Annotated in this window: 108 protein-coding genes, 1 riboswitch and 2 other annotated features (1 of these 111 running past the window's edge); of the genes, 70 read left to right on the top strand and 38 right to left on the bottom strand. The window is 38.3% G+C overall.

The genetic code is table 11. The annotated features are described in order from the left end of the window. Positions 1 to 2,168: the 5' portion of an efflux RND transporter permease subunit gene (locus AC25Y1_RS00540; protein WP_488145986.1), read on the bottom strand. It extends 985 nt beyond the left edge of the window; only the first 2,168 of its 3,153 coding nucleotides appear in the window; it begins with the start codon at positions 2,166 to 2,168; the stop codon falls past the left edge of the window. Positions 2,169 to 2,551: 383 nt separating this feature from the next. Here AC25Y1_RS00540 and AC25Y1_RS00535 point away from each other — a divergent pair, with 383 nt between their 5' ends. From AC25Y1_RS00535 to AC25Y1_RS00525, 3 genes are all read left to right on the top strand, one after another. Then, positions 2,552 to 3,400: a TetR/AcrR family transcriptional regulator gene (locus AC25Y1_RS00535; protein ID WP_488145985.1), complete on the top strand. Its 849-nt coding sequence runs from the start codon at positions 2,552 to 2,554 to the stop codon at positions 3,398 to 3,400. Between the two features lie 73 nt (positions 3,401 to 3,473). After that, on the top strand, positions 3,474 to 3,848 hold the full coding sequence (locus tag AC25Y1_RS00530; protein ID WP_488145984.1) for a nucleotide excision repair endonuclease: 375 nt from the start codon (positions 3,474 to 3,476) through the stop codon (positions 3,846 to 3,848). Positions 3,849 to 3,911: 63 nt separating this feature from the next. Further along, positions 3,912 to 5,174, top strand: a complete 1,263-nt coding sequence (locus tag AC25Y1_RS00525) for a hypothetical protein (protein WP_488145983.1) — start codon at positions 3,912 to 3,914, stop codon at positions 5,172 to 5,174. A gap of 210 nt (positions 5,175 to 5,384) precedes the next feature. Here the strand turns inward: AC25Y1_RS00525 and AC25Y1_RS00520 are convergent, their stop codons facing one another. The 4 genes from AC25Y1_RS00520 to tenA are packed head-to-tail and all read right to left on the bottom strand — an operon-like array spanning position 5,385 to position 8,530. After that, positions 5,385 to 6,362: an ABC transporter substrate-binding protein gene (locus tag AC25Y1_RS00520; RefSeq protein WP_488145982.1), complete on the bottom strand. Its 978-nt coding sequence runs from the start codon at positions 6,360 to 6,362 to the stop codon at positions 5,385 to 5,387. After that, complete coding sequence (locus AC25Y1_RS00515) at positions 6,359 to 7,099, bottom strand: ABC transporter permease (RefSeq protein WP_488145981.1); 741 nt, start codon at positions 7,097 to 7,099, stop codon at positions 6,359 to 6,361. Before AC25Y1_RS00515 ends, AC25Y1_RS00520 begins: the two co-directional genes overlap by 4 nt. Further along, positions 7,096 to 7,842 (bottom strand): ABC transporter ATP-binding protein, encoded by a 747-nt coding sequence (locus AC25Y1_RS00510; protein WP_488145980.1) that lies wholly within the window; start codon positions 7,840 to 7,842, stop codon positions 7,096 to 7,098. Before AC25Y1_RS00510 ends, AC25Y1_RS00515 begins: the two co-directional genes overlap by 4 nt. Next, on the bottom strand, positions 7,829 to 8,530 hold the full coding sequence (gene tenA / locus AC25Y1_RS00505; RefSeq protein ID WP_488146368.1) for a thiaminase II: 702 nt from the start codon (positions 8,528 to 8,530) through the stop codon (positions 7,829 to 7,831). The genes AC25Y1_RS00510 and tenA overlap by 14 nt, the downstream gene beginning before the upstream one ends. A 110-nt stretch (positions 8,531 to 8,640) precedes the next feature. Continuing rightward, positions 8,641 to 8,749: riboswitch (TPP riboswitch) on the bottom strand. A 151-nt stretch (positions 8,750 to 8,900) separates the two neighbouring features. On the opposite strand from tenA, the gene AC25Y1_RS00500 reads away from it, so the two are divergent. The 3 genes from AC25Y1_RS00500 to brnQ all read left to right on the top strand — a co-directional run bounded on the left by AC25Y1_RS00500 (position 8,901) and on the right by brnQ (position 14,693). Further along, positions 8,901 to 10,052 carry an exonuclease SbcCD subunit D gene (locus AC25Y1_RS00500; protein ID WP_488145979.1) on the top strand — a complete coding sequence of 384 codons (1,152 nt, stop codon included), beginning with the start codon at positions 8,901 to 8,903 and terminating at the stop codon, positions 10,050 to 10,052. Between the two features lie 2 nt (positions 10,053 to 10,054). Beyond that, entirely contained in the window at positions 10,055 to 13,144 is a 3,090-nt protein-coding gene (locus AC25Y1_RS00495) for an AAA family ATPase (RefSeq protein ID WP_488145978.1), read from the top strand. Between the two features lie 190 nt (positions 13,145 to 13,334). Further along, positions 13,335 to 14,693 (top strand): branched-chain amino acid transport system II carrier protein, encoded by a 1,359-nt coding sequence (brnQ, locus tag AC25Y1_RS00490; RefSeq protein ID WP_488145977.1) that lies wholly within the window; start codon positions 13,335 to 13,337, stop codon positions 14,691 to 14,693. A gap of 78 nt (positions 14,694 to 14,771) precedes the next feature. Here brnQ and AC25Y1_RS00485 read toward each other — a convergent pair whose 3' ends face one another. The 5 genes from AC25Y1_RS00485 to AC25Y1_RS00465 all read right to left on the bottom strand — a co-directional run bounded on the left by AC25Y1_RS00485 (position 14,772) and on the right by AC25Y1_RS00465 (position 18,373). Then, positions 14,772 to 15,434 (bottom strand): GntR family transcriptional regulator, encoded by a 663-nt coding sequence (locus AC25Y1_RS00485; RefSeq protein WP_488145976.1) that lies wholly within the window; start codon positions 15,432 to 15,434, stop codon positions 14,772 to 14,774. A 60-nt stretch (positions 15,435 to 15,494) separates the two neighbouring features. Then, positions 15,495 to 16,112, bottom strand: a complete 618-nt coding sequence (locus AC25Y1_RS00480) for a hypothetical protein (protein ID WP_488145975.1) — start codon at positions 16,110 to 16,112, stop codon at positions 15,495 to 15,497. Positions 16,113 to 16,150: 38 nt separating this feature from the next. Then, positions 16,151 to 16,567 carry a VanZ family protein gene (locus tag AC25Y1_RS00475; RefSeq protein ID WP_488145974.1) on the bottom strand — a complete coding sequence of 139 codons (417 nt, stop codon included), beginning with the start codon at positions 16,565 to 16,567 and terminating at the stop codon, positions 16,151 to 16,153. Positions 16,568 to 16,741: 174 nt separating this feature from the next. Then, positions 16,742 to 17,842 (bottom strand): RtcB family protein, encoded by a 1,101-nt coding sequence (locus AC25Y1_RS00470; RefSeq protein WP_488145973.1) that lies wholly within the window; start codon positions 17,840 to 17,842, stop codon positions 16,742 to 16,744. Positions 17,843 to 17,857: 15 nt separating this feature from the next. Next, on the bottom strand, positions 17,858 to 18,373 hold the full coding sequence (locus tag AC25Y1_RS00465) for a GNAT family N-acetyltransferase (protein ID WP_488145972.1): 516 nt from the start codon (positions 18,371 to 18,373) through the stop codon (positions 17,858 to 17,860). 129 nt (positions 18,374 to 18,502) lie between these two features. On the opposite strand from AC25Y1_RS00465, the gene AC25Y1_RS00460 reads away from it, so the two are divergent. The 3 genes from AC25Y1_RS00460 (at position 18,503) to AC25Y1_RS00450 (ending at position 20,731) form a co-directional block, all read left to right on the top strand. Next, entirely contained in the window at positions 18,503 to 19,288 is a 786-nt protein-coding gene (locus AC25Y1_RS00460; protein ID WP_488145971.1) for a 3D domain-containing protein, read from the top strand. A gap of 170 nt (positions 19,289 to 19,458) precedes the next feature. Further along, complete coding sequence (locus AC25Y1_RS00455) at positions 19,459 to 20,004, top strand: DUF4825 domain-containing protein (RefSeq protein WP_488145970.1); 546 nt, start codon at positions 19,459 to 19,461, stop codon at positions 20,002 to 20,004. A 4-nt stretch (positions 20,005 to 20,008) separates the two neighbouring features. Then, a complete protein-coding gene (locus AC25Y1_RS00450) occupies positions 20,009 to 20,731 on the top strand; it encodes an SDR family NAD(P)-dependent oxidoreductase (protein ID WP_488145969.1) in 723 nt (240 codons plus the stop codon). A gap of 42 nt (positions 20,732 to 20,773) precedes the next feature. Here the strand turns inward: AC25Y1_RS00450 and AC25Y1_RS00445 are convergent, their stop codons facing one another. The 8 genes from AC25Y1_RS00445 to mnmL form a co-directional block, all read right to left on the bottom strand. After that, on the bottom strand, positions 20,774 to 21,043 hold the full coding sequence (locus tag AC25Y1_RS00445) for a DUF2651 family protein (RefSeq protein WP_488145968.1): 270 nt from the start codon (positions 21,041 to 21,043) through the stop codon (positions 20,774 to 20,776). Positions 21,044 to 21,061: 18 nt separating this feature from the next. Further along, positions 21,062 to 21,787 (bottom strand): YfjL-like protein, encoded by a 726-nt coding sequence (locus AC25Y1_RS00440; protein ID WP_488145967.1) that lies wholly within the window; start codon positions 21,785 to 21,787, stop codon positions 21,062 to 21,064. Then, a complete protein-coding gene (locus tag AC25Y1_RS00435) occupies positions 21,784 to 22,320 on the bottom strand; it encodes a zf-HC2 domain-containing protein (RefSeq protein ID WP_488145966.1) in 537 nt (178 codons plus the stop codon). The genes AC25Y1_RS00440 and AC25Y1_RS00435 overlap by 4 nt, the downstream gene beginning before the upstream one ends. Beyond that, on the bottom strand, positions 22,320 to 22,811 hold the full coding sequence (locus AC25Y1_RS00430) for an RNA polymerase sigma factor (RefSeq protein WP_488145965.1): 492 nt from the start codon (positions 22,809 to 22,811) through the stop codon (positions 22,320 to 22,322). The genes AC25Y1_RS00435 and AC25Y1_RS00430 overlap by 1 nt, the downstream gene beginning before the upstream one ends. A gap of 392 nt (positions 22,812 to 23,203) precedes the next feature. After that, on the bottom strand, positions 23,204 to 24,097 hold the full coding sequence (locus AC25Y1_RS00425; RefSeq protein ID WP_488145964.1) for a manganese catalase family protein: 894 nt from the start codon (positions 24,095 to 24,097) through the stop codon (positions 23,204 to 23,206). Between the two features lie 30 nt (positions 24,098 to 24,127). Then, positions 24,128 to 24,355 carry a DUF2642 domain-containing protein gene (locus AC25Y1_RS00420; RefSeq protein ID WP_488145963.1) on the bottom strand — a complete coding sequence of 76 codons (228 nt, stop codon included), beginning with the start codon at positions 24,353 to 24,355 and terminating at the stop codon, positions 24,128 to 24,130. 225 nt (positions 24,356 to 24,580) lie between these two features. Further along, positions 24,581 to 25,159: a tRNA 5-(aminomethyl)-2-thiouridylate-methyltransferase MnmM gene (gene mnmM, locus AC25Y1_RS00415; RefSeq protein ID WP_488145962.1), complete on the bottom strand. Its 579-nt coding sequence runs from the start codon at positions 25,157 to 25,159 to the stop codon at positions 24,581 to 24,583. Beyond that, a complete protein-coding gene (gene mnmL / locus AC25Y1_RS00410) occupies positions 25,156 to 26,115 on the bottom strand; it encodes a tRNA modification radical SAM protein MnmL/YtqA (protein WP_488145961.1) in 960 nt (319 codons plus the stop codon). The genes mnmM and mnmL overlap by 4 nt, the downstream gene beginning before the upstream one ends. A 338-nt stretch (positions 26,116 to 26,453) precedes the next feature. Between mnmL and AC25Y1_RS00405 the strand changes: the two genes are divergently transcribed. The 3 genes from AC25Y1_RS00405 to leuS all read left to right on the top strand — a co-directional run bounded on the left by AC25Y1_RS00405 (position 26,454) and on the right by leuS (position 30,546). After that, positions 26,454 to 27,140, top strand: a complete 687-nt coding sequence (locus AC25Y1_RS00405; protein WP_488145960.1) for a CoA transferase subunit A — start codon at positions 26,454 to 26,456, stop codon at positions 27,138 to 27,140. Positions 27,141 to 27,164: 24 nt separating this feature from the next. After that, entirely contained in the window at positions 27,165 to 27,824 is a 660-nt protein-coding gene (locus tag AC25Y1_RS00400) for a 3-oxoacid CoA-transferase subunit B (RefSeq protein WP_488145959.1), read from the top strand. 41 nt (positions 27,825 to 27,865) lie between these two features. Next, positions 27,866 to 28,087 (top strand) — a binding site (T-box leader). Positions 28,088 to 28,131: 44 nt separating this feature from the next. Then, positions 28,132 to 30,546, top strand: coding sequence for a leucine--tRNA ligase (gene leuS, locus AC25Y1_RS00395; protein ID WP_488145958.1), 2,415 nt, complete (start codon positions 28,132 to 28,134; stop codon positions 30,544 to 30,546). Positions 30,547 to 30,758: 212 nt separating this feature from the next. Here leuS and AC25Y1_RS00390 read toward each other — a convergent pair whose 3' ends face one another. Further along, positions 30,759 to 32,027 carry a BaiN/RdsA family NAD(P)/FAD-dependent oxidoreductase gene (locus AC25Y1_RS00390; protein ID WP_488145957.1) on the bottom strand — a complete coding sequence of 423 codons (1,269 nt, stop codon included), beginning with the start codon at positions 32,025 to 32,027 and terminating at the stop codon, positions 30,759 to 30,761. A 132-nt stretch (positions 32,028 to 32,159) separates the two neighbouring features. Between AC25Y1_RS00390 and AC25Y1_RS00385 the strand changes: the two genes are divergently transcribed. Both AC25Y1_RS00385 and AC25Y1_RS00380 read left to right on the top strand, forming a co-directional pair. Further along, entirely contained in the window at positions 32,160 to 33,773 is a 1,614-nt protein-coding gene (locus AC25Y1_RS00385; protein ID WP_488145956.1) for a putative polysaccharide biosynthesis protein, read from the top strand. Between the two features lie 10 nt (positions 33,774 to 33,783). Next, a complete protein-coding gene (locus tag AC25Y1_RS00380; protein ID WP_488145955.1) occupies positions 33,784 to 34,500 on the top strand; it encodes a pseudouridine synthase in 717 nt (238 codons plus the stop codon). A 43-nt stretch (positions 34,501 to 34,543) separates the two neighbouring features. Here AC25Y1_RS00380 and AC25Y1_RS00375 read toward each other — a convergent pair whose 3' ends face one another. Beyond that, the gene (locus AC25Y1_RS00375; protein WP_488145954.1) at positions 34,544 to 34,759 is read right to left on the bottom strand and encodes a DeoR family transcriptional regulator; all 216 of its coding nucleotides are present in this window, start codon (positions 34,757 to 34,759) and stop codon (positions 34,544 to 34,546) included. A 306-nt stretch (positions 34,760 to 35,065) separates the two neighbouring features. On the opposite strand from AC25Y1_RS00375, the gene dat reads away from it, so the two are divergent. Together dat and AC25Y1_RS00365 are read left to right on the top strand one after the other, a co-directional pair. Then, entirely contained in the window at positions 35,066 to 35,920 is an 855-nt protein-coding gene (gene dat / locus AC25Y1_RS00370; RefSeq protein ID WP_488145953.1) for a D-amino-acid transaminase, read from the top strand. A gap of 30 nt (positions 35,921 to 35,950) precedes the next feature. Then, on the top strand, positions 35,951 to 36,805 hold the full coding sequence (locus AC25Y1_RS00365) for a YtnP family quorum-quenching lactonase (RefSeq protein WP_488145952.1): 855 nt from the start codon (positions 35,951 to 35,953) through the stop codon (positions 36,803 to 36,805). Between the two features lie 55 nt (positions 36,806 to 36,860). On the opposite strand, the gene AC25Y1_RS00360 is transcribed toward AC25Y1_RS00365, so the two are convergent. Then, the gene (locus tag AC25Y1_RS00360) at positions 36,861 to 37,175 is read right to left on the bottom strand and encodes a hypothetical protein (protein WP_488145951.1); all 315 of its coding nucleotides are present in this window, start codon (positions 37,173 to 37,175) and stop codon (positions 36,861 to 36,863) included. 190 nt (positions 37,176 to 37,365) lie between these two features. On the opposite strand from AC25Y1_RS00360, the gene AC25Y1_RS00355 reads away from it, so the two are divergent. The 11 genes from AC25Y1_RS00355 (at position 37,366) to ccpA (ending at position 49,070) form a co-directional block, all read left to right on the top strand. Then, the gene (locus tag AC25Y1_RS00355; protein WP_488145950.1) at positions 37,366 to 38,439 is read left to right on the top strand and encodes a M42 family metallopeptidase; all 1,074 of its coding nucleotides are present in this window, start codon (positions 37,366 to 37,368) and stop codon (positions 38,437 to 38,439) included. A gap of 231 nt (positions 38,440 to 38,670) precedes the next feature. Further along, positions 38,671 to 39,201, top strand: coding sequence for a DUF84 family protein (locus AC25Y1_RS00350; protein ID WP_488145949.1), 531 nt, complete (start codon positions 38,671 to 38,673; stop codon positions 39,199 to 39,201). Positions 39,202 to 39,286: 85 nt separating this feature from the next. Beyond that, on the top strand, positions 39,287 to 39,799 hold the full coding sequence (locus AC25Y1_RS00345) for a hypothetical protein (RefSeq protein WP_488145948.1): 513 nt from the start codon (positions 39,287 to 39,289) through the stop codon (positions 39,797 to 39,799). 70 nt (positions 39,800 to 39,869) lie between these two features. After that, a complete protein-coding gene (locus AC25Y1_RS00340) occupies positions 39,870 to 40,682 on the top strand; it encodes a DUF1444 domain-containing protein (RefSeq protein ID WP_488145947.1) in 813 nt (270 codons plus the stop codon). Positions 40,683 to 40,686: 4 nt separating this feature from the next. Continuing rightward, on the top strand, positions 40,687 to 41,289 hold the full coding sequence (ytpR, locus tag AC25Y1_RS00335; protein WP_488145946.1) for a YtpR family tRNA-binding protein: 603 nt from the start codon (positions 40,687 to 40,689) through the stop codon (positions 41,287 to 41,289). Between the two features lie 114 nt (positions 41,290 to 41,403). After that, positions 41,404 to 43,986: a DNA translocase FtsK gene (locus tag AC25Y1_RS00330; protein ID WP_488145945.1), complete on the top strand. Its 2,583-nt coding sequence runs from the start codon at positions 41,404 to 41,406 to the stop codon at positions 43,984 to 43,986. A 96-nt stretch (positions 43,987 to 44,082) separates the two neighbouring features. Beyond that, complete coding sequence (murC, locus tag AC25Y1_RS00325) at positions 44,083 to 45,396, top strand: UDP-N-acetylmuramate--L-alanine ligase (RefSeq protein WP_488145944.1); 1,314 nt, start codon at positions 44,083 to 44,085, stop codon at positions 45,394 to 45,396. Between the two features lie 166 nt (positions 45,397 to 45,562). Then, positions 45,563 to 46,006, top strand: coding sequence for a DUF948 domain-containing protein (locus tag AC25Y1_RS00320; RefSeq protein WP_488145943.1), 444 nt, complete (start codon positions 45,563 to 45,565; stop codon positions 46,004 to 46,006). A 45-nt stretch (positions 46,007 to 46,051) separates the two neighbouring features. Beyond that, positions 46,052 to 46,729: a YtxH domain-containing protein gene (locus AC25Y1_RS00315; protein WP_488145942.1), complete on the top strand. Its 678-nt coding sequence runs from the start codon at positions 46,052 to 46,054 to the stop codon at positions 46,727 to 46,729. A gap of 194 nt (positions 46,730 to 46,923) precedes the next feature. Continuing rightward, on the top strand, positions 46,924 to 48,000 hold the full coding sequence (locus tag AC25Y1_RS00310) for a bifunctional 3-deoxy-7-phosphoheptulonate synthase/chorismate mutase (RefSeq protein ID WP_488145941.1): 1,077 nt from the start codon (positions 46,924 to 46,926) through the stop codon (positions 47,998 to 48,000). 65 nt (positions 48,001 to 48,065) lie between these two features. After that, a complete protein-coding gene (gene ccpA / locus AC25Y1_RS00305) occupies positions 48,066 to 49,070 on the top strand; it encodes a catabolite control protein A (protein ID WP_488145940.1) in 1,005 nt (334 codons plus the stop codon). Between the two features lie 69 nt (positions 49,071 to 49,139). Here the strand turns inward: ccpA and AC25Y1_RS00300 are convergent, their stop codons facing one another. From AC25Y1_RS00300 to AC25Y1_RS00290, 3 genes are read right to left on the bottom strand one after another with little or no spacing between them, the layout of a single operon-like run. Continuing rightward, the gene (locus tag AC25Y1_RS00300) at positions 49,140 to 50,333 is read right to left on the bottom strand and encodes an acetoin utilization protein AcuC (RefSeq protein ID WP_488145939.1); all 1,194 of its coding nucleotides are present in this window, start codon (positions 50,331 to 50,333) and stop codon (positions 49,140 to 49,142) included. Next, the gene (locus tag AC25Y1_RS00295) at positions 50,303 to 50,950 is read right to left on the bottom strand and encodes an acetoin utilization AcuB family protein (protein WP_488145938.1); all 648 of its coding nucleotides are present in this window, start codon (positions 50,948 to 50,950) and stop codon (positions 50,303 to 50,305) included. Before AC25Y1_RS00295 ends, AC25Y1_RS00300 begins: the two co-directional genes overlap by 31 nt. Before the next feature lie 19 nt (positions 50,951 to 50,969). Next, entirely contained in the window at positions 50,970 to 51,602 is a 633-nt protein-coding gene (locus AC25Y1_RS00290) for a GNAT family N-acetyltransferase (protein ID WP_488145937.1), read from the bottom strand. A 179-nt stretch (positions 51,603 to 51,781) separates the two neighbouring features. Between AC25Y1_RS00290 and acsA the strand changes: the two genes are divergently transcribed. After that, complete coding sequence (gene acsA, locus AC25Y1_RS00285) at positions 51,782 to 53,464, top strand: acetate--CoA ligase (protein ID WP_488145936.1); 1,683 nt, start codon at positions 51,782 to 51,784, stop codon at positions 53,462 to 53,464. A gap of 63 nt (positions 53,465 to 53,527) precedes the next feature. Here the strand turns inward: acsA and AC25Y1_RS00280 are convergent, their stop codons facing one another. Next, on the bottom strand, positions 53,528 to 56,488 hold the full coding sequence (locus tag AC25Y1_RS00280) for a transglycosylase domain-containing protein (protein ID WP_488145935.1): 2,961 nt from the start codon (positions 56,486 to 56,488) through the stop codon (positions 53,528 to 53,530). A gap of 109 nt (positions 56,489 to 56,597) precedes the next feature. After that, positions 56,598 to 56,795, top strand: a binding site (T-box leader). Between the two features lie 51 nt (positions 56,796 to 56,846). Between AC25Y1_RS00280 and tyrS the strand changes: the two genes are divergently transcribed. Further along, a complete protein-coding gene (gene tyrS, locus AC25Y1_RS00275) occupies positions 56,847 to 58,112 on the top strand; it encodes a tyrosine--tRNA ligase (protein ID WP_488145934.1) in 1,266 nt (421 codons plus the stop codon). 50 nt (positions 58,113 to 58,162) lie between these two features. Here tyrS and AC25Y1_RS00270 read toward each other — a convergent pair whose 3' ends face one another. Beyond that, on the bottom strand, positions 58,163 to 58,975 hold the full coding sequence (locus AC25Y1_RS00270) for a cobalamin-binding protein (protein WP_488145933.1): 813 nt from the start codon (positions 58,973 to 58,975) through the stop codon (positions 58,163 to 58,165). 363 nt (positions 58,976 to 59,338) lie between these two features. Between AC25Y1_RS00270 and AC25Y1_RS00265 the strand changes: the two genes are divergently transcribed. After that, positions 59,339 to 59,587, top strand: a complete 249-nt coding sequence (locus AC25Y1_RS00265) for a hypothetical protein (protein ID WP_488145932.1) — start codon at positions 59,339 to 59,341, stop codon at positions 59,585 to 59,587. Positions 59,588 to 59,625: 38 nt separating this feature from the next. Here the strand turns inward: AC25Y1_RS00265 and AC25Y1_RS00260 are convergent, their stop codons facing one another. Together AC25Y1_RS00260 and AC25Y1_RS00255 are read right to left on the bottom strand one after the other, a co-directional pair. Further along, the gene (locus AC25Y1_RS00260; RefSeq protein ID WP_488145931.1) at positions 59,626 to 60,303 is read right to left on the bottom strand and encodes a cupin domain-containing protein; all 678 of its coding nucleotides are present in this window, start codon (positions 60,301 to 60,303) and stop codon (positions 59,626 to 59,628) included. A gap of 143 nt (positions 60,304 to 60,446) precedes the next feature. Then, positions 60,447 to 61,304, bottom strand: a complete 858-nt coding sequence (locus AC25Y1_RS00255; protein WP_488145930.1) for a manganese catalase family protein — start codon at positions 61,302 to 61,304, stop codon at positions 60,447 to 60,449. A gap of 554 nt (positions 61,305 to 61,858) precedes the next feature. Between AC25Y1_RS00255 and AC25Y1_RS00250 the strand changes: the two genes are divergently transcribed. Beyond that, a complete protein-coding gene (locus tag AC25Y1_RS00250; RefSeq protein ID WP_488145929.1) occupies positions 61,859 to 62,725 on the top strand; it encodes a M23 family metallopeptidase in 867 nt (288 codons plus the stop codon). 365 nt (positions 62,726 to 63,090) lie between these two features. Here AC25Y1_RS00250 and AC25Y1_RS00245 read toward each other — a convergent pair whose 3' ends face one another. Beyond that, the gene (locus AC25Y1_RS00245) at positions 63,091 to 63,759 is read right to left on the bottom strand and encodes a sunset domain-containing protein (RefSeq protein ID WP_488145928.1); all 669 of its coding nucleotides are present in this window, start codon (positions 63,757 to 63,759) and stop codon (positions 63,091 to 63,093) included. 976 nt (positions 63,760 to 64,735) lie between these two features. On the opposite strand from AC25Y1_RS00245, the gene AC25Y1_RS00240 reads away from it, so the two are divergent. From AC25Y1_RS00240 to AC25Y1_RS00225, 4 genes are all read left to right on the top strand, one after another. After that, a complete protein-coding gene (locus tag AC25Y1_RS00240; protein ID WP_488145927.1) occupies positions 64,736 to 65,437 on the top strand; it encodes a DUF421 domain-containing protein in 702 nt (233 codons plus the stop codon). 241 nt (positions 65,438 to 65,678) lie between these two features. After that, the gene (locus tag AC25Y1_RS00235) at positions 65,679 to 65,882 is read left to right on the top strand and encodes a hypothetical protein (protein ID WP_488145926.1); all 204 of its coding nucleotides are present in this window, start codon (positions 65,679 to 65,681) and stop codon (positions 65,880 to 65,882) included. A 456-nt stretch (positions 65,883 to 66,338) separates the two neighbouring features. Further along, positions 66,339 to 66,500 (top strand): hypothetical protein, encoded by a 162-nt coding sequence (locus AC25Y1_RS00230; RefSeq protein WP_488145925.1) that lies wholly within the window; start codon positions 66,339 to 66,341, stop codon positions 66,498 to 66,500. Positions 66,501 to 66,617: 117 nt separating this feature from the next. Further along, positions 66,618 to 66,839, top strand: a complete 222-nt coding sequence (locus tag AC25Y1_RS00225) for a transcriptional regulator (protein ID WP_488145924.1) — start codon at positions 66,618 to 66,620, stop codon at positions 66,837 to 66,839. A gap of 304 nt (positions 66,840 to 67,143) precedes the next feature. On the opposite strand, the gene rpsD is transcribed toward AC25Y1_RS00225, so the two are convergent. After that, positions 67,144 to 67,749: a 30S ribosomal protein S4 gene (rpsD, locus tag AC25Y1_RS00220; protein ID WP_488145923.1), complete on the bottom strand. Its 606-nt coding sequence runs from the start codon at positions 67,747 to 67,749 to the stop codon at positions 67,144 to 67,146. Between the two features lie 385 nt (positions 67,750 to 68,134). Here rpsD and megL point away from each other — a divergent pair, with 385 nt between their 5' ends. After that, the gene (gene megL, locus AC25Y1_RS00215; protein ID WP_488145922.1) at positions 68,135 to 69,346 is read left to right on the top strand and encodes a methionine gamma-lyase; all 1,212 of its coding nucleotides are present in this window, start codon (positions 68,135 to 68,137) and stop codon (positions 69,344 to 69,346) included. A 133-nt stretch (positions 69,347 to 69,479) separates the two neighbouring features. Here megL and AC25Y1_RS00210 read toward each other — a convergent pair whose 3' ends face one another. Next, positions 69,480 to 69,959 carry a GAF domain-containing protein gene (locus tag AC25Y1_RS00210; RefSeq protein WP_488145921.1) on the bottom strand — a complete coding sequence of 160 codons (480 nt, stop codon included), beginning with the start codon at positions 69,957 to 69,959 and terminating at the stop codon, positions 69,480 to 69,482. A gap of 198 nt (positions 69,960 to 70,157) precedes the next feature. Between AC25Y1_RS00210 and ezrA the strand changes: the two genes are divergently transcribed. The 6 genes from ezrA to rarD all read left to right on the top strand — a co-directional run bounded on the left by ezrA (position 70,158) and on the right by rarD (position 77,293). Beyond that, positions 70,158 to 71,867 (top strand): septation ring formation regulator EzrA, encoded by a 1,710-nt coding sequence (ezrA, locus tag AC25Y1_RS00205; RefSeq protein ID WP_488145920.1) that lies wholly within the window; start codon positions 70,158 to 70,160, stop codon positions 71,865 to 71,867. Positions 71,868 to 71,977: 110 nt separating this feature from the next. Continuing rightward, positions 71,978 to 73,114, top strand: a complete 1,137-nt coding sequence (locus AC25Y1_RS00200; protein ID WP_488145919.1) for a cysteine desulfurase family protein — start codon at positions 71,978 to 71,980, stop codon at positions 73,112 to 73,114. After that, positions 73,101 to 74,303, top strand: coding sequence for a tRNA uracil 4-sulfurtransferase ThiI (thiI, locus tag AC25Y1_RS00195; RefSeq protein WP_488145918.1), 1,203 nt, complete (start codon positions 73,101 to 73,103; stop codon positions 74,301 to 74,303). The genes AC25Y1_RS00200 and thiI overlap by 14 nt, the downstream gene beginning before the upstream one ends. A gap of 112 nt (positions 74,304 to 74,415) precedes the next feature. After that, positions 74,416 to 74,628 carry an alpha/beta-type small acid-soluble spore protein gene (locus tag AC25Y1_RS00190; RefSeq protein ID WP_488145917.1) on the top strand — a complete coding sequence of 71 codons (213 nt, stop codon included), beginning with the start codon at positions 74,416 to 74,418 and terminating at the stop codon, positions 74,626 to 74,628. Positions 74,629 to 74,740: 112 nt separating this feature from the next. Further along, complete coding sequence (gene mbcS, locus AC25Y1_RS00185) at positions 74,741 to 76,309, top strand: acyl-CoA synthetase MbcS (RefSeq protein ID WP_488145916.1); 1,569 nt, start codon at positions 74,741 to 74,743, stop codon at positions 76,307 to 76,309. 78 nt (positions 76,310 to 76,387) lie between these two features. Then, positions 76,388 to 77,293 carry an EamA family transporter RarD gene (gene rarD / locus AC25Y1_RS00180; protein ID WP_488145915.1) on the top strand — a complete coding sequence of 302 codons (906 nt, stop codon included), beginning with the start codon at positions 76,388 to 76,390 and terminating at the stop codon, positions 77,291 to 77,293. 25 nt (positions 77,294 to 77,318) lie between these two features. Here the strand turns inward: rarD and AC25Y1_RS00175 are convergent, their stop codons facing one another. Next, positions 77,319 to 78,119 (bottom strand): NAD kinase, encoded by an 801-nt coding sequence (locus AC25Y1_RS00175; RefSeq protein WP_488145914.1) that lies wholly within the window; start codon positions 78,117 to 78,119, stop codon positions 77,319 to 77,321. Positions 78,120 to 78,224: 105 nt separating this feature from the next. Between AC25Y1_RS00175 and sppA the strand changes: the two genes are divergently transcribed. From sppA to AC25Y1_RS00150, 5 genes are read left to right on the top strand one after another with little or no spacing between them, the layout of a single operon-like run. Beyond that, on the top strand, positions 78,225 to 79,232 hold the full coding sequence (gene sppA, locus AC25Y1_RS00170; RefSeq protein ID WP_488145913.1) for a signal peptide peptidase SppA: 1,008 nt from the start codon (positions 78,225 to 78,227) through the stop codon (positions 79,230 to 79,232). 12 nt (positions 79,233 to 79,244) lie between these two features. Next, the gene (locus AC25Y1_RS00165) at positions 79,245 to 79,856 is read left to right on the top strand and encodes an RDD family protein (RefSeq protein WP_488145912.1); all 612 of its coding nucleotides are present in this window, start codon (positions 79,245 to 79,247) and stop codon (positions 79,854 to 79,856) included. Positions 79,857 to 79,888: 32 nt separating this feature from the next. Continuing rightward, positions 79,889 to 80,389 carry a thiol peroxidase gene (gene tpx, locus AC25Y1_RS00160; protein ID WP_488145911.1) on the top strand — a complete coding sequence of 167 codons (501 nt, stop codon included), beginning with the start codon at positions 79,889 to 79,891 and terminating at the stop codon, positions 80,387 to 80,389. A gap of 51 nt (positions 80,390 to 80,440) precedes the next feature. Then, positions 80,441 to 81,352 carry a class I SAM-dependent methyltransferase gene (locus tag AC25Y1_RS00155; RefSeq protein WP_488145910.1) on the top strand — a complete coding sequence of 304 codons (912 nt, stop codon included), beginning with the start codon at positions 80,441 to 80,443 and terminating at the stop codon, positions 81,350 to 81,352. 35 nt (positions 81,353 to 81,387) lie between these two features. Further along, a complete protein-coding gene (locus AC25Y1_RS00150; protein WP_488145909.1) occupies positions 81,388 to 82,578 on the top strand; it encodes an acetate kinase in 1,191 nt (396 codons plus the stop codon). Between the two features lie 57 nt (positions 82,579 to 82,635). Here AC25Y1_RS00150 and AC25Y1_RS00145 read toward each other — a convergent pair whose 3' ends face one another. The 3 genes from AC25Y1_RS00145 to tnpA all read right to left on the bottom strand — a co-directional run bounded on the left by AC25Y1_RS00145 (position 82,636) and on the right by tnpA (position 84,857). Continuing rightward, on the bottom strand, positions 82,636 to 83,088 hold the full coding sequence (locus tag AC25Y1_RS00145) for a universal stress protein (RefSeq protein ID WP_488145908.1): 453 nt from the start codon (positions 83,086 to 83,088) through the stop codon (positions 82,636 to 82,638). Between the two features lie 182 nt (positions 83,089 to 83,270). Further along, complete coding sequence (gene tnpB / locus AC25Y1_RS00140; protein WP_488145907.1) at positions 83,271 to 84,434, bottom strand: IS200/IS605 family element RNA-guided endonuclease TnpB; 1,164 nt, start codon at positions 84,432 to 84,434, stop codon at positions 83,271 to 83,273. 18 nt (positions 84,435 to 84,452) lie between these two features. Further along, complete coding sequence (gene tnpA / locus AC25Y1_RS00135; RefSeq protein WP_488146367.1) at positions 84,453 to 84,857, bottom strand: IS200/IS605 family transposase; 405 nt, start codon at positions 84,855 to 84,857, stop codon at positions 84,453 to 84,455. A 278-nt stretch (positions 84,858 to 85,135) separates the two neighbouring features. On the opposite strand from tnpA, the gene ald reads away from it, so the two are divergent. Continuing rightward, entirely contained in the window at positions 85,136 to 86,254 is a 1,119-nt protein-coding gene (ald, locus tag AC25Y1_RS00130) for an alanine dehydrogenase (RefSeq protein WP_488145906.1), read from the top strand. Positions 86,255 to 86,359: 105 nt separating this feature from the next. Here ald and AC25Y1_RS00125 read toward each other — a convergent pair whose 3' ends face one another. Next, positions 86,360 to 87,457 carry a M24 family metallopeptidase gene (locus tag AC25Y1_RS00125; protein WP_488145905.1) on the bottom strand — a complete coding sequence of 366 codons (1,098 nt, stop codon included), beginning with the start codon at positions 87,455 to 87,457 and terminating at the stop codon, positions 86,360 to 86,362. A 104-nt stretch (positions 87,458 to 87,561) separates the two neighbouring features. Between AC25Y1_RS00125 and AC25Y1_RS00120 the strand changes: the two genes are divergently transcribed. Beyond that, positions 87,562 to 88,242, top strand: a complete 681-nt coding sequence (locus AC25Y1_RS00120) for a metal-dependent hydrolase (protein WP_488145904.1) — start codon at positions 87,562 to 87,564, stop codon at positions 88,240 to 88,242. Between the two features lie 96 nt (positions 88,243 to 88,338). Beyond that, positions 88,339 to 89,646, top strand: a complete 1,308-nt coding sequence (locus tag AC25Y1_RS00115; protein WP_488145903.1) for a DRTGG domain-containing protein — start codon at positions 88,339 to 88,341, stop codon at positions 89,644 to 89,646. Between the two features lie 49 nt (positions 89,647 to 89,695). Here AC25Y1_RS00115 and AC25Y1_RS00110 read toward each other — a convergent pair whose 3' ends face one another. Beyond that, the gene (locus tag AC25Y1_RS00110; RefSeq protein WP_488145902.1) at positions 89,696 to 90,010 is read right to left on the bottom strand and encodes a YtpI family protein; all 315 of its coding nucleotides are present in this window, start codon (positions 90,008 to 90,010) and stop codon (positions 89,696 to 89,698) included. Between the two features lie 102 nt (positions 90,011 to 90,112). Here AC25Y1_RS00110 and AC25Y1_RS00105 point away from each other — a divergent pair, with 102 nt between their 5' ends. From AC25Y1_RS00105 to AC25Y1_RS00070, 8 genes are all read left to right on the top strand, one after another. Continuing rightward, a complete protein-coding gene (locus AC25Y1_RS00105) occupies positions 90,113 to 91,048 on the top strand; it encodes a DHH family phosphoesterase (protein ID WP_488145901.1) in 936 nt (311 codons plus the stop codon). A gap of 22 nt (positions 91,049 to 91,070) precedes the next feature. Beyond that, positions 91,071 to 94,151 carry a DNA polymerase III subunit alpha gene (locus AC25Y1_RS00100; protein ID WP_488145900.1) on the top strand — a complete coding sequence of 1,027 codons (3,081 nt, stop codon included), beginning with the start codon at positions 91,071 to 91,073 and terminating at the stop codon, positions 94,149 to 94,151. A 155-nt stretch (positions 94,152 to 94,306) separates the two neighbouring features. Beyond that, positions 94,307 to 94,972, top strand: coding sequence for a FadR/GntR family transcriptional regulator (locus AC25Y1_RS00095; protein WP_488145899.1), 666 nt, complete (start codon positions 94,307 to 94,309; stop codon positions 94,970 to 94,972). After that, complete coding sequence (accD, locus tag AC25Y1_RS00090; protein WP_488146366.1) at positions 94,962 to 95,822, top strand: acetyl-CoA carboxylase, carboxyltransferase subunit beta; 861 nt, start codon at positions 94,962 to 94,964, stop codon at positions 95,820 to 95,822. Before AC25Y1_RS00095 ends, accD begins: the two co-directional genes overlap by 11 nt. Before the next feature lies 1 nt (position 95,823). Then, complete coding sequence (gene accA, locus AC25Y1_RS00085) at positions 95,824 to 96,777, top strand: acetyl-CoA carboxylase carboxyl transferase subunit alpha (protein ID WP_488145898.1); 954 nt, start codon at positions 95,824 to 95,826, stop codon at positions 96,775 to 96,777. Between the two features lie 70 nt (positions 96,778 to 96,847). Further along, positions 96,848 to 97,807, top strand: coding sequence for a 6-phosphofructokinase (pfkA, locus tag AC25Y1_RS00080; RefSeq protein ID WP_488145897.1), 960 nt, complete (start codon positions 96,848 to 96,850; stop codon positions 97,805 to 97,807). A 49-nt stretch (positions 97,808 to 97,856) separates the two neighbouring features. Then, positions 97,857 to 99,617: a pyruvate kinase gene (gene pyk / locus AC25Y1_RS00075; RefSeq protein ID WP_488145896.1), complete on the top strand. Its 1,761-nt coding sequence runs from the start codon at positions 97,857 to 97,859 to the stop codon at positions 99,615 to 99,617. Positions 99,618 to 99,677: 60 nt separating this feature from the next. Further along, positions 99,678 to 100,061: an FxsA family protein gene (locus AC25Y1_RS00070; protein WP_488145895.1), complete on the top strand. Its 384-nt coding sequence runs from the start codon at positions 99,678 to 99,680 to the stop codon at positions 100,059 to 100,061. Here AC25Y1_RS00070 and AC25Y1_RS00065 read toward each other — a convergent pair. After that, positions 100,051 to 101,025, bottom strand: a complete 975-nt coding sequence (locus AC25Y1_RS00065) for an AI-2E family transporter (RefSeq protein WP_488145894.1) — start codon at positions 101,023 to 101,025, stop codon at positions 100,051 to 100,053. The genes AC25Y1_RS00070 and AC25Y1_RS00065 overlap by 11 nt on opposite strands. A 175-nt stretch (positions 101,026 to 101,200) precedes the next feature. Here AC25Y1_RS00065 and citZ point away from each other — a divergent pair, with 175 nt between their 5' ends. The 12 genes from citZ (at position 101,201) to AC25Y1_RS00005 (ending at position 114,773) form a co-directional block, all read left to right on the top strand. Further along, positions 101,201 to 102,316 carry a citrate synthase gene (gene citZ, locus AC25Y1_RS00060; protein ID WP_488145893.1) on the top strand — a complete coding sequence of 372 codons (1,116 nt, stop codon included), beginning with the start codon at positions 101,201 to 101,203 and terminating at the stop codon, positions 102,314 to 102,316. A 71-nt stretch (positions 102,317 to 102,387) separates the two neighbouring features. Beyond that, positions 102,388 to 103,656, top strand: coding sequence for an NADP-dependent isocitrate dehydrogenase (gene icd / locus AC25Y1_RS00055; protein ID WP_488145892.1), 1,269 nt, complete (start codon positions 102,388 to 102,390; stop codon positions 103,654 to 103,656). A gap of 61 nt (positions 103,657 to 103,717) precedes the next feature. Next, a complete protein-coding gene (gene mdh / locus AC25Y1_RS00050) occupies positions 103,718 to 104,656 on the top strand; it encodes a malate dehydrogenase (RefSeq protein ID WP_488145891.1) in 939 nt (312 codons plus the stop codon). Positions 104,657 to 104,729: 73 nt separating this feature from the next. After that, positions 104,730 to 105,206, top strand: coding sequence for a MaoC/PaaZ C-terminal domain-containing protein (locus AC25Y1_RS00045; RefSeq protein ID WP_488145890.1), 477 nt, complete (start codon positions 104,730 to 104,732; stop codon positions 105,204 to 105,206). A 20-nt stretch (positions 105,207 to 105,226) separates the two neighbouring features. After that, a complete protein-coding gene (locus AC25Y1_RS00040; RefSeq protein WP_488145889.1) occupies positions 105,227 to 105,928 on the top strand; it encodes a response regulator transcription factor in 702 nt (233 codons plus the stop codon). Continuing rightward, the gene (pnpS, locus tag AC25Y1_RS00035) at positions 105,928 to 107,346 is read left to right on the top strand and encodes a two-component system histidine kinase PnpS (RefSeq protein ID WP_488145888.1); all 1,419 of its coding nucleotides are present in this window, start codon (positions 105,928 to 105,930) and stop codon (positions 107,344 to 107,346) included. Before AC25Y1_RS00040 ends, pnpS begins: the two co-directional genes overlap by 1 nt. Before the next feature lie 53 nt (positions 107,347 to 107,399). Beyond that, complete coding sequence (gene hflK, locus AC25Y1_RS00030) at positions 107,400 to 108,359, top strand: FtsH protease activity modulator HflK (RefSeq protein ID WP_488145887.1); 960 nt, start codon at positions 107,400 to 107,402, stop codon at positions 108,357 to 108,359. Beyond that, a complete protein-coding gene (gene hflC / locus AC25Y1_RS00025; RefSeq protein WP_488145886.1) occupies positions 108,359 to 109,357 on the top strand; it encodes a protease modulator HflC in 999 nt (332 codons plus the stop codon). Before hflK ends, hflC begins: the two co-directional genes overlap by 1 nt. A 130-nt stretch (positions 109,358 to 109,487) precedes the next feature. Next, positions 109,488 to 112,112 (top strand): DNA polymerase I, encoded by a 2,625-nt coding sequence (gene polA, locus AC25Y1_RS00020; protein WP_488145885.1) that lies wholly within the window; start codon positions 109,488 to 109,490, stop codon positions 112,110 to 112,112. Between the two features lie 9 nt (positions 112,113 to 112,121). Beyond that, positions 112,122 to 112,994: a bifunctional DNA-formamidopyrimidine glycosylase/DNA-(apurinic or apyrimidinic site) lyase gene (gene mutM / locus AC25Y1_RS00015; protein WP_488145884.1), complete on the top strand. Its 873-nt coding sequence runs from the start codon at positions 112,122 to 112,124 to the stop codon at positions 112,992 to 112,994. 36 nt (positions 112,995 to 113,030) lie between these two features. Beyond that, the gene (coaE, locus tag AC25Y1_RS00010) at positions 113,031 to 113,627 is read left to right on the top strand and encodes a dephospho-CoA kinase (RefSeq protein ID WP_488145883.1); all 597 of its coding nucleotides are present in this window, start codon (positions 113,031 to 113,033) and stop codon (positions 113,625 to 113,627) included. A gap of 123 nt (positions 113,628 to 113,750) precedes the next feature. After that, positions 113,751 to 114,773 (top strand): glyceraldehyde-3-phosphate dehydrogenase, encoded by a 1,023-nt coding sequence (locus tag AC25Y1_RS00005; protein ID WP_488145882.1) that lies wholly within the window; start codon positions 113,751 to 113,753, stop codon positions 114,771 to 114,773. Positions 114,774 to 115,343 lie beyond the last annotated feature (570 nt).

Genomic DNA, 115,343 nt, shown 5'->3' with positions numbered 1-115,343 from the left:
TTAACATCTCGCAATTCTGACTCATCATTCAAAACGTTTTCTATGTCATTGATAACAGGTTCAATATCTTCAATGTTATCTCCATAAACGTAATAGCTTATTTCATTACTCGCACCCATTCCAAAGTCTTGGGATTTAAATTCGCCAGTAGTTGCTAATTTTTCGAGTTCGAGAATCGTTTCTTCTGTTACTTTTGTAAACTCTTCAGTATCCGAATCGAATGTCACAAACATGAGCGCTCCATTAGAGGCGCCAGGTGCCATTGGATTTTCACCGCCGACAGATACTTGGATTGTTTCAACATCTTTTAAATCCATCAAATAATTTTCAGCTTTTTCAACATTTTCGTTGACAGTTTCTAGTGTTTCACCAGGTTCAGGCGTGTACGTAATGTACATCATCTTCTCTTCTTCTTCTGGTAAGAAACTCACACCGATCACTGGGACTAAAAATAGACTTCCGACCAGTAAGGCAATCGAAATTGCAGAGGTAACCAGTTTGTGATTTAATGTCCATTTTAATACTTTTTCATAAAAAGCAGACATTTTGCCTTTTCCTTTGTCTGCTTTTACACTTACTTCATTAGAATAGATTTGCTTTTTAAATAATGTATGAGCAAGCATTGGGACAATTGTAACGGCTACAAGCAATGAAGCCAATAGTGCGAAGACCATTGTCAATGCGAATGGCATAAACAATTCGCCGACCATTCCGCCAACTAAACCGATTGGGATAAATACAGCAACTGTAACGAGTGTGGACGACGTAATGGGTTTAAACATTTGAAGTGTTGCTTCTCGTACAAGTGCTCTTCCTTTCAGTTTTTCGGTTTTGAGGTTCATTCGCCTAAATATGTTTTCGACAACCACAATGGAATCATCGATAACACGACCGATTGCGACGGTCATTGCACCAAGCGTCATCATGTTTAACGTAATATCCATTAAATTCAAGAAAATAACCGCGATGAGTAGTGACATCGGGATGGATACAATTGCAATCACTGTCGACTTGAGATTTCGTAGGAACAACATGATGATCAATACAGCGAAAAGTGCTCCGAAGAGGGCTTTATTTAACATCGTATTTACAGAATCTTCGATAGGTTTACCTTGGTCAAGCGTAGTAGAAATGGTTACGCCGTCATTTTCTTTTTCGAACTGTTCAACATGCTCTTTCACGGCATTGACAACATCAACTGTATTCGCTTGTTGTGTTTTGACGATTTGAAGGGCAATCGCTTCTTCGCCATTTGTTCTTGAAATCGATTCGGCTTTTCCGATGAGCTCAATCGTTGCAATTTCTCCTAATGTAACTGTTGGAAGCTCGGCATTTTGCCCAGCTTCAGGAGTCTCACTGCCTATCTCATCTTGGCCAGGCATTTCTTCCGTTCCTGGAATTGCATCTTGCCCTGGTATTTCTGCAGGAATTACTGGGATTAAGATGTTTTTCAAATCTTCAACAGTTGTAATATTTCCATCAACAACAACTGATTGTTCTGAATCACCAAATTGGAAAAGTCCCAATGGCATTTTCACATCTGAACCTTTTACAATCATTTTTACTGTTTCTTCATCTAAATTCAGTGATGCCATCTTTTCGTGATCGAAAGTTAAGCTAACTTCTTCGATCTGTTGTCCGGACGCTGTTGCGCTCGAAACCCCGTCGATGGCTTCAATACCAGAAATAAGGTTTTCTTCAACTTTTATCGTTAACTCTTCAAGATTCGCATCTTTATCAGAAACACTCACTGCGAGAACTGGAAAAGCATTAATGCTTATTCTACCAACACTTGGCTCCATTGCATTAGTTGGTAAGGTTACATTCTTTAACGCATCTTCAACTTCGATTTCTGCTTTTTCCATGTCTGTTCCGTAGGAAAATTCAATTTGCAGTGATGATGCATTTTGATAAGACGTGGAGCTGACGGAAGTGAATCCGGTAATACCTGAAACTGCTTTTTCCAACGGCTCCGATAAATCCTCGGCCACTTGTTCAGGTGTCGCTCCCGGGTAAATTGTTGTGACACTTACGATTGGAATTGTTATATCCGGTATTGTCTCTAATTTCATCTGCGTCCCCGAATAAAGGCCAGCAGCTGTTATAATGAATGTAAGGAGCCAAATCGCTAACTTATTTTTCATTACGAAGTTTACAAGTGATTTCATAAGACCCTCCAAAAAATGTTTTTTGACTGATTGCTTCTATTGCGATATCATTATTACTAACCAGTCAGTCATCAGATACAACGTATAGAATAATCAATCTCCTATTTAATAATCTAGAAAACTAGGTCCGTTTCCAGATAGATAAATGATGCATTGCAGTGAACGATAATTAGATACCTCCAAACTTGCTTTTAGCTTTAATAAATGATGTACTCATTCATAGTAAATGACCGGTCAGTCATTTGTCAAAGATTACACTTCATTGATAAAGACTATTTTTTTGACGGGGAACTATGTATGCTTTACTATATAAATTGACCGGTCAGTCACGGGTCGAGTATAACGATATTTTAGATGATCAATGGGCTTAGGGGCTGTTAAATGTGACAAAAAGAAAAGTATTAATTATTGAAAAGGCGTCCGAACTATTCGCGGAAAATGGTTTTGCTGCGACTTCAGTTCAAGATATTACAGATGCTTGTGGTATTTCCAAAGGTGCTTTTTATCTTTCGTTTAAATCGAAAGAGAGTCTGTTGTTTTCGATTTTCGAATACTTTAGTGATAAATTAATTGAAAGAATGGGCAGCTTATTTGATCTAGATGTTGGTACTAGGGAAAGGTTCGAGTTATTTTTTAGTGTCCAATTTGAAGAAATTGCCCGTTACTCGGATTTTATTTTGATGCAAATGCGAGAACAGACAAGCCCGGGCAACGTGGAAATGCTTGGGTTAATAAATGAATTGCGACAACACACATATGAGATGCAGGAAAAACTTCTTCTAGATGTCTATGGAGACGATATTCAAAAACATATGCCTGATCTCCTCGTTTTATTGAGTGGGCTCATTAAAGGGTATATTGAAATTATCGTATTTAATAAAGATGAATTGAATTATGTCGAACTAGGGGCTTATATCGTAAATCGAACGGATTCAATTGTGGAAGGTTTATCGGAACCGTTCTTAAAGTCTGACCAGCTAATTGGCTATCGTGTTAATGGTAGTAACACGATGATAACTACTAAAGAGTTATTGAAAGACATTGATTTATTGAAACAAATCGTATCTGACGAAGATATATTGATTAGTTTAGAAGTGATTGAACAAGAACTTGTGGGAAAAGATTATCGCAAAGCAGTCATACAGGGAATGATGTCGAATTTGAAAAGTCATGAAGAAACCAAAGAACTCATAGAGAAATTGAACCAATTATTATCCAGTACAAGTTCTTGATTGCTGACCTTCGCTTTTCGCAGCGTTTTGTGGTAATATTTAGCTCTAGAATAGAAGAGGACGTGAAAGTGAATTGATTACAATCAATGTACCAAAACCAGACTTAACAATCATTCAACGAAAACAAGATGAGAACACCGATGCACCGAAAATAAAGCCTGTGTATGGTTTTATCGATCTTCATGAAATACCACGTGATAAAGGTGGACTTATTTTATTTTATAATCATAAAGATGAATTACTTTTCGTAGGTAAAGCGCGTAAACTTCGTCAACGTGTACGTAAGCATTTTGATGATAGTGTCTCACCGCTTAAAAACCACCGCGAAGAAGTAAATAAAATTGAGATTCTATTCGTTGAGGAACCAATGGAACGCGATATTTTAGAAACCTATATTATTAACACACAGTACGCGAAATACAATGTAGATAAAGTGTATTATAAATAATATAAAAAGCTGATTGCTATATGCATTCAGCTTTTTTCTACTACATATGAAAAAGGTGACGACATGGATAAGCGTTTACAAAAGATTGCCGATGAAGTGAAAGTGAAATTGGGTCTGGACAATTACGAATTAGAAACGTTCTCAATACATAAAGAAAGAAATGGTACAGGGGAAGCGTATTATAAATTCAATATGGAATTTTTCCCGAATGTGATTTCTGGGAAATATGAAGAAGATATAAATCCTGAAGGCACAGCGATTGTGGAATATAGTATTCAGAAAGAAATTATTGAAAGCGTTATTTTTGTAGATGGTAAATCATTTGCCACAAAAACTCATTTCCCGAATAAAACAGAACAAGAAGTCGGGAATTGGATTGAATCTGAAACCGGCTTAATATATAGCGAAAATTTTGTGAAGACAGACGTTCTCGAAAACGGTTTTCAATTCAGCCCGAATATCAGAGAAGTTGAAATTACACCAGCTGGAATGATTGAAGTTGAATTTGATAACGAAGGGAAACTAACGTCTTATCAATTATATGATCCAATTCCGTCTAATGAAGACCTTGTGGAAACAGAATTCACATTGACGCTTGAAGAAATTGAACCATTTGTAACTGGACAACTGCAATTAGTGAATTTCCCTTTTGAGGCTGAAAAAAGATTCGTACCGGTCTATGCAATGGAAGAAGTTTATGTAACTTTGGACGGGATGCGTAGCATTCCATTTTTAGAACACGAACGTTTGGAAGTTAAAGTAGACGAGGTCATTGAATGGACTGAACCGTTAACAGGAGAACTGGTGCGCAAGCAAATCGATTCACTTTCAGAAGCAACTGTTGAGGATGCTCTGGAAGGCAAAGATGTTGCAGAAAAACTAGTTGTGACAGCAGATCAAATCGAACAATCTAAAGCTATCGTCCGCGACGTGTTTCGCTCAGATTTTCCAGAAGAATCCGGTATATGGAAACTTGAAACACTCCAACGACTTGAACATTTTATCAAAGCAACTTGTATTATGGATGAAACAACATCGTCTGTCTTTAACCGTCAAGTCGTCGTTTTAATCGACCCAGAAACAATGACTTTAATAAATTACGTAGATAACGGGGAAGTGTTCGAGATTTTCGATACATTCGCACCTGCCGAAAAAGCAGTTGTCTCGCATGAAGATGCATTTGAAAAGTTAGTCTCCTACATTTCGCTCACACCGACGTATGTATATGATTCCGTTACGGAAAAGTATATTTTATGCGGATTACTTGATGCAGCGGAAGGCGTTAATGCGGTAACAGGGGAGATTGTTCCTTTATCTGATTTTTAACCATAAAACTGGCAACCACTTTTTTAAGGTGGTTGCCAGTTTTTTGATTTAAACATATAAGCTTGAGCCTTCAAGCCCGTTACGGAAATAAACCCGCGAGCAACGAGCACAACGAACCACGCAACGAGCAAAAACCGAAGCGCAACGAGCATAAACTCTAGGCTACACCTATACGACAATAACACCTTGAAAAACGGCCGCAAAATAGATTCAATCTCTCACATTAACAAAAATTCCATCCAAGTTAGGTTCTTTCGTGAGTAATCCTGCTTTTTCCATCCAATCCGCAGTGACTTCCCATACTTCTGCATCCTGATCGCCAAATTTACCATTAGATTTCATCTTCGGAAGCAGAATGGATAGCGATTCTTTTTCGACTTCTTCTATTAAAGGAAAGTTCGCCTTATCCTGATGTTTCAACAAAATCGTTAGTGCTTCATCTGGATTGTTTTCGATGTCCTCAAAGGCTTTTGTTGCTGCACGCCAAAAAGCTTTAATATTATCTTGTTCTTTAGCCCATGTATCATCACTCGTTACGACTACTAGTTCGTAAAATGAGGGGACCCCGTAATCTGTTGGATCTAGATGTCCAGGATTGTATCCTTCATACTTCAACATTGGAAATTCGTGATTGATGAACATGCCGATAGCTGCATCTGCTTTTTTAGAAACGATGGATGAACTTAATTCGAATCCGACATCGACCATTGTAACCGAGTTGAAATCAGCACCATCTGTTTCCATCATCGTTTCGATCATTGCTTCGTTAAGTGGAATTCCAGTGAAACCAATCGTTTTTCCCTCAAGATCTTTCGGAGATGTAATGCCACTCTCTTCTAAAAATCCTAAATGATTGAGTGGGGACTGAACAAGTACGCCTACCGATTTCACCGCAATATCTTGTTCTGTTTTCGCGATGATAACATCTGGTTGATATGTGATGCCCATCGTCACTTTCCCAGCGGCCGCTAAGTTAATCGGATCTGTAGGATTAGCCGGGAACTGAATATCCACTTCAATTCCTTCGTTTTCGAAATAGCCTTTTTCTTCAGCCACGTAAAGAAAACTATGTACAGCATTCGGATACCAGTCGAGCATAATACTCACTTTTTCTGTTTCATCATTATTACAAGCACTTAATACGAATAAAAGCAGGATGCTACCTAAAATCAGTTTAAGATTTTTCAACTTTTTGTCCTCCAATTTAACATGCGTTTTTCAATGTAAGTCACACAAACAAATAATAGAATTCCAACAAAGGTTAGAACGAAAATCGGTGCAAATACCGCCGCCCCGTCAAATTGTGTCATCATGCGACGACTGAAATACCCGAGTCCTGCTTGGGCGCCTAACCATTCTCCAATGGCTGCACCGATGACGCTTAGCGTGACAGCGACTTTTAATCCTGAAAAGAAGTGGGGAAGTGCAATGGGTATAGAATACTTCAAGAATATATCTTTTTTCGTAGCCCCCATTGTTAAAAATAATTCCTTAGTTTCCCTTTTTCCGGAAGACAACCCATCAAAGGTATTCACTGTAATGGGAAAAAAGGTGATTAATACAGCGACGGCGACTTTGCTCCAAATCGTGTAGCCGAACCAAAGTACGAAAATCGGTGCAAGCGCAATCACCGGCACCATTTGAGATGCGATTAAAATCGGATAGATTGCTTTTTGTACACTAGCATTTAAAGACATCCAAACTGCAATTGCAATACCCAAAATGATTGAAAGCATAAGTCCGATGACAATTGACAATAGAGTCACAGGCAAATGGACTAAAAATAGAACATCTTTTAATTCCCAAAGGCGAACTAAAATTTGAACAGGGGACGGAAGAATAAACGCTTTATCAATCGTCCGTGCGCAAATTTCCCAAAGGACAAAGAACAAGATTACGATCAATAAAGATGCTGTATTTCTCATAAAGAAACCTCACTCCGTAGCGTACTAAGCAACTGCTCTTTCAATTCCAACATGTCAGGTCGATGCAAATCGTTACGCGTTCGTTCTCGTGGTAGTGGAATTGAGATTTTTTCAATAGCAGTAACAGGTATATTTTTCAATAAAAAAATACGATCTGAGAGAAATAATGCTTCGTCTACATCATGTGTGATGAATAGAATTGTTGACTTTCTTTTTTCCCATTGCTCGAGTAACCATTCTTGCATCGATAATTTCGTAATCGCATCAAGTGCAGAAAAGGGTTCATCAAGGAGTAGCAAAGGATTTCCTGAAAGAACAGCGCGTAAAAAGGCAACGCGCTGTTTCATGCCACCTGATAACTCAGATGGATACTGATCTTCGGTCCCTTCTAACCCAAACTCTTGCAACAATGATTTTATTTCTTTATAGGCAGTTTGTTTATCAATTCCTTTAATTTCAAGGGGGAAAAAGGCATTTTCCAAAATGGTTCGCCACGGCAGAAGGAGGTCTTGTTGTGGCATATAGCCTACTTTTCCTAACCGATCCCCATTTTTATTACCCTCAAGAGTGATATCACCCGCTTGTGGCTTATCGAGGCCCGTGACGAGGCGGAAAATCGTGCTTTTACCAGAACCACTTACACCTAAGATTGAAATAAACTCACCTGGACGAACTGTAAATGAAAGTTCGTCCAGTACCATTTTTTCATCATAACCAAACGAGACATTATTAAATTCCAACATCAGCAGTTTCAACGCCTACAACTTCTGGCCACATTTGTTTGTTGTTCGCCATATCCCAGAACATATATTCAAAGCGAGTCGTATTTAAAAAGATTTCCTCAAGTTTTTGTAGCTCATGTTCAGGTTTTCCTTCTGCGACTTCATTCATTAAATCGATACACCAACCTGCTAGTTCACCGAATGCTTCAGAAGAATACATGCGAATCCAGTCGCCGTATAGCGGATGATCTGCCGCCCCTGGGATCGCATTTAGTTCTTTTCCGATTTCCCAATAACTCCAAGCACATGGGAGGACAGCTGCGACAACTTCCGCAAGCGTTCCTTTTTGACTGACATGCAGCATGTAATGGGTGTAGGCAAGGACAATAGGGGATGGCTTTGCATTCTCAAGTTCATCTTCTGAAATGCCAAATCTTGCTGCGTATTTTCGGTGAAGCGCCATCTCCGTATTCAATGTACCTTCCAGTAAACTAGCAAATTTCCCCATCGTTTCAACATCATCAGCTTTCACAGCGCCGATTGCGAAAACCTTTGAGTAATCGATTAAATATAAGTAATCCTGCACCATGTAGAATCGGAAGCTTTCTTGATCAACTGTCCCATCGCCAATTCCTTTTACAAATGGATGATTATGATTCTGTCTCCAAATCGGTAATGTCTTCTCATGCAAGCGGTCAGTGAACTTTATTTCTAACACTCTCCCTAAGAATTTTTCCCAATTAAAAAACCCACTCCTTGAAAAAGAAGTGGGTTGTAGACAGTCAAATTTTTATCCCCGATAATAGACGGGTAGAATTTTATACGTCGTCACCTCTTCCTTACGCCAGCATTATCTGGTTCAAGTTGAAAGGGTTTAGGCATTCATTCGCCAGTCTCAGCTCTTTATCGAGCACCCCTAGTGGTGGATCTTATGAAATTGGATTCTATTAAGTATAAGCATATAGGAATTAGAAGGTCAAATTATTGGTTGGAAATAGGAGGAAAGATAGAAGGAATTCATTTTTGGACGATTTTACTGTAAAGTAGTAAGAAAGAGTAACAAAAGGGGGAAGTAAGCTATGAAATTTTTCCATACGGCGGATTGGCATTTGGGCAAGCTTGTTCAAGGGGTTTATATGACGGACGAACAACGGTTTATATTAAACCAATTTATCGAAGCGATAGAAATAGAGAAGCCTGATGCGATTGTCATTGCGGGTGATTTGTATGACCGGGCGGTTCCGCCAACAGAAGCGGTGGCATTACTTGATGAAGTACTGGAGAAAATTGTGATAGACATGAAAATACCAGTCATTGCAATCGCAGGAAACCATGACAGCCCGGGACGCCTTCATTTTGGTAGTAGTCTTATGCAGAAGAACGGGTACTTTATTGCAGGTCAAGTGTCGAAAGTAATTGAACCAGTCGTTTTACAGGACGAATTCGGCGAAGTCCATTTTCACCTTGTGCCGTTTGCGGATCCATCTGTGATTAAACATCTCCACGCGGATGAAACAATTTCTAATCATCAAGATGCTATGAAGAAAATCACAGAGGGCATTTACGAAAAGATGGACGACAAAGCACGTCATGTTTTTGTTGGGCATGCCTTTGTCACGCCGCACGGGGAAAGTGAAGAGAATACGAGTGATTCAGAACGGCCAATTGCGATTGGAGGAGCGGAATACGTTTCGGCGCATTTGTTTGAGAAATTCCATTACACAGCGCTCGGTCATTTGCATCAAGCCCACTATGTGTTGGATAAAACCATTTATTATGCAGGATCGCCGCTTAAATATTCAATTTCTGAAGAGAATCATAAGAAAAGTTTTTTCATCGTGGAATTAGACCATGAAGGAAATGCTACTGTTGAAAAACGTGAATTGATCCCGAATCGAGATATGCGTACAGTTGAAGGCACCATTGAAGAAATACAGAAACATCCAATTAGCGAGGATTACGTATTTGTAAAACTTCTTGACGAGACACCGGTTTTATTTCCAATGGAAAAGATTCGGTCGGTCTATCCAAATGCGATGCATGTTGAACGGAAGATGTTAATGCCGACTAAGAGCATGGACACAGAAACAAAAACAGAACGTGGCAAAATGGACGATATCCAGCTATTTACTGGATTTTATAAAGAAATGATTGGCGAAACAGTTGATGAAGAAACGAAAAACTTATTTGAAGAAGTTCTATATGAAGTCATGAACCGGGAGGAGGGGTGACAGTGAAACCAGTTAAACTGACCATGACAGCGTTTGGGCCTTATAAAGGAACCGAAACAGTCGATTTCAGAGAGCTTAAGGATAACCGATTATTTGTTATATCTGGTGCAACAGGTTCGGGAAAAACAACAATATTTGATGGTATCTGCTTTGCGTTATACGGTCAAGCAAGCGGAGAAGACCGGACGGATATTCGTGCGATGCGAAGTGACTTTGCCGATAATGATACACAAACCACAGTCGAGCTAACCTTTCAAATTCACAGCCGTACGTATCGAATTATGAGGCAAATTCCGTATGTAAAAGAAGGAAACAAAACAGAAACTTCGGCCAGCTGCGAGTTTTATGAACAAACCTCGAACGGAGAAATTCCGATTGTCGATCGACAAATCGTTTCGGAAATCAATAAAAAGGCTGAAGAATTAATTGGATTTACACAAGCGCAGTTTAGTCAAATTGTCATGTTGCCCCAAGGCGAATTTAGAAAATTCCTCACCTCTGACACGGAAAACAAAGAAACCATTATGCGTAAAATATTCAGAACTGAGCCTTACCGAGAAATTGTTGTACGCTTAAAAGGTAAACAAGATGAAGCGAAGGCGATGTTGCAAGCTGAAGAGCAAAAAAGAACAAGTTTAATAGAACAAATCCCGTCACTATTACCAAAAAGAGATTCCGCGATTTTTGAAGTGTTAAGAACGGACTACTACAATGCAAATCAAATCGTAGACGGACTTGAAGATGAATTACAGTACTATAAAGAAAAAACGATTCACGATCAAAACTTATATGTAACTGCTAATAAAAGCCATGCGAAAATGTTGGAACAATACCATATCGCGAAGAATATGAATGACCAATTGATTGAGTTGGAGAAAAGAAAGCAACGTTATGCAGCGCTTAAACAGCAAATTCCAATTTTGGAAAAGAAGTCAAAACAACTTGGGAATGCAGAGCGTGCGACGGCTATTGAACAAATCGAAATCCAGTATGCGGAATTGAAAAAAGAACTAGAAGAAAAGACTGTTCATCTTAAAAAAGCATCTGAGCGAGTTCAGATGTTATCAGAAGAACTAGTGAAAATTGAAACGCAGTTTCATGAAGAGGAAGCGAAAAAACCTGAGCGAGAAAAAATAACAGAAAGTCTAATTCGTTTAAATGATACGCTTCCTAAGGTGAAGGAATTAGCTTCAAAAAAAGAAGCACTTTCAATTAGTAAGAATGAACAACATAAAATTCAACATACATTAACCGAAACGACTGAGAATTCTACGAGTGAAACTAAAATTGTAACTGCCCTTAAAACTACTATTGAAGAATTAGAGAAACGACTCATTCCCTATGATGACAAAGTAGATTTGTTAACGAATACAACTGGAAAATGTCGTGTTGTGAATGAATTCATCTCGATGAGAGAGCGCGTTTCAAAGCTAGAAAAAGAAAAAAGTCATCATGAAATTGCCTATAAATCTTATCAGAAAAAATATGGAGAAATGGCACAGGACTGGTTGAATCATGAAGCGGCAACATTGGCAGAAATGCTTCACGACGGCGAGAATTGTCCCGTTTGTGGAAGTAAGGATCATCCTAATAAAGCACATCGTGGTGAAGTATCAGTCACCAAAGAAGAGTTGGAGGTTGCAAGTAAGCAACTGGCGAAGATTGAAAGCGACTACCGAACTGCCGATGCAAACTACCAGAGTTTTCTTAACCAGTTAACTGCCATGAACGAAAACCTTGTGCGCCTCGAACTGGAAATTGACTCCATTGACGAAGCAAGCAACAAGCTGCATGAATTGAAAAATAGTTTGGAAGATGAAGTAAAAGAACTACGTGAAACTAGAATTCAACTCTCGAAATTAAAAGAAAACTTAGCCGTTCAAAGTAAAATAGCAGATGAATTGGCTACAGCTAAACATGAACTGGAAAGAGCATTTCTTGAAAGTAGTGCTTCGCTTGAAACCAAACAAGCGATTTTCAATCACACGTTAAATTCAATTCCTGAAGATGTTCGAGAACTAGGTGTATTAGAACAAAGAATTCATGCACTTAATACCAAAAAAAGTGAAATAGATCGCGCTTGGGAATCCATTCAAAAATTGCGAGAAGAAAGCAGAAATCAACTCTCTGCTAGCAAATCAGCAGAAACTCATGCCAAAACAGCACTTGTGGAAGTAGAGATGAAAAAAGGTAACGCCAAACAAAGATTTAAAGAAGCACTAGAAAAATCCGAATTCCAAACCGAAGCAGCTTATCTGGAAGCCAAAATGGACGAGGCATCACGTATACAATTGAAAAACGAAATTGATGATTTCAAACAACAATACTATGCTGTACGTGAGGCTATGAAAGAATTGGCGAAGCAGTTGGAAGGGCAGGAAATAACGGATTTACTAGCACTCGAAAAAACTTTGAGTGAATTGAAAGTGGCTTACGAAACTGCCTATCAAGAATATAATCGTTCACTAGACTTTGAAAAAACAATCATAAGATTAAAAGATAAAATTCATGACACATCACTAAAAATAGATCAACTTAATAAAACCTATGGAAAAATTTCAAATCTTTACGACGTTGTTCGTGGACATAACAACTTACGATTATCATTTGAACGTTATATTCAAATTGAATATCTAGAGCAAATTATACAATCAGCAAATGAAAGACTAAGGGAAATGTCGAATGGCCAATTCCAATTAATTCGCAGTGATCGCCAGGAAGTTCGGGGGAGACAAAGCGGTTTGGGCCTTGATGTGAATGATGCCTACACGGGTCAAACGCGTGATGTAAAAACACTGTCTGGTGGAGAGAAATTTAACGCATCTTTATGTTTAGCGCTAGGAATGGCGGACGTTATTCAAAGTTTTCAAGGTGCGGTTTCCATTGATACGATGTTTATCGATGAAGGTTTTGGTTCTTTGGATGAAGAATCATTGAATAAAGCAATCGATACATTGATAGACTTACAAAAATCAGGACGTGTCATCGGCGTTATTTCACATGTTGAAGAATTAAAAGCAGCTTTCCCGGCAATCCTCGAAGTGAGAAAATCAAGAGAAGGCCACAGTCACACTAAGTTTCTATTAAAATAATAGAAGAATCCCAATTGCACTATGTAAAGAATGCAATTGGGATTTTTTTTATTAATAATGAGCAAAAAGAGAAAATTGGAACAAGTTACTATACATTAACATATTGAATTATTTCACAAAGGGGAGTAGTATTATCTTCAGCGATATATTGCATATAGCAAAGCTGAAAAATTTAGGAGGAACAAAAATTATGGAACCAACAAAAATTAAATTCTCGTCATATCTTCTCATTGGCGTCATGCTGTTCGCTTTATTCTTTGGCGCAGGGAATCTCATATTTCCAGCACAGCTCGGACAATATGCTGGAGAAAGTTTATGGATAGCTGTTATTGGATTTTTAATAACTGGTGTAGGATTGCCTTTTCTAGGAATTCTTGCAATGGGATTTTCGGGAAGCCGAAACTTACAAGACCTAGCGAGTAGAATTAATCCAATCTATGGAGTCATATTCACTTCACTTTTATATTTAACGATTGGGCCATTTTTTGCAGCCCCTCGTACAGGTGCTGTTGCATTTGACATCGGATTTGCACCTTATATCGGTGAAGATTATTTACAAATTGCTTTACTAATTTTCACGTTACTGTTTTTTGGAATTACGTTATGGCTATCACTAAACCCCGCCAAAATTGTTGATACGGTAGGTAAATACCTTTCCCCGGGGATTATTATTCTAATTTTCGTATTACTCATCCTAGTAATCCTGAAACCAATGGGTGCAATTGGCTCACCACAAGGTGATTATATTACCGGGCCATTTATGAAGGGCTTTACAGAAGGATACAATACGATGGATGCACTTGCGTCGTTAGTTTTCGGAATTATTGTGATAAAAGCAATTCGAGCATTGGGTGTTACAAATAAGACAGATATTCTAAAGGCTACTGCTAAATCTGGAGCTGTTGCAACATTATTCCTTGCAATTATATATGTTGGAATCGCCTATTTAGGTGCAACAAGTACCCAACTTCTTGGTTTTATGGAAAACGGAGGACCTGTCCTAAGTGGAGCGTCTACACATTATATGGGGACATTTGGTTCGGTCATGCTAGGTGTAATTATTGTACTTGCATGTCTAACGACAAGTATTGGACTCATCACTGCTTGTGGCGAATACTTCCACACGCTTTTCCCGAAAATAAGTTATAAAGTATTCGTAATAATCTTTTCAACATTTTGTCTGGTCGTTTCAAACTTTGGATTGACAAACATTATTACATATTCAGTTCCAGTTTTAATGTTCTTATATCCACTTGCTGTTGTTTTAATGTTATTGACATTCACATCGCCGTTATTTAATCACTCACGGATCGTTTATATTGCAGCAACTGCAGTTGCGTTTATGATTAGTATTATTGATGGATTAAAAACACTGTGTCAGACATTAGAAATCGATTATTTCCCTTGGTTAGAAGCAATCGTTAACTTCTATAAAAGTGTATTGCCGCTGTACGAGGAAGGACTTGGTTGGTTAATCCCAGTCTTAGTTATTATGTTGGTAACTGGGATAATCGCCCGTATGTTTAAAATGTCTAGCGTGCACGCTTAAAAGGTGAAAAAAGTATGAGCGGAAATTTTCCGCTCATACTTTTTAATTTGTAGAAAATCGATAGGCGCTGTTAAAATTTCATTCAGCGTTCGACAAATGAAATTTTTCAGCAGTACGCAACCAGTTTTTACGCATGGCAGTTGAAACATTCTCTATGTCCTGTTCTTTCATTAATGTAATAATTTTATTATGTTCATCAATTGAACTACTTGTTAGTACGATCGAGTTATGGAAAAATAATCTTCGAACATGGGCTTGGAGAGAATCAACAATCGTAAAAATATAGGGGTTATTTGCAGCATCAACAATGATTTGATGGAACTCTTCATCGATTTTTAACGCGGAAAAATGATCCCCTGATTCAATGACTTCAGCAAAATGGTTATTTGTATCTTCAAGTAGTGTTAATTGGTCTTGAGTCAAATTAGGGATTGCAAGCTCCGCAGATAATGCTTGAAGTGCAGCAAGCGGCGGTAACAGATCTGTAATCGATTCTTTATTAACTGAAGTTACTTGCGTCGCTTTTCCCGGGAACATTTCCACAAAACCCTGCGTTTCTAAAAGTTGCAGTGATTCACGTACAGGTGTCCTGCTAATACCCAGTGCGGAAGCTAGTTCTTTATCATACAATTTTTCACCTTGTTGCAACGTCCCATCAATAATCCACTGTTGAATTTGATTGAAAGCAGTTTCTTTCGCCGTCTTCCGTTTCGGCTTTGAATAATCAGAAGGTATTGGCATTTGTTAGCACCCTCCAGTTTAGGCATTTCTTATAGTATACAGGTTTAACAGTACAACTATCTACCTATTTATTATTCCGTTTTTATCTATCGAAATGGAGTGACCATTTAAAAGTATAATCTCTAACGGAAATGTTTCACTAATCTGAGTGGAAAAGTACCATCTTCTTTTTGGTGGAACCAGAATCATGTAGGAATCATCTTCACCTAAAAAGTTCAGTGAGTCTGCTTCAACCGTTTTATGGTTACGACTCGTAACGCCGAGTTCTTGAATTTTTTCTGCAACCTCAAGGACATGGGGAGTCGTTATACTCATCTCACTAATATCCAATAGCGAGCTAATCGCAAAGTCAGCTTCACTGTAGTTAGTTCTCCGTCCTATAAACTCAACAACATTCCCAGCAGGATCGTCGAAGTATATAGCATCAGCATTAAAGCTTTTATAATAAATTTCGTCGTTACCATCCTCCTGGTTCAGCTTGACGCGGGCTTGTAACCATTTTTTTGCTTCGGACATATGATTGCCGGGAATATTAAATGCAAAATGATAGGTGGCAGGAAGGGGACTCTCTTTAAAGGTTAAAACAGATCTTCCGATTTTTAACGTAAAACAATCAATGCTTTCGTCAACCACAAACATATCCAAAGTGTTTTGATAGAAATCTTTCAACTCGTTCAATTGATTGGTATGCAAAGTTACTGCTTTAAATATGTTAATCACCTCTTGAATTTTTGAGTTACTAGTGGCTGTTTTTTATTCGAAAAATAGTAAAATCCGTACCCAAGCATGCTGCCCAATGTATTCAACCATAAATCATCGATATCACTACTCCGAGCTTGTGAGAGTTGTGTTACTTCTATAAACAGCGAAGTGGACACGCCAATTAAAGCAACTTTCCAAAATCGGTTAAACTTGCCCCATAATAACGGGATAAGAAAACCAATTGGCATAAAGATACAGATGTTTCCCAAAAAGTTGATGATAAATGGTTGCCAATAATTGAGTTCAGTAATGGCATAGTAATTATCTTGAAAAACGCGAAAGGGGACCAAGTTGATATTAGAAAATGAGCGAGTAACCTCGGGACCGGTATAAAATCGTGTCAAAATTGTTTGGGAAAATAATGCAATCATGAAAAGACAAAAAATAATCACTCCGGCTTCATGAAATAGATTAACCTCTTTGTTGCGGATTTTATTGTAAAAAAAGCGGTAAATCATGGTAAAGGGAAGTGCAATTATCATATAAGGAAGCATTTCTTGAATGTACCCAAAAATAGCTGTCAAAAAGTTCACCTAGTTCTACGATTATTTACTTGCTTTGAAATTATATAAGGGCTTAATGACTTCTAACACTTCAACAGTCTCTCCGATATGTTTCACAATATCGTCCATTTTCTTATAGGCGAAAGGGGACTCGTCAACTGTAGATTTTGTGACGGAAGTACTCCACACATCTTTCATTGTATCCTCAAATTCCGTCAAGTTCACTTCACGCCTTGCTTGTGAACGACTCATAATTCTACCAGCTCCGTGTGGACCCGAATAGTTCCAATCTGGGTTTCCTTTACCTCGGCAAATTAAAGAACCATCTCGCATATTCATCGGGATAATAACAACTTCGCCATCTTGGGCTGAAATCGCGCCTTTTCGAAGAATCATATTGTCGATATCGACGTAATTATGGATTGTGTCGAATTCAGAAACCGTATTCCAATCCATACCTCTCATAATAACTTCAGCCATCGTTTTCCGGTTAAGTGCTGCATATTGCTGAGCGATATTCACATCGTGTAAATAATTCTGCATTTCTTCCCCTTCAAGATAAGCCATATCTTTGGTCAGTGTAGAATCTATGTTTGTGTCAACCGCTACCTGTTGATAATGATCTGATATTTGTTTGCCAGGATTACGACTGCCAGAATGAATGACTAAGTAAACACTCGCGTCTTCACCTTCATTTACTTCTATAAAGTGATTGCCGCCGCCGAGTGTACCAATACTCCCACGGGCTCTTCCTTCATTAATAGGAGCAATAATCTTATCGTAAGGAATAACATCTGCATTGCGGTGTGCTTTTTTTCGGATTTTCATCCCACTCGGTACATTTTGACGAATGATACGATCTAATTTCTTGAAGTCAATCGTCTCTTTTTGAACATCCAATTTGACGCAAATCATGCCACAACCAAGATCAACACCTACAAAGTTCGGGACGATTTTGTCTTTAATCGTCATTGTCGTTCCGATTGTGCATCCTTTTCCAGCATGTAAATCAGGCATCATACGTATTTTTGAATCTTGTAGAAACGCTTGATTGCATAAATCATAAACTTGCTGTTTTGCACTTTCTTCAATTTCATCAGTATAGACAATCGCAGTATTATGTCTACCTTTTATTTCAATCATGATGATCCCTCTTTCTTAGATTTGTCTTTTGTATTTCTGTGCAATATCGCGGTCATCTGCGGAAGTTCCGTAGGCAAATTCTTCGTGTTGAAAGATAAAACCGCGTGCTTCATAGAAAGGAATGCCGTAATGATTACCTTTTGCAACAGCAACCCATTGTTCGTTTGCGCCGTATGAATATTTCTGTACCTTAGTGAAAAAATTGAGTAGTCGTGTACCTACGCCAAAACCTCGATAGTTCGGGTCCATATAAAAGACATAAATCTCCCCAGCAGTCTTGGTAATCATACCCCCTCCAATCACACCTATGATTTCCCCTTCTTTTTCAGCTACAAAATAGCCATTCCATTTTTCATTAATCGAAGTAATTTCATCTTTAATTCTCTCTTCATTGTAATATAGGTCGATCAGATTTTGAATATATCGTTGAGAGTAGAGGCCTATATAGGTAAACCACTGGCTAGTAACGAGTACTGAGGTAACCATTTTGGTGTCTTTTGCTGTTGCCTGTCGAATTACTAAATGATTCATAGTCTTTCATCTCCTTCCTTGTAATACTTGGGTAGCGATTTGTAATGAGAAAAGCAGTATTTTGTAATGTCCGTGTAATTATCGCCTGTTAGTATGAACATAGACTAAAAAAACATAGGAGATGAGTTTTTGAAAAAGATTTTAACAATGTTTATAGTTTCAGCAGGCTTAGTGGCATTTGGTGCGAGTGAAAGCTCAGCATCATCCTCAACATATACGATTGAAAAAGGTGATACATTATCCGAAATTGCCATTTCGAATAATGTTAGTGTAGGTGACTTAAAAGAATGGAACAATTTACAGTCCACAGTCATCTATCCAAACCAAAAACTTAATATTTCAGAAGTATCGAAAGCATCGAAAGCAAAAGAATATACAATTAAAAAAGGTGATACTCTTTATAGAATCGCCAACATGCATAACGTTTCGATTGCAGACCTGATGGCAAAGAATAATTTGACATCAACCCTTATTTATCCGAACCAAAAGCTTACAGTGGAATCGATAGGGAGCTCGGCTAAAACATCAACTGCGAAGGCTACAGAAACACCAGCCAAAAAACCAGCAATAGCGAAAGCGAGCAAAAAGGTCGAAACACCATCCCGTTCAACTTCGGAAAAAGCAACAAAGGAATTTACCGTGACAGCAACAGCCTATACAGCTTATTGTAACGGATGTTCAGGAATAACCAAAACAGGTATCAACTTAAGAGCAAATCCAGATTTAAAAGTAATTGCCGTAGATCCTTCAGTTATCAAGTTAGGCACTAAAGTGCATGTAGAAGGATATGGCTACGCAGTCGCTGGTGATATTGGCGGCGCGATAAAAGGAAACAAAATCGATGTTTTCATCCCGTCGAAAAGTGATGCTTACAAATGGGGTCGAAAACAAGTTAAAATAAAAATACTTGATTAATAATAAGCTGGTTAGCCGTTATTCGGTTAACCCGCTTTTTTTTCGGATAAAAATAATTTGTTGTTTATTTTATAAAAAAACATATAGTAGAAAAAGAGAATTTCTTTTCTGTAACCGAAATGATATACTTGTAATAATTGAAATATACTTGTTGAAAAGTGGTGACAAAAATGGATAAACGTAAAATTATGTTAATCCTTGTTTTAATAATTGGGGTAGCCTTATTTATTTGGATTCAATTTGTTGAAGTACCCAATAAAGTTAGAATGGGTGAAGAAAAAATGCAACAAGATCCGCTAACCCATGATTTCGAAAAAGTTACTTCATTTAAAAATCCTTATATGGGCGATGCATCAAATCTTTCACAACTATTTAATGCATTACCTTTAAATAACTATAGAGGTTCAATTGAATTGAAACCAGAGAAGCATCTACTGATTGTTGAATATGATCTGGATGAAAATGTTACTGAGGAAACGATTAAGCAAATGATTGTTTATAATTCAACAGCAGCTTTTACACTAATAGGGAATTTGCGTAAAGTGAACTTTTTAATTGGAAACGAATCTTATACAGTGACACGTGAGAATGTTGACAAATGGTTCGGCACAACATTGGTAGATTTCAAAGATCCGGCCATATTCAAGGAAAAAGTTCAAGATAATTTGACAAAAGACATTGATCATTGGGTACACGCATATACGGAAGGGGAATGATTTTGTGGATGTCGTGATTGTAACAGGGGCGTCAAAAGGAATAGGATACGAACTTTCGAAACAATTGCAGAACCTTGGGAAAAAAGTAATCAGCATTGCAAGAACTTCGAACAAGGAATTGACAAGCTTTGTGAAAGCGGACCTTTCAAAAACGGACCAACTTGAAGATATTCTGTCTTCTATTATTACTAGTCATGTAAAGAAAGCAACTTCATTTACACTGATTAATAATGCTGGAATCGTAGATCCGATAGGCTTAGTTGGGGATTTACAAGCATTCGATATTGAAAAGTCGATTGCAGTTAATTTAACTGCACCAATGATTCTTTCGAATACATTTATAGGGAAACTAAAGGATGTGTCTATTCCAAAAAGAATTGTCAATATCTCATCTGGTGCTGGAAGAAACCCTTATGAAGGGTGGGGAGCCTATTGCACGACGAAAGCAGGTCTTGACCATTTTACACGGGTAATCGCAATGGAACAGGCAGATGAAGCGTATCCGGTAGAAGTTGTTTCAATTGCACCTGGAATTATTGATACGGGTATGCAAGAAACGATCCGTGCAAGTGACGAAGGGGATTTTCCGCTTCTGGATCGATTCATCACTTATAAGGATCAAGGATTACTGAGCAGCGCAAAAGAAACAGCTGAAAAAATTATTGCCGTTTGGGATAATGAAGATTTTAAAATAATTGGTCCGATTGCTGATTTACGAGAACTTTAAAAAAGGTGTCCATCTGAATTTTCAGAGGACACCTTTTTTCCTTTATGCAGTATGTGCTTGGGTAGATTTTCTATTTCTTAGCCCTATGATCAGCGAAATAAGCGCAGAAATGATTGTGTAGATGAGTGCCCAACCCAATGGCGCTGCCCAGCCCACATTGTAATTGATTGGTAGAACGACTGTTGGAATATTTAAGATGATTAGTAGTATGATCGGCGCGAAAATATATTTTTTATATTTTAAACAACTAACTAACGTGACAAGTATGGTTAATAGGGGAGCGGAAATTAAATAAAATGGTATTTCCCACATTGAAATCCCTCCTTTCTGTTATTGATCAAATTGTTGGACTTGCTTTATACCTAATCGGGTGTCTTTCTCAAAAAACGAGGAATATCTAACATACCAAGAATATTGGTCTTCTATATCATTGGGATTATCAAATAGCTTTCCGTCAATTGTTACATTCCCGTAATCATAGTTATTTTTATTTAATGAATTTTGGATTGTCGTTATTGCTTTTAAGAATTCTTGTTTTGAAAGTTTTCTCGCATCAATTGCCATGTAAATATACAACGGCTTTTCAGGGGTAAACGCCTTATTCCAAACGGATTCTATATCATACTTTCCTTTGAGAATCTCCATTTGTACATTGACCTCAATTATTTCAGGAACGTCTTTGATAAGTAAACTGCTCAATTCTTCTACAGCTTCTTTTTCGTATTTCTTTATCAAACGTGTGTCTTGGTTAGCATAGTAAATTCCATCGTAATGAACGTTTGTTTTGAAGATACCGGTTATAGTAAAATCAAAGGCGTTTTGATTTGAATCGCCAATTCGAGTAACTCCAAAGTCATAACCGCTATTTTTAAAATTGTAAAAGGGTATGCCGATGGTAAAGCTTTCATCTGGGTAGTTATGATCTAAGTAACTAGTTAACGTCATTTTTGACAATTGTTTCGTGATTGGATTTCCGTTGAAAGCAGTGTAAAAGACTAACACTAGAACCGAAAGTACGATGATAATTAAGATATAGATCCATTTTTTCTTTTTCATGATCTACCTTCACTTCCTCTCAATTGTAGAATTAGCCATGCAATTAGTGCGCCGATTAATGCGAACAGTAAATGTAAACCCGCAACTATCAATGAACCATAGATATTATCAAAATTCGTTTCTGCAATTGTAGTTCCAATTGACCAAAAAAATACGGGGAGGAACGTAATTGCAATGACAATCTTTACGTTTTTGTAGAATAAATAAGTGAGTAATCCCAGGATCGTGTAAGATAATATAAAGCCAAAGCTGTCATTTAATAGCGTAGTGCGTATGGCCATAAAAAATGATAGGCTAACGAAAATGATTTGGTATAGGGAAAGTCTAAATGAGATTTTTGACATCATTTTTTCATGATTGATCGGAGAGGATAGTGTATCCTCTATGACCGGTTCTGCCGATAAATGTCTAAGTTCCGCACAGTCAGCACAATTTTTAAAATGCGTTTCTACATAGTCAATCGTTTCTTCTTGTAATAGTCCTTCACTGTATAAAGGTAGTAAATCCTCAATTATAGAACAATGTTTCGTCATCATTTCGCCTCCCTATCTTTTTGGAGTTTCAATTTCGCTCTATGGAAAGTGACCCGGACGTAATTTTCGCTTTTATCGACGAGTTGACTAATTTCATAAAACGATAGTTCACCATATATACGTAGCGTGACGATCTCTTTTTGGAGGTCATCGAGTGCTTGAATCCGCTGAATGAGGTTGCGGTTTTCTTCGTTTATCAGATAGATGTCTTCCGGTGATTTTACATTATCTAAGGAATCCGTCTTCAGCATTGTATTTAAGTTTTGGTTATACCGCTTAGATCGGTAATACTTCTTCAATAAATTTTTTGCAATGGCAAACAACCAAGTTTGTAATGTGGATTTTCCGGAAAAGGATTTAATCCCTTTACAGGCTTCATAGAAAACATCATGTGTTAAGTCTTCAGAAACTACTGGATCTCCAGTTTTGACATAGAAGAAAGCGAAAATTTTTGGCTGAATCTCCTGGTAAATTTCCTCTAATTTGTTCATGATGACCTCCTTTCTAAGATTGCCTTTATAATAGTAGTACCATGAGTTTGTATTTCGTTACATCATATTAATAAAAAAACGCATCCATATTGACGGATACGTTTTGAGTGGCGTTAAGATTCGTTTTATTTAGTTGTTCCGCTGCGATTGAAACAATGCGCCCAACCTTTAGCATGTTAAGTAATTTATGTATGGCCCCTCAGAGAACGACCTTATACAATTTAGAAGTATATGCTTTAATTTTAAGACGCTTGTTACTAGAAAAAAACGCTGCTATTTTGTAATAGCACACCCAAATGTGTAGTTAGCAATTAGCTTTTACACTTTATAATCCAGATTAAACGTAATAAAAAAGCGACCATATTAACATGATAGGCCGCCTTTCATTGCGTTTACATATTAGCTAATAACCGTTTGGCAATTTGCTGATACTCATCAGGACCGATGCCGGGTGCAAACTCTTCAGGCAGGTCTTCGAGTTCGGGTATTTTATAACCTTCTGGCATGCCCTCTTTAACAATTAATTTCTCACCACTAGTGGGATTAGTCCCTTTCCATATCTGACGAATGTCTTTATACTCTCCAGAATCATTCCAAGTAAATAAGACATTACCATATCCGCGATCTTCGTATTTTCTTGCAGTATCAAAAACCCGATTATCTAAATTAGGAATTGGCAGCATCTTAGTTAAATCAGTGCCAGTGGCCATTTCTAATGCTTTAGCATAGGCGAGTATATGAGTCCCGCCCCGAACGAGCAAATAACCAATCATTTCTCTTGCTGTAGGATGGTCAGTCATTTCATAAACGCGCATTTTATGTGTTCTTGCTCCGCATTCAAGAAAGAAATTGTGTAATAGATCAAGTACTAAATTTCCACTAGAAAAAACGTAATCTCCACGCCATGGATTACCCATTGAATCTCCAGGCATTGAAGTTTGAGCATTCGCGATGAAGGCATACGTATTTCGTTTGTTTTTAGCATCTTGTAGTGGTGTTAAGTTAGGGTCTGCAGTGAAGGAAGTACCTCTATTTACAATATTAATCGTATTCGAAACAAGTTCGACATGACCGAATTCTTCAGCTGTAATACTAGCGACTAAATCATAAAAAGGCTTGAACTTACTTTTTTGCCTAAAGTTAAATGATTGATACATATAGTTATTAAGCGTTGACATTTCACCAAATTTTCCACCCAACAGTTCTTGAACCGCAGAAGCAGCATTCGCATCGCCATATTCCGGGACAGGAAGATCAATTAGTAATTTATTTACGCGAGAGAACATTTTCTAAATTCACTCCTTTCATAAAAAGATTCATGCTTTGGTTATCCATACGATTTCTTGCATCCTCACATAAAATGGTGTTTTACTTTTACCAACCTCGATTACAACATGATCAGGGCTAACTGAACTTAGTAAGCCTTGTAGAGGGTTTTTTATCGTATTTATAATGACATTCGTATTTCTAAAACTGAGTAGTCTTTGATATAAGTAGGGATCTATGATATTTCTCATTTCAACTTGGGATTGTTTTCCATTCATCCAATTTCCACCTTTCAGCTGAAGTAGTCTACTGTATGAGTAAAAATGGTGGTGTATGAACACTTCATAAATAAGCGCTAGGATAGGTACAAATAGAAAAAAACGACTACTCATTATAGAGTGGTCGCCTTTAATGGACAGTTTGCCATATGGATAGGGTGAAGTTAGCCATTGTTAATCAACTTCGATGCAATTATTTTTTACTAGCCTAAGTATTTTTTTTGCTTAGCGTAGGTTCTTAAAATCTTTCTTTTTTTCAATAGCAATTAAAAACGGTGGGTTGTTCTGCTGGTTGATTTGTTCGTATTTTATGACTTGAACGTCTGACTGTTCCAGCGTATGAACATAGTTAAGAAGTGCTTCTCGCTCATTAGTTGCGCCAAGGTGTCCATTGTAAACAACGATTGAAATAATGCCGCCGACCTTTAGCATGTTAAGTAATTTATGTATCGCTTTTATAGTAGAATCAGGTTTTGTAATGATCGATAAATCATCACCCTGTGGCAGATACCCTAAATTAAATATAGCACCGCCAATTTCCTCCATTATGTATTGGTCTACATGTTCGTGACTATCTAAAATGAGTGAGACGCGGTTAGTTAACTTACCAAGGTGCGCTGTTGTTGAATCGATAGCAGATTGTTGAATATCGAAAGCATAGACATGTCCATGTTCACCGACATGTTCTGCTAAAAAAAGTGTATCGTTGCCATTACCCGCTGTGGCATCGACAACGATTTCACCGGGTAATACCGTTTCCGCAAGTAATCGCCTTGCGGAAGGGAGTACACGAAGAAGTTTCATAGTAAATTTGCGGCTCCTTTATAAAATTTTCCTTGCCAGCTATTTCGTCTCTCTAGTTCCTTATCTATCCCGTTTAATACTTCCCATTTAGTAACGCTCCACATCGGTCCAATCATAAGTTCAATCGGTCCATCGCCGGTAATCCGATGAACAATCATCTCAGGCGGTAGGATTTCGAGTTGGTCTGCAACAAGGCTGATGTATTCGTCTTTTCCAAGAAATTCGAGCACACCTTTTTCATATTGTTTCACCATAGGCGTTCCTTTTAGTAGGTGAAGTAAGTGGATTTTAATACCTTGGACGTCAAGTTTTGAGACTGCATGTGCAGTTTCCATCATCATGTCATGGTCTTCCATTGGCAGTCCATTAATAATATGCGTACACACGCGAATTCCGTGTTTCCGAAGTTTTTCTACCCCTTCAACATAGGTTGAAAAGTCGTGCGCCCTGTTAACCAGGTTCGCGGTCTTTTCGTGGACAGTCTGTAGACCGAGTTCAACCCATAAATAAGTACGTTCATTCAGTTCTGCTAAATATTCAACGACATCATCTGGTAGACAGTCTGGACGGGTCGCGATTGATAAACCAACAACGCCTTCTTGTGCAAGTGCTGCTTCGAATTTTTCTTTTAGTTTTGGAAGCGGGGCATGGGTGTTTGTGTAAGCTTGAAAATACGCCATTGGTTTGCCGTCTTTCCATTTTTTATGCATTCTTTCTTTAATTTCAGCAAACTGTACATCTATTGGATCTACGCGGTCTCCCGCAAAGTCACCCGATCCTGCAACACTACAAAATGTGCAGCCCCCGAAAGCAACAGTGCCGTCCCGGTTTGGGCAATCAAATCCCGCATCAAGTGCAACTTTAAATACTTTAAAACCAAATTCATCTTTTAAATATCTGGACCATGTATAATACCGTTTTCCTTCTGTAGGGAACGGAAGTGCTGTTGAATTCATATAGATTCACTCCTTAAGTTTAAATTATACCATGTTTAGGATAGCGTATTCCTCTTAAGAAAGGTAAATTATTGTCCGTTGCGTGGAGATTTCGGGAGGGAGTGGAAACGTTTTTACCAAGAAAGCAACGTTTGGGCCAAAGAAGTCAACGCTTCACCACAAAGCCGGCGCTTCCCACTACACCAGCGACTACACGACCCATTCCCCAACAAAATAAACCTATTTCAAAAACTTTCATAATTAAAAGACAGCGTTTCATTGCAACATGACGGAAACTTTGATTTAATTAAATAGAGAGATTGAATTATACTATTAAAAGATTTAAAGGGGGATGCAAGATGAAACCAATTTATTCATCTGCGAAGGAAGCGGTTGCAGACATCAGGGACGGCGCAACAATTATGGTCGGTGGCTTTGGCTTAGTTGGAATTCCAGAACAACTCATATTGGCGCTTGTTGAAAAAGGTGTTAAAGACTTAACGGTTATTTCAAATAACTGTGGGGTCGATGAATGGGGACTTGGACTTCTTTTAAAAGATAAACAGATTAAAAAAATGATAGGCTCATACGTTGGAGAAAACAAAGAATTTGAACGTCAAGTACTTTCAGGTGAAATAGAAGTAGAATTGACGCCACAAGGAACATTGGCGGAAAAAATCCGTGCAGGCGGTGCGGGAATTCCAGCATTCTTTACGCCGGCTGGGGTCGGTACAACAGTTGCGGAAGGAAAAGAAATTCGTGAATTCGAGGGGAAAGAATATGTACTCGAAGAATCACTGCGAGCGGATTTTTCATTAATTCGCGCTGCGAAAGCAGATAAATTCGGAAATCTTATTTACAATAAAACGGCACAAAACTTTAATCCGATAATGGCAGCGGCTGGCGCCATTACAATAGCAGAAGTTGAAGAAATCGTTGAAACAGGAGATTTGGATCCACAAACAATTCATACTCCAAGTATTTATGTTCAAGGACTTTTTCAAGCAGAACAAGAAAAACGCATCGAGCGATTAACAACTCGGTAATTGACGGAAAGGGGATTGTTTATAATGGGAAAAGTTAACTACAGAGAACGAATCGCAAGACGCGCTGAAAAAGAAATTGAAGATGGGAACTACGTTAACCTAGGAATCGGTATGCCGACACTTGTCGCAAACTATATTTCTGATGACAAAACAGTTGTCCTTCAATCTGAAAATGGACTTCTTGGAATTGGACCATATCCGACAGAAGATGAAGTCGATCCTGATTTGATTAACGCAGGAAAAGAAACAGTCACGTCTATCCCGGGTTCTGCATACTTTACGAGTGCTGAATCGTTTGCAATGATTCGTGGTGGTCATGTTGACGTCGCAATTCTTGGGGCCATGGAAGTTTCTGAAAAGGGTGACCTTGCCAACTGGATGATTCCGGGTAAGATGATTAAAGGAATGGGCGGCGCAATGGATTTGGTTCACGGCGCGAAGAAAATCATCGTAATCATGGATCATGTTGCAAGAGACGGTTCCGCTAAAATTAAAAAAGAGTGCGAACTTCCGCTGACAGGGAAACAAGTTGTCCATAAAATTATCACAGAGCGAGCAGCAATTGAAGTTACACCAGAAGGTCTAGAATTAAAAGAAGTTTTTGAAGGTTTTACGATTCAAGACGTCATCGATTCAACAGAGGCAACATTAATCGTGAAAAATGTTATAGAGAATGTAAAATAATAGTTGTTTAATTTACTTAATTCGGGTAAGCTAGAAACAATAGTTCGGCATTGAAGAGGAGCAGTAGTCTTTTTATATCACAAGTAGAGAGTCGACGGTTGGTGCAAGTCGATAGGTGATATAGCTAGGTGAACTCGCCTCGGAGCCAGTAAGAGCGAAATGTAGTAACTCTTGCCGTTATCCGCGTTAAGGAAACAAGTTGGACGGTTTACCGTCAATTTGGGTGGCACCGCGGGAGTTTGTAAACAAATCTCGTCCCTTATGTTTTTAAGGGACGGGATTTTTTATTTTGAAGGAGGAAGTTAGAATGAGTTACAATCATGGTCAAATCGAAAAAAAATGGCAAAATTATTGGCAAGAAAACAAGACGTATAAAATGGTCGATGATCCTTCAAAAGAGAAGTTTTACTGTCTTGATATGTTCCCTTATCCATCAGGTGCAGGACTTCATGTAGGGCATCCACTTGGGTATATCGCAACAGATATTTTAAGTTCGTTTAAACGGAAGCAAGGGTATAACGTTCTCCATCCGATGGGCTGGGATGCTTTCGGTTTACCTGCAGAGCAATACGCCATCGACACAGGAAATGACCCGGCTGAATTTACCGCGAAAAATATCGCTACCTTTAAACGCCAGATGAATGATTTAGGATTCTCCTATGACTGGGACCGTGAAGTCAATACGACAGATCCATCTTATTATAAATGGACACAGTGGATTTTCATCCAATTGTATAATAAAGGATTGGCGTATGTTGATGAAGTTGATGTGAACTGGTGTCCGGCGCTAGGTACAGTCCTTGCGAATGAAGAAATCATCGACGGTAAGTCTGAACGTGGGGGACATCGGGTTGAGCGACGTCCAATGCGTCAATGGGTTTTAAGAATTACGAATTATGCAGACCGTTTGCTGGAAGACCTAAATGATCTTGATTGGCCGGAAAGCTTAAAAGATATGCAGCGCAATTGGATTGGTCGTTCTGAGGGGGCACAGTTAAAGTTTGAGATTGATGGAACTGACTTATCTTTTGAAGGATTTACGACGCGTCCTGACACGATTTTCGGTGCAACCTATGCGGTATTAGCTCCAGAGCATAAACTGGTGAAACAAATTACAACGGATGAACAACAAGAAGCAGTTGCAAATTATTTGAATGAAGTGAAACTAAAGAGTGATCTAGAGCGCACAGATCTTGCAGATGAAAAGACAGGCGTATTTACAGGTGCTTATGCAATAAATCCAGCAAGCGGCGAAAAAATGCCAATTTGGATTGCGGATTATGTTCTAGCTTCTTACGGAACGGGAGCCATTATGGCAGTACCGGCTCATGACGAGCGAGACTATGAGTTTGCGGAAAAATTTGACCTGCCAATCATCGAAGTTGTCGCTGGCGGCGATGTATCAAAAGAAGCATATGTCGGTGATGGCGAACATATTAACTCTGGATTTTTAGATGGGCTTGGCAAAGATGAAGCGATCGAAAAATCCATTGCATGGTTTGTCGAGCAAGGCAAAGGTGAAAAGAAAATTTCGTATCGTTTACGCGATTGGTTATTTTCAAGACAACGTTATTGGGGAGAGCCGATTCCGATTATTCATTGGGAAGACGGCACGATGACTCCGGTTGATGAATCTGAATTGCCTTTGGAGTTGCCGGTAACTGATAATATTAAACCGAGCGGAACTGGTGAATCGCCACTTGCGAATATCGAAGAGTGGATTAATGTAGTTGACCCAGTTACCGGAATGAAAGGCCGCCGCGAGACGAACACGATGCCGCAATGGGCCGGAAGCTGCTGGTATTACCTGCGCTACATCGATCCAGATAATGATGAAATGATCATTGACCCAGAACTTGCAAAACGTTGGTTGCCTGTTGATATTTATGTTGGCGGGGCAGAACATGCCGTACTTCACTTATTGTACGCACGTTTTTGGCATAAAGTACTTTTTGATATCGGTGTTGTTGAAACGAAAGAGCCATTCCAAAAGTTGTTTAACCAAGGAATGATTTTAGGCGAAGGCAATGAAAAAATGTCCAAATCGATTGGAAATGTTATTAATCCTGATGATATTGTTCATTCACACGGTGCCGATTCACTACGTCTATATGAAATGTTCATGGGACCACTTGATGCATCGAAAGCATGGAATACGAATGGTCTTGACGGTGCGCGTCGATTCCTTGACCGAATTTGGCGCTTATATGTCAATGAGGATGGTTCGTTAGGCGAGAAAATTCGCGGAGAATCAACTGGACCACTTGAAAAAGTGTATCACCAAACAGTGAAAAAAGTGACAGCTGATTTTGAAGCGATGCATAATAACACAGCGATTTCCCAGCTTATGGTGTTTATCAACGATTGTTATAAAGCGGAGTCGGTTCCAACGGAGTATGCAGTAGGCTTTGTTAAATTGATATCCCCAATTGTGCCGCATCTTGCAGAAGAACTTTGGGAAAAGCTTGGCTATACAGATACGATTACGTACGAAGCATGGCCAACATATGATGAGTCGAAACTTGTCGATGAAACAGTAGAGATTGCTGTTCAGATTAACGGAAAAGTTCGTACGAGAATTGTCGTTGCGAAAGACAGTTCAAAAGAAGAGCTTGAAGAAATGGCATTACAAGATGAGAAAGTACAAGAGTTTCTTGAGGGTAAAGAAGTGAAGAAAATTATCGGAATTCCGGGTAGATTAGTCAATATTGTAGCACCTTAATTAACAATTAGTAACCATAAAAGTGTGCGTTTTCCTTATGGGAGAGCGCACTCTTTTTTATTTGTGTATATAAGGGAATAAACGCATGAGCACCGAGCACAACCATACTCGCAGCGGGAGCAACCTGCTACGCAACGGGAATAAAAACCCCTCCACGGTAATAGAAAAAATCCATGAAAGAGTATCATACTCCTTCACGGATTTTCTTATGATTATGACAAATCTGTCGCATACTCTCCAGCATTCATACCAGCAATTCTACCCGTAACTAACGCGGATGTAATATTATAGCCGCCTGTATAGCCGTGAATGTCTAATATTTCACCACAGAAGTACAACCCTGCTTTCTTTCGTGAAGCCATTGTTTTTGGAACAATTTCTTTAACGGATACGCCGCCGCCCGTAACAAATGCTTTTTCCATCGGTTGAGAGCCGTTCACGGTCATCGTGAAGGCTTTCAGTAGCTTAGCGAGCGCACGAAGTTTATCGGCAGCCATCGTTGCACCGATATCGGACTCTGCGATGCCAGCGCGGTTAAATAAAAAGATTAACCATCGTTCCGGAACAATCCCTTTCAATGAATTATTCACTTGTTTTTTTGGATCTTCTTTTACGGTAGAGTTCAATAATTGAAATACTTGTTCTTCATTCATTGAAGGCAGGGAGTCGATTTTCATGTCAACGGGAACATTTCCATTTTTCATTCGTTCTTTTACTACAAACTGACTGCATCGTAAAATGGCAGGTCCACTTAGTCCGAAATGAGTAAATAACATGTCCATTTGATGTGTGATTAATGTTTTGCCTTTACCGTTTAATACAGAAACTGCCACGTCGCGAAGTGCGAGACCTTGTAATTCCTTCGAAACGATAAACGATTCATTCGACAGTAAAGGAACCTCGGTTGGAAATAGTTTCGTAATCGTATGGCCAGCTCTTTCTGCCCATGGATATCCGTCACCTGTACTGCCGGTCTGCGGTACTGCTTTTCCGCCAACAGCGAGTACGACAGCTTTTGCTTGTATTTCTTCACCCGTAACTAAACGGACACCAAGTATTTTTTCATCATTCATTAATAACTTTTCCACACGGGTTTCAATCCGCTTTTCTACATGTAACCGATCCATTTCCGTCAGCATTGCATTTACTACATCCTTTGCTTTATTGGAAACGGGAAACATGCGCCCGTGATCCTCTTCTTTTAATGCAACGCCTAGCCCTTCGAAGAAGTTAATAATGTCATCATTATTGAATACGGAAAACGGGCCGTATAAGAATCGCCCATTACCCGGAATGTTTTTAATGATTTCTTCTTGAGGTAATCGATTCGTTACGTTACAACGACCGCCTCCGGAAATGGCTAGTTTAGTACCAAGCTTTTTCCCTTTTTCAATCAGCAGAACTTTTTGTCCGTTTTCTGCAGCGGCGATGGAAGCCATTAAACCTGAAGGCCCAGCACCAACTATTATCACGTCATACATATATAGACCACACTTTCGTTTCGTTTTTCCTCCATTATACACATTTCGCGGTTATACGTTGTTAAATACGATATTCGAGGGTAAACTATTAAGAGGTAGATTTAAGAAGAGTAGATTGGAAGGATTAAAACTATGTCGTCAAAACTTGTAAAAGGTACTGCCATATTAACAATCGGGCTCTTTCTTTCCAAAGCGCTCGGACTTTTATATTTAATTCCTTTATATGCAATCGTAGGGAAGGAAAGCATGGGTCTATACCAATATGCTTATATCCCTTACAATATCGCACTCGCAATTGCAATATCAGGTGCTCCATTAGCGGTTTCGAGATTTGTAGCTAGACATAACGCGCTAGGAGATTACGCAACAGGAAGAAAAATGTTGAAATCAGGAATGCTGTATATGGTCATTTCAGGTGTTCTTGCATTTCTCGTATTGTTTTTCTTAGCTGAACCAATTGCACATCTTGTCATTCGTGATGAAGAACAAATTTTCTCCATTGAACAAATCACGACGGTCATTCGCTGGGTCAGTTATGCACTGCTTGTCGTTCCAGTAATGAGCATAGTTCGCGGGTTTTTGCAAGGTTATAATAAAATGGAACCTACAGCTGTTTCTCAATTAATCGAACAAATTGTACGGATTATTGCCGTTCTTGTTGGTGCTTTTATTGTCGTCAGTTTTATGGGAGAATCTCCAGAGAAAGCGATTAATTTTGCAGTCTTCGCAGCATTTATCGGAGGACTAGCGGGACTAGGCGTTCTTTATTGGTATTGGAAAAAATATAAACCGGAATTTGATTATTTATTGGACAATAGTGTGAAACCTGCAGAGGAAACATCATTTTTCAAAATGTATAAAGAATTATTCTCTTACTTACTACCGTTCATACTCGTTGGCGTGATCAATCCATTATACCAATTTGTAGATATGGTAACGTTTAATGGTGCGATGAAGTCAATAGGACAGTCAACTGTATCCGATAACTATTTAACCATGTTAAATTTACTGACACATAAATTTGTTATGATTCCTGTCATGGTGGCTACAGGTTTTTCAATGGCGCTTATTCCTGTATTGACAACGTATTTTACAAAAAATGACCAAAAAGGAATTACTCGATCACTCGATCAAACATACCAAATTATGTTGTTTTTAACGATTCCACTTGTTCTTGGATTAATGATTCTTTCAAGTGAATTTTATCAATTATTGTATGAATTAGATCCGATGGGTTCAAAAATTCTTGCAACATACGCACCAGTTGCCATACTTTTTGGATTGTACACAGTCACAGCAGCAATCCTACAAGGCATTGATCGTCATAAGTGGATTTTATTTAATTCGCTCGTAGGGCTTTTGATCAAATTAATGATCAACATTCCACTTATAAAATTGTTTGAAACGAATGGTGCTATTTTAGCAACCGCCATTGGGTATACGATTGCAGTCGGATTAAATATCGGGATTATCACAAAGACACTTCACTACCGTTCGCAAATGGTCTTCAGAAGAATTGTTCTTATCGGGATATTGAATTTAGTCATGTTTGTTGCCGTTTATTTCACACTCAAAGGCTTAAACGCATTTAGCGAAGTGGATGGTAAGATGCACGCACTCTTATACATTCTCATTTGTACATTTGTCGGCGGAGCGATTTACGGATATTTAGCATTAAAAACAGGCCTTGCTCAAAAAATATTTGGTAAACGTATCACAAGATTTACAGATAAGTTAGGATTTTAGGAGGAAAAATATGCGTCTAGATAAATTATTATCAAATATGGGATTTGGCTCACGAAAAGAAGTACATCAGTTACAGAAAAAGGGGGCTGTTCGTGTTAACGGCGAAACAGAAAAGAAACCCGCAGTAAACATTGATACTGAAAATGATGTCGTAACCGTTCTAGGAGAACCTGTTGTCTATCGGGAATTCATTTACATAATGATGAACAAACCCCAAGACGTCATTTCGGCGACAGAAGATCGACATGATAAAACAGTCGTCGACATATTAGATGCTGAGTTTCGTCATTTTAAACCGTTTCCAGTAGGTCGTCTTGATAAAGATACGGAAGGGTTTCTACTTCTTTCGAATGATGGTAAACTGTCTCATAATTTACTCTCACCGAAAAAGAATGTACCGAAAACCTATTTTGCGAAGATTGACGGCGTGGTTACGGAAGCTGATATTAAAAGCTTTGCAGAAGGAGTCATTCTAGATGATGGGTATGAAACAAAACCAGGTGTTTTGAAAATTATATCGTCAGGTGAAATATCCGAAATTGAACTCACAATTACAGAAGGTAAATTTCATCAAGTTAAAAGAATGTTTGAAGCAGTTGGAAAGAAAGTTGTCTATTTAAAGCGATTTTCAATGGGGCCATTGCAACTTGATGAATCATTACCTCTAGGTGATTACCGGGAGTTAACGAATGAAGAAATTGAATTGTTGTATTCAATAGGTGAATAAGTAAAAAAAGGCTTAAACGCATTGTGCGTTTAAGCCCTTTTTCTTAAGAAATAACTTCTCTAGATGTAGTCGTCCATTTTCCTCGAACCGGACTGGTAACGAGATCATTGTATTTTAAAACATTTAAATCCCGTTGCGCAGTTCGAGAAGTAATATCAAATTCATCGACAATGTTTTGTGTCGTCACTGTACCATTTTCACGTACATACAGATAGACATCTTTAACTCGGGTAAGCATACGATCAGTTGTAGTATTCAAGTGTGTTACGCACTCCTTTGTCATCATATTCCAATAAGCCAATGGTCATGAGATTTGTGAATGTTGCTAATTACACTTTGAAATCGATGCCAGCCGCACTTCCTTCCATAAATCAATAGTCTTGATGATTGGAATGTTCTGTCAATATAATTATACCTTAATTTAAAAAGAATTGCACAATAATTCAATGAAATTTACAAAAAAAATACATTGTTCTTTATTTTGATAGGCAAACATGTAAAAATAGAAGAGGACATATAATACGATAGAATAGAAGTTAAGAAACTGAAAAGAGGAATGGATTAGATGATTTATTTTATTGATGGGCAATTTACGAAACGTGATGAACTGAAAATTTCAATTGATGACAGAGGTTATTATTTTGGGGACGGCGTTTACGAAGTAGTTAAAGTATATAATGACGAATTTTTCACACTCAAAGAACATTTACAAAGATTGTTTGCGAGTGCAGCAAAAATAAAACTAACCATTCCTTTTTCTGAGCAACAGCTAATGGACGTAGCAAAAGAACTGTTGAAGGTAAATCAAATAACAAATGGTCATATCTATATGCAAGTGACACGGGGATCATCGATAAGAACACATCAATTTCCAAATCCGTCTGTGCCAGCTGTTGTGACAGCTTATGCAGTAGAGGGTGAAAGACCTGTTGTAGATATGGAGAACGGGGTTGCAATTAAATCAGTTGATGATATTCGTTGGTTACGTTGCGATATAAAAAGTCTGAATTTGCTTGGCAGTGTTTTGGCGAAACAAGAAGCGCATGAAGCTGGATGTATTGAAGCAATTCTTCATAGAGATGGAGTTGTTACAGAAGGATCATCTACAAATATGTTTGGCATAAAAAATGGTGTAATCTATACACATCCTGTCTCAAACTTGATCCTAGAAGGAATCACGCGTCATGTCGTGTTAAACTTATGTAAGGAACTCAGTATACCGGTAGTGGAAGAAGCATTTACGCTAAAAGAAGCTTATGAAATGGATGAATTCTTTTATACTTCTACAACTGCTGAGGTCATGCCAGTAACAACGATAGATGGACGTGAAATAGGGGACGGAAAACGAGGCAGTCTTACGACAAAACTACAAGAAGCATTTTCTTTACAAATTCCAACTTCTTTAAACCGTTCAATATAAGACACGAATAATTACTGGAGGAGAATGAAGATGAATAGCTTTACTTTTCATAATATGAAATTGAATTGGTTAAATGGTGGACTGAACTTTTTGGACGGGGGAACGATGTTTGGACCAGTCCCTAAGGTACTTTGGTCTCGCAGATACCAAGTGGATGATAATAATTTGATTGAACTACGTACAGATCCGATTCTTATTCAATATGAAAATAAAAATATTTTAATTGATACAGGGCTTGGAAATGGGAAACTAAGTGAAAAATTGAAGAGAAATTTAGGTGTGACTGATGAATCTCATGTCGAAGAAAGTTTAAGTGAGCTCGGTTTTACACCAGATGATATTGATCTTATCCTGATGACTCATTTACATAACGACCATGCCGCAGGACTGACCAAGTGGCAAAATGGTCAGCTTGTGTCGGTATTTCCGAATGCGGACATTTATACGTCTCAAGTAGAATGGGATGAAATGCGAAACCCTAATATTCGTTCGAAAAATACCTATTGGAAAGAAAATTGGGAACCCATTCAGGATCAAGTGAAAACTTTTGAGGATAGCTTATCTATTCTTCCTGGAATTGAAATGATCCATACAGGCGGACATAGTAACGGTCATGCTGTTATTAAATTGACGCAAGAAGATGAAACAATCTTACATATGGGCGATTTAATGCCAACACATGCACATAGTAATCCACTTTGGGTTCTCTCCTATGATGACTATCCAATGGACTCGATTGCCGCAAAGGAAAAGTTGATGAAAGAAGGACTCGAAGGGAATTACTGGTTTAGTTTTTATCATGATGCAGTTTATAGACTTGTAAAATGGGACGAGTCCGGCAAAAAAATAATTGAATGCGTTAAAAAGCCAAAACTTCATGATTGATCAACAAAAAAACCGTTATCTAGGATAATAGAATCCTAGATAACGGTTTTATTATTTATTGTTTAGTAAGTTCCACGACTGTACCAGTTGTTGAGTTTGCGGCAAATTCGAATTGTTCGAGTTCACCATTCTTTATACGTGAGATGCCACCACGATAGACGTCCATTTTAATTGCGTTATTTTGAAATGGTTCTGTTTTCATAACAATCCATGAGCCATCAATTGGTCCTTCTTCTTTAAAAGCGTTTTTAATCGTTTTTAATACAGCATCTGCAGGAACATTTGGATCGACACGGTCAATAACTTTACTGACAACGATACCGGCTGCGACGCCAGTTAAAATACCAGCTAGAAAATCTTTGAATTTCACAGTGAGTTACCCCCTAACAAGTCTTTTTTTCAGTGTATCACAGAATAGAGGGAAGCTACAAAAATAGATGAGAAGAAAAAACAATTCGATTCTCTAAATAAGATGGAATTTTTCTGATTAATCGTCTACACTGAATAATGTACATATTAAATTTCGGATTACGTATTAAAAAAATAGGGGGCTATATTTAATGAATAATGATACTTTGAAAATGTTTAAAACGCTAACAGAATTACCTGGTGCACCGGGTAACGAACACGCTGTGCGTAACTATATGCGTCAAGAACTTACGAAATACTCAGATGAGATCGTACAAGACAATCTCGGAGGAATATTCGGTGTAAGAAAAGGTCCAGAAAATAGTCCGCGTATCATGGTAGCGGGTCATATGGATGAAGTAGGGTTTATGGTAAGCGCTATTACTGAAAATGGTATGATACGATTTCAAACGTTGGGCGGTTGGTGGAGCCAGGTATTACTTGCGCAGCGCGTGGAAATCATTACAGATGCTGGTCCAGTTATTGGTGTAATTGGATCGATTCCACCACATTTACTAAGTGATGAAGTTCGAAATAAACCAATGGATATTAAAAATATGTTGATTGATATAGGTGCAGATGATAAAGAGGATGCAAAGAAAATCGGCATCAAGCCTGGGCAACAAATTGTTCCGATTTGTCCATTTACACCGATGGCAAACGATAAAAAAATTCTTGCGAAAGCTTGGGATAATCGCTATGGATGTGGACTTGCGATTGAACTGATGAAAGAAGTTCACGGTAAAGAATTGCCGAATACTTTATATTCCGGGGCTAACGTCTTAGAAGAGGTAGGGCTTCGAGGTGCACAAGCAGCAGCAACGATGATTAATCCCGATTTGTTTTTTGCTTTAGATGCCAGTCCCGCAAATGATGCTTCTGGAGATAAAAACGAATTTGGTCAACTTGGACAAGGAACTTTATTACGTATTCTAGATCGATCTATGGTGACACATCGTGGAATGCGAGAATTTATACTTGATACTGCAGAAACACATAATATTCCGTATCAGTATTTCATTTCACAAGGTGGAACGGACGCTGGACGTGTGCATATGTCCAACGAAGGTGTTCCAAGTGCAGTTATAGGGATTTGTTCCCGCTATATTCATACTGCCGCATCCATCATCCATACAGATGATTATGCAGCGGCGAAAGAATTACTTGTTAAGCTTGTAACAACTTGCGATAAAACAACACTTGAGACTATCAAAAGCAACGTATAATTGACTTGCTAGCTACAAATAGATTCGAGGAAGGAAAGAGCGATATACAACTGCGTACTAAGTTCGCAATCACGTAGCATCGCCCAAGCTTCCTCACAAGCTCCAGCGGGAAAACTTGATAAGGGTTTCTCGCGGGAGGTATCTACAGGTGTAGACGCGTTGTTAATATTCTCGGTTGGTGAGATTACAATCTTAGAGTTACCAGTCATTTTAAATAAGGTGTGAACATGAATGGACTTTATCATCGGAACAACTAATAAAGCAAAATTACATGCATGCGAAGCTGTACTAAAACAATACTTTCCTAATTCAAAAATAACAGGTATCAGTGTAAGTTCCGATGTTTCAGATCAACCTTTCGGAGATGAGGAGACATTAGAGGGTGCTTTAAATCGTGCGAGAAAAGCAAGTGAAAGTGGTGAATCCGCTGTTGGTATTGGACTAGAGGGCGGCGTCCGTTATGTAAATAAGCAACTTTATATTTGTAATTGGGGTGCATTACATTTACCAGACGGTTCTAGCTTTACAGCAGGTGGTGCACAAATTGAGTTACCGATTGATATTGCGAGAGAAATTCAAGATGGGAAAGAACTTGGCCCAGTTATAGAAAAACACTTTAGAAAAGATAATATAAGACATAATGAAGGCGCTATGGGTATACTAACAAATGGGACAATCAGTAGGACAGATTTATTTGCGCATATCCTTCATTTATTAATGGGGCAATGGCAGTATTCAACCACACTAGAACTAAAGAATTAGTACTTTACTAATCCAATGGTTTGCATCTGCTACATAAGAACTTTAAAATAATATATATTAACAAGATTAGATGGGAGGAAATCGAATGTTCCGTTCTTGGAAATTCATATTCCTAGTGATGGCATTAACACTTTTCCTGGCGGCATGTGGTAAATCTCTGGAAGAGAATGCTGATGCAGGACTGAAAACGGCAGAAATAACTTTTTTTGAAAGTGATAAAGTTGCCAATGCAGAAGTTGGTGATGTGAATTTTTACAAACCAAACGATTTTTCGATAAAAGATGAATCTGATTCTCAAAATATATTATTAACGACAAAAGATGATACATTTATCTTGTTTAATAATCCGAATGAGGATATGAATAGTCAGCTTTTTTATGATTTATTAAAAGCTGATACAACAAAAGTTATTGTAGATGAGAAAACATTTACAGAAGGCGATACTTTTGGTTTTGCTGCTGTAGTAGAAAGTAACGATAAGGTAGAACTAGTTACCAGTGTTGGTGGGACAAAAATCACGACACTCTCAAGCCAAAAAGATGTAGAGAAGAATCTGGTGCTTATGATGGAAATCCTACGTTCGATTAAGAAAAACTAGAATCAAAAAATAATGAACGGTCTGCCGAAACCAATATTGGCACCGTTCTTTTTATTGGAGGTTGTTAACAATGAAATCTAAAGAACTTGTAACCATTCTAAAAAAACGTTTACCTTCAGAGAACTTTGTGTGGAAATTCGATGAAAAAGCAGATAATGTTCGTCTTGATCATAAAACGTTAAACAAAGGAATGGATATCTCATTACCTGAGATTCTTTCAAAGTATGATAATAAAAAAGATGTTGCTATAGACGAGATTGTCTATATAATTGAATCTACTTTTCAAGCAATGGAACTTGAGCAGACGAAAGGATTTGAAGCAGGAAGACCTATTTATCCAGTCATTCGGTCCACTTCATTTCCAGAAGAAACTGCAGACGGCAATCGTTTTGTGATGAAAGAACATACTGCAGAGACAAGAATTTACTATGCACTCGATTTAGGTAAAACTTACCGTTTAATCGATGAAGGGATGCTGGAAACACTCGGTCAATCTGAAGAGGAGCTAAAAGAAGCAGCACTATTTCGGGTTAGATCATTACCGACATCGATGAAAGAAGATGTAGTGGATGGTAATCATTATTATTTTGTTAATAACAATGACGGATATGACGCAAGTCGGATATTGAATGGTGCATTCCTAAAAGAGATGGAAGAAAAAATTCAAGGGGATATGACGGTTTCCGTTCCCCATCAAGATGTTCTCATTATTGGAGACATTAGAAACAAAACTGGTTATGATGTTCTAGCACAAATGACAATGCATTTCTTTACGCAAGGTACTGTGCCTGTTACATCACTCTCTTTTATATATGAGGATGGAAAATTAGAGCCTATATTTATCATGGCGAAAAATCGTGTTGCACGAAGGAAAGGGAAATAGTAAAATGATTATTTTTTATAATGAAAAAGGTGTTGGCGATGTATTATTAGTCCAACTTGAATTGGAAAAACCAAATGAGATGGCAACAGAAACATTTGGAGATGTAACGATCATTAAAGATGTAGAAAAAGAAAAAGTAGTTGCATTCAACCTGTTTAATGCATCAAAGTATCTACAAGTGGTAGCAAACGGCGAAGTCGAGTTAACAGAAGCGGTAGTTGAAAAAGTACAAGCTGCATTAAATGACAACCAAGTCGATTTGAAACTTGATGTAGACTTTTCGCCAAAGTTCGTGATCGGACATGTTATTAAAAAAGAAAAACATCCGAATGCAGATAGATTGAACGTCTGTACAGTAGATGTCGGTACCGAAACGCTACAAATTGTTTGTGGAGCGGCAAATGTCGATGTCGACCAAAAAGTTGTTGTCGCCAAAGTTGGAGCAGTCATGCCTTCAGGTTTAGTCATTAAAGATGCTGAACTACGTGGTGTTCCTTCATCAGGTATGATTTGTTCTGCGAGTGAATTAGCTGTGCCAGATGCCGAAACGGGTGTAGGGATCTTAGTACTCGACGAGTCAAGTATTGTTGGACAACCATATAAATAGTAACAACGACGAAAGCGTGCCATCTGGTACGTTTTTCTTATTTTAGTATAAAATTTGATTTAGGCTTTGGAAAACTGCTAAACTAGATTAATCGACATGAAATGAGTGATTGGCTTGAAGTGGTTTAAAAGATTACTAAATCGATTAGATACTGAGGAAAAACAAGAAAATGAAATAGCAGAAGAACCAGAACAAGAAAAATACAATTCTGTAGAGCAAAATATACAAGAACGTCCAACATTCCGTTTTCCGATTATTACAGATGCTGAGATTTATGGATGGGACGATGATGACGAACTAATACAAACACCGAAACTTAAAAATACACCTAAAAAAACAGATGATGATTTTGTACCGATACCCTTTTATCAAAATGAAAGATGGCCAGGAAAGAATGTTCAAACAACTATCCATCGAGCAAGTGATTATAAGGGGAAAGAACAAAGAGAACCTCTTGTAGAACCAGAAGAAACGATTCATAAGCAGATTGAACGAAAACAAACACTTAAAGGCACGAGGAGTTTTAGTCCGACAAATGTCCCGTCGCCCATCTATGGCTATAAACGTAATAGTATTAGAAAAAGATCAGAAGAGATGGTAGAAGAACAACAACAAACGAGTCCTAAACAAGTTGTTTTTTCAGAACAAAAAATAGACAATGATGTTTTCGAAGAGTTAAATGAAGAAATCTATAAAACACCTATTTTAGAACCAGAAGTAAAACCAGAAGAAATCCTAATTGATGAAGGTATTAATCATGAACAAGGAGCTGCTCTATCCGAAAATCTGTTTACTGATGAGACGCAGCCGCAATTATCAGGACACGCAGATGACCAGGTAGAAGAAGTTCAAAATGAGCAAATAGCTGAACGATCAGAAGGCCCGATTATTGAAGAACCACAATTAGCGGTACAATCAGAAGTTCAGATAGATGAAGAATCTCATAATAAGCAAGAACCCGAACTATCAAAAGAATTGGTTGTAGAAGAAATTCAAGAGCGAGTAAATATGGATTCCACTAAACTGTTAGCAAAAGAAACTCATATCGAGCATGACGCTGACCGAGCGATTGACTCGATTATTAAAGAGGTTGAACATCAACCTGAAAAAGTTGAGACGAAAAAAGAACGAAGTCTTCCATTTAATGTATTAATGTTGAAGAGTGACAAAGCTAGTCTAGCTTCAAGAAAACAAGAGAAGATTGAAAAACCTCAAGAAGCACCTGTTGACCAGATTGTGGAAAAAGAGCTCATGAGTGATGCAGATAATCGCGAGGAACATTATGCGTTCCCATCACCACAATTACTCATCGCACCAGAACTGCAAGTTGAAGACTCTGATTGGCTCGATAGCCAATCTGCTAAGCTTGAAGAGTCTTTGTCGCATTTTGGCGTGCAAGCAGAGGTGATTGAAGCTGTTCAAGGACCCACAGTCACTCGTTTTGAGTTGACGGTAGGGCAGGGGACAAAAGTTAGTCGTGTTCGGAATTTAACGGACGATTTAAAACTAACATTAGCTGCTAAAGAAATTCGAATTCAAGCGCCAATTCCAGGTAAAAGTTCAATAGGGATTGAAATTCCTAACCGTAAAACGAGACCGGTACGAATCTCTGAAGTCATTAACTCGGAAAGTTTTCAAAACTCGACGTCACCTCTTGAAGCGGTCCTCGGACTCGGCTTAACTGGTGAACCGATAACGCTAGACTTGCGAAAAATGCCACATGGCCTAATTGCCGGAGCTACAGGCTCTGGTAAATCCGTGTGCATAAATTCAATTCTTGTAAGTCTTCTATACAAAGCGAAACCTACGGATTTGAAAATGATGCTAATTGATCCGAAAATGGTTGAATTGGCGCCCTTTAATGGCATACCACACCTCATTAGTCCTGTCATCACTGATGTAAAAGCAGCTACAGCTGCTTTAAAATGGGCGGTTGCAGAAATGGAGCGGCGTTATGAGTTATTGGCTCATACAGGTGTGCGAGATATTGAAAGATACAATAAAGTGGTTGAAGAAAACGAACAATATTCTTTAAAAATGCCTTATTTATTGATCGTTATTGATGAGTTATCAGATTTAATGATGATGTCACCTGCTGACGTAGAAGTTTCGATTATTCGAATTGCCCAAAAAGCACGTGCATGTGGGATTCACCTAATTATTGCAACGCAACGTCCATCTGTTGACGTGATTACAGGGACGATTAAGGCCAATATTCCAACGCGTATTGCCTTTTCAGTATCATCACAAGTAGACTCTCGGACAATTATTGATACAATAGGTGCAGAGCGACTTCTTGGTAGAGGGGATATGTTATATTTAGGAAATGGACAGTCTGCCTCTGTTCGCCTTCAAGGGACATTTGTAACCGATGATGAGATAGAACGTATAATAGAACATGTTCAACGAGAAGCATCCCCCAATTATTTATTTGGTCAGGAAGAGTTGTTAAAAACAGCTGTAGAGGAAGAGGATACAGATCCTTTGTTTGAAGAAGCTTGCTTATTTATTTTTGAACAAGGTAGTGCTTCTACGTCTCTCCTGCAACGGAATTTTAGTATTGGATATAATCGTGCTGCCAAGTTAATGGACAGCATTGAAAAACGTGGGTTTATATCGGAGCAACGAGGAAGTCGTGCACGAGATGTTTTCATAACGGAAACTGATTTAGAAAGACTTTCGGAAGTTATATCCTAATTTGATTACTTAACGATACATGCATAATTCCTAATTAAACAGGGAATAATTAAACGAGTATAAAGGGTGCCAAAAAGGTCCCAGGAGGGTTACTATATGACATTGTTTCATTTTATAGGAATTAAAGGATCTGGAATGAGTTCACTCGCACAAATCCTTCATGATTCCGCTTATAGAGTTCAAGGTTCAGATGTGGAAGAATATTTTTTCACTGAGGATGCTTTACATGAAAGAGATATTTCAATTTATCCATTTGATGAAAATAATATACAATCAGGCATGACGATAATTGCAGGTAATGCATTTCCCGATAGCCATCCTGAAATTGAAAAAGCCAATGAATTTGGAATTGAAGTCATTCGATATCATGACTTTCTCGGAGATTATATGCAAAAATTCACCTCGATTGCTGTGACAGGTTCCCATGGAAAGACGTCTACTACAGGGCTTCTTGCTCATGTCATATCTGGTCATGCACCGTCTTCGTATTTGATCGGTGACGGAACAGGGAAAGGCTTGCCCGATGCAAAGTACTTTACATTTGAAGCCTGTGAATATAAACGGCATTTTCTTGCTTATACTCCGGATTACGCAATTATGACAAATATTGACTTTGATCATCCTGATTATTTCAAAGATCTAGACGATGTTCTGGATGCTTTTGGTGAAATGGCATTACGCGTAAAGAAAGCCATTATTGCTTGTGGGGATGACCATCATTTACAAGAGATCCAAGCGAACGTCCCTGTTGTCTATTACGGATTTGATGAAGCCAATGACTTTGCAGCAAAAAACATCGTCAAAAATTCAGAAGGCTGTGCATTCGATGTCTACGTGCGCAGTGAATTATACCATCGATTTACAATTCCATTGACTGGTGATCATGCGATTTTGAATGCACTAGGTGTTATTGCTTTATGTCATTATGAAGGTATTCCGGCAACTGTCATCCAAGACAGATTATCAACTTTTCATGGTGTTAAAAGAAGATTTACTGTGATAAAAAGCAAAGGGAATATTATAATTGATGACTACGCACATCATCCAACTGAAATTAAAGCTACTTTACAATCAGCTAAACAGAAATACCCAGACAAAAAGATTGTCGCGATATTTCAGCCACATACTTTTACAAGGACAGAAGCTCTTTTAGATGAGTTTGCCAATAGTTTAGAAACAGCAGATCATATTTATTTATGTGATATTTTTAGTTCCGCAAGAGAAAAGTCAGGTGGCATCTCAATCAATGTATTACTAGATAAATTACCACAAGCTAGGCATTTAGCGCTTGGCAATATCAAGGAATTAGAACCACATGGCAACGCAGTTTACTTATTTATGGGGGCTGGCGATGTCCAAAAATATTTAAATGCTTTTAAAGAACTAGCGAACAAAGAAGAAACAGCCTGATCGACTTAAGATCAGCTGTTTTTTTATTCATATAAAACTATGTAGAAATATTAGAGGAATTCGACGACGTTATGTCGAAGTAATATTATGTAGATGATGAACGTTTAATCTATATCGAATAAGGGTAAAACAATATTATATCTACTAAATTTAAGGAGGACATGCCATGGAAAACTTGTTGTACATAGCAGCTATTGTTGCTGCAATCGCATTTTTGATATTATGTGTAAGCCTTGCGATGACATTGTTCTCATTAAAAAGCACATTACAAAACGTTTCTGAAACAATGGAAGGCCTGTCGGGTCAACTTGAAGGCGTCACAACGGAAACGACGATACTGCTTAACCGAACCAATGAGCTTGCTGATGATATCAAGCAGAAATCTGAAAGACTAAATTCAGTTGTGGATGCTGTGAAAGGTGTAGGAGATTCTGTCACAGGTATCAATATGTCGGTCCGACGTGTTACAGATTCTATTACAGTTGAAGCCGAGCGTAACAGTGAGAAGGTTGCTCAAGTGATACAATGGAGTCAAGTTGCGTTTGAAGTGCTAGACAAGTTAAAAGAACGTCAAGGTCCAAGAGGTTGGAAAAATTATAATCCAAAGTAAATTTTAAACACTACTAATTTTTTTATCAAATAGGAGGAAACCCAAATGACTAAAAAAGCAAACCCAAATTACACAAATGACAGCCAACATGAAAATAACCAACACGGACAATCTTATATGCCAAACCAATACGACTATAATGACCGTGGATATACCGATTCTTTCTATGATGAATATGAATACGTAGATTCTGGAGCTGGAAGTTTCTTGGCAGGCGCCATTATTGGTGGCGTAATCGGAGCTGCAGCTGCACTATTCCTTGCACCTAAAACGGGGAAAGAAATGCGTGAAGATTTCACATCTCAAGCAGGCCAGTTAAAAGATAAAGGAATTGAAATTAGCACTGTAGCAAAAGACAAAGCAACTGAATATACATCAATAGCAAAAGACAAAGCAACTGAATATACATCAATAGCGAAAGACAAAGCATCTGAATATACTTCTGTAGCAAAAGATAAAGCTTCAGAAATATCGGCTGTAGCAAAAGAAAAGACTGAAGGCGTAACAAAATCTATTCAAGAACAATCCGAACAAATCGTAGATAAAGTAAAATCAATTCGTTCTAAAACATCCGTGCCATTGGATGATGGGACTGTATCTGCTGAAGGTGAGGAGCCTACTGACTATGTTCAATCATCATTTGAACAACTTGATGACGAAGATGTAGTTACAACGACGGCAGAAGCGATTAAAGATGCAGTTGTAAAAGCTGAATCGAAATAGACAAAGCTTGTGCCCCTAAATCATTTAGCCAGATTTAGGGGCATTTATATGCATAAAAGCGAATAAACTTAAAAAATGTGAGTTTATGCGTGACTTTTCTAAAAGTCTTCTCTATAATAAGTCTATTATCAAAAATCTTACATTCATTCATTTACAAAAAGACGAATGAACTGTACGGGGAGGAGATGGACATAATGGGACACCTTAATCTAGATGAATTAAGAGACCAAGTAAGCGAATTGAACACAAGGATTTTAGATCTTATTAACGAAAGAACTGAACTCGTCCAAGAAATTGGAAGAGTAAAAGAAAAACAAGGTGTCAATCGATATGACCCTATCCGAGAACGTGAAATGCTTAATTCTCTTAAAGAATATAACCAAGGGCCTCTTTCAACTGGCGTAATGGAACAAATTTTTAAAGGGATTTTTATGTCAGCTTTAGAAATACAAGAAGACGAACAACGTAATGCACTTCTCGTTTCAAGAAAACGTAAAAAAGAAGATACGATTGTAAATGTAAATGGGGTTCCAATCGGAAACGGTTCACCTACCTTTATATTTGGCCCATGTGCAGTAGAGTCTTATGAGCAAGTTTTGACAGTAGCTAATGCTGTTAAAGCAAAAGGACAAAAACTATTAAGAGGCGGGGCATACAAGCCACGTACTTCACCATATGATTTCCAAGGATTAGGATTAGAAGGATTGAAAATCTTGAAAAGAGTGGCTGATGAAACCGGTCTTGCCGTAATTAGTGAGATTATCACACCGTCACATTTAGAAGAAGCGCTTGAGTATATCGATGTTATTCAAATTGGTGCACGTAACATGCATAACTTTGAATTACTTAAAGAAGTCGGTTCTGTAAATAAACCAGTCTTATTAAAACGTGGTCTATCTGCAACAATTGATGAATTTATACATGCTGCAGAATATATCATTTCACAAGGAAACGATCAAATTATTCTATGTGAGCGAGGAATTCGTACATACGAGCGTGCAACGCGAAACACGCTTGATATCTCAGCTGTTCCAATATTGAAAAAAGAAACGCATTTACCAGTATTCGTTGATGTTACGCACTCAACGGGTAGACGTGACTTGTTAATACCAACTGCAAAAGCAGCGATTGCAGTAGGGGCAGACGGAGTAATGGCAGAGGTACATCCAGATCCAGCAGTAGCCCTGTCTGATTCAGCTCAACAAATGGATTTAAACCAATTTGATGAGTTTTACGCGTCAATGATGGACTTCATGAAAACTCACGACTAATGTTAGACACTAATCGCCGGGCCATTCATGGTTCCGGCGTTTTTACTAGGGAAGGAGAAACTTAAATGGCAGTAACAATTTATGATGTAGCACGAGAAGCGAATGTTTCAATGGCAACTGTTTCACGTGTCGTGAATGGTAATCCAAATGTGAAACCATCTACAAGACGAAAAGTTTTGGCTTGTATTGAAGAACTAGGTTATCGACCAAACGCTGTTGCACGAGGTTTGGCAAGTAAAAAAACAACAACTGTCGGCGTTATCATACCCGATATATCAGTTAATTTTTACGCCGAACTATCACGTGGAATTGCGGATGTAGCAACAATGTACGAATATAATATTATTGTTTCAAATTCTGATGAGCGTCCTGATCGCGAGGTTGAATTGCTCATGGATCTATTCGGTAAACAAGTAGATGGGTTGATCTTTATGAGTGATTCGCTTTCTGATGAAGTTCGAGCTGAAATGTCTAGGGGATCTGTTCCAGTTGTATTGGCAGGCACACTAGATGAGGCCGATCAATTTGCAACAGTGAACATCGATTATGCGCAAGCTGCTTTTGAAGCAGTTTCAAAACTAGTCGAAAATGGACATAAACGAATCGTTTTCCTCGGAGGGCCACTGACTAGGGATATAAACCGTGCTAAGAAAAGCGGCTATGAACGCGCACTAAGTGAAGCGGGCATTGAATATGATGATTCGTTAATCTTCCCAGTGACGAACTCCTATGATCATGGATACGAAAGTTGGAATGAGATTAAAAAGCTCGACCTTCAACCAACTGGTATATTTGCAACAAATGATACATTAGCAGTAGGCGTTCTAAATGGAATCCGTGATGATGGCTTGTCAGTACCGAATGATTATGAACTTATTTGTTTTGAACATACAGATCTTGCAAGAATTGTCAGACCACAATTATCCTCAGTTGCCGTTCCACTTTATGATTTAGGTGCAGTTGCAATGCGATTATTGACAAAGCTTATGAATAATGAAGAAATTGAAGATAGTAAAATCAATTTACCTTACCGCTTTGAAAATCGTGATTCTATCAAGTCGAAAAAATAAAAATGAAAAAGAACAGTCTATATTGGGATGGTTAATCCCGAATATAGACTGTTCTTTTTTCTAATCAAATTAGGAACTCTTGTAATTTTCTCGGATTATATGCAAGACCTGGTTAAGCATTTGCCTATTTTTCTCGGAAATTTCAGCTTTCCGTGGTATTGGTTTGTATAATGGATCTGGGTCTTCCCAGGTATCTATTAATTGGACTGGGGATTCGTTTTGCCATCTGGTTACCCAATCAGAGGGCAGAGGGCCTGTAGGCGCTTCCTGATCATTCATCGCTATCCATAGATGTGCCCATGCCCTTGGAACAACACGCCAAATATCATAGCCACCGCCTCCAACAGCAATCCACCGACCCTCACAATAAGTATTTGCGATTTCACGGGCTAAACGTGGTATTTCATTGTACAGATTGATACTTCCATATAGGTGGGTAAGTGGATCGAAATAGTGAGCATCTGCCCCATTTTGGGTTAAAATTACGTCTGGTTTAAAATACGCGGCAACTTCATGAATCGCAGTTCGATAGATTTCAAGAAACGATTCATCTTCAGTAAATGCATCAATTGGAAAATTGAATGAGGTACCGTAACCCTTTCCGTTTCCGCGTTCCGTAATTCCTCCAGTGCCAGGGAACAAATAGCGTCCAGTTTCATGTATTGATAGTGTACATACATCAGGATCGTCGTAAAAACTCCATTGCACGCCGTCTCCATGATGTGCATCCGTGTCAATATAGAGAACCCTTGCACCGTACTTTTGTTGTAGGTATTTAATTGCGACGGAACTGTCATTATACACACAAAATCCTGAAGCACGTCCTTTAAATCCGTGATGCAGACCGCCACCTAAGTTAAGCGCGTGCCGGAATCTTCCGTTCATCACTTCATCTACAGCTGTTAATGTCCCGCCTACAAGCATTGCACTCGCTTCATGCATGTTTGGGAAAATAGGGGTATCTTCCGTGCCAATACCGTAAATATCACCGATCGCTTCGATTTTTTCACCTTTACCGGCCCTTTTTACAATGTCTATATAATTTGCATCATGAGCAAGCATTAATTCTTCGTCAGTTGCGATACGAGGTGCAAGAATATCAGAATCTGAAATGGCGCCAGCACTTTTCAGTAAGTCCAAAGTTAACACAATTCTTTTTTGGTTAAAAGGGTGTGTTTCGGAAAAAGAATAGCCCAATTGTTCTTCTGAATAAATGAAGACAGCATTTTTCTTCATAATTGGATTCCTGGTACGTTCGGCCATAGAACATCAAATCCTTCTGACTTTAGCCCATCAATGATCTTCAGTGGATTCATCGAATTTATTCGAATGACAAGAATTTTATTTTCAGGTTGATGCTTATCTGGATAAACAAGCACACTTAGGACGTTTGTTTTTTGTTCATAAAATACTTTTGATACTTCAAAAAGAATTCCTGGAACATTTGGGACGCGAACCTCAATTTGTGAACCAGGTTGGTGGGCTCCAGTTAGTTCAATATATTTATAAAGTAAATCTGTTTCTGTGATTAAGCCGACAAGTTTATCATTTGAAACAATTGGTAAAGAACCAATTTGATGATTATAAAATATAATGGCAGATTCTTCGACAAAATCCATTGGATGTGCCGTAATTGGATTCTTGGTCATGACTTCGGATAATTTGAGCGCATATACTTCCTTATCCGGATGAGCTGAAAAAGTGGATGGGACAATACTTTTCAAGTCACGATCAGTGATAATGCCGACAACTTTTTTGTCCGCGGTAATTACGGGAAGATGCCGAATTTTGTTTTCTAGCATAATTTCAACCGCATCTTTCACGGTATTCATTGGGGAGAGTGTAATAACATTTCGTTTCATAATCTCTTCGATTAACATGACTACACCTGCTTTCGAGTTAGTACATATAGCGATTTTGAAAACGTAAATTATCGAATTGTTGAACAGATTCCGGGGCAACTCTTTTTCCAATACGTGCCATTAAACAGTTTGCTGGATGAGAACTAATTTCCGGTTCGTCTGTCGCAAAATATTCAAGTCCGCCTACTTTCATCATTTTCTCCATAACTTTTCGGTATTCCCAAACGTTAAGTCCTGTACCTTTTAAATCCCAATGCCAATAATATTCCGTAGTAAGGATAATATAATCCTCCATCGCATCATCCATCATTGAGACAGCTAAGAGCGCTTTACCTACGCCACCGCTACGAAATTTTGGAATAACTTCAACAGCACCGAGTTCGATCAAGTTCTCAATATTACCTTCTGACCATCTTTCCATCGGATCAGGGTAAACAAAAGTTACATAACCCACGATTTCATTTAATTCACGTGCAATAATAATTCGACCTTCAGGAAGCTTTGAAATTTTAACTAACGCTTCGTGTTGTTTTGGAGCAGGTCGAAAAGCCGTTAGATCCTTATGAAAATCAAGTCCAGCTAATTCCTTTGACGAGATGGGTCCTTCAATAATAACATCGCCGTTTTTATGTTTAATCTCCATGGCATTGTAGGTTTTTTTATGTTCCATCATGACCACCGCCTCATTTATAAATGACTATAGTAACAGTATACAACATAAAGTTCGTCTGTCAGCTGAATTTCTGTTACAAAGTGAAAACAATTAGAAACTAATGAAATCTTTACACATTTCCATTTTTCTATTGTAGAATGGTAGTGTACTAGTTTTGAAAGGGTGGGGAATCAAAGATGAAAACGCTTCCAGTTATAAAAGGGGACTTTCAGTTAAACGACTACAACCAAACAACAACAGAATTTAAATGGGCCGATGTTGAAAAGGAATTTACTTGGTACCAGAATGGAAAAATAAATATCGCATATGAAGCCATTGACCGCCATGCGTCAACATCAAGAAAAAATAAGGTCGCGCTTTACTATAAAGATCACAATCGAAAAGAAGCTTATACGTATTTTGAAATGAAAAAGATGACGAATAAGGCAGCAAATGTATTTCTTAATCAGTCTTCACTAAAAAAAGGAGATCGACTATTTGTCTTTATGCCGCGTTCACCAGAGCTCTATTTCTCTGTCTTTGGTGCATTAAAATTAGGCGCCATTGTCGGACCCTTATTCGATGTATTTAAAGAGGCGGCTGTCTATGAACGGCTTATGGATAGTGAAGCAAAAGTCATTGTGACTACGCCCGAACTCCTTCAAGAAGTTCCAGTAGATAAATTACCGAAATTAGAAACAATTTTTCTTGTGGGTGAAGATGTTAAGGAAGAAGGAAATGTCATAGATTTTCTGAAACATTTAAAGAAAGCTTCAACAGAATTTCAATTGACCTGGTTAAAGAAAGAGGATGCGGCACTTCTTCATTACAAAGAAGGAAATAAAGGCAAACCGAATGGCATTATACTTACTCAACAAGCGATGGTTCAGCAGCTTCAAACAACTCGCTGGGTGTTGGATTTAAATGATGAAGATGTTTTTTGGTGTACAGCAAATCCGGGGTGGGTAGCGGGAACGGTTTATGGTATGTTCGGTCCGATGCTGGCGGGCGCAACAATCGTTGTTTTAGGCGATAAGTTCTCTCCGGAAGGTTGGTACAATATTATTGAAGAATACAGCGTTACTGTCTGGTATAGTGCGCCGACTGCTTTTCGCATGTTGATGGGCGCAGGGGAAGCCCAAATACAAAAATTTGATGTAAGGTCTCTGAGACATATTCTTTCAGTAGGAGAACCGTTAAATCCGGAAGTTATCCAATGGGGGACGGATTCGTTCAATTTACGCATTCATGATACATGGTGGACAACTGAAACCGGTGCACATATGATCGCAAATTTCCAATGTCTACCGATTAAAATTGGTTCGATGGGGAAAGCGATTCCTGGAGTGGAAATTGCAATTATTGACCACCAAGGGAATAAACGATTGCCAGGGGTAGTAGGGAACCTTGCGATCAAGAAAGGCTGGCCCGCAATGATGAGCAGTATTTGGAACAATGAAGTCGATTATGAGACGAGTTTTATAAACGATGAATGGTTTGTCACTGGTGACTCTGCTTTAATGGATGAGGATGGTTACTTCTGGTTCCAAGGTAGAGTGGACGATGTCATTATGACGAGCGGAGAACGTGTAGGTCCCTTTGAGGTCGAGGAAAGACTTCGAGAACACGAAGCGGTTGAAGAAGCTGGCGTAATCGGGGTACCGGATCCAGTAGAAGGAGAAGTGATTAAAGCATTCATTGTCCTGAATGAGCGTTATGAACCCTCTCTTGAGTTGGAAAAAGATATCAAGCGTTTTGTCCGAAAAAAATTGGCTGCCTATGCTGCGCCAAAGGAAATCGAATTTAAAGACATATTACCAAAAACACGTAGCGGGAAAATAATGCGCAGTGTTTTAAAGTCTTGGGAATTAAAAGCGTAATTTATGAAATGTAAAAAAGCTTACTCGGTACGTTTTTAAACGTATCGAGTAAGCTTTTTCTATTTATTCTTCATCTTCTGGGGGATCAATACCAGGCGGATCCTCATCATCTTCAGGTGGATCTTTAGGTTTTCCTGGATTTTTAGGCTTATCATCTTTTGGCGGTTTTCCCGGTTGTTCATTTTTAGGTGGTTCATTAGGCTCTTCTGGTTCTTCCTCAGGTGGCTCCTCTTTTTCAAATGTAACAATATTAGAAGCACCTGAAAGTTTACCCGTAATATCTACGGCTTTTACCATATATGAGCCTGGACCAACTGTATGGGAATAGGACTCGCCGTCGCGAACCGTCGCAATTTTCTTCTCACTTCCATCAGTCGAATAGACATAATAACCAATAACGTCATTCGAAGCGGAAGCTGCCCATGTTATTTTATTATCCGTTAACGTTAGTGTGACTGCAGCTGGTGCAGCATCATCAGCCTGGAATTTTGTTTCTGAAATCACATTTTGGCCAAATGATGAATTATTAGGGAATAGATATTGTGGATCTCCGCCAAAAGGACGCAAAATCCAGTCAATATAGTCTTGACTAACCCCAATTCCGCCTTTTGAAACAACAAATTCTTGCGGTGTTGATGAAAGTGCTCGATATTTATTTCCATTCATTTGAACATAGGAAGAAGATATGAGACTATCATCCGCTTTTGTTGGTACAAAGACATTCGCATTAAACAAATCTGAAGTGACGAGTCCAGCAGCTGAACATTCAGCAGAAGGCGCAAGGCCTGAAATTCCACAAAATGATCGTGACACAACACCTTCTGGCATTTTAAATTTCGAATCTGCTTTTAGGATTTCAGGACGAACTTCATTAATCCCGTTCATTAGGTTGGCAAATAGTTTGTTGACACGCGAACTCGGAGGGCCATATTGACTATCACCTAGTTCTAAACTTGATGTACGGTACTTATAGCCAATCCAGACACCAAGCGAAACATTTGGATTATAACCCACAAGCCAAGCATCTCCAAAATCATCTGAGGTACCTGTTTTTGCTGCCAAATCAATATTAAAATTCAAGTTCTGTTTCATAATTTGAGCAGTACCTCTACGATTTGTAAGGACGTCCCGTAGCATATCGGTTATGATATAGGCTGTTTGTGGACTGAATACTTCAACAGGTTTTGTTTCATGTTGAAATACGATATTTCCTTCCATATCTTCAATACGCTCTATCATATAAGAATCGATGAATTCCCCATTATTAGCGAAAGTTGCAAATGCATTTGTATTTTCTTCAACTGTAGCCGTAATTGGGCCAAGTGCAGCCGCCAATATATCGTAATGAAAAGGTTTTATTTTGGAATATCCCATTTTCTCCAAAAATTCAACAGGCCTTTTATCAATGATTTGTTCATACATTCTTGATGCAGCAACGTTTTGGGAGGATGCTAAAGCTTGTCGTGCTGATATTACACCCATTTGTTCAGTTTTTATAAAGTTTTTTGGAGAATATGGTAGACCACTTCCTGTTAAGCCATACTTTGTCGTTTCAAACCAAACATCTGCAATTGGACTTCCAGCACCGGTGTGCCCATATTCTATAGCAGGTCCGTAGATTAGAAGTGGCTTTATAGATGATCCAACTTCCCTAGGTGCTTGGGTTGCATGGTTTAACGCCTCAGATTCGAAATCTCGACCACCGACAAACGCCAAAATCTTTCCAGTGTTGTTCTCGATTGCCATACTACCAACTTGGACCGGTGTTTTTATTCTTTTTTCTTTTCCAGTTTCTTTATCTATTATTTTGACGGTTGCATCAGGACCAAGTTTATCTTCATACTCATTAGAAATCTTCTCTAAATGATTAAACAATTTCAAATCAATGGTTGAGTATATTTTATATCCACCGCTCGTGATATCACGACGGGCTAAAATCGTATAACTCTCTTTTAATTTACTCTCATTGTCGAGACGTTCAGGGTCAACCCCATCTTTTTCCGCTAATACTTTTGCAAGAATGTCCACTGTGCGATTTTGAATTTCTTGTGTTAAATATGGGTAAAGCTCATTGGCACGTTGTGGGGCAGTACGGAAATCTGCTTCAATGTCATAACTAAGTGCTTCATTATATTCCGAATCTGTTATATATCCCGTTTCTTTCATTCTGAACAGTACAGTTTTCATACGATTAATACCAGGTTTTAAACCTTCAGCATCTTTCTTCCATTGGCCTTGATTGTAAAAGGGTGTATAGGCAAAAGGTGCTTGGGGAATACCTGCTATATAAGCTGACTGAGCAAGGTTTAAATCTTTGGCTTTTACATCAAATATACCTTCAGCAGCAGCTTCAATGCCTGCAATATTATCACCGTTTGCATTACGACCGTATGGAATAATATTTAAATACGATTCCAATATTTCATGTTTATCCATGAAGTGCTCAAGTCGCATAGCGAGTAGTATTTCTTTTGCTTTCCGTTCATATGAAACTTCGTTTGTTAAAATCTGAAGTTTGATCAATTGCTGGGTTAACGTAGAGCCACCCGTTTGGCTATCGGCATTTGTGACGTCTTGGAATAATCCCCGGAAAATTGCTTTTGGTACAATACCTTCATGAGTTTCGAAGTACTCGTCCTCGGTTGCCAGAACTGCATCGATCACATGGGGTGAGACATCTTCTAGTTTGATTTCTTTCCTGATTATGTCTGCATTCACGCGACCAATGTACACGTCGCCAGCATATATTTCAGAGGTTTCTTCGTATGAAAGGATATTGGAACGCATTTCCTCTTTTGAACGAAGTGGTTCTTTTGCAACTAAAGATGCAAAATATCCAGCACCTACTGAAGCTGCGAATATCGTTAGTGTGATTCCAAAAACGAGGAATAGAAGAAATAAGTTCCAGAAAACACCTGAAGTAATTCGCAAACGCTTTGCCCAATTCGTATTTGTAAGTGAATCTAGCTTTTCTTCTATTTGACGCAGTAGATTTTTTGTTGGTTTATTTTCATTATCATTCAAGTCAATGACCTCCTTAAATCGTTCTTATTATAGCACAATTGAGTAGTTATCAAACAACTTTCATTGACATTTTCATAATATAAGATAATATTATTAATTATATATATTAATCTACACATTGAAAGTGCCGAAGTAGTGGCTGTGGAACTGTTTAGAGAGGCAACGGCTGGTGAAAGTTGCTCAGTACACCGCATACGAATTACAGCTCTGGAGTGTAGCGCGTTCGCGGCGATAATGCGATTTCGAGCGGAGAATTTATTCTCAAGCTGGGTGGTACCGCGTTACTAATTAAACTAACGTCCCTGCATGATTTTTTATTAAATCATGTGGGGATTTTTTAATTTTAGGAGGAATTCATATGACAAACACATTATTGAATGATTTAAAATGGAGAGGCCTGCTCTATCAACAAACTGATGAAGAGGGCCTTGAAGCATTATTGAACAAGGAAAAGATTTCCCTTTACTGCGGAGTAGATCCAACTGCAGACAGCATGCATATTGGTCATATCGTGCCGCTATTAACATTGCGTCGTTTTCAAATGCACGGACACCGTCCAATACTTCTTGTCGGCGGTGCAACAGGGATGATTGGTGATCCATCTGGTCGTTCAGAAGAAAGACAACTTCAAACAACTGAACAAATCGATAAAAACGTAGAAGGTATTAAGAAACAAATGGAACAAATATTTGATTTTAATTCTGAGAACGGGGCACAAATGGTCAATAACAATGACTGGATTAGCTCAATGACAATCATAGAATTTTTACGAGATTTCGGTAAGCTTTTAGGTGTTAATTATATGCTCGCAAAAGATAATGTTGCATCACGTTTGGACAGTGGGATTTCATTTACGGAGTTCTCCTATATGCTCATTCAAGGAATTGACTTCAACCATCTTTATGACAATTACGGTTGTCGTGTACAAATTGGCGGATCAGATCAGTGGGGGAATATCACGACTGGACTTGAAGTCATTCGAAAAATGCATGAAGAAGAATCGAAAGCTTACGGAATTACGATTCCATTGGTTACAAAAGCAGACGGGACAAAATTTGGTAAATCAGCAGGTGGGTCAGTGTGGTTAGACGCTAAAAAAACTTCCCCATATGAATTTTACCAGTTCTGGATTAACAGTGCGGATGCGGATGTCATTAGATACATGAAGATTTTCACGTTTATTGAACGTGAAGAAATCGAAGCATTTGAAGTGACTGTTAATGAAGAGCCGCATTTACGTAAAGCTCAAAAAGCTTTGGCGGAAGAAATGACACGACTTATTCATGGTCAAGAGGCTTTAGATAATGCAGTTCGTATTTCACAAGCATTGTTTAGCGGAGATTTAAAATCACTCTCTGCGGATGAAATGAAAGATGCGTTTAAAGACGTGCCTTCATTTGAAATGCCGAAAGAAGATAAAAATATCGTCGACTTCATTGTCGAGGCAGGTATTTCATCTTCTAAACGCCAAGGAAGAGAAGACGTGAACAATGGTGCTATTTCATTTAACGGTGAAAAAGTAACGGACACGCATTATGTAGTTGACGCAGCTGATCGATTGGAAGATGAATTTACAATCGTTCGCCGAGGCAGACGTAATTACACGATGATTAAGTTCGTATAAAATACTAAAAGGCTATTTTCCTTTTTTCGAGGAGAATAGCCTTTTTTCTATTATATGGTTGTAATCCATTTAGGTAGCTGCAAGTCATTGTAACTATCGGGATGAATCATTTTTCCGAGCTTTAAAGCACCTTCCAACAGACGAGGGGAAGGGCGGCAGTATAGCTCCTCTTCCAAAATAGAAAATTGATTGTCTTTTATTGCCGGTAAGTCTTTCCAACCCGGGCGTTTTAAAACAACTTCTTTATTAACTTTTTCAGGTCTCACACCAACCCATGCAAGCAGTATGTAGTCGGGGTTTCTCTCCAATACATCATTCCAATCCGTTTGCACGCTAGCAAGTTCCACGTCTCGGAATTCATTTAATCCACCTGCAATAGAACTGATTTCCGTTAACCAATTAATACGACCAGGTGTAAATATTGGTTTCGGCCACCATTCCCAGTAAAGTGTCGGTGTATTCGTTACGGTTAAAGCTCTTTTTTTCATTTCATCAATAAAAACTAAATACTCTGCATGTACAATTTTTGCTCTTACTTCAATTCCGCATTTCTGTCCAACCAATAGAAGGTCATCTGCAATATCGTTTAGACTTTGTGGGTCTAAGATGATATGTGGAATATTACGTTTTTTAAGTTCTATAATATTCTTTTCCATCCCGGGAACACTCAAGGATGCTAAAACCAAATCTGGTTTTAGCGATTCTACCTTATCCATATCAATAGATAAGTCAGGACCCAATCGGGGAAGACGATTAACAGACTCAGGCCAATCCGAAAAATCATCAACTGCAATTAGCTGATCAATCATCCCCAGATAAGCAAGTAACTCAGTATTACTCGGGCAAATTGAAATAAGTTTCACTAGGACCTCACCTCACACTCATTTTCTTCAGTTTAGCAGAAGAAAGGAGAGTGTGCCTGGGGATATCCGTAGGTTTGGAGCGGATATCCGTCAGTTTGGTGCTTATATCCGACGATATGAGATAGATATCCGACTCTCGGAGCAACATATCCGCACTTTTTCACATATATCCGCAAAACAGGACCTTAAGACTACATGTATTCATTTGATAATCGAAAGATTTATCTAGAAACTCAGCATGCATCCTTGCCTAATACGGATTGAGCATGACAAATGGAGAAATTGTCTACACTTTGATTGAAACGATAGCGATAAGTAAATAATGATAGTAATCATTATCGTTTTTAGAATCGAGGGCGTGATATGACTGAAGAGTTGGTAAAGGAAAAGCATGAAGAGCGTATTCAAATTACCTATTATTTCACAGTAATATTCGTAGCAATTGGAATCGCCTTAGTCTTTGTCATTTTGTATAAAAAAGTAGAGGAAATAAATTTATTTATTATTTTGCTCTCGACATCTGCAGGTGGTATACCTGTTGGATTCGTGGGGGCTTTCATTGATTATAAAGTATCAGAAGTTAGATTGAAAAACAGAAGTTTAGAACAATAAAAAAGACCACTAATACAATTAGCAGTCTTCTTTATCGCTTACCACATCCGATTATAATATTGATTGTGGTAGGGACAATAGGTGTTTTGATGACCATAAGGGTGCTGTTGCGGCTGCGGCTGCGGCTGGTACATTTGGTACGCGTATGGATTTACAAGATTATCAGGTGAAATTTGATTCGTCTTATTACAATTCGCTGGTGGACCAATGGTTGTTCCTGGCTGAATAGGTGCTGTGACTTTTTTCCACTGTTCTTCGTCTAAACAATAAGTACGTGCCATAATATTTGCAGGTGTTAATTTTAGAAGCTCGGATCCTAGAATTACTTCTGGGGTTGGTGCATTGAAAATCGCAATAATATGCGTGTCATCAGCCATTGCTACTTCATAATGCCACCATCCTTGAGGCACATTCGCTACCTTGCCGGGGGTAATTGGATAATGATGTAGTTTTTTTGTATAGGGATTCAAAATAGAGACAGTCATTGCACCGGAAATACAATAAATCAGTTCAGCAGCATTTTGGTGATAATGAGGTTCAATTATATTATTCTTGCTAAGGTAAATATCCAGGAGTGATACATTATCCAGTGTGTTTAATTGATCGATCCCAAGCACGTTAATAATGTTTTTGTCATTTTTCTTGAAAAACGTACTTTTATTCAAATCAAAAGTAAACTGCGTAGTCGGTGAAGAATAATCCACTGTGGAACTCATCGATACATCCTTCCATAATAAAATTAAACGTGCAAGGTAAGCACATCATAAACAGAATATGTATGAAATCATTATTATGTGAGCAGTGGGGAGTGGGGTTGAGAAGTATAAAAAAATTCAGCCCCTATATGGGACTGAATTGATTATTTGTTTAAATCCTGTGTTCCTGGACTATGTTCGTTTGGCATATCTGGCATTAAAGGAACTGGAAATCCATTAGGGGGATTTGTTACAAAATATGGTTCTTTGTTCCTGCTAGGAGATGGACCTTGAAGAATTTCGCCTATGCGAGTAGGGTCTAACCTAAAGTTGAACTGTGCATTATGGTAGCCCAATTCTACATATTTTCTACACTCAGGATACTTATTGATATCATAGTTCGGGATAGGCAATATCTTACCCCAATCCACACCCAATGTTTCCAATGCCTTAGCAAAAGCATTCTGGTGTGCATTGTCTCGCACGATGAGAAAAGCAAGCGTTTCTCGGAATGTTTTATTTGAACTCATTTCGTAAATACGTGTCTTTTGAAGAACACCAGTTGATTCTAGAACCAAATTGTCTAGTAAGTCAGCTATAAGGTTTCCATGTGAATAAACCCAAGAGCCATTCCAAGGGTTTCCAGCAGCGTCAACAGGCAATGACGCTTGAGCTCCTATAATATAATGATGAGGATTTGCATGCTTTACTGCATCGTCAAGTGGTGCGTGATCGACACCTGCATTTCCTGGACTCGCAGACTCTCCAGAATCATTTAACAGCTGGTTAATTGTATTTTGTACGAGTTCAACATGTGCGATTTCTTCTAAGAAGACACCTCGAAGCAAATCTCGATACTGAGTATCTTTTCCCCTGAAATTTGAACTTTGGAAAAAGTATTGCATCATCGTTCTCATTTCGCCATAATGGCCACCTAGAATCTCTTGCATCACTCTTGCGGCTTCTGGATCTGGTTTATCTGGGACAATAATATTGATTAGCTCTTCTTTATAGTAATACAATGTGATTCAATCCTTTCTAATTCACAGTTATAAAGATTAGAATGCCCTGGATGATAAGAATTATCCAATCGAAAAAGAGTGAGCAGAATTAGATTAGGTGTTTACCCTAAAAACTGAAGGCGATGCATAGATAGTCTGATGAATAACCAAGTACCATTTCAAGTTATAATCTGACCTTTCAATTCGATTCAACAAAAAGCGACTACTCATTTAATTGAGCGGTCGCTTTTTTTGTTAATATGTAAAATTATACTAGTGAAAACGGCCTGACTTTATTACAAAATCCTTCAAAAACAACCTGAAAATAGTAGTTAATTCGACAGGGAAATACAAGGGTATTTTTAACAATCAATGTACTTATTACTTATTATGTCCATTTAATGTAAAACCAATGCTTCACCAGAACTAATTACTAATTATTCTAAATAAACTTTTAACTAGTGTATTATAAATAATAAATATGTTAATCTTTAATTATATCATAAAGGGAGGGGTTTAATATTAGAAGAAAAATTGGTAAGGTCATTGTCAGTTTCTTGTTACTACTCACATTTGTGGTTACGATTCAGCCAGATCAAACATCAGCTTCGCAAACATTTATTAAGCCAGCTACAGGATATTACTCTAGTGAATTTGGAATGCGCTATCACCCAATTGATAAAGTAAATAAAATGCACTGGGGAATTGATATCGCAGGTAATGAAGGAGTCGCAGTTAAAGCTTCTGCCGCAGGAACGGTCGTTACTTCCGCTAATCATAGTTCCTACGGGGAGTACATTATCATTAGGCATACTATTGGTGGACAAAGGTATGATACGCTATATGCGCATATGAGATCCGGCTCAAGAACAGTGAGTGTTGGCAATTCAGTAAGTCAAGGACAAACAATTGGTTATGTGGGGAGAACTGGGAAAGTCAGCGGCGCACATTTGCATTTTGAATTACACCAAGGACCTTGGAGTAGTAGTTACACTTATGCAAAGGATCCTAAGCCTTATATTGAAGGACAATTAAACCCAGGTGGAATTCCTCATACTTATGATGGAACGTGGGCGACTGTTCAAATTACAAACCCTAACGGTGGAAAGACAGCAAATTTATTTGGACATGTTGGTTATGGGATTATAGGCACTTTACCAGTTGGAAACAAATACAAGGTTTATGATAAGAAACTATATGCTGATAATGGTGATATGTATTATAATGTAGGGCCTGGGTACATACACTATGCTTACGGTATAATTGCCAATCATCATGCCAAGGTTTCCTCATCAATTTCAACATACAATTCGCCAAACGGTACGTTCAATAGAACTTTGAGTCCCGGAACGTATAGGGTTCATGCAGCCAAAGATGGTTGGTATGATTTGGGTGCTAGTACTTGGGTTAAAGCTAACCAAGTCATTGTTACAAAGCAATAGTTCAAGAGTGATAAGAACTTCAATAAAAAATGCGGCTACTTGTTAATCAGGTAGTCGCATTTTTTATATTGGAATTCTATAAAAACAGCAGAAAATAATAAAATCTATTATTTTCTGCTGTAGAATTCAGTGTCACCAAGAACCCTTGCTGCTAAAGGATTTAAGTAGCGTTTTCCCGAAACGGGCACAATAGTTGTCTCAAATCAACGATTTTTATAGATTTGGGGCTTGTCCAATAGCTATGACAGATTCTTCTTCTAACTCTTTAAACGAGTGGCGATAAACTTTCAAAACCATTTCCGATGTATGGTCCAATCTACTTACATAATACTCCTTATGTCTTTAATTAAAATAAAGTGGAAGACTTATTTCTTAGGTGCTCTGTAACCAGCCTGCTGTGCTTCTTCAACTGAGCAAAACCATTTAGCGACATTTTTTGTTCTATTGTAATATGAGGACCCTGGGGTGTGGTATATACCGCTATTAGATCCTTTAATATTGCAATCTTGTTTATCTTCTGTCGTCTTGGCAGTGCTTTGGGTTGTGGTAGTACTGCCACTTGTAGATGATGATGATGATGTATTGCTTGATGAGTTAGCAGTACTTGTCCCACTTTTGCTTTTTGTCTGTTGGGTACTAGTTTCGCTTTTGCTTGCTGCAACTTTCTCTTTTTCTTTTTGTTCTGCCGCGGCGATTTTTCCGCTTAATTCTTTGTTTTTACCGAGGAGCTCTGTATTTTCGTCTTGGAGTTTGGTGATTTTCTCTTCAAATACTTTTGTTTCTTTTTTATGTGATGCTTGTAAGTCAGTTAATTCTTGTTCAAGTTCATTAAATTGATCTAGTTTTAATGTTAAATCTTCAATCTCTCCGTTAGCACTATTAAGCTTCTCTTTTAGTTCAATGTTAGCGGTTTCGAAAGCATCAATCCTTATTTGTAAATCTTCATTTGCTGCATTAACTTCAGCGGTATTTGATGCGCAGCCTGATAAAACTAGCACTAAACTAGTTAGAAAAAGCAACAACCATTTCTTCAATTATATTCCCCCCTGATTTATATGTTATATAAATAAACGCGGCTGAACTAAACCACGTTTAATAATAAATGGAAATGGAGTAGTACAAACATCAAGATTTCATTGACTCTTTGTACTTTTTGGTGCACAGAGATTTCATTGAGTACGGATTCCTTTTCACTCCAAAGTCTTCTCGTCGTCCGAAGATGCACTTTGTCTTGTTTTGGTTTTCTCTTGAATTCTATAGAAGAAAGTTCAATCTTTTTTTCTTCAATACACTATTTGATTTCCAGAAGCAAGATAATTAGTAAAAAGATTGCTAAACAAGCGCTCTTGGGTAAAAAAAAATGCGGGCAAAAATGTGGTCTGGCAGAGTCAAATCCGCAACCATGACCTGAACCTGGAGGTATGTGACCAGCCATTGAAACAGATGAAAAAGAAAATAAAATCCAGAATGCAAATAATAATGGCAGTATTTTTTTCTTCTCATGTTCCATCTCGTTTCAGAATGTTAAATCAATTATAACAAAGATAGAAGATGGAAATAGATTAAAAATAACAAAAATATTGACAAAATACTACTGTTTTCAACAAAAAACGAAGGAGTAAAAAGCATAATCCAATCGAAGAAATAGCGAAGTTAGCAAAACATGTGCCGATAAATCATTACAAGGCATACACCAATGTAATACACACCACCTAGGGAACGTGAGGAGTCATGATGATCCGTATATTTTATAGCAGTTGAGGTATGCGAAACGATTTGAGGGGAGAGAAAGAAGTAGCTGAAACAAATGCGGAAAGGATGTTACAAACTCAACGCAAAAAAAGTGAATTGCATCGGAGTGACCGGGGCATAAAGTCGATTTAGTAATGATTTTAAGGAATAAAGGCACTAGAAATGATAGCGATAATTAAGAGTGATTATATTCATGTTTATAAAATTTATGGCAACAATAATTAAAATCGGTTAAATAGAAGTGGAGTGTGAATCAAGGTGGACTTTTTTTATGGTCAAGAAACCCTTACAACCATTCAATGGATTTTAAGAGCAATTGTTTCATTTTTCTTTTTACTTTTAGCCACTAAATTAATGGGACGTCGCTCAATTGCACAGTTAAGGCTTCTTGACTTCACTATAGCCTTGATACTTGGCAATATACTTGCACATCCCTTATCAGACGAACAGTTAGGATTAAAAGGATCAATCATTACGACAGGGGTCTTAATTGCCCTCTACTCGTTAAGTGTCTTTGTAAGTTTAAAGTGGAGAGGTTTTGGAAAATGGTTAGATCCATCACCATTCCCTTTAATAAAAAACGGAGAAGTTTTGTATAAGGAATTAGGTAAAGCAAGAATAACAATAGACCATCTATTATCAGAAGCTAGGAAAGCGAAAATCACAGAAATTAATAAAGTCGCACTCGCAATGTGGGAATCTGATGGAACTATTTCATTTTTTTTATCCCCACAGCTCCAAGCATTAACACCGGAAGACATTCATTTAGTCAAAAGCCCATTTTTTATTCCGAGAACGATAATTAAAGAAGGGAAAATAGATTTCAATGAATTAAGACGGGGAGGAAAAGACATTATTTGGCTAGAAAACAAAATGTCAATATTAAATATCAGCGCGAAAGATATTTTGTTGGCAACCATGGATAATCAGGAACAATTAAAAGTTTATTTGTTTGACTAAATAATTTTCATGTTAATTTGACACAAATATAGCTGATTTTACAAACAAAAAAGACAGGATTCCTCCTGACTAGCCAACTATGTTTACCACAAATAGGAGGGGTCCTGGTGAATAAAGATATTATGATAGAACAAGATGAACTATTTCTAAAAATTGGTATAATGGAACATCCAATGAACTGTGTAGTAGTTATATCGGACATTTAGAAAATGAATTTGATTTGCACGATAGTAACTTTAATGTGTTTGAGCCAAAGGTTTATCCAGAAATCATGACTAACAATCAAACATACTTAGACTTATACGAAGAAATAATAAATGCTAGGAGAAAATATGGGGATGATATAGACCAAGATGTAGCTTTGTACTTATGGTATGCGGAGCGCTATTTCACACAATTAATGATTTTTTTAGCTGAATATAACGATGAAGCATACCCTAATTAAGGCTGTATTTTTATAATAGATATTCAAAAATGGCGGTTAGCCTTTCACAAAACCCTAATTAAAAAATTTCATTCTACCCAACTAAAATAGAATTACATAGCGGTATGTTATGGAACTTAAAAAAGAAAAGGTTTTTGAAAAGAAGGGGTGGAAAAAAATACTCATTTTCAAGAAAAGGAAGAGGTAGATAGCGAGAAAGGCGAACTTGTACAATGATTAACACAAAATCATATCAAAATGAATAAGTAATTCAAAAGGCAACTACTCATTAATTTGTGTAGTCGCCTATTTTTATTTTGGAAATAAAAATATATCTTTACACCAGACAGTTTGTCCATTCATATATCAAACTTGTCCATATAATAATAATGAGTCTGGCCGACTTATTAAACGTAAGGGAGGTAATATATATGTGTGGATCAGAACATCGAAGACGGCGACGTCAGGTGTTAATTTGTGAATGTCGGGAAGTTAGATCTAGTCGTGAAGACAGAGATTTTCGTGACCGAAATCGCGAAGATGAGTTTAGGTGTGAGTGTAGAGAGAGTAACCACGGACGAAGTAATAACTGTTGTTAATCGTATCGAAATTAAGAAAAGTAAAATACCGATGACTTGAGCGATGACAATAACAAAAAAGTGACTACTCATTAATTGGGCGGTCGCTTTTTCATCTTCTTAAAATGTGAACATTTGTTTGGTATGATAAGCGTAAAGCGTAAGGGAGGGATCGAGTGTGCGTAAACAATTAATCAAGTCTGTTAGATTTAACGAGTCTTTGGATATAATATATTTGGCGAACGATGGTGCAATCAGTAAGAGGCGAGTAAAGGTGCTACGGATCAACAAGGATTCAATCCAAGGGTATTGTTTCTTGTCTAAACCAAAGAGGATTTTCAGGATTGATAATGTGCTTGCACTCGTTCCTGTCATCGCAAAAGAAAGCATGGTGATATGACTATACAGAGCGTCCGGAATTAGATGAATTCGAATCAACTCTTTTGTCGGGGGAAATCTAAAGAGCCTATAGGGTAAAAGTGACGTTAAATTAAGATACTGGAAAGACGGTAAGCTTATTATTGATTACGGGAAAATCATTACTATTAATAGAAAGAATAGATATATCGTATTGGATGATCCGTTTACGCCTAATCGATATAGTTTCGAAAATATCGTAGGATTATCTGTAATTGATTGATAAAATAAAAAACCCTTGAATGTTGAGCATACTCAACTTCAAGGGTTCAAAATAATAAAATCTATTATTTTCTGCTGTAGAATTCAACGATAAGTGCTTCGTTAATTTCTGCTGCTAATTCACTGCGTTCTGGCATGCGAGCGAATGTACCAACTTTAGTGTCTTTGTCGAATGAAACATATTCAGGAACAAAGCTGCTCACTTCTAATGATTCATTAACAACATCAAGGTTTTGTGATTTTTCACGAAGTGAGATCACTTGACCAGGTTTAACCATGAACGATGGGATGTCAACGCGTTTTCCATCAACCAAAATGTGGCCGTGGTTAACTAGTTGGCGTGAAGCACGACGAGTGCGTGCAAGACCCATGCGGTAAACTAGGTTGTCAAGGCGAGTTTCAAGAAGAATCATGAAGTTTTCACCGTGTTTACCTGGCATTTTACCAGCTTTGTTGAATAGTGTTCTAAATTGACGTTCGTTTACACCAAACATGAAGCGTAGTTTTTGTTTTTCTTGTAATTGCATTCCGTATTCGGAAAGTTTTACACGTTGAGTAGGACCGTGTTGTCCTGGTGCGTATGGACGTTTTTCAATTTCTTTACCTGTACCTGAAAGTGAAATGCCAAGACGACGTGATAATTTCCATGCTGGACCTGTATAGCGAGCCATAATAGACTCCTCCTCTAATTTGGTTTTATTTTATGGTAATCTGTTTCCAAAACAAAGTACGTTTTGGAAAAGCTCTGTTGTAAAATAAGACCAGATATGTTCAATTCGATTGCCATTCTATAATCTTGCAACTTCGCCTTCGCAGCCTGAAGGTTACATGATGCACCTCTTAAAAGGAATAGACTGTACAGACCGAAACACATAACTGCTGCAACTATTTTACACAACGACAAGCATAACAATTTGTATAAGCAGAGTCAAGTTCTTTTGTTCTATTTAAAATGGACAAAGTACTTTTTAATAGATTCTTCTTTTCCTTTATCTGAAAGAGGTTTATAGTAGAATGGACATGTAAGCGCTTTATAATGAAGAAGGGGTGTAAAAAATGAAGGAAAATAAATTACACAAAGACACATTAGTAATTCATGAAGGTTATGATAATAAGGCTCATCATGGAAGCTTAGTAACGCCACTCTATCAGACTTCAACTTTTTCATTTGAATCGGCTAAACAAGGCGCACAGCGTTTTTCAGGAGAAGAAGAAGGACCTATCTATTCGCGTCTAGGAAACCCAACCGTTCATGTTCTTGAGGAAAGAATTAATAGGTTAGAAAATGGTCAAGGAGCGCTTGCATTTGGATCAGGAATGGCGGCAGTCAGTTCCATTCTCGTTCATCTAACAAAAACAGGAGATCATGTCCTTTGTACACGGGGGATTTACGGCTGTACATTTGGATTGCTTTCCATAATGGATGAGAAGTATAACATCACACATGATTTAATCCGAATGGGAACAGAGGAAGAAATTGAAAAGGCAATCACACCTGAAACCGTTTGTATTTATGTAGAAACACCAATTAATCCCACAATGGAACTTGTTGACTTACATGCAGTTGTTAATGTCGCAAAACGCCATGGTCTGCGCGTTGTTGTTGACAATACGTTTTCATCTCCCTATTTACAAAACCCTATCACAATCGGGGCAGACTTTGTCTTGCACAGTGCAACGAAGTACATCAACGGACATGGAGATGTCATTGCTGGCTTACTTGTCGGTAATGATAAGGAAGAAATGGACCAGATTCGTATGGGTGTCCAAAAAGATTACGGGGGCATTATTTCACCATTTGATGCATGGTTATTAATCCGGGGGTTAAAGACATTACCGGTAAGAATGGAAAGACATTCGGCAAATGCGAAAAAGCTTCTTTCTTATTTAAAGGATCATCCGTTAGTTGAAAAAGTCTTTTATCCATTTGATGAAGATAATCCCCAATATGAAATTGCAAAACGTCAAATGTCAGCAGGTGGGGGACTCATTTCATTTACAATCAAAGGTGGACGTGAAGGTGCTCAAGAATTTATGGACAACCTAAGTCTTATAAAAATCGCAGTGAGTCTAGGAGATGCAGAAACACTCATTCAACATCCGGCCACTATGACGCATTCCGTTGTGCCTGAAGAAAATCGATTGGCTATGGGAATTACTGATTCATTACTACGATTATCAGTGGGACTTGAAAACGCAGACGACCTACAAGCAGATTTAGCGGGCGCATTTAATAAAATGAAGAAAACAGAAGTAAGTTCAAACTAATCGCAAAATCCATCAGGACAAAATTCCCTAGGGTGAGATCGCATGGAATAACTTACCTTCTTTAATGAAATCAATGTTTTAAAAAATAGCGAGTACTTGAATTGAAACATTCAAGTACTCGCTAAAGTAATGCTTATAAGTGTTTGACCAATTTCGAAATAACAAGTTCAAGTCCTATGCGATCTTCCTCAGAAAAACGGTTTAATTCGGGACTATCAATATCAAGTACCCCTAAGACAATCTCGTCTTTAATGATTGGAATGACAATTTCTGAGCGTGAAGCAGCGTCACATACAATATGACCCGGAAAAGCGTTTACGTCTGGAACGATAATTGACTCACTTTTTTCAACAGCCGTTCCACACACACCTTTACCAACTTTAATACGTACACATGCTGGTAATCCTTGGAATGGACCAAGTACAAGTTCTCCATCTTCCATCACATAAAATCCAATCCAATTTATGCGATCGAAAAATTGATTTAATAAGGCAGATGCATTACTTAAATTAGCATAGAAATTACTCTCTCCAGTTAATAGCGCATCCAATTGGTTGGAAAGTTGTATATATTCTTTTGAAACGTCTTGAGTTGTGTTTACAGTTAAACTCAAAAAAAGCACCCCAATTCTTTTAAATTTAGTCTATAATTTAGTATACCGAAATCGCCAAAGAATTACAAAAACCGTAATTATCTTTTGCAGAAAGAAGTTTTTTCTGTCATTTGATGATTATTTTTAGTAAATAGTGTTCAAACGTGCTACGATATGGGATAATATTAGGGTATAGACATGAGGAACAGGGGGACAACGATGAAATACTTAATCATTCCGATTATCGCACTTATTATTTTAATCATCATCGCCTTCTTATTCAGGCGTAAACATATTCGTCGAATTGCAAAACTTGAGGTAGAAAAGCTGAAAATCCAACACGAACCTATATTTGAAGAAATGACAAAAATCAAACAATTAAACATGACTGGTGAAACAGAAGAGAAATTTGAACGCTGGAGACACGACTGGACCGAGGTCATGGACATACATATGATAGAACTCGATTCACTACTTTTCGATGCTGAAGATTTTGTTGATCGATTCCAGTTTGGAAAAGCAACGAAAATTGAAGTGAGAATAGAAGAGAAAATTCTTGCGAGTGAAAAACAAATGTCTGAAATTCTTAGAGAATTAAACGAGTTAGTTGGAAGTGAAGAGAAAAACCGTATTGAAATGGAACTATTGAAAGAACAACATCGTGTGGCACGTAAAAAAATACTCGCACACCAATACTCCTTCGGAAAAGCGATTAACCCTCTAGAAGAAGAGCTTGAATCATTCAACCCGAAATTTGAGGAATACGATGAGCTGACTGAAAACGGTAATTATTTACAAGCACGAGAGATTGTTATTTCTCAGAGTGAAAAAGGAGAATCTTTATTTTCGGTAATTGATCAGATTCCATCACTACTGACAGAAATACAAAACAAAATTCCAGCTTCTATTCGTGAACTCCGAAACGGATCACAAGGGATGGAAGATCAGTCTTACTATTTACAACACTTAGAATTACCGAAGAAGCTAGGGGAAATTGAAAAGACACTCGAAACTTTAATTGGTAATCTTGAAAAACTTCAAATTGAAGGGATTCAAGAGGACATCAATGAGATCAACGAGAAAATCGATTCCTATTATGATGCGCTTGAACAAGAAGTCACAGCCAAACAATTTGTAGCAAACCGTTATGAAGCCATTGCGGAGAAATTAGCCGAAGTGTTGAAATTGACGAAAGTAACTTCTGAAGAAGCAGCATTTGTTCAGCAAAGTTATCGACTAAATGAAGAAGACTCAGAAATTCCTACAGAAGCTTTGGTTCAGCTTGAAAAAATTGATAAACGATTCGAATTATTAACAATTCGCATTGAAGAAGAAACATCAGCGGCATCTAGCTTACAAGAGGAGTTAGTGGCACTGGAAACTGAACTCGATCAGATTGCAAAGACAAGAGAGAGCTTTGCTAGTCAGATTAAAAACTTACGCATTGACGAAAACAGTGTACGAAAAGAAATAATTGCTTTGACAAAAAAATTACAAGATATCGAACGCTCTTTATATAAAGGAAACATTCCTGGTATTCCAGATGAGATGGATGCACGTCTAGAAGAAGCCGAGGAACAAATTTACATCGTCAATCAAAGCTTGGAAGAAGTACCGTTAAACATGAATTTAGTGAATAGTTACTTGGAGAATGCCAAGCAATCACTGGATTCTGTTAGTGGGAAAGTGGAAATGCTTTTAGAAAACGTCATGCTCACAGAACGGATTATCCAGTACGGAAATCGATACAGAACTTCAAACGAAGAAGTACATAAACGCTTACTAGAAGCGGAGAATTCATTTAGAGAGTTCCGATATGATAAAGCACTCGAAGAAGCAGCAACAGCTGTTGAGGATGTTGAACCGGGTGCAATGAAACGAATTGAGGAACTTGTACAAGAAAATAGTTCGACTAAAGTTTTGAAATAACTGGCCACCGCACAATGTCCATTTGTGCAGGTGGCTTTGTCACGAATTGAAGAGAATTTGCTGTCACACAAGAGGACAGATATAGATAAGGAATGGTTTTAATGATTTTTATGGATAATAGTGCAACGACTGAACCAAGTGATGAAGTATTATCAACATTTGTTAAAGTGAATAAAAGATTTTACGCAAATGCAGCCTCTTTACATTTAGCAGGAAAAGAATCAGAACAATTACTGGATAGATCTCGACAGCAAATCCTTTCAATTGCCGAGGCACCAGACGGACAAGTCATTTTTACGTCAGGTGGAACAGAAGCGAATAATTTAGCAATGCTCGGATTTGCGCGTAAATATAAATCTAAAGGAAACCATATTATTACGACGGCGATTGAACATCCTTCAATTTTAAATGCTGCAAAACAATTAGAAGAAGAAGGCTTTGAAGTTGATTATTTATCGGTCAATGAATTCGGTATGATTTCGTTAGATGAGTTGACTGAAAAACTTAGAGAAAATACAACAGTTGTAAGTATCATGCATGTGAATAATGAAATTGGGTCGATCCAACCAATTCAGGAATGCGCAAAAATAATTAAAAAGTATTCTAGAGCCATTTTTCATTCAGATACTGTCCAAAGCATTGGTAAATTGCCTATTTCAATCGACAAGGACGGTCCGGATGCCATTACAGTATCTGCGCATAAGATACATGGACTTAAAGGTTCAGGTGCATTAATTATGCGTAAAGGATTACTTCCTGATGCCTTAAATTTTGGTGGCGGACAAGAGTTTGGTATTCGCAGTGGAACAGTTTCTGTCCCAGATGCCACTGCTCTTGCATTAGCTATGCGTCTAATTGTTGAGAAGGATACGTCAGAGAAATATTTAAACTGGAGACAGCGGATTGTAGAGCATATAAAAAACACAAGCGATGTCATCATACTTGCAGAAAAAAATAGCGCACCACATATTCTGTCGATTGCCTTTTTAAAAATTAAAGGGGAAGTTGCAGTGAATCATTTTCAAGAAAATGGTATTACAATTACAACCTCTAGTGCATGTTCGTCAAAAAGTGGGAAAGTGAGTCATGTAATCGAAGCGATACGTGTCCCAGAACCCTATAAACAAGGCATCATTCGAATTAGTTTTGGTGAGAATAACGAACTAGCAGACATCGCAAAATTTGAAGAAGTGTTTTCAAGTTTCATCGCGATTTTACAAAGGGGGAAACGAAATGAAGTGGAATGAGTTGTTAATTCGATACGGCGAACTTTCTTTAAAAGGTCGTAATCGAAATTACTTCGTTAAAAAATTAAAGAAGAATATTGAAACTGCATTAAGTGATTTAAAAAGCTTTGAGGTTAAATCAGAGCGTGACCGTATGTTTCTCTATGCAGATGGCAAGGATGATATGGAAGAAGCGATAAAAAGATTACCATTTGTTTTTGGAATCCAGTCTTTCAGTCCGGTCGCGAAATGTCCGGCATCGATTGAAGATATTTTAAAAGCTGCGGTAGACGTTGTCGGTTCAGGTGAAACACAAGGGAAGACGTTTAAGGTTGAAATTAGAAGAACAGATAAGTCTTTTCCATACGTAACAAATGAATTGCAACAAAAAATTGGTTCTCATGTCCTTCAAAATTTTCCGGAATTAACGGTCAAAATGAAAAAACCTGATATTTTATTGTTTGTTGATATTCGTATTGAAGGTGCATTTCTTACATCGAAGGTCTATCCAGGTGCAGGAGGCATGCCGGTTGGTTCGAATGGCAAATCACTTCTAATGTTGTCGGGCGGTATCGATAGCCCAGTAGCAGGATACTTATTGATGAAACGCGGAGTTGCAATTGACGCAATCCATTTTGAAAGCCCACCGTTTACAAGTGAACTGGCCAAGCAAAAGGTGATAGATCTTGCTGAAAAACTAAGTACTTTTGGTTCTTCAGTAAACTTACATGTCATACCTTTTACAGAACTTCAACAATTAATCGTTCAAAAAATTCCAGACGGTGAATTGATGACCACGACACGAAGAATCATGATGCAAATCGCTGACCGAGTACGTATTGAAGCGGATGCGCTTGGAATTGTCTCGGGTGAAAGTCTTGGTCAGGTAGCGAGTCAAACCTTAGATAGCTTAACCGCGATTAATGCAGTGACCACAACACCAGTACTAAGGCCGTTAATTTCATTTGACAAGCTTGAAATTATAGATTTGGCTGTTAAAATTGGTACATATGATATTTCAATTCGTCCATATGAAGACTGTTGTACAATTTTCACACCAGCAAAACCCAAAACTAAACCGAAGTTAGAAAAAGTTAAACACTATGAGAGTTTTGTTGATTTTGAACCGCTTTTAGAAAAAGCAATTAAGGAAAGAAGAATTTTAAATTTACCACGACAAGAGAAAGATGAGTTTGCAGACTTTCTATAAATAGCTTGTCTATTTTCCTAATTGGTTTTTCAGATGAATAAATTACCATTAAACTGTTGTGCATGATTTCTCCGTTCCGGTGCATTCTATATTTCACAAGGAGGTGTTAATCATGGCAAACAGCAACAGCGGTAACTCAAACCAACTTTTAGTACCAGGAGTAAGACAAGCACTTGATCAAATGAAGAACGAAATCGCATCAGAGTTCGGTGTTCAAATGGGACCAGATGCAACATCGCGTGCCAACGGATCCGTCGGCGGAGAAATTACAAAGCGATTAGTTCGTCAAGCCCAATCACAAATGAACGGTCAACAAAACCAATAACTAATTAAATGAAAGCCGTCCCGGAAATTATTCCGGGGCGGTTTTTAATTTTTTTTTTGAATTATACGGTTGCTCTTAGTATACTTAGAGAAATACGAATGGAGGAAATAGTATGAATCGAGATCAACTAGTTGCACCTGAACGATATAATCTTGTTAGTGAAATCGAAAAGTATGCGAACAGTGAAAGTTTAAAAGCTCTTATTTACATAAATAAAAATGGTGAAAAGAAAGAAATTACTTATAAAGAGCTCATGAATTTATCGAACCAAGCAGCAAATGTATTTATTGAGAACGGATTGAACAAAGGTGATGTCGTGTTAGTGATGGTTCCACGTTTAATCGAAGCCTACGTCACTTACATCGGTGCACTAAAAGCAGGGTTAGTTGTCATTCCAAGCTCTGAAATGCTTAGACCTTCAGATATCGATTACCGATTATTACATAGTAACGCGAAAGCAATCGTTTCATATGATGCCTTTTCAAGTCAATTTAATGACGTGAAAAATATGGGAGGTGTTCAACATTTCGTTATTGGAAAAGCAGAAAATGGCGAGAAGTCATTAACGGATTTATTGGCGCTGGCTTCAACAGAATTTGTACAGCCTGAAACAAAAAGTTCGGACATGGCATTTTTGTCATATACTTCAGGGACAACAGGAGCACCAAAGGGAGTTGTCCATACACATGCATGGGCGTATGCTCATTTAAGAACAACTGGAGCAAACTGGCTGGGCATCGAAGAGAACGATGTTGTGTGGGCAACTGCAGCGCCAGGTTGGCAAAAATGGATTTGGACACCATTTCTTGCTGTGCTAGGAAGTGGCGCAACGGGTCTAGTTTACGATGGTAAATTTGACGCGGAAACTTATTTCAGGTTACTTACTGAAAATAAGGTGAATGTTTTATGTTGCACACCAACTGAATACCGTTTCATGGCTATCGTAGATAACCTTGGAGACCAAGACTTGTCATCGCTGCGAAGCGCTGTATCTGCCGGTGAACCACTTAACCAAGAAGTCGTCACTACATTCCAAGAAAAATTTTCGTTGGAAGTAAGAGATGGATATGGACAAACTGAAAATACATTACTCATAGGTACAATGCTTGGAATGGAAGCTAGAGCGGGCTCAATGGGTAAACCAACACCAGGAAACCGTGTGGAAGTCATCGATGACAACGGTAATCCAGCACCAATTGGAGAAGTGGGCGACATTGCGGTTCATGTATCCACACCTGCATTATTTAAAGAATATTTAAATGATCCAGAAAGAACGAGTATGCAATTTCGCGGTGATTACTACATCACGGGCGACCGTGCAAAAATGGATGAAGAAGGTTATTTTTGGTTTGAGGGCCGTGGAGATGACATCATTATCAGTTCTGGCTATACAATTGGACCATTCGAAGTCGAGGAAGCATTGTTGCAGCATAATGCGATTAAAGAGTGTGCGGTTGTCGCAAGCCCAGACGCAACTCGTGGCAATGTTGTAAAAGCTTATATTGTCTTACGTGATTCAAGCAGAAAAGACGAAGAAGGTTTAGCAGAAGAAATTCAAAATCATGTAAAATCACTAACTGCACCTTATAAATACCCAAGAAAGATCGAATTCATCGATGAAATGCCTAAAACAGCATCTGGAAAAATAATGCGTGTTGAGCTACGTAAAAAAGAACAATAAAATCTTTTTACTTTTGTTCAGTGAATCAGCACTGAACAAAAGTTTTTCTTCATATGAAAACTTAAGGGGAATGGTCAAATGGGTAAAGAGAAAAGCGGGGTCCTTTTGGCTGTTTTCGCCTATATAATATGGGGTATATTGCCCTTGTATTGGAAAAGTATTGATAATGTACCAAGTGCGGAGATCTTAGTCAGTCGTGTTGTGTGGGCTTTCCTATCAACGCTACTCCTCATTTTACTTTTGAAAAACGGTCGCGACTTACTCGAAGATATAAAAAACTTATGGAAGTCTCAAATCAATTTTTGGTTGCTTTTTCTTGCCTCACTCTTAATTTCAGGAAATTGGTTCCTATACATATGGGCGGTTAATAACGGATATATTGTTCAAGCAAGCCTAGGGTACTATATAAATCCATTGATTTCAGTTTTACTTGGGGTCTTTTTCTTGAAAGAGAAGCTGTCACAAGCTCAAAAAGTGGCATTTGTTCTTGCTATGATTGGTGTTCTAATCCTTACCACCTCGTATGGACAATTTCCATGGCTTTCTTTCGTGCTCGCAATTAGTTTTGCTGTTTATGGGCTTCTAAAGAAACAAATTAAATTAGACGCATTGCGTGGGCTTACGATTGAAACGTTCTTTATTATGCCAATTGCTTTGGGTTATTATATTTGGTTATTCGTAGACAACCAAGCAGTTTTTCTACATGCTGATGTAAAAACGGATACGTTACTCATCTTTACAGGTGTAGCAACTGCACTTCCACTCGTGTTATTTGCGAAAGGTGCCCAAAGAATCCCTTTATACATGATTGGGTTCCTTCAATTTATAGCGCCAACGATGATGTTATTTCTTGGCGTCATTGTTTATAAAGAAAGTTTTGGTATGATTGATTTCCTATCATTTATCTTCATTTGGATCGGGTTAATCATGTTTACCTATTCAAAAGTTTACGACGTGTTAAAGACAAGAAAAGCCGCCACATAATAGGAGTGGCGGCTTTTCGTTATCATTATAAATGGATGCGTTGCACTTTTTCCCAGAAGGAATTATCTTTTAACTTTACTGTTTTAATTATTTTAGAACTTAATTCAATGGCCACATTTTCGACCTTCCGAATCCCGAGTGCTTCATTATCTGCTGCCATAAGTGGGAAATCATTGCCATCTTGGTGAACACGTAATTTCAAATTTCGGTCTCCACTTAAAATAAATGAGGTTCCAAGTGTTCGGTATTTGTTATTATTCACTGAAGCGAGTTCAGTCACTTGATAACAATTTAATAATGGGTCCACGACTGCACCATTGACAGATTTATTATAGGCTGTACTCCCAGTTGGTGTTGAAATAATAAGACCATCACCTAGAAAAGTTTCGAAGTGTTTATCATCAATCACAACATCTAGGACAAATGTCCGAATGATGTTAGAACGAATACTAAATTCATTAAGACAATAAAATGGACGATGTTCGTCAATCGTCACTTCGATAAGTGGATATCGTCTAACTTCAAGTTTTGAATTGCGGAAAGCCAGTGTCATCTCATGCAGATTATTGTAGTTGAAATCACAATACAAGCTATGTTTACCACTCGTTAAAATACCTGCATACAAGCAGTCTTGTCGAAATCCAGTTTTACGTACGGCTTGCAGAAAAGAACCATCACTGCCAATACTGATAATAATATTTGCAGTAGTAAAATCATCGGTTATAGTAAAACCTTCATGCGCAAGAGCATCTTCTACCATTGATTTTTTATTGCGCGAATCTTTATCGTGTTTACTATAAATATAAGTATTCATTCTATTCGTCAACTTGTACAACTCCTTTTGTTTACGCTATGATTATTTTAACATGGATTGAAACATTTTGGCGTATATACACGTATAGAATAGTTGAATTAAAGGGAGGAAATTAAAATGACAACAAAACGATGGGTTGCAATCATCGTCGCATCAGTACTTTTATTCGTTTCGATCGGCATTAACACATTATCGTATATTTTCACGAGGGATGTATCGGGACTCTTTGAGGAATTGACTGCGCCGTCTTCAGCAGGCTATGGTCAACTGGTTATTGAGGAAGGTGGTAGAGATCAGATCGCCGTTCTGTCATTGGATGGTGTTATTCAAGACACTGGGAACGCATCGCCGTTCTTTATGGATGGCTACAATCACCAATTCTTTATGAATCAATTATTCGAAATCAATGAAGACCCTTCAATTAAAGGCGTGGTCCTGAAAGTGAACTCGCCAGGTGGTGGGGTTGTCGAATCAGCTGAAATTTATGATGCCATTCGTACAATCCAAGAAAATCGTGAAATTCCTGTTTATGTTTCAATGGGCGGTATGGCTGCTTCCGGTGGCTATTACGTAGCTGCACCCGCAAATAAAATATTTGTGAATCAAGAAACGATTACTGGTTCAATCGGCGTCATCATGGAGAGCGTGAACTATGCAGGGCTTGCCGAGAAATACGGGATTGAATTTAATACAATTAAAACGGGACCTTATAAAGACATAATGAGCGGTTCCCGTAAAATGACTGCCGATGAACATGAAATGCTTCAAGAAATGATTAACGACTCTTATGAACGATTTGTAGACATTATCGCAGAGGGTCGCGAGATGAGTGTAGCAGATGTAAAAAAAGTTGCAGATGGCCGAATCATGAATGGTCGTCAAGCAATTGAGAACGGACTAGCGGATGATTACGGCAAAGCCGGTGATGCTATTGCTGCTATGCAAGAAGATCATGGTCTTGAAAAAGCAACTGTTTTTGAGTACACGATGAATGATAGCTGGGGTTCACTTTTCGGCCTAAAAGCAAAATCTTTCTTTGGTGGTAATCTAGAATCAGAACTAATTGGGAAATTATTGTCTGATTATAATGCGCCGAGAATGATGTACTTATATGGTGAAAAATAAGGAGGGATTAACATGTCGGAACGAAGTGAGTTTGAACCAACTCCGGTTGCTGAAGGATCGGAAAAGTCCCCGTTAATCCCAATGAATGAAATTGCACCGGAAAAAGAATTATTTGTGGAAAATACGAATTATCAACCTAAATTAGCTGGATTTTGGTCAAGGTTTTGGGCTTACACGATTGATCTCATCGTGCTATACGCCATTAATGGGATTTTTATAAAACCAATCTTTAGAGTACTTGATCTTCCTATAGAAAATCCATCTTTTTTGTTCTTCACAACCTATAAAGCAACAATACTCATTGTGCTACTTCTATACTTTGCATTAATGACAAAGTATTTGCAGCAAACTGTTGGGAAGATCATCATGGGACTTAGAGTTGTAACAAAAGATGATGCTAAACTTACTTGGAGTACAATTATCTTCCGTGAAGTTGTTGGAAGGTTTATATCGAAAGTTTTGGTCATTCCCTATTTGCTAGTGGCATTTACGCCAAATAAAGAAGCACTACATGACATCTTTGCAGATACACATGTGATTCATGAAAATGCCTTCGAGAAAAGTTATTTACCAAAATTCATAAAAAATAGTAGCGAAAAGTTGCATGACGGGACAGTCATTTAGTAAGATAAATGGAGAAAGGGAGGCGTTTATTAATGGTTACATTTAACAACGATCCTGTTACATTGGTTGGAAAACAAATTTCAGTAGGTGATCAAGCACCGGATTTTACTGTATTGTCAACCGATTTGAATTCAGTATCACTTTCGGACTCCAAAGGTAAAGTTCGACTCATAAGTGTTGTTCCATCAATTGATACTGGCGTGTGTGCTAAACAAACAAGAAAATTTAATGAGGAAGCATCATCGCTCGGAGATGACGTAAGTATACTGACCATTTCAGTAGACCTACCATTTGCTCAAAAACGTTGGTGCGGCGCAGAAGGAATTGAGGCAGTACAAATGCTTTCCGATCACCGTGATTTTTCATTTGGTGAAGCATACGGTGTTGGTATCGAAGAACTTAGGCTATTAGCACGTTCTATCTTCGTAGTCGATAAAAATGATAAAGTAACATACGTTGAATACGTATCTGAAGTTACAAATCATCCAGATTATGAGAAAGCATTAGAGGCCGTTAAAGCCGCTACAAAATAATTAATGAGCCCACTCGGAAACGGGTGGGTTTTCTAAGTAGAGGGATTATAAATGACAAATACAGAACGTATCTTTACGTTTCTAGATCAGTACGCTCAAAAAGCCGACATGATTTATTTAGAAGCAATTATTGAAGCTTGTAACAAATGGATAGAAGGCAGCCAGAAGCCGGATTTGACAAAAACAGTTTTAGAAGAAGAAATACGTCGCGGTATTCAATTAGCTGTGTTAAAAGGTATGAAAGAAAATGTTCAAGCAAATCACCAAATGACACCTGATTCAATTGGATTATTAATCGGGCATATTGTGAATAAGCTTGCTGGTGATAAAGAAACGATCACTTTGCTCGACCCAGCTGTTGGAACAGGAAACTTACTGTTCTCAGTGATGAATTCTGTAGATAATCAAGTTGTTGCAAGTGCAGTTGAAATTGATGAATTGCTTGTGAGGCTTTCTGCAGTTGTTGCGGAACTACTCGAACATCGAGTCATCTACTTAGTTCAGGATGCCCTACGTCCGCTTTTAATCGATCCAGTTGATATCACAATTAGTGATTTACCAGTCGGTTATTACCCAGATGATGATAATGCTTTGAACTTTGAGTTAATGGCTGAAGAAGGACATGCTTTTGCACATCATTTGTTCATAGAACAGTCCATGAATCATACAAAACCTGGAGGATATGGCATATTTGTTATTCCTGCAAATCTTTTTGAATCTGAACAAGCCGCGAAACTACATCCATTTTTAAAACAAAAAGCTATTATTCGGGCAGTTATTCAATTGCCAGCAACTATGTTTAAAAATGTTGTCCACGAGAAGAGCATTTTAATTCTTCAGAAACCATTTTTAGAACAACAGCCAGTAACCGATGTTTTGTTGGCGCAAGTGCCTAACATGACGAACAAAAATGCTATGGCAAGCTTTTTACAAGATATTGATGAATGGGCTGAAAAAGGATAACCTAAAAAGGCAGACACAATAAAGGAGGCGTTCTTATGCCGATTATTCTAGCGATTAATGCTGGTAGTTCATCTTTAAAATTTCAACTTTTAGACATGCCATCTGAAGTGGTAACGGCAAAGGGGCAGATTGATCGAATTGGTATGACAGATTCCACGCTTACACTTAAATCCAGTGTTATGAAAAAAGAGATGGAACAACCCATTGAGAATCATTCAGTGGCAGTTAGCTTACTGTTAGATGTACTGATTAAAGAGGGAATTGTGAAGTCATTTGCCGAGATTGATGGAGTCGGACATCGTGTTGTGCATGGTGGCGAAGTATTTAGCGATTCAGTTTTAATAACCGATGAAGTTCTAGAAAAACTTGAAACGTTGTCCCATTTAGCGCCGCTACATAATCCTGCAAATTTAATTGGGATTAAAGAATTCAAGAAAGCTTTACCACATATACCTGCAGTTGCAATATTTGATACTGCATTTCATCAAACTATGCCAGAAAGTTCTTTTCTCTACCCGTTACCAGAAGAGTATTATAAAGAATATGGTATTCGTAAATATGGATTCCATGGAACGAGTCATAAATATGTCACCGAACGTGCAGCTGAAATGTTAAATCGCCCACTTGAAACGACTAGATTAATATCCTGTCATCTTGGAAACGGTGCAAGTATTGCTGCGGTTTTAGGTGGAAAATCATTAGATACCTCAATGGGGTTTACACCATTAGCAGGTGTAACAATGGGTACGCGTTCAGGGAATATTGACCCTGCATTAATTCCTTATATTATGGAACAAACGGGAAAGTCGGTAGAAGACGTACTGAACATATTAAATAAAGAATCTGGAATGCTTGCTTTGTCAGGTTTTTCTAGTGATCTTCGCGATATCGAAATTGAAGCCTCCAAAGGCAATCAACGTGCACAGCTTGCGCTTGATGTTTTCGCTGACCGCATTCACAAATATATCGGATCTTATGCAGCACGCATGGGCGGAGTCGATGCGATTATCTTTACAGCAGGTATCGGTGAAAACTCTGATGTTATCCGTGAAAAAGTACTGGGTGGTCTAGAGTTCATGGGTGTCTACTGCGACCCAGATTTGAATAATATTCGCGGAGAAGAAGTCTATATTAGCCACCCTTATTCTCCGGTCAAAGTATTAGTCATTCCAACCAACGAAGAAGTAATGCTCGCGCGTGATACGATGCGTGTTGCAGGGTTGTAAATAAGATAGAAAAAGGTATGGAAAAAGGTGATTACGCCCTTTTCCATACCTTTATTTTTAAAGTTCCTCTTCAGGTGTACGAATTACAAGTACATCACAATTTGCGGAACGAACAATATTTTCTGAAACACTACCGATTAAAAATCTCTCAACTGCATTTAAACCTGTAGCACCACAAATGATTAAATCTGCATGCACTTTTTTTGCTAAGTCTTTTGAAATCATTGTTTTTGGTGAACCGTACTCTACGAGGATATTTACGTTTTCCAAGCCAGTGGCCAAAGCTTTCACTTTATATTCATCGAGTAACTCACTTGCGAAAGAATGTGCGCGTTCTGCAATGGAACGGTCATAGGCTTCCACAGCTGCATAAGAACGTGTGTCTATAATATTAACTAGGTTCAGCGTAGCATTATTTCTACCTGCAATTGCGACAGATTTTTTAAAAGCCCACTCAGATTCTTTTGAACCGTCAACTGCGACAATTATTTGGTTGTATTGTAATGTCATCACTAACTCCTCCATTCTCTTGTTCTATGTATACCTTCTATATCGAGTTATAAAACCCCTTTTATTATTCGGGAAATTAATGCAAAAAGTTACAACTTCGTGAACGAATTGAACTACCACCACTTAGCTAAGGCTTGAAGTGGTGGATTCCTGAGATTACAGACCTATTGGTCTATTGTTTATCAGGCTAACCCCGCAGTACCTGCGGTTAGTCGCAATACTTCGTTGCGAATGTTTACTGCTGCATTCAAGTCTCGGTCGTGATGAAAATCGCAAGAAGGACAAATCCATTTGCGGAGATTGGTGTTTTTTACGTCTTCGTGCTTATGCCCGCAATTCGAACAAAGCTGACTGCTCGCGTAATACCTGTCGACAGCTACAACCTTCTTACCGTACCATTCAGCTTTATAAGTCAACATGCTTTTAAAGATGGACCAGGACACTTCCTGAATCCCTTTAGCATAATGCTTATCCTTAAGCATAGTAGACACCGCTAAATCCTCAATACCAATTAAGTCGTGGTTTTTGACCAATACGGTAGAGAGTTTATGCAAGTAGTCTGTGCGCATATTGACCATTCGTTCGTAAATTCGAGCCACTTTACGGCGTTGTTTTTGATAATTTTTTGCTTCAGACAACTTTCGCTTTTGCTTGACCGCTAGATGCATTCGTCTTGAAAGAATACGTTGTTCCTTTTGAAGCTTTCTTTCTATCTGTTTTAGGAATCTCGGATTCTCGTAGAAGGTTTCGTCGGACACCGTTGCAAAAGTAGTTAACCCCATGTCAATACCAACGACAGAATCTGTCTTATCGAAATGCTGTACGGTTGTTTCAGCAAGCAAAGAGACAAAATACTTACCACTAGGTGTTCTTTTAACCGTCGCATTAATCAGGCGACCGTCAATCTCTTGGCTATTCGCAAAGCGAATCCAACCAAGCTTCGGGAGTTTAAGTCGATTGCCCTTGATACTGACATGCGGAAGCTGATTATTCTTTTCAATGTTTGTTCTGTAAGATTGAAGATTATTCTTTTTGCTTTTAAAACGAGGTGGTTGGTTTTGCTTTTTAAAGAAACGGTCAAAGCTCTCTGCGAGATCCTTTAGGGAAGACTGCAAAGCGTGAGCGTCAACCTCTTTCAACCATTCGAATTCTTTTTTTAACAGCGTTGCTTGACTAGAACATTTTGAATAAGAGAGGCCTTTGCCTGTTGTTTGATACGCCTTGTTCCATGAAGCTAGAAAGTAATTGAAAACAAAACGACTGCAACCAATTGTTTTTGCAATGAGGACTTCTTGCTTTTTACTTGGATACAATCTAAATTCAAACCCTTTATGTATAACAGGCATGTCAATGACCTCCTTTTCTTATGTTTCTGTGGTTTTTTGTTTTTGAATATAGTCGCGAACGACTTCGATTGTCGCCCCACCTGTTGTTAGTAGACAGAATCCTTTTGACCAGAAGTATTCTTTCCATAGTTCTTGCTTAACCTTTGGGAAGTCTTTCTTAATCATGCGAGAGCTGGCACTTTTGTATGCGTTTAGAAACTTAGACAACTCTGTTTTAGGATGCGTTTTAAATAACACATGAATATGATCCAGTTCGTGATTCCATTCCATAAGGGTGATATGATATTTCTTCCCAAGAGAAACAAACATCTCTTTTGCGTAATCCGAAATCTCATTATTTAATACTTTTCTGCGGTATTTAATAACCAAAACCAAGTGATAATTCAAGCTGAACACTGAATGGTTATTACTGTCTAACTTTATAATGAGACCAGCCCCTTTAACTACTTATGACTGATTATATTACACCGAAGAATAAGAAACAACAAAATGGTTGCTTCGCAAGTCAAAATTCACCCATCCACTTATCAAGTGCGGATTGAAGTGGAGGTACTCTTTTGACTAAGACTGATAGATTTTAATTAATCTTGGCTAAAATCGATTTAAACAAGCATTCATAAATAGTATCTGTTAAAATAAATAGCAGTCGTCCTTAAGCTTATCATCAATTACTGTTTGAATTTTCAAGGGAGGGTATAATTATGCGTATTGGTGTTCCAAAAGAAATATTAAATAATGAAAACCGTGTTGCAATGACGCCTGCCGGTGTTTTTACATTGATAACAGCAGGGCATGAAGTATTCATTGAAACGAATGCAGGCCTTGGGTCTAGTTTTACAGATAAAGATTATCTTGAAGCGGGCGCAACGATTGTTAACACTGCAAAAGAAGCGTGGGATACAGATATGGTTATGAAGGTTAAAGAACCGAAAAAGTCCGAGTTCGATTTTTTACGAGAAGGACAAATTATATTTACGTATTTTCACCTTGCACAAGAATCTGAATTGACAAAAGTACTACTTGAGAAAAAAGTAACAGGAATTGCCTATGAAACCGTGCAACTTCCAAATAATACCTTGCCGTTACTTGCACCGATGAGTGAAGTTGCGGGTAGAATGGCGACTCAAATCGGTTCGCAATTTCTGCAGAAAACAAATGGTGGAAAAGGTATTCTACTCGGTGGAATTCCAGGTGTCTCCCGTGCCAAAGTAACAATTATTGGTGGGGGAATGGCAGGTACAACTGCTGCGCGAGTTGCGATTGGTATGGGTGCCCAGGTAACTGTTATCGATCTGTCAACTGAGCGACTTCGACAGCTAGAGGAGTTGTTTGGAAATGTTGTTCAAACACTTGTTTCAAATCCATATACAATTGCAGAAGCTGTGAAAGAAGCGGATCTCGTTATCGGAGCAGTTTTGATCCCCGGTGCACGTGCACCAAAGCTGGTAACTGAAGAAATGGTTAAATCTATGAGTCCAGGTTCAGTCCTTGTCGATATTGCAATTGACCAAGGCGGCATATTTGAAACATCTGATCGGATTACGACACATGATGAACCGACATATGTTAAACACGGAGTAGTCCACTATGCCGTGGCGAATATGCCTGGTGCTGTCCCAAGAACTGCAACACTCGGATTGACAAACAACACAATCCCATACGCCCTGCAAATTGCGAATAAAGGCGTAAGACAAGCTTGTCTAGATAATCTGGCGCTACAAAAAGGTTTAAACACCTATAATGGCTATATTACTTTTAAAGCAGTAGCAGAAGCACAAGATCTTGAATATGTTCCAGCAGAATCATTGTTAAACCAATAACCAAAGGCTGCCATAAACCGGCAGCCTTTTAATTTAACTGAAAGTACAAAAAAAGTACTTGAATAATAATACATTCAAGTACTTTGTGAATTTTGATTTTCATTCTTAAGGGTTAATAATTTTCAGCTCTTTTGGAAATTTAGTAAGTACTTCTACGCCGTCTGCAGTTACTACGACGTCATCTTCAATACGAACACCTGTGACATCTTGTTTGTAGATTCCTGGTTCAATCGTAAAGACCATACCTTCTTCAAGCGCCATCTCATTTGTACCTGTGATTGAAGGGTACTCATGAACGGAAATACCGAGACCATGGCCGATTCGGTGTGTAAAGTACTCGCCGTAACCCGCATCATCAATAATCGTTCGAGCCGCATCATCGATTTCTTTAGCTTTAATGCCTGGACGAACCAGGTCAACCGCAGCTTGTTCAGCTTTTCGAACTGTCTCATAAATTTCTCGTTGTGCTTCGGTCGGCACACCGAATGACACAGTTCTTGTAATATCTGAACAATAGCCATTGTAAACAACACCGAGATCGAACAATATGAAATCACCTTTTTGGATTTTACGATCTCCTGGAACCCCGTGTGGCGAAGCAGTTTTGGGGCCAGATAGTACCATCGTTTCAAAAGACATATTTTGAACGCCTTTTTTCTTCATCTCAAATTCGATCGCCATTAAGATTTCAAGCTCTGTTTTGCCTTCTGCAATTTCATTACAGCCAACTTCGATTGCATAATCCGCTAATTCTGCAGCGATCCGCAAGTTTGCAAGTTCTTCTTCGTTTTTAATCACTCTCATGCGATTTAATTTTTCATCAAGTCGGTGAAAAGTAGCGCCTTTGAATAATTCACTCATACGTTCTAATCGTTCAACTGTTAAATGTGATTTCTCGATTGCGACAGATGTAAGTGTTTTCCCACGTGCTTCAACTGTTTTCAATACAACATCCCATGCGTCCTCAGTGTCAACATGACCAACGATTTCGTGAGTCCAGCCAGCCGCTTTAACGTCAGGGACTTCCATTAAAGGACAAATTAGAAATGGTTCAGCATCTTTAAACAGCATGACTCCGAGTAATCTTTCATGCGGATTGCTGGAAAAACCAGAAGTATAAAAAACATTATCTGGTGTTGTGATAAATGCAGCATCAATTGATTGTTCTTGTAAAAAATCTTGTATTTCAGATACTTTTGTCAAAATTATAGCCTCCTTAAATTCTAGACTAATCATAACAAAAAAGAGGTTTTTACGACAATGTATCGAATTGGAAATAGGAGAAAGAATTAATGGAGGTAAATTAAATGCAAATTTCATATCACGGACATTCAATTGTCAAAATTAAAACAGGTGACGTAATAATTTTAATCGATCCATTTATAAATGGAAATAAGTTAACGGATCTTGTTGTTGAAAATGAGAAACCTGACGTTATTTTACTTACACACGGTCATAATGACCATGTCGGAGACACTGTTGAAATCGCTAAGGCGAATGATGCGCTTGTCGTAGCACCGAATGAGCTATCAATTTACTTAGGTCTACAAGGTGTTCGGACGCACGGGATGAATATAGGAGGTGCGAAAAAGTTTGATTTCGGAAAGGTTAAATTTACTCAGGCGTTTCATAGTTCGTCCTACCAAACAGAAGATAACGAATTCATTTATACAGGAATGCCTGCAGGGATTTTATTCACTGCTGAAGGAAAAACAATTTACCATGCGGGGGATACAGCGATCTTTGGTGATATGGAAATGATCGGTAAACGCCACCCGATTGATGTAGCATTTTTACCAATAGGGGACAATTTCACAATGGGACCGGAAGATGCAGCTTGTGCGGTTGAATTATTAAATCCAAAGTTGACAATACCTGTTCACTTTAATACGTTTCCACCAATCGAACAGGATCCGGAAGTCTTTAAAGCACTTGTTGAAAAACATGAAGTGAAAATAATGGCAGCAGGGGAGGTCATTGATCTCTAGGTATTGGTCCGGCTATGATTATATAGTAGCCGGGTCATTTTTTTTATTGTTTGTGGTAGAATAGACAGTAGCTACCCTTAAAGAAAAGGTGAAGAAATGTCGACTAAACATGAACTGATACTTAGTTATATAAAAAATCTGTCTGTTGGGGAAAAAATTTCTGTCCGTCAAGTGGCAAAGGAATTATCCGTTAGTGATGGAACAGCTTATCGAGCGATTAAAGAGGCAGAAAACCGTAAGTTAGTGAATACAATTGAACGTGTTGGCACGATTCGAATCGAAAAGAAAAAAAGAGAAAGTATCGAACGTTTAACTTTTGCAGAAGTGCTAAACATTGTAGATGGACAAGTACTGGGTGGTCGCACAGGTTTACACAAAACGCTTACTAAATTCGTCATAGGTGCCATGCAATTGGGGGATATGATGCGGTACATTGATGCTGGGAGTCTCCTGATTGTTGGAAATCGAGCGAAAGCCCATGAAATTGCATTACAGGCTGGGGCTGCAGTGCTAATAACCGGTGGATTTGATGCGTCAGACGAAGTTAAAAAAATAGCAGATGAATTGGAACTTCCCGTTATCTCTTCAAGTTATGATTCGTTTACGGTTGCAACAATGCTGAACCGAGCAATTTATGATCAAATGATAGAAAAAGAAATCCTGCTAGCTGTAGATATTCTGACGCCATTATCTAAAACTGTCGTCTTGTCGGTTAAAGATACCGTGAAGGACTTTAATGAACACAATAAAAAGTCTGGGCATTTAGGGTACCCTGTGACTAATCTTCGTGGTAAATTAGTTGGTATTGTTACTTCTAGAGATATCATTGGAAGAACTGATGTTGAAAAAATTGAAAAAGTAATGACGCATAATCCAATTACAGTTACAGAAAACACAAGTGTCGCAGCGGCAGCGCATAGTATGATTTGGGAAGGGATTGACCTATTACCTGTTGTGAATGACGCAGGGGAGTTTATAGGAATTGTATCGCGTGAAGACGTTTTAAGGTCATTTCAAACGGCACAGCGGCAACCTCACCAAGGCGAAACAATCGATGACATTGTAAAAAAACAAATTAAAGTGATTAAAGGTGACGTACCGGCTATTGAATTTACAGTCATTCCTCAATTGACAAACCAGTTTGGTGCTTTATCAAATGGGGCGATGATGACTCTCTTAACAGAAGCTGGAAATCAAGCGATAAAAATGCAAAAACGGGGCGAAGGGATTGCAGAGAATATCTCTTTATATTTTATTCACCCAATTCAACTCGGAACAGTGGTACGTGTAAATCCGAGAATCCTTCAGATGAGTCGTCGATTTGTTAAAGTTGACTTTGATGTATTTGCTGACGATGAACTAGTTGCGAAAGCAATGGTCATGTACCAATTATTTGAACGGTAAATTTAAAAATAAAAAAACTAATGCATAGTTTCTGCATTAGTATGTGTAATTATAATGGATTTATTTCTGCTTCTTCCAAAACGAACTTCTTATAGTGTGCGTATGCACGATAATTGATAATCAGTACATATAGACCAAGCGCGATGAAGATAACAGCAACAATATAATTGACAAGTTTATCAAATAAGACAACTTGGTTTAAGCCGAAAAATAATAGCAGTCCGCCCAGAGAGGCACCAGCCATGCTCGCATACATTTTCTTTCGAATTGGATGCATACTAGAGGTGCGGAATTGTTTTGTTTTAAAATATAGATAATAGACAATAGAAACAGTAATTAAAAAAACTAATATGTAGTTTAACATAGTAAGCCTGCCTTCCGTAACTAACAAAATGACTTCTTTTCTATTGTATCGACTTTTGGAATGGAATGCGACTGGAATACAAATTGCTCGGAGGAATTTAAGATGAAAAGACAAATCATTGACACAATTGAAAAGTACGACAAAATTATTATTCACCGCCATATCCGGCCAGATCCTGATGCGTATGGATCTCAAATTGGTTTGAAAGAACTTATTTTAGAAAACTACCCGGGTAAAGAGGTATATGCAGCAGGAGAACATGAAGAATCATTAAGTTATTTAGGGATACCAGATACTGTCACTAAATCTCTGTATGAAAATGCGCTAGTAATTGTTACAGATACTGGAAACACTGCAAGAATTGATGGGGAGCATTATGCAGAAGGTGCACGGTTGATGAAAATTGATCATCATCCAGATGTAGATCCTTATGGTGATGTTAAATGGGTGGACACAAGCGCGAGCTCTACGTCAGAAATGATAATGGCCTTATTTGAGTATGGACAGAAAGAGAAAGAATGGACATTACCAGTGGCTTCAGCTCGTTTACTTTTCGCAGGAATTGTAGGCGACACCGGTCGTTTTATGTTCCCTAGTGCCACAGTCGAAACATTTTCTAGGGCAAGCGAACTGATAAAATATGATTTTGATCGTGAGGAACTTTTTGCTGGGATGTACGAAGTTGATCGTAAAATACTTTATTTACAAGGATATATTTACCAAAACTTTCAAATTGATGAAAATGGTGCAGCTTTTGTTAAGCTTGATAGCGCAACGTTGGCGCATTTTAATATTACACCGATAGAAACATCACAACTCGGTGGTGCTCTAGGAGAAGTAAAAGGAATTCGTGCATGGGCAATATTCATCGAAGAAGACCAACAAATACGGGTAAGATTACGCTCTAAAGGTCCGATTATTAATACCCTTGCAGCAGAATTTCACGGTGGAGGGCATCCACTTGCTTCAGGTGCTATGGTCTTTTCATGGGAAGAAGCCGATGTTTTGATCGGAAAACTACAACAATTATGTCGATGAAAAATTGAGCGGAGGGAAATCTGTGACACTTGTCTATCCGCAATTAGTAACGGGTGCAGACCTATTAAGAGGAATTATTAAGTTAAACGAACTAGCCCCACTACTGAAAAGTAGAGGGGCTACAATTGCGTCTATCGTCAATTCAAAACTATATGGCGTACGGACATTTTCTAAAGTTTTAAAACGCCATGGAATTCAGCCAGTCATTGGATTGTCTGTCAAATTGAATCTCGACGTAGATCGGAATGTTTTATTGTATATTTACGCGCAAAACGAAGTAGGCTACCATAATTTGATGAAGATTAGTAGTGCTGTTTCTATTGGTGAAGCTGACGCTCTACCGTTACAGTGGCTAAAAGCATATGGTGGTGGTTGCGGTATTGTTTGTCCTATGACAGATGCTTCATGGGAAGGCTCGCGTAATAGTGATGACATTCGCTTAATCATGGAGAAGTGCAGCGACTCTACCGTGTTTATAGGGGTTTCACGGCCAGGGGGTAAAATTCATGCCGACGAGGATGACATTGAACGGATTGCCGAAGCAGCAGCTATATCTATTACAGCGGTATATGAAGCGCGGTTTATTCAGCCGGAAGATTCATTTACTTATGAAGTAGCAACGGCCATACGATCTGGCGAAAAAATGAGTGATATTGTCGGCCAGAAGGAAAATGACCACAAATTGGCTTATATGCCTACAGAAGTCGAGCTTGTACAATGGTTCGCTGGGAAAGAACATTGGTTACATAATACAGCGTCATTTCTGCAATCTTGCAGTGTAGAAGTAAAAACTGGAGAATCACTTATGCCTGTCTTTCCAGTTCCAACAGATCAGAACTCAGTTGAGTATTTACGCGAGCATTGCATGGCTGGTTTATCGACTCGACTCAATCATATTGATAAAACCTATCAAGCAAGACTCGATTATGAATTGTCTATTATTAGAGAAATGGGTTTTACTGATTACTTTTTAATTGTTGAAGATTTTATAAGATTCTCGGCTGAAAACCATATTTTAACTGGACCGGGTCGGGGATCTTCTGCTGGTTCACTTGTAGCGTTCGCACTTAAAATCACGGATGTAGATCCAGTTCAATATGGACTTATTTTTGAACGATTTTTAAACCCAGAAAGAAAATCGATGCCTGATATCGATATCGATTTTGCAGATAATCGTCGAATGGAAGTCATCCATTATGTCGCTGAAAAATACGGGAAAAACTATGTTTCGCAAATTATAACTTTTGGAACACTGTCCGCAAGAGCAGCTGCTCGAAACGTCGCACGTGTTTTCGGTTTTTCGACAGAGGAAATGGCTTATGTATCCAGTTTGATTCCAAATCGCTCGAAAATCACGCTCGAAAAAGCTTTTGACGAATCAGTAAAACTACGAGATTGGATCGCGATGGATTTATTTCGCAGAAAATGGTTTGATGCGGCGATTGCTTTAGAAGGGCTTCCGCGTAATTCATCAACGCACGCTGCTGGTATCGTCCTGTCACCAAAACCTCTTGTTGAAACAGTACCTCTTCAAGAAGGTGGGGATGGTATCTATCTTACCCAGTGGCCGATGGGGGATGTTGAGGAACAAGGACTATTAAAAATGGATTTCCTCGGGTTACGCAATCTAACATTGTTGGATCGAATTAGAAGACTAATCCAACAAGACAAACGTATCCGAATTGATTTTGAAAAGATTCCACTCGATGATCAAAAAACTTTTGAGGTGTTTAAAAGAGGAGACACGACGGGGGTTTTCCAATTTGAATCAGACGGTATGCGAGACACATTAAAACTCATTCAACCAAATCGTTTCGAAGATATTTTTGCAATTAACGCACTCTATAGACCGGGTCCGATGGATAACATTCCGTTGTACAATCGGCGGAAAGATAATCAAGAAAAAATCACATATATCCATCCATCACTCGAAGCAATTTTAAAAGAAACATATGGAATTATTGTCTATCAGGAACAAATTATGCAAATTGCAGTAGAGTTTGCAGGCTACACAATGGGAGAAGCGGATCTTTTACGAAGGGCAATTAGCAAGAAAGATCGTGAAGTATTGCAACAAGAGGGTAGTAAATTCACCCGAAGTGCGATGAAACAAGGAATACCCGAACAAGATGCAGCCTCAATCTATGAGTTAATCGTAAAGTTTGCCGATTATGGCTTCCCTAAAAGCCATGCTGTAGCTTATTCGCTTATTTCTTATCGACTGGCATTTTTAAAAGCAAATGAACCCGCTTACTTTTATGCAGCTCTTTTATCATCATTAATTGGTAGTAACGAAAAAATTGTTGATTTAATAGAAGAAGCTAAAATATATGGAATTCAAATATTGGCCCCCTCAATCAAAAAAAGTGACTATTATTTTTCGGTTGAAAATGGAGCCGTTCGAATGGGTCTTGGCTCAATTCGAGGAATTACGCATAACTTTTATATGGCCTTAAAGGATGTGCGTAAAAATGCTCGTAAGTGGCAATCGATGTTTGATGTCGCGGCGAGTCTTGGGAGCGATATTTTCACAGAGAAAGTTATCAGCCCCCTCATCAAAGCTGGCGCTTTTGATGAGTTCGGAGAAACGAGATCTACACTATTAGCTTCGATTGACGCAGCAATTTCCCATGCAATGTTTATAGGACCAAATGATGGTGATGATCTTCTAACAGCAATTATTCCCTCAATTGCTAGCCCGAAATATACGACGGGCGGCAATATGCCACGAATGGTCATGTTGGAATTTGAACGTGAAGTACTTGGTTTCTATCTATCCGAACATCCTGCAACACAATACAAGAAAAACGATCAGGGTGAATACGTAAATGCCATTTCAATAGCCACTAGACAGGATAGGGATTACGTTACGGTAATAGGATTGATAACAGAAATTAAGCGGATACGGACGAAAAAAGGAGAAGCGATGGCATTTGTTTCTGTTCAAGATGAAACCTCAACGATTTCTTGTACCTTTTTTCCGCGAAATTATGCCGAGTCAAGCTCGATGTTGACAGAAATGGCTATGATTCGAGTCGAAGGAACTGTGGAACACAGAAGAGGAAAGCCACAAATTCTTGTTCAAAAAACAGAAAAATTATAACGGTATTTATTGTTGAACAGTAAGCTCAAAGTGTTTCTCGGAAAAGAGCGAATTCTCATATTTAACTTTGACTTTACGTTCAGCATTCTTTTCTGTATGCTTAAAGACAGCAGTGGTCTGACCACCGAATTTGTTACTTCCAAAGGAGCACTGAATTGGAAAGTCAAAAAACAACATCAAAAATGTATTTAGATATCGTTCGTGAAATACGTAATATTATTAGGAATGAAGGAATAAAAACTGGCGGTAAACTACCTTCTGAAAGAGTTTTAGCTGAGCGATTAGAAGTTGGAAGATCGAGTATCCGAGAAGCACTTCGCAGTTTGGAACTTCTTGGCTTGATTGAAACTAGGCGAGGTGAAGGAACTTTCCTCGCTGATTTTCAAAAACATCAATTTGTTGAAGTGCTTGCTGATTTCATTATGCAACAACCAGATTCAGTCATTGATGTGCATCAGACAAGAAGAATTCATGAAATAAGCGCGATAAAAGAAGTGAGTAGAAGTCCTGAATTAAGAGATTTGCCTGTTTGGGAAAGCCTTCTCGTGAAAATTGAAGTGAATGGTGAAATATTTCGAGAAGATGTCATACGTGAAATAATTATCGCTACAGAAAATCGATTATCATTGAAAATATGGTTTCTATTAAAGCAATACAGCATGGTTCGATTCGATGATATGACAAATGGAATGGAAAACCCATTGGTTAGAGATTTACTTCAAGCAGTCCGCTTAGGAAATGTCGGCGCGGCGCTAACAGCATATGAGAAATGGATTGATATAGTTGAAAGAGAAAGCAGGGAAAAAAGTCATGATTCGTGATATGTTTAAAAGAAATCGTAAGCAAAATGAATCTCCAATTCCTTCTGGGCCAATTAAAAATGACGTTCCTGAGGGAATTATGACAAAATGTCCAGAATGCAAAAAGAATACATTGACGAAAGAACTTATACATGCACTTAAAGTTTGTCCAAACTGTGACCATCATTTTAGAATGACAGCCAGAGAACGAATAGATATTCTTTTTGACGATGGTAGCTTTGTGTCAATTGATGATCACTTAACGACGAAAAATCCACTGAACTTTCCAGCTTATACCGAAAAAGTTGAGGAAGATGCTAAAAAGACTGGATTAAATGAAGCTGTGCTCACAGGGACAGGGAAGATTTGCGGTCGTGAAGTAGCTGTTGCGATTATGGATTCACATTTTAGAATGGGATCCATGGGTTCTGTTGTTGGCGAAAAAATAACACGTGCAATTGAAACGGCAACTGAGAAGGAAATTCCAATGTTAATTTTCACAGCTAGCGGTGGTGCTAGAATGCAAGAAGGGGTGCTTTCCCTTATGCAAATGGCGAAAACTAGCGTTGCTTTGAATCGTCATTCAAAGCAAGGTTTATTGTATATTTCAATCATGACATATCCAACAACTGGTGGTGTATCTGCTAGTTTTGCATCTGTTGGTGATATCAATATTGCAGAACCTAAAGCACTTATCGGATTTGCAGGACGACGCGTAATTGAGCAAACAGTCCGAGAGAAATTGCCTGTTGACTTTCAAACAGCAGAATTTTTACTAGACCATGGCCAGTTAGATGCGGTCGTTCATAGAGCAACTATGAAGGATGTCTTATCAAATATTATAAAACTTCACAGAAAGGAGGCTAACTAAATTGGGGAAAACATTATCATTTGAAGAACCTATCGTTAGGCTCCGTGAAAAGATTGGTGAACTAGAACAATTTACAATTGATTCAGAAGTGAATTTATCTGAAGAGATTGAAACCTTAAAAATACGTTTGAAAAACCTTGAAGCAGATATTTATGGTAATATGGAAGCTTGGGATCGTGTACAGGTCGCAAGGCACCCACAACGTCCTACAACATTGGATTATATCGAACAACTTTTCCAAGATTTTATTCAATTGCATGGAGATCGTAATTATGGGGATGATGAAGCTATTGTTGGTGGTATTGCTTCGTTTGATGATCGTCCAATTACTGTCATTGGCCATCAAAGAGGGAAAGACACGAAAGAAAACGTTCGCCGAAACTTTGGGATGCCACACCCAGAAGGTTATCGCAAAGCACTCCGTCTAATGAAACAAGCTGAAAAATTCAATCGACCAATTATTTGTTTTATAGATACGAAAGGGGCATACCCTGGAAAAGCGGCAGAAGAACGTGGACAAAGTGAGGCAATTGCACGGAATCTAGTCGAAATGGCTGGATTAACTGTACCTGTGATTTCAATTGTTATCGGTGAAGGCGGAAGTGGCGGTGCATTAGCACTTGGTGTTGCAAACCACATTCACATGTTAGAGCACTCGACCTATTCTGTCATTTCTCCTGAAGGAGCGGCTTCTATCTTATGGAAAGATTCCAGTTTATCGAAACAGGCTGCTGAAGCCATGAAGATTACGGCACCGGATTTAAAAGAAATGGACATTATTGATGAAATTATTCCTGAAATTCTAGGCGGCGCACATCGTGATTTGAAAGAGCAATCTGAATTCATTGGTACTGTCCTGCGAGCTTCCTTAGAAACATTGTCCTCGTTAGATATTGAAGATATTGTTACACATCGGTATGAAAAGTTTCGTAAAATTGGTATATTTGGAGAGTAGTTTATTTTAAGCAAGTATGAAGTTTTTATGATATTCGACTGTTTATTTTATTCGAATTGGAGTGACGTTTATGAAGAAAATTGCTGTTTTGACAAGTGGTGGTGATGCACCTGGCATGAACGCGGCAGTTCGTGCAGTTGTTAGAAAATCTATTTACGAAGGTATTGAGGTTGCTGGCGTTTATAATGGCTATCAAGGCTTGATAGAGGGTAAGATTGAGAACATGGAATTGGGTTCAGTGGGAGACATCATTCAACGTGGAGGAACGATGTTGCGCTCTGCTAGAAGTCCTGAATTCCTTACTGTTGAAGGACGAAAGAAAGCATTGGGCCAAATTCAAAAGCATGGGATTGAAGGACTCGTTATTATTGGTGGCGATGGTTCTTTCAGAGGTGCTTTCGAATTGATAAAGCTTGGAGTCCCTTGTGTTTGTGTGCCTGCAACAATCGACAATGATATAAAAGGTACTGACTTTACAATTGGTTTCGATACAGCGCTTAACACCGTCATCGAAGCTATTGATAAAATTAGAGACACAGCTTCATCGCATGAACGTACTTTTATTATTGAAGTAATGGGGCGCGATGCAGGAGATTTAGCGCTTTGGGCAGGACTTGCCGGTGGTGCTGAAACGATTCTAATTCCAGAGGAAAGTTATGACCTTGAAGAAATCGTTGATCGCTTGGCAAGTGGAACCGGTCGAGGTAAAAAGCATAGTATTATTATTGTTGCAGAAGGTGTTATGTCAGCACATGAGCTAGGAAAAAAGTTGACAGAGACAGCTGACATCGATTTTCGTTATTCAGTACTTGGACATATTCAACGCGGTGGTTCACCGTCTGCTAGAGATCGCGTCATTGCAAGTCAATTCGGCGCAAGAGCAGTGGAGGTTTTACTTAAAGGCGACAGCGGCAAGGCAGTAGGCTTGCAGAAGCATCAAGTAGTGGACTATGAATTAGAAGATGTTTTTGATGCAGAGAGTAAAGCAGATATGTTGATGTATAAATTATCTCAGGAACTTTCAATATAATAAGAAGAACATACTGTAATTAATTTATTGATAAAGGGAGAAAAAATACATGAGAAAAACGAAAATTGTTTGTACGATTGGCCCGGCAAGTGAGTCACCAGAAATGCTAGAGGAATTGATAGACGCAGGGATGAACGTTGCAAGATTAAACTTCTCTCACGGAGATCATGAAGAACACAAAGTACGCATTGATAGAATTAATGAAGCAGCAAGAAAAAAAGGGAAAATTGTCGGTATTTTACTTGATACAAGAGGCCCTGAAATTCGCACGCATTCTATGAAAGATGGTCGCGTCGACCTTGTAACTGGACAACATATTAGTATTTCTATGAAGGAAGTAGAGGGTACTAGCGATGTGTTTTCAGTTACATACGATAAGCTTATTGAAGATATTGAGGTTGGTTCGACAATTCTTTTAGATGATGGGTTAATTCAACTTGAAGTTGTTGAGATAGACGAAGAAAATGGATTGATTAAAACACTGGTCATTAACTCCGGTGCGCTGAAAAATAAAAAAGGCGTTAATATTCCAGGCGTTCAAGTTCAGCTTCCAGGCATGACTGAAAAAGATGCGAATGATATATTATTCGGCATTAAAGAAGGTGTCGATTTTATCGCTGCATCCTTTGTTCGTCGTGCTGCAGATGTTATGGAAATTCGTAGTCTGCTCGAAGCAAATGGTGGAGAAGAATTACAAATCATCCCGAAAATTGAAAACGGTGAAGGCGTCGAGAACATTGATGAAATCATCTTAGTATCTGATGGGTTAATGGTTGCTCGTGGCGACTTAGGTGTTGAAATACCTTCTGAAGAAGTACCACTCATTCAAAAAAGATTGATTGAAAAATGTAATCAAGCAGGTAAACCAGTCATTACAGCAACGCAAATGCTAGACTCCATGCAACATAACCCACGTCCAACACGTGCGGAAGCAAGTGATGTTGCGAATGCTATATTGGATGGTTCAGACGCAATTATGTTATCGGGTGAAACTGCAGCAGGATTATATCCAGTGGAATCAGTGAAAACAATGGTTAAGATTGCACTTCATACTGAGGATGCTGTCGATTATCGTTCCCTGGTTTCAACGCGTCGAAGAGAAAAGCAAGGTAATATGACTGAAGCAATTGGTCAATCCGCGGCGTACACGGCTATCAATCTGAATGTTAAAGCTGTACTCGCACCAACACGTAGCGGTCATACTGCGAAAATGATCGCAAAATATCGTCCAGGCTGCCCAGTTATTGCTATGACAACATCTGAGAAAAACTCTAGAAAACTTTCTCTTGTATGGGGAATATACCCGATTGTAGGGAAAGACGTAAATTCAATTGATGAAATTCTACAAGAATCTGTTGAAGAAAGCGTTAAACATGAATATGTTTCTCATGGTGATGTTGTAATCATCACTGCAGGCGTTCCTGTAGGCGAAGTTGGGACAACTAATCTAATGAAAATACATGTAATTGGTGATTTATTGGCACGCGGACAAGGTATTGGACGAACTGTTGCGAAAGGTCGCGCAATCGTGGTGAAAAATGCTGCAGAAGCTTTGTTACACGATACAGAAGGCGCAATCATTGTAACAACAGGATCTGATCGTGAAATGATGCCAGCAATTGAGAAGTGTGCGGGTCTTATCACAGAAGAAAGTGGATTGACAAGTCATGCAGCAATTGTAGGGCTAAGTCTTGGAATCCCAGTTATTGTTGGCGTTGAAGATGCGACGACTGTTATCGAACATGGTCATGACCTAACAATGGATGCTGAATCTGGCACAATCTACAGTGGTCACGCAAGCGTACTTTAAAAAAATCATGGCTGCTTCCGAATCTTCGGTAAGCAGCTTTTTTTAGGAGGTTTTTGTATTTTGAAATGGCTAATACTTATGTTTATCATTATTCCGACAGCTGAATTGGCACTTCTCATCTATTCAGGAAATACCCTTGGCTTGTTTCCAACTATTGGACTTATTTTAGCCACAGGAATCGGCGGTGCTTATTTAGCGAAAACTCAAGGGGTAAGAGCCTGGCATGAGATGAGACGAAGAATGGAAGTTATGGAGACGCCAGGTGATGCATTAATCGATAGTGTTTGTATTCTTTTTGGTGGTATTCTGCTAATAATCCCAGGTTTCATCACTGATGCAGTAGGACTTCTTTTATTGTTTAAAGGGCCAAGAAACTTAATCAGACCATTTATCATACGTTGGATAGCAAGAAAAATGAAAAGTGGTCGAATTGTTATTCGTTGAACAATGGATGTTGTTTAATTTTGTAAGCGGCAAATAAAAGAAATGGCGATAATAATATACCAGCAAACCCAAATAAGTAAACGGTACATGCCATTATTAAAAATGCATGGACGGGTTTTAATTGGAATTTAGATGCCCACATATAGGATTCTGTAAATTGTCTAATTGTAATTGTAAAGATATAGAGGAGTAACAGGGATATACCGACAAATAAATTTCCAGAGTGAATGAAAAAAACAATCATTGGGACTAAAAAGATTCCAATACCTAAGAAGGGTAAACCATCGACAAGAGAAATCAGGAATGCGATGCCAAAAGGTGAATTGAATTTTAAGATGGAAAAGCCAATTGATAATATGATAAATGTTAAAAAAATTAGCCGAGCTTCTACAGAAACAAAAGTCCCGATTACTTTACTTGCTTCTGAAAGTGATTTTTTCGCTTGCTTCCGCATTTCTACTGGGAAATAGACGAGAAACCAAAAACGATTTTTCCCAGATTCACGTAAGGCGAAAAAGAACGCAATAAGGAAAATGAAGAAACTGACAAGTCGTTGAAATAAATTTTGAATAAACATTAAGGTGTATTCAAGAATTGCATGTCCATATTGCACAATTTTCTCTTCAAAAAAAGCTAATGCTTTACTGATAATATCTGTATTCGCAGTAAAAGGTGAAAGATGCCGTTCCACGGCAGGAACTAGGTCCATTATGCCAGTAATGCCAACATAGACGAATGTGCCAGTTAAAAAGAAGAGCAGACAAATTACGAAAATTGTAGATATGGTTAGCGGAATCTTGGTGAGTGAATGGACTGCATTAAGAAGTGGCGCAGTGAAATAGGCAAGTATAACTGCAATAGCGACGGGTGGAAACGTAATAATAACAATAATTGTTAAAATGATCGGCAACCATTTTATCACAATAGTTTTAATGATTTTTTGGTTATTTTTTTGTACTTTCATCGTCGACTCCTTTTACTATTTATTAGAAAAATAAGCGTTTTCATTCACAATACTGTCAAAGTTGATTATAATGATATCTGTAAGCAAAAATATGATGTAGAAATAGAAAGGCCACTACACCGCTTTTTTACTGATTTTGCGAAGTATGGCCCTATAAACAAAAGGAGCGATTTACATGACATCAACCAAGGGATTAGAAGGAGTCGTCGCAACACAATCTGCCATCAGTTCAATTATTGATGATACTCTTACATATGTCGGCTATGACATTGACGACCTCGCTGAAAATGCCAGTTTTGAAGAAGTTATCTATCTTCTTTGGCATCAGAGATTACCAAAAGAGGACGAGCTTGCTGAACTTAAACAGCAACTTATTTCAAATATGACTGTTCCTCAAGAAGTTTTTGATCATTTTAAAATGTATCCAATTGAGAATGTACATCCAATGACTGCATTACGTACTGCAGTATCTCTTCTCGGATTATACGATGAAAAATCAGAAGATATGTCCGACGAAGCTAATTATGAAAAAGCAATTAAGATTCAAGCAAAAATCAGCACATTGGTAACAGCATTTGGCCGTATTCGTAAAGGATTAGAGCCGGTTGCACCTAAAGCAGAATTAGGCTATGCAGCAAACTTTTTATACATGCTATCAGGAACAGATCCTGAGGAGATTGAAGTAGAAGCTTTCGATAAAGCTCTGGTGCTCCATGCAGACCATGAATTGAATGCATCTACATTTACTGCACGAGTTTGTGTAGCAACACTTTCTGATATGTATTCAGGTGTTACTGCAGCAATTAGTGCTCTTAAAGGCCCATTACACGGTGGTGCTAATGAGCAAGTTATGAAAATGCTAAGTGAAATTGGTTCTGTTGATAATGCAGAATCTTATATTAAAGAAAAACTTGCAAACAAAGAAAAGATTATGGGATTCGGCCATCGCGTTTATCGTAAAGGTGATCCACGTGCGAAACATTTACGTGAAATGTCCAAAAAACTTACAGCATTACGCGGTGAAGAAAAATGGTATGAGATGTCTGTGAAGGTTGAAGAAGTCTTTACTGCAGAAAAGAATCTACCACCTAACGTAGATTTCTATTCAGCATCAGTCTATCATTCCTTAGGAATCGATCATGATTTGTTTACACCAGTATTTGCTGTTTCACGCGCATCCGGATGGATTGCACATATTCGTGAGCAGTATGCAAACAACCGCTTAATCCGTCCACGTGCAGATTATATCGGACCGGGTATGCAAAAGTATGTTCCAATTAACGAACGCTAATATGACTAAATAAAATGAAGGGCAGCTTCTAGGGGCTAGCCCTATGATTTTGAATATAGGAGGAATTTTTAATGACAAACGGTGAAAAAATTACAGTAACAAATGGTGTTTTAAATGTACCAAACAATCCAGTTATTCCATTTATAATCGGTGATGGAACTGGTCCTGATATTTGGAATGCAGCTTCACGCGTACTAGAAGCAGCAGTTGGCAAAGCTTATAACGGTGAGAAAGAACTTGTATGGAAAGAAGTGCTTGCAGGAGAGAAAGCATTCAATGAAACAGGCGAATGGCTCCCACAAGAAACACTTGATATTATCGAAGAGTATTTGATCGCTATTAAAGGACCACTTACAACACCAATCGGCGGAGGTTTCCGTTCATTAAACGTTGCACTTCGTCAAGAACTAGATCTTTACACATGTATTCGTCCAGTTCGTTACTTTGATGGTGTTCCTTCACCAGTTAAACGCCCTGAAGATTGTGACATGGTTATCTTCCGTGAAAACACAGAAGATATTTATGCGGGTATCGAGTACGAAAAAGGAACAGACGAAGTTAAGAAACTTGTTAACTTCCTTCAAGATGAAATGGGTGTTAAAAATATTCGTTTCCCAGAAACTTCGGGAATTGGTATTAAGCCGGTTTCAGAAGATGGAACAAAACGCCTAGTTCGCGCAGCGATCAACTATGCAATTGATGAAGGACGTAAATCAGTAACACTTGTTCATAAAGGTAACATCATGAAATTCACTGAAGGCGCATTCGCAACTTGGGGTTATGAAGTTGCTGAACAAGAATTCGCGGACAAAGTATTCACATGGAGACAATATGACAAGATTAAAGATGCAGAAGGTACTGACGCTGCTAACAAAGCACAAGAAGACGCTGAAGCTTCTGGTAAAATCATTATTAAAGAAGCAATTGCTGATATCTTCTTACAGTTAATCCTTACACGTCCAAAAGAGTATGATGTTGTTGCAACAATGAACCTAAATGGTGACTATATTTCTGATGCACTTGCTGCACAAGTTGGCGGAATTGGAATTGCACCAGGAGCGAACATTAACTATGTTACAGGTCACGCAATCTTTGAAGCAACTCACGGTACTGCACCAAAATACGCTGGACTTGACGTAGTTAACCCTTCTTCAGTTATCTTATCGGGTGTTCTAATGCTACAACACCTTGGTTGGAATGAAGCAGCGAAAATGATTGAAGAGTCAATTGAAAAAACAATTGCATCTAAAGTTGTCACTTATGACTTTGCACGCCTTATGGAAGGTTCTACTAAAGTTAAAACTTCCGAGTTTGCAGATGAATTAATCAAAAACTTATAATATAATAAATAGGGGGACTTAGTCCCCCATATACATATAAATATAAGGAGAGTGTAACCTCATGACAATGGCACGCAAGAAAGTATCGGTGATTGGTTCTGGGTTTACAGGTGCAACAACCGCTTTTCTTTTAGCACAAAAAGAATTAGCAGATATTGTGCTTGTTGATATTCCACAAATGGAAAATCCAACAAAGGGTAAAGCATTAGATATGCTTGAAGCAGGTCCAGTTCAAGGATTTGATGCAAATATTGTTGGAACTTCAAACTATGCAGATACTAAAAATTCTAACATCGTGATAATTACAGCGGGGATTGCACGTAAACCCGGCATGAGTCGTGATGACTTGGTGCAGACAAACCAACAGATTATGAAATCTGTCACAAGCGAAATTGTAAAGTATTCTCCAGATGCGACAATTCTTGTTTTAACGAATCCTGTTGATGCGATGACCTATACTGTCTATCAAGCATCGGGATTTCCAAAAGAACGTGTAATTGGACAATCTGGTGTATTAGATACTGCGCGTTTTCGAACATTTGTGGCGAAAGAGCTAAACTTGTCGGTTAAAGATGTTACTGGATTTGTTCTTGGTGGTCATGGTGATGATATGGTTCCCCTTATACGTTACTCATATGCTGGTGGAATTCCATTAGAAACTTTAATTTCACCTAAGCGCTTAGAAGAAATTGTTGATAGAACACGAAATGGTGGGGCAGAAATCGTCAATCTCTTAGGAAACGGTTCTGCATATTATGCGCCAGCAGCTGCTCTAGTAGAAATGGCAGAAGCCATTTTAAAAGATCAGAAACGCGTTCTTCCAGCCATCGCTTATTTGGAAGGCGAGTATGGCCTAGACGGTATATATCTCGGCGTACCGACCGTCCTTGGTGCTGCAGGTATTGAGAAAATAATTGAACTTGATTTAACAGAAGACGAAAAAACTGCATTGTCCAAATCAGCAGACTCAGTAAAAGCTGTCATGAAAAGTTTGGCATAAACCACACACGGGTAGCGAAAGCTACCCGTTTTTACGAATCCGATTAATACTAACGTCATAGGGAGGAATTCATTTGATTCTAGGTAAAAAAAGACGACTTGGTAGAAAAATTGAAGAAATTAAAATTGGAGAAAAACTAAAGCTTACAGAGAAAATTGAAGATAAAGATTTACTTTTGTATCTTGGCCTAACAAATGATGGTAATCCGCTTTATATACAACATGACTACGCATCTCAAACAGCTTATGAAAAGCCGATTGTTCCGACAATCATGTTGACAGGTATTATTTCTTCTGCGATTTCAAAATATCTACCTGGACCAGGCTCACATGTTGTTGAACAACATCTTGAATTTCCAATTCCCGTCTATCATTACGCGACGATAGAATTCCTTTTGGAAGTTAGTAAAATTGACAAATTGGCAAATAAAATCACCGTGAAAGTCGAAGCATTAGACGAAAATCAAGCGGTCGTAGTTGTTGGAGAAGTTAAGGTGACACCGCCAATTGTTGAAGATCGATTAATATCACAAGCTATGGAAAATTTCTAATTAGATGGGTGAGTGCGGTAATGCAAAGAATTCTAATCGTTGAAGACGAACAACCAATTCGGAAGTTACTTGAATATAACTTAAAGCTTTCTGGATATGAAACTATTAGTGCGGCAGATGGAGAAACGGCGATCGAACTGGTGCAAGGCAATCAGCCGCCTGATTTAATTGTTCTAGATTTAATGTTGCCAAAATTAGATGGAATTGAAGTCTGTAAAAGACTTCGTGCGCAAGGCGTCAATACGCCAATTATTATGTTAACCGCAAAAGGCGATGAATATGATAAAGTACTTGGCTTAGAAATTGGTGCGGATGATTATATGACAAAGCCGTTTAGCCCGAGAGAAGTCATTGCACGCATAAAGGCTGTATTAAGAAGAAGCCAAGCGAAAGAAGAAACAAAGGGTAAAGAAGAGACATTAGAATCAGGGCCTCTTAAAGTCTATTTAGAGCGCTATGAAGTGACCCTTCATGACGAAAAATTAGAGTTTACACCAAAAGAATTCGAACTACTGGCTTATTTTATTCAAAATAAAAACCGGGTTCTATCACGTGATTTGTTGCTTAGTGCTGTTTGGAACTATGATTTTGCAGGAGACACTAGGATTGTTGACGTTCATGTGAGTCATTTAAGAGAAAAAGTTGAAGTAGACACGAGAAAGCCTCAATTTATAAAAACTGTTAGAGGTATTGGTTATAAATTCGAGGAGATGGAATCGTAATGAAAGGATTGTATAGCCGTCTTGTTTTAGCAAGTACGATATTCCTTATAATTCTATTAACTGGCCTAGGTATTGTTCTGGGTCAGTTTTTTCCCATTTTCAATCATAATGCTGATCCACAACTGGAGCGCAGTTTTTTAATATATCTTTTAGTTATTTTAGTGGTTACATTATTTGCTTCTTTTTTTATCATTACACGATTATTAGCGCAATATATAAAGCCGATAGATGAGGCTTCTTCAATGGCTATAAAGTTAGCTAGAGAGGATTATTCAATTCATACAACAATTCAAGAAGTAGACCCCGAAAATAACTTTTCGTCGGCGATTGAAAAAATAGGTCAGTCGATGAAGCAAATCTCAAGAGAACGAGAAATGGAGAAAGAGCGACTCAATACACTGGTTGAAAGCATGGGAAGTGGCCTTTTAATGTTTGGACGCGGTGGCGCGCTCAATCTTGTTAACGGTTCTTTCAGAAAGACTTTTGGAATCGAAAATGATGAAATACTTGTTGGAAAAACAGTAAATTCACTTGGACTCCCTCTAGAAATCAATCAACTTATTGATGATGTATACATGACAGAAAAACCATGTGATTCTCAGTTGGATTTGTTTGTCACAGGCACTCCTTCATCAGTTAAGGTATATGGAGCTCCGGTCATTGGAAACCATGGCAATTGGTTAGGAATCGTCGTCGTTATTCATGATATTACAGAACTCGTAAGGCTAGAAAGAGTTCGAAAAGATTTTGTCGCGAATGTATCTCATGAGCTACGAACACCAGTAACTTCTATTAAAGGGTTTGCCGAAACATTATTAGATGGTGCCATGAATGATAAGACAGTCATGATTGATTTTCTTGAAATTATTCAAAAAGAAAGTGACAGGCTGAAACAATTAATCGATGAATTATTAGTCTTGTCAGACGTAGAACGTGAGGGCTTTATCCTTCAGTACAGTAAAGTTAGATTAAAGAAAATGATTGCTGAAGCGACTAAAGTGAATAGTGATCGCATACAAAGAAAAGGGATGACTGTAGATTTCGATATGTCGAACGAGATTATCATTGATGGTGACAAAGGTCGTTTAATTCAGGTCATCGTAAACTTAATGGCGAATGCAATTACTTACTCGACAAAAGGCACAACGATAACAATTGATGTAGAAGAAAGAAAAGATGACGTGTTTATCACAGTTAAAGATGAAGGGATTGGCATTAAAGAAGAGGAATTAGATCGCCTTTTCGAACGTTTTTATCGAATTGATCGGGCAAGAAGCCGAGATTCGGGAGGAACTGGGCTAGGTCTCGCAATTGTAAAACATCTAATTGAAGCTCATGGAGGTACGATAAGCGTTGAGAGTAAATTGAATGTTGGAACAAGCTTCATCATTAAAATACCAAAGAGAAAACGAAACTAAACGCAATCTTAACCGTATGTAAGGTGTACTTAGATTGCAAGGGGGATTATGATATGAGCGTCAAAAGGATTGTTACGATGATTGGCATGGGTGTATTAGGTATCATGCTCATCATTATAGGTTTTACAACATGGTATACAGTGAATGAATCGGAACAAGCGGTGGTAATCACATTCGGTAAAGCAAACACAGAAGTTACAAACTCTGGGTTACACTTTAAACTTCCTTGGCCAATTCAACATGTTGAAATCTTATCGAAAGAGACTTTTAGTATGAAATTTGGCTATGAAGAAGAAGGGGGAGAGCTTGTTTCCTCAGAAACAAAAATGATTACTGGGGATGAATACATCGTCCACACTGATTTGGTCGTTCAATGGAAAATAACAGAACCAACTAAGTTCTTGTTTCATGCTGAAAATCCTGAAGAAATTTTACTTGATGCTACATCCGCATCAATTCGATCCATTATAGGTAGTTCTACAATTGATGCTGCATTAACAGATGGAAAAGCGGAAATTGAGGCAGAGACAAAAGACTTGCTAGCTACGCTAGTTGGGAAATACGACATTGGTGTCGTTATCCTAGGTGTAAAACTTCAGGATGTGGAACTTCCAAATACTGAAGTCCGCGCTGCATTTACATCAGTCACAGATGCTCGCGAAACAAAAAACACAAAAATTAACGAAGCTAGAAAATACGAAAATCAAAAAAGTAGTGAAGCGATTGGTGAACGTGATGCGATAATTTCTCGTGCAACCGGTCAAAAAACAGCCCGTATTGAACAAGCGCTAGGTGATGTATCTCTTTTCAACAAACTGCATGAAGAGTATAAAGATAATAAAGAAATTACACGTGAACGTTTAATACTGGAAACACTTGAACAAGTGTTACCGAAAGCTAAAATTTACATTATGAATGATAATGGTGAAACAGTGAAATATTTGCCGCTTCAACAATTGGAAAACACTCCAGCTCAACCAGCGACTAAAACCGAAGAGGAGGGCGAAGAGTAATGGCAAACGATAATAATCCATTTAAAAGCTTCGAAGAGAGACTTTTTGAAAAACAAGCTAAAGAAAAATCGAAAACAGGTCCTAAAAAATCTAAAAAACCAGCAGAGCCGATTGAAGTGAAAAAATATGTAAAATTAACGCTTATTTTAACTTCCATCTTTGCAATCCTTATCATTCTGCTCTCGAATGTTTTTGTTGTAAAGGAGAATGAGTACCGAGTTGTCAGCCAGTTTGGGCAGATCAAACGATTGATTCAGGAACCGGGCATTAACATGAAAGTCCCTTTCATACAAACTGTCATGACGCTTCCAAAAAGTCAAATGAGAAATAACGTGACTGAAGAGGAAATCACGACAAAAGATAAAAAACGAATTATGATTGATAATTATGCCGTCTGGAAAATTACAGATCCAAGAAAAATGATTTCCAATGCACGTAATATTGTAAATGCTGAAAGTCGTATGACGGAATTCATCTATTCAGTTGTGCGAACTGAACTTGGGCAACTAGACTATGTAGATGTGGTCAACGATGAAAACTCCGAACGAGGTTCATTGAATGATAGAGTTACAGAAAAGGTCAATGAATTTCTAGAGAGTGGAAACTTTGGAATTGAAGTTGTAGATGTTCGTATGAAACGAATTGATTTACCGGAAGAAAACGAGCAATCTATTTACACAAGAATGATTTCAGAGCGGGAATCTACTGCACAAACCTATTTATCAGAAGGGGATGCAGATAAAAGCAGAATAGAAGCTGAGACAGACCGAGAAGTCACCGAAATGTTGGCGGCTGCAAATAAAGAAGCCGCAATGATCCACGCTGATGGTGAGTCCGAAGCTGCAAAAACGTATAACGATGCATTTTCTAAAGACCCGGAGTTTTATAACTTGTACAGAACATTACAATCCTATACAAAAACGATTGGTGAAGATACGATGATCATTATTCCAGCAGATTCACCATACGCGAAAGTACTAACTGGTTATTTTGATTAAGTAAAGAAATCATAGTCATTCGTGACAAATACCCGTCATTTTCATTTATCCCTGCCTACATGGTAAGATAGATGAAGATGACGGGTTTAATTATGTAGTTTTAGACAGCTATGAAATGGAGTGGATGTATTTGAGTAAAGATAAAATAATACTAATTGATGGGAATAGTTTGGCGTATCGAGCGTTTTTTGCTTTGCCATTATTAACAAATGATCACGGCATTCATACAAACGCGGTATACGGTTTTACCATGATGCTTCAAAATATTTTACAGGAAGAAAAACCAACCCATATGCTCGTGGCATGGGATGCAGGAAAGACCACTTTTAGACATAAAACATTTGGAGAATACAAAGGTGGACGCCAGAAAACACCTTCTGAGTTGTCTGAGCAATTTCCTTATATCCGAAAACTACTCGATGCTTATAATATAAAGCAATACGAATTAGATCAATATGAAGCGGATGACATTATCGGTACTTTGAGTCGCGAAGGTAATGAAGCCGGCGTTGAAGTGATTGTATTTACAGGTGATAAAGACTTAACTCAACTTGCAACTGAGCACACAACTGTGCTGATTACACGCAAAGGTATAACAGATACAGAGAAATATACGCCAGAACATATTGTGGAGAAGTACGGAATTACTGCTTCTCAAATGACCGATATGATGGGCCTTATGGGAGACCCATCTGATAATATACCTGGAGTTCCAGGGGTGGGCGAAAAAACTGCACTTAAGTTATTAAAAGAATATGGTTCGATTGAAAATGTATATAAATCACTCGATAAAATAACTGCAAAAAAGCTGAATGAGAATTTAACAGCAAATGAAGAAATCGCCTATATGAGTCGTGATTTAGCAACGATTGTTGTCGATGCACCTATCACGGTGAAAATAAATGAACTATCATACAACGGTCCGGATAACGAAGCACTCACTAGCATTTTTCAACAACTGAATTTCAATACGCTACTTGAAAAGATTGCACCAGGCGCAAGTGAAATCCCACAAGAAGATATTGAAGTTACGATCGTATCGGATTTAGAGGAAGAACATTTGTCTGATGAGATGGCGCTTCATGTTGAAATGATGGATGAAAACTATTTGAATGTAGACATTCTTGGAATCGCACTAGCTGATGAAAACCGAACAATCTACTTACCATTTTCGGTTGCGGCGTCTTCAGATTTATTTAAAACATGGCTTCAAGATGAGCGTAAAGCAAAATATTGTTCGGATTCGAAAGCGGCACTTGCATCTTTAGCAAGATACGGAATTGAACTAAAAGGAATCGAGTTTGACTTACTTCTTGGATCGTACATAGTAAGTCCATCCACTTCTTACACGGATATTGCTTCAATTGTAAAACAGTTTGGTTATACAGATGTTAAACAAAATGAATTGATCTATGGAAAAGGCGCGAAAAAAGCAGCGCCAGCAGATGAAGTTATTGCGGAACATGCAAGTCGAAGTGCACTTGCAGTCTGGAAGCTCCGAACTACGATTGAAGAGAAACTAAAAGAAAACGAGCAGTTTGATTTGTATCACGAATTAGAACTGCCACTTGCTACGATTCTTGGAAAGATGGAATCCACAGGGGTCAAAACAGATAAACAGGCACTGGCGGAAATTGGAACCCAATTGTCAGTGAAAATAAAAGTACTAGAATCGTCCATTTATGAAATGGCAGGGGAAAAGTTTAATATAAACTCTCCGAAGCAACTCGGTGTTATATTATTTGAAAAAATAGGGTTAACACCTATTAAAAAAACAAAAACCGGTTATTCCACCGCGGCAGATGTTCTTGAAAAATTAGAAAGCGAGCATGAAATCATCGGTGAAATTTTACAGTACCGTCAGCTAGCCAAGCTTAATTCGACGTATATCGAAGGATTATTAAAGGAAATTCATGAAGATGGAAAAATCCATACACGTTTCCAACAAGCGCTGACCACAACTGGAAGATTAAGCTCGATTAATCCAAACCTGCAAAATATACCTGTTCGTCTTGAGGAAGGGCGAAAAATAAGAGCAGCATTTGTTCCGTCTGAACCGGAGTGGTTACTCTTCGCAGCGGACTACTCTCAAATCGAATTGAGAGTACTCGCACATATGTCGCAAGATGAGAAATTAATGGAAGCTTTTCACCAAGGAGAAGATATCCATACGAAGACGGCGGCAGATGTTTTTGGTGTATCTATTGACGAAGTGGAATCTTCAATGCGAGATGCTGCAAAAGCAGTCAACTTCGGAATCATATACGGTATTAGCGACTACGGACTTTCTCAGAACTTAAATATTACTCGAAAAGAAGCCGCTAAATTTATTGAAACTTATTTGGCAAGTTTCCCGGGTGTGAAAAAATATATGGATGATTCGGTAGCAGAGGCAAAAGTAAATGGATTTGTAGCCACTTTAATGAACAGAAGACGTTATTTACCTGAAATTAAAAGCTCGAATTTCAATTTACGAAGTTTTGCAGAGCGTACTGCAATGAACACACCCATTCAAGGTAGTGCAGCGGACATCATAAAACAAGCGATGATTGACATGGCGGCACGTTTGGAAAAAGAAGGACTACAAACACGCATGTTACTTCAAGTACATGATGAGTTAATATTTGAAGCGCCTGCCGATGAGATTGAAATCTTAAAGAAAATAGTACCTGAAGTCATGGAGTCTGCAATTAAGCTCGACGTACCTTTAAAAGTTGAGTCTGCACATGGGGTTTCTTGGTACGACATGAAGTGAGGAGAAAAGATGCCTGAATTACCTGAAGTTGAAGGCGTAGTTCGTGCATTAGCACCAGAGGCAATTGGACGAACGATAAAAGATGTCGTTGTTTCAAATGTTGTGATCGAATCAAAAGAACAGGGGAAAGAAGCAATTATTAAAGGACTGTCTACTGATGATTTCATTCAACAAATGAAACAAATGTCGATTGTGAATGTTACGAGACGCAGTAAATATATTTATATTAACCTAGAAAAAGGATATAACAACTATCTCCTCGTCAGCCATCTTGGCATGACGGGGGCTTGGTTCGTTGTCAATACAATTGACGAAGTTTTGGAACTAAAATTCCGGAAACATATCCATGTAATTGTTACAATGGAAGACGGCGGCCTGCTTGTCTATTCAGACATTCGGCGTTTCGGCGAACTACGGTTATTAAATGTAGAGGCTGATCATCCGCCGTTACTAAAAATGGCACCAGAACCTTTTGATGGCTTGGCTTGTAGTCATTTTCTAGATTTAGCCCAACTACCTAAATATGCCGAAAAACCAATAAAAGAAGTCATCATGGACGGACAAGTCATATCCGGTTGCGGTAACATCTATGCGACTGAAGCGCTTTATAAAATGAACATCCATCCAGTGCGAAAAGTTAGTCGAATTAGTTTAAAGCGAAAAACAGAGTTATTTCATGTTATCGTCGATATCTTACAAGAGAGCATTGATGCCGGCGGAAGTACGATATCTGATTACCGCAACATTAACGGTGAAGCAGGCGGCATGCAAGATCGCTTGAAAATGTATGGCAGAAAAGTATGCCTTCACTGTGAAACGAACACAAAGAGCGTCAGAATTGCAGGTAGAACTTCGGTGTATTGTCCTAAATGTCAAAGGTGATTATTATTCAATTTTAGGAAGGAGGTGAGGTTGCATATGATTATTGGCCTTACAGGTAGTATCGCCAGCGGGAAAAGTACTGTTTCTGAAATGCTACAGGAAAAAGGGTTTCCAATCGTTGATGCCGATAAGATTGCACGTCTTGTCGTGGAACCAGGCACATCGGTTATTAAAGAAATCGCGGAACACTTTGGCAATGAGGTTTTGAAAGAAGACGGTTCTTTAAATCGTGAAAAACTAGGTGAACGAATATTTAGAAACGCAGAAGATCGCAAGAAACTAAACTCCATTATTCACCCTGCAATACGAAATGAAATGATTAGGCAAAAAGACCATTGGATCTCAAAGGGCGCCCATACAGTCATTATGGATATACCGCTTTTATTTGAAAGTAAACTAGCGTATTTCGTTGAGAAAATCATTGTCGTATCAGTGACGCCTGAGATTCAAAAACAGCGACTTATTGCTCGAAATAAACTGAGCGAACAAGAAGCAGTTAATCGTATTAACGCTCAACTTCCGATGGTTGAAAAAGAATCCGGTGCGGACGCAGTCATTAATAACAACGGATCAATAGAAGAAACGAGAGCGCAGGTTGAAGATATTCTAGAAAATTGGGCGCTCAAAGCGTAGCGTTTTTCTGAAGATTGGGACAGCGTGATTTTATGTATTAATGTGTTCTCCTTATAATATATGTGTTATACTAATGGTGAATCAAGCAGATAAAGTATAACATACTTACAGGAGGATTTATCTATGACAACTTCTATTGCGATTAACGGGTTTGGAAGAATTGGACGAATGGTTTTCCGACAAATGATTATGGAGGATGATGTAAGGATTGTTGCAGTAAACGCATCATATCCATCGGAAACGCTCGCTCATTTGATTAAGTATGACACAAATCATGGAACTTTTAAGGGTGAGATCATCGCCGAAAAAGATGCACTTGTTGTAAATGGTAAACGAGTGAAACTAGTATCGGAAAGAGATCCAGTAAAACTACCTTGGAAAGAGCTAGGTGTCGATATCGTTATAGAAGCAACAGGTAAATTTAACTCGCGTGACAAGGCTGCACTTCATCTACAAGCTGGTGCCAAAAAAGTAATCTTAACTGCACCTGGGAAAGATGAAGATATTACAATTGTCCTTGGCGTGAATGATGAAAAACTTGATATTGATAAACATGAAATTATTTCGAATGCGAGTTGTACAACGAATTGTCTAGCACCAGTTGTTAAAGTGCTGAACGATGCATTTGGAATTGAGAACGGTTTAATGACAACTGTTCATGCTTTCACGACAGACCAAAATAATTTAGATAATCCGCACAAAGATTTACGCCGGGCACGGGCATGTTCGCAATCTATTATTCCAACTTCTACGGGTGCGGCGAAAGCGCTCTCATTGGTTATTCCTGAACTAGAAGGGAAGATTCATGGTATGGCACTACGCATTCCGACGCCGAACGTTTCATTGGTAGACCTTGTCGTTGATCTTAAACAGGATGTAACGGTAGAAATGGTGAATGATGCATTTAAAAAGGCTGCTAAGTCAAATATGTCAGGAATTCTAGCTTACACAACAGACCCAGTTGTTTCTGTAGATTTAAATACAACGACGGAATCAGCAATTGTTGATGGACTATCCACAATTGTTATGGGTACTAGAAAAGTAAAAGTACTTGCTTGGTATGATAATGAGTGGGGCTACTCTGCACGTGTTGTTGATTTGGCGAAACGAGTTGGCTATGCTTTAAGTTTGAAGTTGAGTGCTTGAGAAAAATTTAGTTTAAATAAAAGTATGGAGGGGAAATAGTGCAATTTCCTTTCCGTACTTTTTTGTTTGCTTGAACAAGTACTCGTTATGTACTTGGGCCGTTGATTTCCGTTCTGGGCGGACGCTTTCCTGCGGGCATCACCCAAGTGCGGAAAGATGCAGTTCAATCTTTCCCACTCCTCGTCGCAAGCTCCTGTGGGGTCTTCGGTTGATGCTGATTCCGCGGGAGTCGCCGCCCTCATACGCGTCAACTTAAGAAAAATTAATGATTAACTCCTCCCCTTTGTTGGTAAATAAAGAGTGAAACCAATTAAGGAGGGATCAATTATGAAGCGACATCACCCAGTTTATCAATTGAAACAATTATTTCAGCTTCTTTCGCCCAAAAGAACTAAATGAACTAGCAAAGGAAACTCATTTTATTCAAAGAAATCGTAAGCTAACCCTATCTGCCTTCATGGCCATGATTTTTAGTCAGCCTGGAGCACTTTCTACACTTTCTTTAACTAGTTTGTGTGGCAGTTTAGGAAACCATGATGCCCAGATGTCAAAGCAAGCATTGGATAAAAG

The sequence above is a fragment of the Sporosarcina sp. Y1009 genome, assembly GCF_057669865.1.
The sequence above is the reverse complement of the archived record's forward strand: the minus strand, read 5'-3'. Positions and strand labels throughout refer to the sequence as shown.

Excerpts from the sequence above, each read along its gene's own strand:
- AC25Y1_RS00525 (WP_488145983.1), top strand. The coding sequence starts at position 3,912 with ATGGATAAGCGTTTACAAAAGATTGCCGATGAAGTGAAAGTGAAATTG.
- AC25Y1_RS00515 (WP_488145981.1), bottom strand. The coding sequence starts at position 7,099 with ATGAGAAATACAGCATCTTTATTGATCGTAATCTTGTTCTTTGTCCTT.
- AC25Y1_RS00510 (WP_488145980.1), bottom strand. The coding sequence starts at position 7,842 with ATGTTGGAATTTAATAATGTCTCGTTTGGTTATGATGAAAAAATGGTA.
- AC25Y1_RS00500 (WP_488145979.1), top strand. The coding sequence starts at position 8,901 with ATGAAATTTTTCCATACGGCGGATTGGCATTTGGGCAAGCTTGTTCAA.
- brnQ (WP_488145977.1), top strand. The coding sequence starts at position 13,335 with ATGGAACCAACAAAAATTAAATTCTCGTCATATCTTCTCATTGGCGTC.
- AC25Y1_RS00485 (WP_488145976.1), bottom strand. The coding sequence starts at position 15,434 with ATGCCAATACCTTCTGATTATTCAAAGCCGAAACGGAAGACGGCGAAA.
- AC25Y1_RS00475 (WP_488145974.1), bottom strand. The coding sequence starts at position 16,567 with ATGATTGCATTATTTTCCCAAACAATTTTGACACGATTTTATACCGGT.
- AC25Y1_RS00470 (WP_488145973.1), bottom strand. The coding sequence starts at position 17,842 with ATGATTGAAATAAAAGGTAGACATAATACTGCGATTGTCTATACTGAT.
- AC25Y1_RS00465 (WP_488145972.1), bottom strand. The coding sequence starts at position 18,373 with ATGAATCATTTAGTAATTCGACAGGCAACAGCAAAAGACACCAAAATG.
- AC25Y1_RS00455 (WP_488145970.1), top strand. The coding sequence starts at position 19,459 with ATGGATAAACGTAAAATTATGTTAATCCTTGTTTTAATAATTGGGGTA.
- AC25Y1_RS00445 (WP_488145968.1), bottom strand. The coding sequence starts at position 21,043 with ATGTGGGAAATACCATTTTATTTAATTTCCGCTCCCCTATTAACCATA.
- AC25Y1_RS00440 (WP_488145967.1), bottom strand. The coding sequence starts at position 21,787 with ATGAAAAAGAAAAAATGGATCTATATCTTAATTATCATCGTACTTTCG.
- AC25Y1_RS00435 (WP_488145966.1), bottom strand. The coding sequence starts at position 22,320 with ATGACGAAACATTGTTCTATAATTGAGGATTTACTACCTTTATACAGT.
- AC25Y1_RS00430 (WP_488145965.1), bottom strand. The coding sequence starts at position 22,811 with ATGAACAAATTAGAGGAAATTTACCAGGAGATTCAGCCAAAAATTTTC.
- AC25Y1_RS00425 (WP_488145964.1), bottom strand. The coding sequence starts at position 24,097 with ATGTTCTCTCGCGTAAATAAATTACTAATTGATCTTCCTGTCCCGGAA.
- AC25Y1_RS00420 (WP_488145963.1), bottom strand. The coding sequence starts at position 24,355 with ATGAATGGAAAACAATCCCAAGTTGAAATGAGAAATATCATAGATCCC.
- mnmM (WP_488145962.1), bottom strand. The coding sequence starts at position 25,159 with ATGAAACTTCTTCGTGTACTCCCTTCCGCAAGGCGATTACTTGCGGAA.
- mnmL (WP_488145961.1), bottom strand. The coding sequence starts at position 26,115 with ATGAATTCAACAGCACTTCCGTTCCCTACAGAAGGAAAACGGTATTAT.
- AC25Y1_RS00405 (WP_488145960.1), top strand. The coding sequence starts at position 26,454 with ATGAAACCAATTTATTCATCTGCGAAGGAAGCGGTTGCAGACATCAGG.
- AC25Y1_RS00400 (WP_488145959.1), top strand. The coding sequence starts at position 27,165 with ATGGGAAAAGTTAACTACAGAGAACGAATCGCAAGACGCGCTGAAAAA.
- leuS (WP_488145958.1), top strand. The coding sequence starts at position 28,132 with ATGAGTTACAATCATGGTCAAATCGAAAAAAAATGGCAAAATTATTGG.
- AC25Y1_RS00390 (WP_488145957.1), bottom strand. The coding sequence starts at position 32,027 with ATGTATGACGTGATAATAGTTGGTGCTGGGCCTTCAGGTTTAATGGCT.
- AC25Y1_RS00385 (WP_488145956.1), top strand. The coding sequence starts at position 32,160 with ATGTCGTCAAAACTTGTAAAAGGTACTGCCATATTAACAATCGGGCTC.
- AC25Y1_RS00380 (WP_488145955.1), top strand. The coding sequence starts at position 33,784 with ATGCGTCTAGATAAATTATTATCAAATATGGGATTTGGCTCACGAAAA.
- dat (WP_488145953.1), top strand. The coding sequence starts at position 35,066 with ATGATTTATTTTATTGATGGGCAATTTACGAAACGTGATGAACTGAAA.
- AC25Y1_RS00365 (WP_488145952.1), top strand. The coding sequence starts at position 35,951 with ATGAATAGCTTTACTTTTCATAATATGAAATTGAATTGGTTAAATGGT.
- AC25Y1_RS00355 (WP_488145950.1), top strand. The coding sequence starts at position 37,366 with ATGAATAATGATACTTTGAAAATGTTTAAAACGCTAACAGAATTACCT.
- AC25Y1_RS00350 (WP_488145949.1), top strand. The coding sequence starts at position 38,671 with ATGGACTTTATCATCGGAACAACTAATAAAGCAAAATTACATGCATGC.
- AC25Y1_RS00345 (WP_488145948.1), top strand. The coding sequence starts at position 39,287 with ATGTTCCGTTCTTGGAAATTCATATTCCTAGTGATGGCATTAACACTT.
- AC25Y1_RS00340 (WP_488145947.1), top strand. The coding sequence starts at position 39,870 with ATGAAATCTAAAGAACTTGTAACCATTCTAAAAAAACGTTTACCTTCA.
- ytpR (WP_488145946.1), top strand. The coding sequence starts at position 40,687 with ATGATTATTTTTTATAATGAAAAAGGTGTTGGCGATGTATTATTAGTC.
- murC (WP_488145944.1), top strand. The coding sequence starts at position 44,083 with ATGACATTGTTTCATTTTATAGGAATTAAAGGATCTGGAATGAGTTCA.
- AC25Y1_RS00320 (WP_488145943.1), top strand. The coding sequence starts at position 45,563 with ATGGAAAACTTGTTGTACATAGCAGCTATTGTTGCTGCAATCGCATTT.
- AC25Y1_RS00315 (WP_488145942.1), top strand. The coding sequence starts at position 46,052 with ATGACTAAAAAAGCAAACCCAAATTACACAAATGACAGCCAACATGAA.
- AC25Y1_RS00310 (WP_488145941.1), top strand. The coding sequence starts at position 46,924 with ATGGGACACCTTAATCTAGATGAATTAAGAGACCAAGTAAGCGAATTG.
- ccpA (WP_488145940.1), top strand. The coding sequence starts at position 48,066 with ATGGCAGTAACAATTTATGATGTAGCACGAGAAGCGAATGTTTCAATG.
- AC25Y1_RS00300 (WP_488145939.1), bottom strand. The coding sequence starts at position 50,333 with ATGGCCGAACGTACCAGGAATCCAATTATGAAGAAAAATGCTGTCTTC.
- AC25Y1_RS00295 (WP_488145938.1), bottom strand. The coding sequence starts at position 50,950 with ATGTTAATCGAAGAGATTATGAAACGAAATGTTATTACACTCTCCCCA.
- AC25Y1_RS00290 (WP_488145937.1), bottom strand. The coding sequence starts at position 51,602 with ATGGAACATAAAAAAACCTACAATGCCATGGAGATTAAACATAAAAAC.
- acsA (WP_488145936.1), top strand. The coding sequence starts at position 51,782 with ATGAAAACGCTTCCAGTTATAAAAGGGGACTTTCAGTTAAACGACTAC.
- tyrS (WP_488145934.1), top strand. The coding sequence starts at position 56,847 with ATGACAAACACATTATTGAATGATTTAAAATGGAGAGGCCTGCTCTAT.
- AC25Y1_RS00265 (WP_488145932.1), top strand. The coding sequence starts at position 59,339 with ATGACTGAAGAGTTGGTAAAGGAAAAGCATGAAGAGCGTATTCAAATT.
- AC25Y1_RS00260 (WP_488145931.1), bottom strand. The coding sequence starts at position 60,303 with ATGAGTTCCACAGTGGATTATTCTTCACCGACTACGCAGTTTACTTTT.
- rpsD (WP_488145923.1), bottom strand. The coding sequence starts at position 67,749 with ATGGCTCGCTATACAGGTCCAGCATGGAAATTATCACGTCGTCTTGGC.
- megL (WP_488145922.1), top strand. The coding sequence starts at position 68,135 with ATGAAGGAAAATAAATTACACAAAGACACATTAGTAATTCATGAAGGT.
- ezrA (WP_488145920.1), top strand. The coding sequence starts at position 70,158 with ATGAAATACTTAATCATTCCGATTATCGCACTTATTATTTTAATCATC.
- AC25Y1_RS00200 (WP_488145919.1), top strand. The coding sequence starts at position 71,978 with ATGGATAATAGTGCAACGACTGAACCAAGTGATGAAGTATTATCAACA.
- thiI (WP_488145918.1), top strand. The coding sequence starts at position 73,101 with ATGAAGTGGAATGAGTTGTTAATTCGATACGGCGAACTTTCTTTAAAA.
- AC25Y1_RS00190 (WP_488145917.1), top strand. The coding sequence starts at position 74,416 with ATGGCAAACAGCAACAGCGGTAACTCAAACCAACTTTTAGTACCAGGA.
- mbcS (WP_488145916.1), top strand. The coding sequence starts at position 74,741 with ATGAATCGAGATCAACTAGTTGCACCTGAACGATATAATCTTGTTAGT.
- rarD (WP_488145915.1), top strand. The coding sequence starts at position 76,388 with ATGGGTAAAGAGAAAAGCGGGGTCCTTTTGGCTGTTTTCGCCTATATA.
- sppA (WP_488145913.1), top strand. The coding sequence starts at position 78,225 with ATGACAACAAAACGATGGGTTGCAATCATCGTCGCATCAGTACTTTTA.
- AC25Y1_RS00165 (WP_488145912.1), top strand. The coding sequence starts at position 79,245 with ATGTCGGAACGAAGTGAGTTTGAACCAACTCCGGTTGCTGAAGGATCG.
- tpx (WP_488145911.1), top strand. The coding sequence starts at position 79,889 with ATGGTTACATTTAACAACGATCCTGTTACATTGGTTGGAAAACAAATT.
- AC25Y1_RS00155 (WP_488145910.1), top strand. The coding sequence starts at position 80,441 with ATGACAAATACAGAACGTATCTTTACGTTTCTAGATCAGTACGCTCAA.
- AC25Y1_RS00150 (WP_488145909.1), top strand. The coding sequence starts at position 81,388 with ATGCCGATTATTCTAGCGATTAATGCTGGTAGTTCATCTTTAAAATTT.
- AC25Y1_RS00145 (WP_488145908.1), bottom strand. The coding sequence starts at position 83,088 with ATGACATTACAATACAACCAAATAATTGTCGCAGTTGACGGTTCAAAA.
- tnpB (WP_488145907.1), bottom strand. The coding sequence starts at position 84,434 with ATGCCTGTTATACATAAAGGGTTTGAATTTAGATTGTATCCAAGTAAA.
- ald (WP_488145906.1), top strand. The coding sequence starts at position 85,136 with ATGCGTATTGGTGTTCCAAAAGAAATATTAAATAATGAAAACCGTGTT.
- AC25Y1_RS00120 (WP_488145904.1), top strand. The coding sequence starts at position 87,562 with ATGCAAATTTCATATCACGGACATTCAATTGTCAAAATTAAAACAGGT.
- AC25Y1_RS00115 (WP_488145903.1), top strand. The coding sequence starts at position 88,339 with ATGTCGACTAAACATGAACTGATACTTAGTTATATAAAAAATCTGTCT.
- AC25Y1_RS00110 (WP_488145902.1), bottom strand. The coding sequence starts at position 90,010 with ATGTTAAACTACATATTAGTTTTTTTAATTACTGTTTCTATTGTCTAT.
- AC25Y1_RS00105 (WP_488145901.1), top strand. The coding sequence starts at position 90,113 with ATGAAAAGACAAATCATTGACACAATTGAAAAGTACGACAAAATTATT.
- accD (WP_488146366.1), top strand. The coding sequence starts at position 94,962 with ATGATTCGTGATATGTTTAAAAGAAATCGTAAGCAAAATGAATCTCCA.
- pfkA (WP_488145897.1), top strand. The coding sequence starts at position 96,848 with ATGAAGAAAATTGCTGTTTTGACAAGTGGTGGTGATGCACCTGGCATG.
- pyk (WP_488145896.1), top strand. The coding sequence starts at position 97,857 with ATGAGAAAAACGAAAATTGTTTGTACGATTGGCCCGGCAAGTGAGTCA.
- AC25Y1_RS00065 (WP_488145894.1), bottom strand. The coding sequence starts at position 101,025 with ATGAAAGTACAAAAAAATAACCAAAAAATCATTAAAACTATTGTGATA.
- citZ (WP_488145893.1), top strand. The coding sequence starts at position 101,201 with ATGACATCAACCAAGGGATTAGAAGGAGTCGTCGCAACACAATCTGCC.
- icd (WP_488145892.1), top strand. The coding sequence starts at position 102,388 with ATGACAAACGGTGAAAAAATTACAGTAACAAATGGTGTTTTAAATGTA.
- mdh (WP_488145891.1), top strand. The coding sequence starts at position 103,718 with ATGACAATGGCACGCAAGAAAGTATCGGTGATTGGTTCTGGGTTTACA.
- AC25Y1_RS00040 (WP_488145889.1), top strand. The coding sequence starts at position 105,227 with ATGCAAAGAATTCTAATCGTTGAAGACGAACAACCAATTCGGAAGTTA.
- pnpS (WP_488145888.1), top strand. The coding sequence starts at position 105,928 with ATGAAAGGATTGTATAGCCGTCTTGTTTTAGCAAGTACGATATTCCTT.
- hflK (WP_488145887.1), top strand. The coding sequence starts at position 107,400 with ATGAGCGTCAAAAGGATTGTTACGATGATTGGCATGGGTGTATTAGGT.
- hflC (WP_488145886.1), top strand. The coding sequence starts at position 108,359 with ATGGCAAACGATAATAATCCATTTAAAAGCTTCGAAGAGAGACTTTTT.
- mutM (WP_488145884.1), top strand. The coding sequence starts at position 112,122 with ATGCCTGAATTACCTGAAGTTGAAGGCGTAGTTCGTGCATTAGCACCA.
- coaE (WP_488145883.1), top strand. The coding sequence starts at position 113,031 with ATGATTATTGGCCTTACAGGTAGTATCGCCAGCGGGAAAAGTACTGTT.
- AC25Y1_RS00005 (WP_488145882.1), top strand. The coding sequence starts at position 113,751 with ATGACAACTTCTATTGCGATTAACGGGTTTGGAAGAATTGGACGAATG.